This window comes from Sporosarcina sp. P34 (assembly GCF_002743375.1).
Lineage (GTDB): Bacteria > Bacillota > Bacilli > Bacillales_A > Planococcaceae > Sporosarcina.
Window position 1 is genome coordinate 1 of the sequence record NZ_PDZC01000011.1, and the last position, 115,343, is coordinate 115,343.

General features: G+C 41.1%; 87 protein-coding genes, 1 pseudogene and 1 other annotated feature (1 of these 89 running past the window's edge). Of the genes and pseudogenes, 64 read left to right on the plus strand and 24 right to left on the minus strand.

Annotation, left to right across the window (positions count from 1 at the left end):
• Together CSV63_RS16545 and CSV63_RS13750 are read left to right on the plus strand one after the other, a co-directional pair.
• A partial coding sequence (locus CSV63_RS16545) for a hypothetical protein (RefSeq protein WP_099696330.1) occupies window positions 1-264 on the plus strand: 264 nt, incomplete at its 5' end.
• A 262-nt stretch (window positions 265-526) separates the two neighbouring features.
• Window positions 527-1,510 carry a nuclease-related domain-containing protein gene (locus CSV63_RS13750; RefSeq protein WP_099696331.1) on the plus strand — a complete coding sequence of 328 codons (984 nt, stop codon included), beginning with the start codon at window positions 527-529 and terminating at the stop codon, window positions 1,508-1,510.
• A 129-nt stretch (window positions 1,511-1,639) separates the two neighbouring features.
• On the opposite strand, the gene CSV63_RS13755 is transcribed toward CSV63_RS13750, so the two are convergent.
• Complete coding sequence (locus CSV63_RS13755) at window positions 1,640-1,960, minus strand: GRAM domain-containing protein (RefSeq protein WP_099696332.1); 321 nt, start codon at window positions 1,958-1,960, stop codon at window positions 1,640-1,642.
• 266 nt (window positions 1,961-2,226) lie between these two features.
• On the opposite strand from CSV63_RS13755, the gene CSV63_RS13760 reads away from it, so the two are divergent.
• From CSV63_RS13760 to CSV63_RS13815, 13 genes are all read left to right on the plus strand, one after another.
• Window positions 2,227-3,204, plus strand: a complete 978-nt coding sequence (locus CSV63_RS13760) for a LacI family DNA-binding transcriptional regulator (protein ID WP_099696333.1) — start codon at window positions 2,227-2,229, stop codon at window positions 3,202-3,204.
• The gene (gene rbsK / locus CSV63_RS13765; protein ID WP_099696334.1) at window positions 3,204-4,082 is read left to right on the plus strand and encodes a ribokinase; all 879 of its coding nucleotides are present in this window, start codon (window positions 3,204-3,206) and stop codon (window positions 4,080-4,082) included. The genes CSV63_RS13760 and rbsK overlap by 1 nt, the downstream gene beginning before the upstream one ends.
• Entirely contained in the window at window positions 4,079-4,468 is a 390-nt protein-coding gene (gene rbsD / locus CSV63_RS13770; RefSeq protein WP_099696335.1) for a D-ribose pyranase, read from the plus strand. Before rbsK ends, rbsD begins: the two co-directional genes overlap by 4 nt.
• Before the next feature lie 16 nt (window positions 4,469-4,484).
• Window positions 4,485-5,981 (plus strand): sugar ABC transporter ATP-binding protein, encoded by a 1,497-nt coding sequence (locus CSV63_RS13775; protein WP_099696406.1) that lies wholly within the window; start codon window positions 4,485-4,487, stop codon window positions 5,979-5,981.
• On the plus strand, window positions 5,968-6,909 hold the full coding sequence (rbsC, locus tag CSV63_RS13780; protein WP_099696336.1) for a ribose ABC transporter permease: 942 nt from the start codon (window positions 5,968-5,970) through the stop codon (window positions 6,907-6,909). Before CSV63_RS13775 ends, rbsC begins: the two co-directional genes overlap by 14 nt.
• 15 nt (window positions 6,910-6,924) lie before the next feature.
• Window positions 6,925-7,860 carry a ribose ABC transporter substrate-binding protein RbsB gene (gene rbsB / locus CSV63_RS13785; protein ID WP_099696337.1) on the plus strand — a complete coding sequence of 312 codons (936 nt, stop codon included), beginning with the start codon at window positions 6,925-6,927 and terminating at the stop codon, window positions 7,858-7,860.
• Between the two features lie 512 nt (window positions 7,861-8,372).
• Entirely contained in the window at window positions 8,373-9,626 is a 1,254-nt protein-coding gene (locus tag CSV63_RS13790) for a M20 family metallo-hydrolase (RefSeq protein WP_099696338.1), read from the plus strand.
• A gap of 35 nt (window positions 9,627-9,661) precedes the next feature.
• Window positions 9,662-9,886, plus strand: coding sequence for a hypothetical protein (locus tag CSV63_RS13795; protein ID WP_099696339.1), 225 nt, complete (start codon window positions 9,662-9,664; stop codon window positions 9,884-9,886).
• Window positions 9,886-11,349 carry a sodium:solute symporter family protein gene (locus tag CSV63_RS13800; protein WP_099696407.1) on the plus strand — a complete coding sequence of 488 codons (1,464 nt, stop codon included), beginning with the start codon at window positions 9,886-9,888 and terminating at the stop codon, window positions 11,347-11,349. Before CSV63_RS13795 ends, CSV63_RS13800 begins: the two co-directional genes overlap by 1 nt.
• A 39-nt stretch (window positions 11,350-11,388) precedes the next feature.
• Window positions 11,389-13,014 carry an amidohydrolase gene (locus CSV63_RS13805; RefSeq protein ID WP_099696340.1) on the plus strand — a complete coding sequence of 542 codons (1,626 nt, stop codon included), beginning with the start codon at window positions 11,389-11,391 and terminating at the stop codon, window positions 13,012-13,014.
• 276 nt (window positions 13,015-13,290) lie between these two features.
• Complete coding sequence (locus CSV63_RS16680; RefSeq protein ID WP_199171330.1) at window positions 13,291-13,437, plus strand: hypothetical protein; 147 nt, start codon at window positions 13,291-13,293, stop codon at window positions 13,435-13,437.
• Between the two features lie 20 nt (window positions 13,438-13,457).
• Window positions 13,458-15,008 carry a sodium/proline symporter gene (locus CSV63_RS13810; RefSeq protein ID WP_099696341.1) on the plus strand — a complete coding sequence of 517 codons (1,551 nt, stop codon included), beginning with the start codon at window positions 13,458-13,460 and terminating at the stop codon, window positions 15,006-15,008.
• 19 nt (window positions 15,009-15,027) lie between these two features.
• Complete coding sequence (locus CSV63_RS13815) at window positions 15,028-15,513, plus strand: hypothetical protein (protein WP_099696342.1); 486 nt, start codon at window positions 15,028-15,030, stop codon at window positions 15,511-15,513.
• Between the two features lie 94 nt (window positions 15,514-15,607).
• On the opposite strand, the gene CSV63_RS13820 is transcribed toward CSV63_RS13815, so the two are convergent.
• Window positions 15,608-17,224 (minus strand): PucR family transcriptional regulator, encoded by a 1,617-nt coding sequence (locus tag CSV63_RS13820; protein ID WP_099696343.1) that lies wholly within the window; start codon window positions 17,222-17,224, stop codon window positions 15,608-15,610.
• 149 nt (window positions 17,225-17,373) lie between these two features.
• On the opposite strand from CSV63_RS13820, the gene CSV63_RS13825 reads away from it, so the two are divergent.
• The 4 genes from CSV63_RS13825 (at window position 17,374) to CSV63_RS13840 (ending at window position 23,425) form a co-directional block, all read left to right on the plus strand.
• The gene (locus tag CSV63_RS13825; protein ID WP_099696344.1) at window positions 17,374-18,843 is read left to right on the plus strand and encodes a CoA-acylating methylmalonate-semialdehyde dehydrogenase; all 1,470 of its coding nucleotides are present in this window, start codon (window positions 17,374-17,376) and stop codon (window positions 18,841-18,843) included.
• A 19-nt stretch (window positions 18,844-18,862) separates the two neighbouring features.
• Window positions 18,863-20,236: an aspartate aminotransferase family protein gene (locus tag CSV63_RS13830; protein ID WP_099696345.1), complete on the plus strand. Its 1,374-nt coding sequence runs from the start codon at window positions 18,863-18,865 to the stop codon at window positions 20,234-20,236.
• Window positions 20,237-20,415: 179 nt separating this feature from the next.
• The gene (gene ald / locus CSV63_RS13835; protein WP_099696346.1) at window positions 20,416-21,555 is read left to right on the plus strand and encodes an alanine dehydrogenase; all 1,140 of its coding nucleotides are present in this window, start codon (window positions 20,416-20,418) and stop codon (window positions 21,553-21,555) included.
• A 196-nt stretch (window positions 21,556-21,751) separates the two neighbouring features.
• Entirely contained in the window at window positions 21,752-23,425 is a 1,674-nt protein-coding gene (locus CSV63_RS13840) for a glucosaminidase domain-containing protein (protein WP_233192125.1), read from the plus strand.
• Window positions 23,426-23,469: 44 nt separating this feature from the next.
• Here CSV63_RS13840 and CSV63_RS13845 read toward each other — a convergent pair whose 3' ends face one another.
• Complete coding sequence (locus tag CSV63_RS13845) at window positions 23,470-24,381, minus strand: NAD(P)/FAD-dependent oxidoreductase (RefSeq protein WP_233192114.1); 912 nt, start codon at window positions 24,379-24,381, stop codon at window positions 23,470-23,472.
• Between the two features lie 367 nt (window positions 24,382-24,748).
• Between CSV63_RS13845 and CSV63_RS13850 the strand changes: the two genes are divergently transcribed.
• Both CSV63_RS13850 and CSV63_RS13855 read left to right on the plus strand, forming a co-directional pair.
• A complete protein-coding gene (locus CSV63_RS13850) occupies window positions 24,749-26,872 on the plus strand; it encodes a pectate lyase-like adhesive domain-containing protein (protein WP_143565408.1) in 2,124 nt (707 codons plus the stop codon).
• 31 nt (window positions 26,873-26,903) lie between these two features.
• The gene (locus CSV63_RS13855) at window positions 26,904-29,339 is read left to right on the plus strand and encodes an RCC1 domain-containing protein (protein WP_099696350.1); all 2,436 of its coding nucleotides are present in this window, start codon (window positions 26,904-26,906) and stop codon (window positions 29,337-29,339) included.
• Window positions 29,340-29,390: 51 nt separating this feature from the next.
• Here CSV63_RS13855 and CSV63_RS13860 read toward each other — a convergent pair whose 3' ends face one another.
• Together CSV63_RS13860 and CSV63_RS13865 are read right to left on the minus strand one after the other, a co-directional pair.
• The gene (locus tag CSV63_RS13860; RefSeq protein WP_099696351.1) at window positions 29,391-33,497 is read right to left on the minus strand and encodes an immunoglobulin-like domain-containing protein; all 4,107 of its coding nucleotides are present in this window, start codon (window positions 33,495-33,497) and stop codon (window positions 29,391-29,393) included.
• The gene (locus CSV63_RS13865) at window positions 33,484-34,089 is read right to left on the minus strand and encodes an Ig-like domain-containing domain (RefSeq protein ID WP_099696352.1); all 606 of its coding nucleotides are present in this window, start codon (window positions 34,087-34,089) and stop codon (window positions 33,484-33,486) included. Before CSV63_RS13865 ends, CSV63_RS13860 begins: the two co-directional genes overlap by 14 nt.
• Window positions 34,090-34,183: 94 nt before the next feature.
• Here CSV63_RS13865 and CSV63_RS13870 point away from each other — a divergent pair, with 94 nt between their 5' ends.
• The 4 genes from CSV63_RS13870 (at window position 34,184) to CSV63_RS13885 (ending at window position 40,347) form a co-directional block, all read left to right on the plus strand.
• Window positions 34,184-37,078, plus strand: a complete 2,895-nt coding sequence (locus CSV63_RS13870) for an Ig-like domain-containing protein (RefSeq protein ID WP_099696353.1) — start codon at window positions 34,184-34,186, stop codon at window positions 37,076-37,078.
• A 16-nt stretch (window positions 37,079-37,094) separates the two neighbouring features.
• Window positions 37,095-37,889 carry a cohesin domain-containing protein gene (locus CSV63_RS13875; RefSeq protein WP_099696354.1) on the plus strand — a complete coding sequence of 265 codons (795 nt, stop codon included), beginning with the start codon at window positions 37,095-37,097 and terminating at the stop codon, window positions 37,887-37,889.
• A 10-nt stretch (window positions 37,890-37,899) separates the two neighbouring features.
• Window positions 37,900-39,315, plus strand: a complete 1,416-nt coding sequence (locus CSV63_RS13880) for a putative Ig domain-containing protein (RefSeq protein ID WP_143565410.1) — start codon at window positions 37,900-37,902, stop codon at window positions 39,313-39,315.
• 96 nt (window positions 39,316-39,411) lie between these two features.
• On the plus strand, window positions 39,412-40,347 hold the full coding sequence (locus CSV63_RS13885; protein ID WP_099696356.1) for a carbohydrate kinase family protein: 936 nt from the start codon (window positions 39,412-39,414) through the stop codon (window positions 40,345-40,347).
• Window positions 40,348-40,792: 445 nt separating this feature from the next.
• Here CSV63_RS13885 and CSV63_RS13890 read toward each other — a convergent pair whose 3' ends face one another.
• Window positions 40,793-41,077: a hypothetical protein gene (locus tag CSV63_RS13890; RefSeq protein WP_099696357.1), complete on the minus strand. Its 285-nt coding sequence runs from the start codon at window positions 41,075-41,077 to the stop codon at window positions 40,793-40,795.
• 261 nt (window positions 41,078-41,338) lie between these two features.
• Here CSV63_RS13890 and CSV63_RS13895 point away from each other — a divergent pair, with 261 nt between their 5' ends.
• From CSV63_RS13895 to CSV63_RS13935, 9 genes are all read left to right on the plus strand, one after another.
• Entirely contained in the window at window positions 41,339-42,727 is a 1,389-nt protein-coding gene (locus CSV63_RS13895; protein ID WP_233192115.1) for a trypsin-like peptidase domain-containing protein, read from the plus strand.
• Between the two features lie 135 nt (window positions 42,728-42,862).
• A complete protein-coding gene (locus CSV63_RS13900) occupies window positions 42,863-43,567 on the plus strand; it encodes a CBS domain-containing protein (RefSeq protein ID WP_099696359.1) in 705 nt (234 codons plus the stop codon).
• Between the two features lie 23 nt (window positions 43,568-43,590).
• Window positions 43,591-44,337, plus strand: a complete 747-nt coding sequence (locus CSV63_RS13905; protein WP_099696360.1) for an ABC transporter ATP-binding protein — start codon at window positions 43,591-43,593, stop codon at window positions 44,335-44,337.
• Complete coding sequence (locus tag CSV63_RS13910) at window positions 44,334-45,098, plus strand: ABC transporter permease (RefSeq protein WP_099632219.1); 765 nt, start codon at window positions 44,334-44,336, stop codon at window positions 45,096-45,098. Before CSV63_RS13905 ends, CSV63_RS13910 begins: the two co-directional genes overlap by 4 nt.
• Before the next feature lie 372 nt (window positions 45,099-45,470).
• A complete protein-coding gene (locus CSV63_RS13915; protein ID WP_099696361.1) occupies window positions 45,471-46,445 on the plus strand; it encodes an ABC transporter substrate-binding protein in 975 nt (324 codons plus the stop codon).
• A gap of 4 nt (window positions 46,446-46,449) precedes the next feature.
• Window positions 46,450-47,481 carry a FecCD family ABC transporter permease gene (locus CSV63_RS13920; RefSeq protein WP_255408948.1) on the plus strand — a complete coding sequence of 344 codons (1,032 nt, stop codon included), beginning with the start codon at window positions 46,450-46,452 and terminating at the stop codon, window positions 47,479-47,481.
• Window positions 47,468-48,259, plus strand: coding sequence for an ABC transporter ATP-binding protein (locus tag CSV63_RS13925; RefSeq protein WP_099696362.1), 792 nt, complete (start codon window positions 47,468-47,470; stop codon window positions 48,257-48,259). Before CSV63_RS13920 ends, CSV63_RS13925 begins: the two co-directional genes overlap by 14 nt.
• Complete coding sequence (locus CSV63_RS13930; protein ID WP_099696363.1) at window positions 48,249-48,668, plus strand: ankyrin repeat domain-containing protein; 420 nt, start codon at window positions 48,249-48,251, stop codon at window positions 48,666-48,668. Before CSV63_RS13925 ends, CSV63_RS13930 begins: the two co-directional genes overlap by 11 nt.
• Window positions 48,668-49,006 carry an antibiotic biosynthesis monooxygenase gene (locus CSV63_RS13935; RefSeq protein WP_233192119.1) on the plus strand — a complete coding sequence of 113 codons (339 nt, stop codon included), beginning with the start codon at window positions 48,668-48,670 and terminating at the stop codon, window positions 49,004-49,006. The genes CSV63_RS13930 and CSV63_RS13935 overlap by 1 nt, the downstream gene beginning before the upstream one ends.
• Window positions 49,007-50,299: 1,293 nt before the next feature.
• On the opposite strand, the gene CSV63_RS13940 is transcribed toward CSV63_RS13935, so the two are convergent.
• Window positions 50,300-51,652 carry a YjiH family protein gene (locus tag CSV63_RS13940; protein WP_099696364.1) on the minus strand — a complete coding sequence of 451 codons (1,353 nt, stop codon included), beginning with the start codon at window positions 51,650-51,652 and terminating at the stop codon, window positions 50,300-50,302.
• Window positions 51,653-52,176: 524 nt separating this feature from the next.
• Here CSV63_RS13940 and CSV63_RS13945 point away from each other — a divergent pair.
• From CSV63_RS13945 to CSV63_RS13965, 5 genes are all read left to right on the plus strand, one after another.
• Window positions 52,177-52,704, plus strand: coding sequence for a DinB family protein (locus tag CSV63_RS13945; protein ID WP_099696365.1), 528 nt, complete (start codon window positions 52,177-52,179; stop codon window positions 52,702-52,704).
• Between the two features lie 323 nt (window positions 52,705-53,027).
• Window positions 53,028-54,650 (plus strand): M20/M25/M40 family metallo-hydrolase, encoded by a 1,623-nt coding sequence (locus CSV63_RS13950; RefSeq protein WP_099696366.1) that lies wholly within the window; start codon window positions 53,028-53,030, stop codon window positions 54,648-54,650.
• A 354-nt stretch (window positions 54,651-55,004) separates the two neighbouring features.
• A complete protein-coding gene (locus CSV63_RS13955) occupies window positions 55,005-56,891 on the plus strand; it encodes an ABC-F family ATP-binding cassette domain-containing protein (RefSeq protein ID WP_099696367.1) in 1,887 nt (628 codons plus the stop codon).
• A 21-nt stretch (window positions 56,892-56,912) separates the two neighbouring features.
• Window positions 56,913-58,034 carry a virulence factor gene (locus tag CSV63_RS13960; protein ID WP_099696368.1) on the plus strand — a complete coding sequence of 374 codons (1,122 nt, stop codon included), beginning with the start codon at window positions 56,913-56,915 and terminating at the stop codon, window positions 58,032-58,034.
• Between the two features lie 159 nt (window positions 58,035-58,193).
• On the plus strand, window positions 58,194-60,296 hold the full coding sequence (locus CSV63_RS13965) for a methyl-accepting chemotaxis protein (RefSeq protein ID WP_099696369.1): 2,103 nt from the start codon (window positions 58,194-58,196) through the stop codon (window positions 60,294-60,296).
• A 200-nt stretch (window positions 60,297-60,496) separates the two neighbouring features.
• Here CSV63_RS13965 and CSV63_RS13970 read toward each other — a convergent pair whose 3' ends face one another.
• Entirely contained in the window at window positions 60,497-61,411 is a 915-nt protein-coding gene (locus CSV63_RS13970) for a LysR family transcriptional regulator (RefSeq protein WP_099696410.1), read from the minus strand.
• Between the two features lie 124 nt (window positions 61,412-61,535).
• Between CSV63_RS13970 and CSV63_RS13975 the strand changes: the two genes are divergently transcribed.
• The 4 genes from CSV63_RS13975 to CSV63_RS13990 all read left to right on the plus strand — a co-directional run bounded on the left by CSV63_RS13975 (window position 61,536) and on the right by CSV63_RS13990 (window position 67,118).
• Window positions 61,536-62,552 carry a YeiH family protein gene (locus CSV63_RS13975; RefSeq protein ID WP_099696411.1) on the plus strand — a complete coding sequence of 339 codons (1,017 nt, stop codon included), beginning with the start codon at window positions 61,536-61,538 and terminating at the stop codon, window positions 62,550-62,552.
• Window positions 62,553-62,730: 178 nt separating this feature from the next.
• Complete coding sequence (locus CSV63_RS13980; RefSeq protein WP_099696370.1) at window positions 62,731-63,177, plus strand: MarR family winged helix-turn-helix transcriptional regulator; 447 nt, start codon at window positions 62,731-62,733, stop codon at window positions 63,175-63,177.
• A 3-nt stretch (window positions 63,178-63,180) separates the two neighbouring features.
• Window positions 63,181-65,823: an MMPL family transporter gene (locus CSV63_RS13985; RefSeq protein WP_099696371.1), complete on the plus strand. Its 2,643-nt coding sequence runs from the start codon at window positions 63,181-63,183 to the stop codon at window positions 65,821-65,823.
• Window positions 65,824-65,921: 98 nt separating this feature from the next.
• Window positions 65,922-67,118 carry an NAD(P)/FAD-dependent oxidoreductase gene (locus tag CSV63_RS13990; protein ID WP_099696372.1) on the plus strand — a complete coding sequence of 399 codons (1,197 nt, stop codon included), beginning with the start codon at window positions 65,922-65,924 and terminating at the stop codon, window positions 67,116-67,118.
• Between the two features lie 141 nt (window positions 67,119-67,259).
• Here the strand turns inward: CSV63_RS13990 and CSV63_RS13995 are convergent, their stop codons facing one another.
• The 3 genes from CSV63_RS13995 to CSV63_RS14005 form a co-directional block, all read right to left on the minus strand.
• On the minus strand, window positions 67,260-68,585 hold the full coding sequence (locus tag CSV63_RS13995; RefSeq protein ID WP_099637441.1) for a CitMHS family transporter: 1,326 nt from the start codon (window positions 68,583-68,585) through the stop codon (window positions 67,260-67,262).
• 187 nt (window positions 68,586-68,772) lie between these two features.
• Window positions 68,773-69,468, minus strand: a complete 696-nt coding sequence (locus tag CSV63_RS14000) for a response regulator (RefSeq protein WP_099696373.1) — start codon at window positions 69,466-69,468, stop codon at window positions 68,773-68,775.
• A 13-nt stretch (window positions 69,469-69,481) separates the two neighbouring features.
• Entirely contained in the window at window positions 69,482-71,122 is a 1,641-nt protein-coding gene (locus tag CSV63_RS14005) for an ATP-binding protein (protein ID WP_099696374.1), read from the minus strand.
• 233 nt (window positions 71,123-71,355) lie between these two features.
• Here CSV63_RS14005 and CSV63_RS14010 point away from each other — a divergent pair, with 233 nt between their 5' ends.
• A complete protein-coding gene (locus tag CSV63_RS14010; RefSeq protein ID WP_099696375.1) occupies window positions 71,356-71,919 on the plus strand; it encodes a DUF488 domain-containing protein in 564 nt (187 codons plus the stop codon).
• A 31-nt stretch (window positions 71,920-71,950) separates the two neighbouring features.
• Here CSV63_RS14010 and CSV63_RS14015 read toward each other — a convergent pair whose 3' ends face one another.
• On the minus strand, window positions 71,951-72,316 hold the full coding sequence (locus CSV63_RS14015) for a DUF2188 domain-containing protein (RefSeq protein ID WP_099696376.1): 366 nt from the start codon (window positions 72,314-72,316) through the stop codon (window positions 71,951-71,953).
• A 268-nt stretch (window positions 72,317-72,584) separates the two neighbouring features.
• On the opposite strand from CSV63_RS14015, the gene CSV63_RS14020 reads away from it, so the two are divergent.
• From CSV63_RS14020 to CSV63_RS16945, 3 genes are read left to right on the plus strand one after another with little or no spacing between them, the layout of a single operon-like run.
• On the plus strand, window positions 72,585-72,776 hold the full coding sequence (locus tag CSV63_RS14020) for a hypothetical protein (RefSeq protein WP_233189640.1): 192 nt from the start codon (window positions 72,585-72,587) through the stop codon (window positions 72,774-72,776).
• On the plus strand, window positions 72,769-74,187 hold the full coding sequence (locus CSV63_RS14025; RefSeq protein WP_099696377.1) for an amidase: 1,419 nt from the start codon (window positions 72,769-72,771) through the stop codon (window positions 74,185-74,187). Before CSV63_RS14020 ends, CSV63_RS14025 begins: the two co-directional genes overlap by 8 nt.
• 47 nt (window positions 74,188-74,234) lie before the next feature.
• Entirely contained in the window at window positions 74,235-74,357 is a 123-nt protein-coding gene (locus CSV63_RS16945) for a hypothetical protein (protein WP_255408947.1), read from the plus strand.
• 167 nt (window positions 74,358-74,524) lie between these two features.
• Here CSV63_RS16945 and mgtE read toward each other — a convergent pair whose 3' ends face one another.
• Window positions 74,525-75,883 (minus strand): magnesium transporter, encoded by a 1,359-nt coding sequence (gene mgtE, locus CSV63_RS14030; RefSeq protein ID WP_099696378.1) that lies wholly within the window; start codon window positions 75,881-75,883, stop codon window positions 74,525-74,527.
• Window positions 75,884-76,289: 406 nt separating this feature from the next.
• Here mgtE and CSV63_RS14035 point away from each other — a divergent pair, with 406 nt between their 5' ends.
• On the plus strand, window positions 76,290-76,871 hold the full coding sequence (locus CSV63_RS14035) for a LysM peptidoglycan-binding and 3D domain-containing protein (RefSeq protein WP_099696379.1): 582 nt from the start codon (window positions 76,290-76,292) through the stop codon (window positions 76,869-76,871).
• Between the two features lie 121 nt (window positions 76,872-76,992).
• Here CSV63_RS14035 and CSV63_RS14040 read toward each other — a convergent pair whose 3' ends face one another.
• The 3 genes from CSV63_RS14040 to CSV63_RS14050 form a co-directional block, all read right to left on the minus strand.
• Window positions 76,993-78,405, minus strand: coding sequence for a GGDEF domain-containing protein (locus CSV63_RS14040; protein WP_099696380.1), 1,413 nt, complete (start codon window positions 78,403-78,405; stop codon window positions 76,993-76,995).
• A gap of 244 nt (window positions 78,406-78,649) precedes the next feature.
• Window positions 78,650-78,949: a hypothetical protein gene (locus CSV63_RS14045; RefSeq protein WP_099696381.1), complete on the minus strand. Its 300-nt coding sequence runs from the start codon at window positions 78,947-78,949 to the stop codon at window positions 78,650-78,652.
• Window positions 78,950-79,041: 92 nt separating this feature from the next.
• Window positions 79,042-79,518, minus strand: coding sequence for a VanZ family protein (locus tag CSV63_RS14050; protein WP_099696382.1), 477 nt, complete (start codon window positions 79,516-79,518; stop codon window positions 79,042-79,044).
• A 361-nt stretch (window positions 79,519-79,879) separates the two neighbouring features.
• Here CSV63_RS14050 and CSV63_RS14055 point away from each other — a divergent pair, with 361 nt between their 5' ends.
• Complete coding sequence (locus CSV63_RS14055) at window positions 79,880-82,402, plus strand: S-layer homology domain-containing protein (protein ID WP_099696383.1); 2,523 nt, start codon at window positions 79,880-79,882, stop codon at window positions 82,400-82,402.
• A 142-nt stretch (window positions 82,403-82,544) separates the two neighbouring features.
• Complete coding sequence (locus tag CSV63_RS14060; RefSeq protein WP_099696384.1) at window positions 82,545-84,104, plus strand: FMN-binding glutamate synthase family protein; 1,560 nt, start codon at window positions 82,545-82,547, stop codon at window positions 84,102-84,104.
• A 40-nt stretch (window positions 84,105-84,144) separates the two neighbouring features.
• On the opposite strand, the gene CSV63_RS14065 is transcribed toward CSV63_RS14060, so the two are convergent.
• The 5 genes from CSV63_RS14065 to CSV63_RS14085 all read right to left on the minus strand — a co-directional run bounded on the left by CSV63_RS14065 (window position 84,145) and on the right by CSV63_RS14085 (window position 91,426).
• A complete protein-coding gene (locus CSV63_RS14065) occupies window positions 84,145-84,828 on the minus strand; it encodes a C40 family peptidase (RefSeq protein ID WP_099696385.1) in 684 nt (227 codons plus the stop codon).
• A gap of 184 nt (window positions 84,829-85,012) precedes the next feature.
• Window positions 85,013-85,642: a YflT domain-containing protein gene (locus CSV63_RS14070; protein WP_099696386.1), complete on the minus strand. Its 630-nt coding sequence runs from the start codon at window positions 85,640-85,642 to the stop codon at window positions 85,013-85,015.
• A gap of 162 nt (window positions 85,643-85,804) precedes the next feature.
• Window positions 85,805-88,219: an S-layer homology domain-containing protein gene (locus tag CSV63_RS14075; RefSeq protein WP_099696387.1), complete on the minus strand. Its 2,415-nt coding sequence runs from the start codon at window positions 88,217-88,219 to the stop codon at window positions 85,805-85,807.
• Window positions 88,220-88,237: 18 nt separating this feature from the next.
• Complete coding sequence (locus tag CSV63_RS14080) at window positions 88,238-89,686, minus strand: S-layer homology domain-containing protein (RefSeq protein ID WP_099696388.1); 1,449 nt, start codon at window positions 89,684-89,686, stop codon at window positions 88,238-88,240.
• Between the two features lie 54 nt (window positions 89,687-89,740).
• Window positions 89,741-91,426 carry a hypothetical protein gene (locus CSV63_RS14085; protein ID WP_143565411.1) on the minus strand — a complete coding sequence of 562 codons (1,686 nt, stop codon included), beginning with the start codon at window positions 91,424-91,426 and terminating at the stop codon, window positions 89,741-89,743.
• A gap of 279 nt (window positions 91,427-91,705) precedes the next feature.
• On the opposite strand from CSV63_RS14085, the gene CSV63_RS14090 reads away from it, so the two are divergent.
• Both CSV63_RS14090 and CSV63_RS14100 read left to right on the plus strand, forming a co-directional pair.
• Window positions 91,706-92,032 carry a cation transporter dimerization domain-containing protein gene (locus tag CSV63_RS14090; RefSeq protein ID WP_099696390.1) on the plus strand — a complete coding sequence of 109 codons (327 nt, stop codon included), beginning with the start codon at window positions 91,706-91,708 and terminating at the stop codon, window positions 92,030-92,032.
• 467 nt (window positions 92,033-92,499) lie between these two features.
• Window positions 92,500-92,655, plus strand: a pseudogene (locus CSV63_RS14100) (DMT family transporter); the annotation flags it as partial.
• Window positions 92,656-92,751: 96 nt separating this feature from the next.
• Here CSV63_RS14100 and sda read toward each other — a convergent pair.
• Entirely contained in the window at window positions 92,752-92,868 is a 117-nt protein-coding gene (gene sda, locus CSV63_RS16950) for a sporulation histidine kinase inhibitor Sda (RefSeq protein ID WP_369823863.1), read from the minus strand.
• 710 nt (window positions 92,869-93,578) lie between these two features.
• Between sda and ilvD the strand changes: the two genes are divergently transcribed.
• The 9 genes from ilvD (at window position 93,579) to CSV63_RS14150 (ending at window position 106,324) form a co-directional block, all read left to right on the plus strand.
• A complete protein-coding gene (gene ilvD, locus CSV63_RS14110) occupies window positions 93,579-95,246 on the plus strand; it encodes a dihydroxy-acid dehydratase (protein ID WP_099696394.1) in 1,668 nt (555 codons plus the stop codon).
• Between the two features lie 2 nt (window positions 95,247-95,248).
• Window positions 95,249-95,499 (plus strand) — a binding site (T-box leader).
• A gap of 104 nt (window positions 95,500-95,603) precedes the next feature.
• Window positions 95,604-97,349: a biosynthetic-type acetolactate synthase large subunit gene (gene ilvB / locus CSV63_RS14115; RefSeq protein WP_099696395.1), complete on the plus strand. Its 1,746-nt coding sequence runs from the start codon at window positions 95,604-95,606 to the stop codon at window positions 97,347-97,349.
• Window positions 97,346-97,864 carry an acetolactate synthase small subunit gene (gene ilvN, locus CSV63_RS14120; RefSeq protein WP_083035136.1) on the plus strand — a complete coding sequence of 173 codons (519 nt, stop codon included), beginning with the start codon at window positions 97,346-97,348 and terminating at the stop codon, window positions 97,862-97,864. Before ilvB ends, ilvN begins: the two co-directional genes overlap by 4 nt.
• Before the next feature lie 25 nt (window positions 97,865-97,889).
• On the plus strand, window positions 97,890-98,924 hold the full coding sequence (gene ilvC, locus CSV63_RS14125) for a ketol-acid reductoisomerase (RefSeq protein WP_099675414.1): 1,035 nt from the start codon (window positions 97,890-97,892) through the stop codon (window positions 98,922-98,924).
• Window positions 98,911-100,452: a 2-isopropylmalate synthase gene (locus CSV63_RS14130; RefSeq protein ID WP_099696396.1), complete on the plus strand. Its 1,542-nt coding sequence runs from the start codon at window positions 98,911-98,913 to the stop codon at window positions 100,450-100,452. The genes ilvC and CSV63_RS14130 overlap by 14 nt, the downstream gene beginning before the upstream one ends.
• A 68-nt stretch (window positions 100,453-100,520) precedes the next feature.
• Window positions 100,521-101,621, plus strand: a complete 1,101-nt coding sequence (gene leuB / locus CSV63_RS14135; RefSeq protein ID WP_099696397.1) for a 3-isopropylmalate dehydrogenase — start codon at window positions 100,521-100,523, stop codon at window positions 101,619-101,621.
• A gap of 144 nt (window positions 101,622-101,765) precedes the next feature.
• Window positions 101,766-103,178, plus strand: a complete 1,413-nt coding sequence (gene leuC, locus CSV63_RS14140) for a 3-isopropylmalate dehydratase large subunit (RefSeq protein WP_099696398.1) — start codon at window positions 101,766-101,768, stop codon at window positions 103,176-103,178.
• A gap of 13 nt (window positions 103,179-103,191) precedes the next feature.
• The gene (gene leuD / locus CSV63_RS14145; protein ID WP_099675411.1) at window positions 103,192-103,776 is read left to right on the plus strand and encodes a 3-isopropylmalate dehydratase small subunit; all 585 of its coding nucleotides are present in this window, start codon (window positions 103,192-103,194) and stop codon (window positions 103,774-103,776) included.
• 280 nt (window positions 103,777-104,056) lie between these two features.
• On the plus strand, window positions 104,057-106,324 hold the full coding sequence (locus tag CSV63_RS14150) for an S-layer homology domain-containing protein (protein WP_233192121.1): 2,268 nt from the start codon (window positions 104,057-104,059) through the stop codon (window positions 106,322-106,324).
• A gap of 390 nt (window positions 106,325-106,714) precedes the next feature.
• Here CSV63_RS14150 and CSV63_RS14155 read toward each other — a convergent pair whose 3' ends face one another.
• On the minus strand, window positions 106,715-108,739 hold the full coding sequence (locus tag CSV63_RS14155) for an S-layer homology domain-containing protein (protein WP_099696399.1): 2,025 nt from the start codon (window positions 108,737-108,739) through the stop codon (window positions 106,715-106,717).
• Between the two features lie 309 nt (window positions 108,740-109,048).
• Between CSV63_RS14155 and CSV63_RS14160 the strand changes: the two genes are divergently transcribed.
• The 3 genes from CSV63_RS14160 to CSV63_RS14170 all read left to right on the plus strand — a co-directional run bounded on the left by CSV63_RS14160 (window position 109,049) and on the right by CSV63_RS14170 (window position 114,634).
• On the plus strand, window positions 109,049-110,518 hold the full coding sequence (locus CSV63_RS14160; protein ID WP_099696400.1) for an O-antigen ligase family protein: 1,470 nt from the start codon (window positions 109,049-109,051) through the stop codon (window positions 110,516-110,518).
• A 580-nt stretch (window positions 110,519-111,098) separates the two neighbouring features.
• Window positions 111,099-113,363 (plus strand): S-layer homology domain-containing protein, encoded by a 2,265-nt coding sequence (locus CSV63_RS14165; RefSeq protein WP_158233971.1) that lies wholly within the window; start codon window positions 111,099-111,101, stop codon window positions 113,361-113,363.
• A gap of 122 nt (window positions 113,364-113,485) precedes the next feature.
• Window positions 113,486-114,634 carry a polysaccharide pyruvyl transferase family protein gene (locus tag CSV63_RS14170; protein ID WP_099696402.1) on the plus strand — a complete coding sequence of 383 codons (1,149 nt, stop codon included), beginning with the start codon at window positions 113,486-113,488 and terminating at the stop codon, window positions 114,632-114,634.
• Between the two features lie 78 nt (window positions 114,635-114,712).
• Here CSV63_RS14170 and CSV63_RS14175 read toward each other — a convergent pair whose 3' ends face one another.
• Window positions 114,713-115,343, minus strand: the 3' portion of a protein-coding gene (locus CSV63_RS14175) for a LytTR family DNA-binding domain-containing protein (protein WP_233192123.1). It continues 44 nt past the right edge of the window; only the last 631 of its 675 coding nucleotides appear in the window; its start codon lies off the right edge, out of view; its stop codon occupies window positions 114,713-114,715.

The window sequence follows — 115,343 nt, forward strand, 5'->3', positions numbered from 1 at the left end:
ATGCCACACCGCGCTATTTCCGCTCAGAACCGCGCTAAAGTCATGCCACATCGCGCAATTGTCGCTCTGAACCGCGCCAAAGTCGTCCAACACCGCGCTATTGCCGCAATGAACCGCGCTAAAGTCGTCCAACATCGCGCTATTGCTGCTATGGACCGCGCTAAAGTCATGCAACACCGCGCTAATGCTGCTCTGAACCGCGCCAAAGTCATGCAACATCGCGCTATTCCGCCGCCTATCTTTGAAAATTTCTCATTGTTTTAATGTCTCATACAAGTGACACGTCATAAATGGCCAGGTAAAGTGAGAGAAGTTCATTAATTGGTCAAATAAATGTAATTATTCCCATCAAATAAGGCGTTACATGAATACATTTCAACTCAACTTTTCAATTTCATTACCCTAAATGCTAGTAGAATTGAAAAGTGTCCCTCAATTTAACACTGAAATTCAAAAATCACACAAATGTTCTCAAATGGTTACCTCCTTGCTATACTTATAGGAACACAAAAGGGGGTAATTTGTATTGATTTATAAGCAAAGGAAAGTTCCTGAAATTTTAGTTGGTCAGCAAGTGTTGCTAAAGAGGCTACGTCCCAACCATCCGAACTTCTTGAAGTTACAGAAGGATTGTTACAATAGCCAAGCTGGGTTTGGTGGGGAGAGAGATTTCGACTATCAGATGCGGGAGTTTAAGCCAGATTATCCGTATGCCATTCTTCATGATCTATATCTTCAGCAGGATCAAGTATATTTTCAAATCGATTCGCTATTAATAACGCCGAGTGCCATTATAGTTTTTGAAGTGAAAAACATGGCCGGTAAACTTTTTATTACACAGAATCCTACTCAGTTTATTAAAGAAGAGTTGGGTGGCAATCGTTTGGTTTTGAAAAGTCCGATAGAAGAGTTGGAAAGGAAAAAGTATTTTTTGACACGTTGGTTGAAAGATCATGATACTGAGTTACCGCTTCTAGATTTTGTAGTTCTCGCTTATCAAAATGAACTTGTTATCGAGAATTTGGCAACCGACAAAGTAGTGTTTGCTTATGAGGTGCCCAATAGATTGAGAAGGTTGGAAAATCACCAAACTATTTTATCTAACGATGAAATTCGTCAACTAGCTCATCAGCTCAAAACTCATCATCGAGCTTTTCATCCATATCCACTCCATGGGAAGTATGAAGTAAGTATGTCTGACATACAGTCTGGTGTTTTTTGTACGTCTTGTCAGCACTCCCAAATGACTTGGCTGTCAAAAACGTGGAGATGCCTTCATTGTGGTCATCGTGATCTCAAAGCCCACTTTCCTGCACTACAAGATTGGTATTGTATTTTTGGACCCCACATAACAAATAACCAACTACGCCAATTCCTATCCATAAATAGTCGGCACACAGCCCGTCGCCTTCTCACTACACCGAACACTAATGTTACTGGGAGCGGTCGTTCAGCAATTCATCACATTTCATCGAAAATCCTCCTCATGAATGAATCCCTACATACCTAAAATTAAATGTAAGTTTTTTATTTTATGTAATTAATCTTAGAAATGTATTCAACCGTGCTATTACGCATAATCGGCTCGACAAAAAGAGCAGTTCACCAATTCGAACCGCTCTTTCAATCTTCATTCTATTTACATCAAATCCCAAACGGTCTTGATAATCTCATCGCATTTCACAAATAGTGAACTCTCTAAAACAAATGTATGCAGAGTACCATCTTTTAACTCGACGGTAATTCCGTTCGGCACAATACCTAACACGTACGAAGAGTCAATATTATTGATGTCAGCAATATTGAATTCCAAAATTTCTCTTTGAAAATGCATATTGCGTGGCTGGAAAATGAAACGCTGATTGGTGATAAATAAATTGCCACTGACGTAATCTATACTTTTGCGCAAGTCCACCGGTAATTCGTATTGAACTATTTCGTTTTCCCGAGAATTTATCATGCAGATCTCTCCTCTATGGATTTTATCTATGATTTATTTTCATTTTACCTCTATAGATATGTATGGACAAGACATCTTGATTTGCTTAAGCGCTCTATGCCCGCGCCACCCGCTCTATCCACCCCAACACCCGCTCAATCTAACCCAATATTCGCTCAATAAACCCCGTCTGAAGCCCGAGTCAAATCTCTATTGACACTAAAAAACTCGGTCTGTTATCATTATGTGTAACCGGTACCACATAGAACAGAATGTAGGTGAAATAGTTGGCAAATATACGGGATGTAGCTAAAGCGGCTGGGGTTTCAGTAGCGACTGTTTCACGCTATTTAAATAATAAAGGATACATAAGTGAAGAGGCGAAACGCGTGATTGCACAGGCGGTTGAAGAGTTGAACTATCAGCCGAGTATGATTGCGCGTTCGCTTAGTACAAAACAATCTACGTTTATTGGCTTAATTGTTCCGGATATCGTCAATCCGTTTTTCCCGGAGCTGGCGCGTGCGATTGAAGATATAGCGTTGGCGTACGGATACACGGTGATTTTGTGTAACTCGGATGAAGATTTGGAGAAGGAAATTAATTATGTGAAGACGCTGCAACAGAAATATGTGGCGGGTTTCATTGTCGCGACGAGTCATGCGGAAGCGGAACATTATATAGGGCTGGATATTCCTATTGTCGCAATTGACCGGAGAATTCATTCATCGATACCGTATATTGCGACGGATAACCGCGAAGGTGCTCGGATAGGGACGGAGCATTTATTGGATAGCGGTTGTACAAATATTCTTTGTATGCGCGGACCTTTAGGATTAGGCCCTGCAGATGATCGATTTGCTGGGTTCAATGATGCCGTGATGGGGAAGAATATCAATACACATATTATTGAATGTCCATTTCAGTTTGACGTAGCGGAAACTATGGTGAAAAAGGTATTGGCGGAAGCATCGATCGACGGAATTTTTGCGAGCAGTGATGTGACGGCAGCAGGCGCAATGAAAGCTGCCTATTCAGCAGGTATTCATGTGCCGAGTCAGCTTCAAATTGTTGGATATGACGGAACGATGCTCGCGAGCCAATTGACACCAGGCTTGACGACGGTAGCGCAGGATTTATATAGAATTGGTGCGATGGCAGCGAGGATGTTGATTAAATTAATTGAAGGGCAAGAGTTGACGGAGCATGAAGTATTGATTCCGGCAGAGTTGCTTATTCGCCAAACAACGAGGAGTGGAGCATGATGATAACGGTAATTGGTAGCGCTAATATGGATTTGGTAGTGGGCACACAGAATTTCCCAGATCAAGGCGAGACGGTTCTTGGAAATGTGTTCGATACTGTGCCGGGTGGAAAAGGAGCGAATCAGGCAATTGCTGCGGCGCGACTTGGTAGTGAAACACATATGGTGGCTTGCGTGGGAAATGATTTATTTGGAACGAGCATTGTGAATAATCTTCAGGAGAATAAAGTCGGCGTCACCGGTGTACGTACTGTAGACGGAGCTTCCGGCATTGCGAATATATTACTGTCAGAAGGAGATAATCGGATTATCGTCGTACCGGGCGCCAATTCTTTGTTGATGCCAACTCATATTGACGAGGTAGAAGATCTCATCAAGCGCAGTAAATTGGTCATGCTTCAACTTGAAATTCCGATCCCCACTGTCATTTATACATTAGCGAAGTGCCAAGCGATAGGAGTTCCAGTTATATTAAATCCTGCACCGGCAAGCGGTTTCGAACTAGACATGATGCCTTCGATTACTTATTTGACGCCGAATGAAACAGAATGTGAACAGATCTTCGGCATGGATATGATCAGTGCATTAGAAAAGTATCCGAACCGTTTAATTATCACGCTCGGTAGTAACGGCGCACGATTCTTCGATGGAGAAAAACACGTCATCGTAGAAAGCTTTGAGACCAATGCCGTGGATACGACTGGCGCTGGTGATACGTTTAACGGAGCTCTTGCACATGGGATTGTAGCCGGAATGAATTTGGAACGAGCAGTTCGTTTCGCGAATGCGGCAGCATCACTTTCCGTAGAGAAGTTCGGCGCACAAGGTGGCATGCCTTCATTTGACGAGGTAGAAGCGCGTTTGGAGGAGAGCCGATGAAAAAGCACGGCATGATCAATCGCGATATTGCGGCTGTGCTAGCTAAAATGGGTCACACCGATCAATTGACGATTGCAGATTGCGGTCTGCCGATTCCTGAAGGCGTGCCGTGCATCGATCTTTCTTACACATTGGGAAAACCAGGATTCACTGAGGTGTTACACGAACTATTGAAGGACTTTCAAGCGGAAAAAGTATATATAGCTAGTGAAATAAAAGTGGAGAATCCTGCAGTGTATAGTGAAATAAAACGACTAGAATGCCCGATAGATGAGCTAACACATGATCAATTAAAAGAACAATCAAGACAATCGAAAGTTATTATTCGTACAGGAGAGGCGACACCTTATGCCAATATTATCGTACAATCAGGCGTCATATTCTGAAAGTGGGTGTGCAGAAATGATTACGATGAGCGGGATATCGAAAAGTTTTAATGGAAATAAAGTACTCGACAATGTGGAGTTTAATGTAGTCAAAGGAGAAATCCATGCGCTCATGGGAGAGAACGGTGCAGGGAAATCGACGATGATGAAGATTTTGACAGGGATTTATACGCGTGACGCAGGAGAGATCACGGTCAAAGGGGAAAAAGTGGAGTTCAAGAACGCCAAGGAAGCGGAAGAAGCGGGAATTGCGGTTATTCACCAAGAGCTTAATATTTTACCCGACTTGACAGTGGCTGAGAACTTTTATTTAGGTAAAGAAAAGACGTTTGGCAAAAGCGGGATTTTGAAGACGAAAGAAATGAATCGGCAAGCGGAAGAAATTTTATCGAAGCTAGGTCTGGATGTCGATGCGCGCACAATCACTCGTGAATTATCCGTTGGTAAACAGCAGATTATTGAGATAGCGAAGGCGGTTTCTTCTAATGCTGAATTAATTATTATGGATGAGCCGACTGCAGCATTGACGGACCGTGAAATTGAAACATTATTTCAAACCGTTCGAGCATTGCAAGCAGAAGGTGTTTCATTCGTGTATATTTCACACCGAATGGAAGAGATTTTCGCCATGTGCGACCGTATTACGATTTTACGAGACGGTCAATACGTCGGTGTGCGGAATATAAAAGACACGTCGTTTGAAGAAATCGTACAGATGATGGTCGGACGTGAGCTGGGCGAACGATTCCCAGCGCGTGCATGTGAAATCGGTGATGTGAAGCTGAAAGTAGAAGGCCTCGCGCGTGGAGACCATTTTGAAGACATATCGTTTGAAGTACGAAAAGGTGAAATTGTCGGTATCGCTGGATTGATGGGTGCCGGTCGTACGGAAGTGATTCAATCGATTTTCGGCTTTAAGAAACCGACTGCGGGTAAGATTTTCATTGATGGAAAGCAAGTGGTTATTTCGAATCCGTTGCAAGCGAAAAAGCTCGGCATCGGATATGTCACGGAGGATCGGAAATCGGAAGGGTTAATTCTTGATTTTTCGGTTCGGGAAAATATGTGTCTGACGAACTTCAATCGAATTTCAAATTCAGGAGTCATTCAACGAACAAAAGAAACCCAGTTGTATGACACGATGTCTAAACGTTTAGGCGTTCGTACATCTGGACCTGAACAAATTGTCAAGTCGTTGAGTGGCGGTAACCAACAGAAGGTAGTTATCGCAAAATGGCTGGGTATTGAGCCCGATATTCTATTTTTGGATGAACCGACAAGAGGTGTCGACGTTGGGGCGAAGAAAGAAATTTACAGCATCATCAATGAATTGGCTGAGCGTGGTGTCGCAATTGTGATGATTTCGTCCGAATTACCGGAAGTAATCGGTATGGCAGACCGCGTGCTCGTCATGCACGAAGGCCAGTTGATGGCAGATATACCGAAAGAAGAAATGACGCAAGAACGAATTATGCATTTTGCAACAGGAGGTGACAAAGTTGTCCAAGACTAATATGAAATCGTCATTACAGAAATTAGGACCGGTGATCGGCTTACTATTAATCGTGGTCATCATTTCAATTATGAGTCCGAGTTTTTTAACGATGAACAACTTGTTCAACGTATTGCGTCAAGTTTCCATTAACGCATTGATTGCGTTCGGGATGACGTTTGTTATATTGACAGGTGGAATTGATTTATCAGTTGGATCGATTCTCGCGTTAACCGGTGCCGTGACGGCAGGTATGATGTCAGGCGGCATGGATCCGATTCTCGCCATGCTACTCGGCGTATTACTAGGTGTGCTACTCGGTGCAATTAACGGTTTGATTATTGCGAAAGGAAAGGTCGCACCATTTATCGCGACACTCGCGACGATGACGATTTTCCGTGGATTGACTTTAGTGTATACTGAAGGCCGTCCGATTTCAGGACTTGGCGATTCATTTACATTCCAAATGCTCGGAAAAGGATATATTTTGGGTATCCCAGTTCCGGTCATCACGATGGCAATCTCTTTTGCAGTGCTGTACTTTATATTGAAGAAAACGACATTCGGACGCCGTGTGTATGCGGTCGGTGGCAATGAAGAAGCGTCACGTCTTTCGGGAATTAATGTGGATCGAGTGAAGATTTATGTGTATTCATTGGCAGGCGGTCTGACAGCCATTGCGGCATTAATTTTGACATCGCGCTTAAACTCGGCACAGCCAACAGCGGGTAATATGTTTGAACTCGATGCGATTGCGGCCGTTGTACTAGGTGGGACTAGCTTGACTGGTGGTCGCGGTTGGATTGTTGGCACATTGATAGGTGCTTTGATTATTGGTGTGTTAAATAATGGATTGAATTTGATCGGGGTTTCCTCTTTCTTCCAACAGGTTGTAAAGGGTGCAGTAATATTAATCGCAGTACTATTAGATCGCAAAAAAACAGCATAAGGAGATGTGAATGTAATGAAAACTATCAAATGGTTACTACTTATGGCAATCGTGCTCGTATTGGCTGCTTGTTCATTGGATCAACCCGGTTCGAAATCTTCATCAGACGAAAAAGGCGAGGCTGGAAAAGATAGCGACAAAGCGTATAAAATCGGGCTTTCCGTTTCGACACTAAACAATCCATTCTTCGTGACATTGAGTGAAGGTGTGAAAGAACAGGCGAAGGAATCTGGATCAGAAGTAATTGTTGTCGATGCACAAGACGATGCATCTAAACAAGCGAGTGACGTAGAAGATTTGATTCAACAAGGTGTAGATTTATTGATAATCAACCCTACAGATTCTGAAGCAGTTGTCTCTGCAGTGCAATCGGCAAACAGTTCCAACGTTCCAGTCATCACAGTAGACCGTAGAGCAGAAGGTGGAGAAGTGGTTTCCCACATCGCTTCAGATAATAAAGCGGGCGGTGTGTTAGCTGGAGAATACATGATGGAGTTACTTGGCGAGGATCACCCGAAAGTGGCAGAGCTTGAAGGGATCGCAGGTTCATCCGCGGCACGTGACCGTGGAGCGGGCTTTAACGAAGCGGTGGACGGCAAAGTAAATATCGTGACAAAGCAAACAGCAAACTTTAACCGTGCAGAAGGTTTAACGGTAATGGAAAACATTTTACAATCGAATCCAGGCATCCAAGGCGTATTTGCGCATAATGATGAGATGGCGTTGGGCGCATTAGAAGCTATTCAGTCAGCTGGTAAGGACATCGCAATCATTGGATTCGACGCAACAGACGACGCGGTTAAATCTGTAAAAGACGGTAAATTGTCCGCTACGATTGCACAGAAGCCCGAGGAAATTGGGACAAAGGCAATGGATGCAGCGGTAGCCACACTAAACGGTGAAGAGGTAGACGCAGATATTCCAGTTGATTTGGAATTAATTAAAGAGTAAGTGTGAGTTTTTGTTTGAGGAGGAGCTCTCTGGCCAAGTTTTTTGGCTGGGGAGTTTTTTTTGTGTTTTTTGAGGGGGATAGAGCGGATAGCACGGGCAATAGAGCGTTCGCGCCCCCATATAGAGCGGATATCTCGTGTGATAGAGCGTTCGCGCCCCCGTATAGAGCGGATATCTCGTGTGATAGAGCGTTCACGACCCGCTATAGAGCGAATACCTCTATGATAGAGCACCCACACCCCATAATAAAACAAATAACCCGTACAAGTGAATGGTTGACTCGCATACTATCGTATCCAAGTTACGTCGTCTACCATTCAATAGTGTATAAAAGGAGTGTTGTTATCATATGCATGTACTGTAAACCCTTATCGTTTTATGTGAACTATATACATTAAATGGACAATCTGTTTTGGTTTCTATGCAAGGACTTTACATTTAGTAAGTTGAACCTCCCTGTTATGCAATATACATTGAATGACAAGGAGATTCATTCAAAGAGGAGTGTTTAGATGAAAGCAACCACATTTTCAATTCAAGCAGGAAGAGTAAATAATAATCTACAAGTGTTAGGGAGAATAGGGAAAATTGGTTCCACGGGTGTCTCTAGACTTGCACACTCACCTGAAGATAAAGAAGCGGTGCTCCATGTGAAAAAGTATATGGAGGACATCGGTTTACAGACGAAAATTGATCAATTTGGAAATTTAATCGGGAGAATGGATGGCGTAGCGAATGATGCTCCGGCCTTAGTAATGGGCTCGCATATTGATTCACAACCTTATGGTGGAAGATATGATGGGGCGCTTGGAGTAATCGGGGCGATTGAAGTGTTGGAAACGTTGCATGATAAGGGTATAAAGCCTGAAATTCCCATTATGATATGTGCTTTTGCTGATGAGGAAGGCTCACGATTCAATAAAGGCTTGTTTGGTGTTAGAGGCATGTTAGGTAAATTAGAGGAGGGAGAGCTCGAACGAAGGGATAAGAATGGAATGGCGAGGCGAGAAGCGCTCATTGAATTTGGTTGCGATCCGTCAAAGTTTCAAGAATCACTGATTGACATTTCTACAATTGCAGCATTTTTAGAGCTTCATATTGAACAAGGACCGATTTTGGAAGCGAAGAATGAACCCGTTGGAATTGTTACCGGTATTTCAGGTCCTTTGTGGTTGACGGTTGAAATGGAAGGCATGGCGGGTCATGCGGGGTCTGTGCCCATGTCTATGCGTCAAGATGCTTTAGTAGGGGCGGCTAAAGTCATTGTAAAGTTAAATGAGTTAGCTCAAGAAGTTCAAGGAGCACCCACAGTAAGTACAGTCGGGAGTTTGCAAGTATTTCCTGACTCTCGCAATATCATTCCTGAAAAAGTTACGTTTACAGTGGATTTGCGTGATATTGATGAAAGTAGACGGGATCAGATCGAACAAGCTTTCCTTCAAGAGTTAGAAGAAATTGCGGTTGAACATAGCTTGTCTTATAAAATCAGTGAAGATACACGAAGTGAACCTAGATTTTGTGATGAAAATATTATGCAGATCATGAGAGAAGAAAGTGCTGACATGAATTTAACCCCACCGGAATTAATGAGCGGTCCTTTTCATGACGCGCTCGAAATGTCCTATGTCTGTGACTACGGTATGATTTTTGTCCGTTCAAAAGATGGAATTAGTCATAATCCGAAAGAATATAGTTCACCAGAAGATATTGCATTAGGGGTGGAGTTACTTTATAAGACTGTTTATAGAATGGCTTGCGAAAAATAATCATTCATAAAGAATATAGCGAATGGAGGGATTGAATGAGTAAAAAGAAGTTCACCACTATTTATATACTGGTCGTTACTATTCCTTTTTTATTATTAATATTTCCTTTATTTGAGATAGCAAACCGGGCAACTCCGATCATTATGGGACTACCTTTCTCATTTTTCTATATCATTCTAGTAATCCTTATCACGTTTTCTGGGGTTTTGATTTTGTATAAATTTGATCCAGATCATCAATTTGAAGAAGGTGATGAATGATGGAGCATTGGCAAATTGCATTAATTATTATGATTGGCTATTTAATCATCGCATTGGTTGTCGGAGTGTGGGCGGGTAAAGGTCGAGATTCCGGTTCTCTTGATGAATTTGCTGTTGCAGGAGGTAAGTTGGGGTTAATTGTCATGTGGTTCTTGATGGGCGGAGCTGTATTTAGCGCATTCTCATTTTTGGGCGCACCTGGTTGGGCCTATGAAAAAGGGGCTCCTGCATATTATATTATTATCTATACAGCATTTGCGATACTACCCTGGTATATAATAGGCCCTAAGATCTCTAGAATCGGAAAGAAATTCAATCTGTATACACTATCTTCATTTTTTAGAATTCGTTATAAAAGTAAGACACTCGGAATAATAGTTGGTTTACTCGCATTATTAGCTTCTATTCAATATTTGGCTACCCAGTTAACAGGAATGGCACACATCTTTAATATCATGACAGAAGGAAGAATTCCTTTTTGGCTCGGCGCTCTTCTAGCATATGGAATTGTTGTTATTTATGTGGCGACAGGAGGACTACGGGCTGCGGCTTGGTCTGACGTATTCCAAGGGTTACTCATGATTATTATTTCATGGGTTGTTGGAATAGCGATTGTGAATCAGTTACACGACTCAATGGGAGTTATGTTTACGAATATTGCAACTGAAAACCCTGGATTCTTACAGATAGGAAAAGAAGGATCTGCTATGGGGACGATACCTTTTACAACGACAATTTTAGTATCTGTAATTGGATTCTTGATGTGGCCACATCTATTCACGAAGTCCTATGCATCCAGCCCCAAAGTGATTAAGAAAACAGTTTTGGTTTATCCAATCTTCGCACTATTCCTAGTCCCTTTATTGCTGGTTGGATTTGCAGCTAAAGGCATTGTAGATGCGAACTTGATTGAAAGTGCGGACCAAGTACTTCCATTCTTGATCACCACTGTCATGAATCTACCAGGTTGGGTGTATGGACTAGTTGGCGCTGGTGCACTAGCGGCTGCCATGTCATCCGCTGATGCGATTACGCACAACGCCACCTTGGAAACGACAGACGGTGTGATTCGTACGATTTTCAAAGATTTATCCGATAAGACTGTTTTAAAGATTATGCGTATAGGTGTATTCGGCATCGGTGGATTGGCTTATATTATCACCATTTTCGGAGGTCAAGGATTAATTGTCTTACTCTTGGGAGCTTATGGCGCTATTGTACAATTTGCACCAGGTGTTTACAGTGCATTGTATTGGCGTGGCGCAACGGCTAAAGGAGTGATTAGTGGATTAGTAGTCGGGGCAATATTGAATTTCTATTTCCAACTAGTCGCAGACACTACACCATTAGGCATTCACGCTGGAATTATTGGATTGATTGCTAATGTCGTCATTATGATTGTAGTAAGCCTACTTACAAAATCAGATAGAAGCGAAGAAGAAGACACGTATATTCGTAGCTAATCAATAGATGTATAGTCAAGTACAGAGAGGTGACTTATAGTGCATGCAGATATAGTATTTACTAATGGAGAAGTGATCACAGTCGATAAGGATTGCTCCATCATGGAAGCGGTAGCAATAAAAGATCATACAATCATTGGCGTTGGTCAGATGAAGGAAGTTGGCGGGTTTATTGGAGAAAATACGAAAGTTATCGACCTGGAAGGAAAATCCCTTCTTCCAGGTTTCATAGATCCGCACTTACATTTAACTATTTATGGAACGAACTTGCTCGGTATTAACTGTGCAAGTCCTGAAATCGATTCGTTGGAAATCTTGTATGAGAAAATGAAAAAGAAAGCGGAACAAACTCCAAAAGGAGAGTGGATCCGGGTTACTAGCTTTAATGAAAATGCTGTTAAGCAAAAACGTTTCCCTACTATACAAGAACTGGACGCTATATCTGCTGAACATCCAATTGTAATTATTCGAGTTTGTAATCATACGTCTATCGCAAATAGCAAGGCATTGGAACTTGCAGGTATCACATCGAAGTCTGAAAACCCTGCAGGCGGTGAGATAGAGCGTGATGTACATGGAGAATTGACAGGTAAAATGATTGAAAATGCACATATGCATCTATTTAATGTGGCGGATTATAGTGCAGATGAAATAAAAAAAGGACTGAAATTAGCGTCACAGATATTTGTGGAGTCCGGTATAACCAGTTTACATGATGCAGGCAGTTATGGCTGGGGACCAGATATTTTACAGCTGATGAAAACAAGTATAGATTCAGGCGATGTAAAAAACCGAGTGTATGCCCTCATTGGATCATTGACAGATTCAGAATCTTTCATCCGACATATGATTGATGAGAGTATAGTTACGGGAGATGGCGATGAATGGTTTAAAATTGGACCTGCTAAACTCTTTACAGATGGCAGCAGTACGGGACCTACTTTATCCACAAGGGAACCGTATGATAGTGATCCGACAGACACAGGCATACTCTATTACGACCAAGAAAGAATGAATGAAATTTTAGGAGAAGCACACCGCAAAGGATACCAAATTACTGCACATGCACAAGGCGATCGGGCGATTGAAATGGTGTTGAATTGTATTGAAGAAGCGCTGGAGAAACACCCGCGGACAGATCATCGTCATCGGATTGAACATGCCGGAATAGCTAGTAAGGATCTGCAGGAACGGATGAAGGAGTTAGGAGTTGTCGTTATTCCGAACCCCGCTTTTATGTATGTGAATGGTGATAGCTATCTTGAATTTTACGGTGATCGTGTACATGTGATGTATCCAGCAAATGATTATTTGGAAAAGGGAATACCTTTTGCATTTGCCTCTGATACGCCTGTAGTAGATCATAATCCTCTTCTCGGTATTCATGCGGCAGTGAATAGAAAAACTATTTCAGGACAAGATGCTGGGATTTATCAGAGAGTGAGTGTGCTTGAGGCCATCAAAGCCTATACTTATATGGGGGCTTATGCAAGTTTCGATGAAAAACAAAAAGGCAGTATCGAAGTAGGCAAATTGGCAGATTTGGTTGTGTTGGATCAAAGTATTCTATCAGCCAATAGAGAGAGTATTAAAGATCTGACTGTAGAATTGACGATGATCGACGGAGAAATAGCGTATGAAAAGCAGTATAGTAAAAGGAAATAAGATGTACTAAATACTAGTTTAAAGAATCACCAGCCATTCAAGATTTTTGAATGGCTTTTATTATGGAGAAATATAGCGGGATACAACATACTACTCGCAATGGACTTTAAAGTAATTCCTTAGCGTAAATCAATCCATTGTATAGGACATGCAAGACATAGTGACTAAATATTTTTAACATGGAATAACAGTATGTCCAACGTATGATTACCAAGTTATTACTATACTATATCAAGACTAAAAAATAGAGAGTACATTGAAACGGGAGGTGAATACATGCTTGGTTTTCCTGTAGAAACATTTTGGTGGTTTGTTCCATGGCCTTTCATATGGGTAGGGTTAGCAACTATTATCTACTTTAAAATGAAAAAAGACGATGAGTTGGAAGAGAAGATGGAAAAAGACCAGAATCAAAATCTGTAGTCGCGAGGGGAGGGCATTCAATGAGCATGGATGGGATAATTTTCATTATATACTTAGGAGTTCTATTAACGATTGGCTTGTGGTTTTCACGCAGATCGTCAGCCTCTACAGAACAGTACTTACTCGGTGGTCGGTCTCTTGGACCAGCTGTCACTGCTATGACCATGCAAACGACAGCTATGAGTGGATTTATGTTTATGGGCGCTCCGGCGATGGCCTTTAAATATGGCTGGTATGCCATTTGGTACGCGATTGGAGATGCAGGTGGATCGATTATTAACCTGTCTGTTTTAGGTAAGCGAATGAGAAGAATGTCTGAATTATTGGGAGCGCTTTCACCAATTGAATATTTGGAAAAGCGTTTTGAAAGCCCGAGTGTTCGAGTGGTCGGTTCTATCATTTCCATTGTCTTTCTATTTGGATACGTTTGCGCGCAGTTTATTGCGGCGGGTAAGGCAATGTCTGCACTGACAGGTTTTACGTATGAACTGTCTCTGCTTATCGGGATTAGCGTCATTATTATCTATACTGTAGCAGGCGGGTATTTAGCTGTTGCATACACTTCTTTTGTACAAGGCTTGATCATGGTTCTCGGTGTCGTTGGGATTGGTATTCTCGCTTATTTACATATAGGCGGACTGACGGGTTTGAACGTTGCATTGAAAGCTGTAGACCCTACGTATTTGAGTATTTGGGGTAAAGATCTTGCCTACTATGGTCAGTGGGGGATGGTGCTCGGCGCCATACTCATTTACTCAATTGGATATATGGGGCTTCCACATGTGGTAGTTCGCCATATGTCGATGAAGAGTACGAAAACAGTAAAAGGTGCAGTGATGATCAGTGCTCTATGGAATCAATTCTTCATCTTTGTACCATATATTCTAGGAATGATCGGGATTATTTTACTCCCTACTATTGCGGATCCAGAAATGATTATTACGGAGCTAGCGTATACGTTATTCCCTGGAATTTTTGCGGCATTATTGCTCTCAGCCATTATGTCGGCAGTCATGTCCACGGCAGACTCTATTTTGATGCAAGCAGGCTCTATTCTTTCACGTGACGTCTATCAACGTTTCATCAACAAAAATGCTAGCCCCAAAACGATGATTCTTGTATCAAGACTATGCATTCTATTGGGAGGAGTAGTAGGAGTTGTAGTAGCCATTTATGAGCCACCATCCGTATTTGCCTTGGTTTTGTTCGCTTTTGGTACATTGGGGAATGCTTTTTTAGTTCCGTATGTTGCTTCGGTTTACTCGAGAAAAGCGAATTCTATCGGTTGCTTATGTGCAATGATTGGCGGTGCTACAACAAATATCATTTGGACTTCCATGGGGTTAGAAACCTCTACGGGACTTCATCCGTTCTTGGCAGGTTTACTTGTATCTCTGTTAGGGATGATCATCGGAAGTCGATTTGGTCGTAAACCATCAGATGAAATACTGACAGCGTTCGAACAGTCCAGAAAAAAACGTCTATTCTCAAAAGAATTTGACCGCAACATTACACGTGATTTGGCTCCCGAAGCTAACAATGTATCTAAATTTTTAGCAGACAATAAATAACTTACAGGAGTAGGTACTTATGAGCGCTATATTGCTACAAGAAATTGAGTTTACAAAAGAAGAGGTATTGCTAGGATTGCAGCAATATGAAAAAGAAACCTATTTTCAAATCCAAGATATTATTTACTATCCTTATTACTTTTTTGAATATCAAGTGAGTGCTAAAAGCTTGCTGAAATTTAACGGGAAGGCAGCTTGTACAATCGATGGGCTTGGTGGAAGAGGGGCGATGGTGGATGTTCGGCCAAGCTTTTCTAGAAAGAAAGTGGAAGTGGGTCGGTTCCCCGAGTTGAGGATTGGAGAGGAAGAAGCGAAGGGGATGGCCGAAAGATTTATTTTTGACAATGCTTCTTCAAAAGCTAAATTTGTTACGATGCCTAAAATCACGGAGGTTCAAAGGACTCTCTTTTATCGACCATTTTGGATAACAGATTTTAAGTTGGACAATAAAAAGTCAGGGCAACTCATAGTGGATGCGATTAGCGGAAGCTATCATCCGTTATAACAGACTCGACGGTCAAAGTTAAAAATGAAGTCGTATACAGCCACTCTTCGCATAATGCAAGCGAGCAGCGGCTGCATACAGGTAGGGATGATATTTACTGTAAAACTTGTCTGGCCATTATAGCTACTTCAAGTGCAATCCGATTTAATGGGGACATAAAATTCTCTCCCATTATAGATTCAATCTTTTCGAGTCGATGATACAGTGTTTGTCTGACGATAAATAGACGATCTGCGGTTTCTTTTTTTGAGCCGCCACATTCAAGATAAATACGGAGCGTTTCGAATAAGTTACTGTCGTTCTCTAGGTCGTAATCTATAAGGTCTTGTAGATAATCTTCTACATAGTTATCAAGGTTTCCTTGTTCGTTGAGAAGAAGTAGTAGTCTATAGACCCCTAAATCTTCATAAAAATTACTCTTGAATGCAAACTTTTGTTTAAGTTCAACCACTCTTTTTGCTTCTTTATATCCTTCTTTTACGTGTGTGTGGTTATGGTGAACTAAACTGATACCAACTGTATATTTCCGTTCGTTAAAGAACTGATCATTGTCCATGGCTGTTAACTGTTCGGTTACTTGAGTGAAACGATTCATGTCTTTTACATGTGTACCCGAAGCGATAAACGAGGCAATAATTGTAATTTCATTTTTAGTTACAGAGATAGTTGGAAAGAAACTATGTCGTTTAAAGACAGAACGAATCATCATAGATTGTTGTAAGCGGATTTCTTCCCAACTGTTTTCATCTATAGTGGTTTCATTCGTATCCAACTGAATGACGAAGATTCTGTAATGAGTATTCGGACTTTTCATTGGTAAATAGGATTGCATATCTTCTGCATCTACAGGACGACCATGCAGTAAGTTACGCACAAACCCATCCTCATTGTATTGATCTCTCTCTTGAATAGTACGATTCCGAAGTAATATTTGAGCAATTGCCAGGGAGGCCCTATCCAAGATTAAAAAGACCAATTCATCTTTTATTGCCTGTGGAAGGTGAAGGCATAAATATCCAAGAGATTGGCCTAAACCATTGATGGTGAACAAGGCAAATGGCTGATCATCGATGGTATAGATGTCCTGTTCTAGCTTTTGCGTAGTCTTCTCACTAAGAAATTCTTGTATGCTATTTTTCCACGAAGTCGATTCAACAGGGTAGTAATAAGATTTCGCTTCATCGGATATAAACAACACCGTCTGATTGAACAGCGAGTGTAACTCGTGAAGAATCTTTAAGATTCCGTTTGGCATTAAACTTAACTCATTAAACCTTCTCGATAATGTGTCTAACTTCGACAGCATTTCATAATGGCGATTAATAATCACTGTATGTAAATCTTGTGTGATGTCAACGAATTTTACGACTTTTTCGAATACGATAATTGGAAACTTTTGTGCATCTGCAAGAGTGATAATATCTTGTTGGATCTCACTGACGTACGGCCCTATTTCAACACACAGACAGGCAACTTCTAGTTCAATTAGCTGCTTTACATACTGTAGCTGTGTTGCGTTATCCAGTTGTAGATGAAGGCCCGTTGTTAAGATAATTTCACCGCCATTGACTAGTGAACTAAACTCACTAACTTCTAATACGTGCGACCATTTAACTTGACGATCCAAACCGGTACTTCCAGCAATGACTTTAGCGTGCTTGAAAGTTTCGCGGGCTAAGACATCTTGAACGGTCAAAGAAAGTTCATTCATGAAAATAAGACCTCCATAACGTCAAAATATTATTCGTACGATGTTACACAATGTAAAATGAAAGTATTCAGAATACTTGTTAAACTATAGAAAGTAGTTTAGCTCAAGTCTTGTTGTAAAGCAAGATTAGATGAATGGGAGGAATAAAAATGAATTCAATAGTAACAGGGAAGAAAACGATTTCAAATTTTATTAATGGACAATGGGTAAAATCACTCACTGATCAATATGAAGAAGTGCCAAATCCGGCGACAGGCGAAATTATTGCAGAGGTACCTATTTCGACTGATGAAGATTTACAAGTTGCAGTAAATGCAGCGAAAAAAGCATTTTCTTCTTGGAAGAAAACAGCTGTACCGCAAAGAGCTCGTATTCTATTTAAATACCAACAACTTTTGATTGCTCATTGGGATGAGCTGGCACAACTGATTACTATAGAGAACGGAAAAAACTACACGGAGGCTTATGGTGAAGTTCAGCGCGGAATCGAGTGTGTGGAATTTGCTTCGGGAGCGCCTACGTTGATGATGGGCTATCAACTTCCTGATATTGCCACAAACATCGAATCGGGTATGTACCGCTATCCTTTAGGAGTGGTTGGAGGTATCACGCCTTTTAACTTCCCGATGATGGTTCCTTGTTGGATGTTCCCGCTTGCCATTGCAGCAGGAAATACATTTATTTTAAAGCCTTCAGAGCGTACACCACTCTTGGCAAATAGATTAGCAGAGCTATTAACAGAAGCGGGATTACCGAATGGTGTGTTCAATATCGTTCATGGCGCAAAGGATATTGTTAATGGAATCTTGAACCATCCCGATATTCCTGCCGTTTCATTTGTTGGATCACAGCCGGTAGCAGAGCATGTATATAAAACAGGAACTGCCAATGGCAAACGTGTTCAAGCACTAGCGGGCGCCAAAAATCATTCGATTGTTATGCCGGATGCGGACTTGGATTTAACAGTTACTAATATTACTAATGCGGCATTTGGTTCTGCTGGCGAAAGATGTATGGCTGCTTCAGTGGTAGTTGCAGTTGGTGATATTGCTGACCAGCTTGTGAAACGTTTAGTTGAAGAAGCAAATAAAATAACGATTGGAAACGGTTTAGAAGAAGGAGTATTCCTTGGACCTGTCATTCGAGATTCCCATAAAGATAAAACACTTGCTTATATCGAAGCGGGGATTGAAGAAGGGGCAACTCTTGTACGCGACGGCCGAGACGATCCATCTACTTCTGAAGGGGGGTATTTCGTAGGGCCTACGATTTTTGAAGGGGTTACAACCGAAATGCGTATTTGGAAAGAAGAAATATTTGCACCGGTACTTTCAGTAATCAGAGTAGAAACATTGGATGATGCGATTGAACTTACAAATCAATCAGACTTTGCAAATGGTGCATGTTTGTATACAGATAGCTCGAAGGCGATTCGTCAATTCCGAGAAGAAATTGATGCAGGGATGCTCGGTATCAATCTGGGTGTACCAGCCCCTATGGCATTCTTCCCATTCTCGGGCTATAAGAAGTCATTTTATGGGGATTTACATGCAAATGGCCGTGATGGTATCGAATTCTACACACGTAAGAAAATGTTAACCGCACGTCACGAATATTGATAAAAAGGGAGGAAAGTTATTGAAAACATTACATGAACAAGATCAGAATAATAAAAAGTCCTTAATAGAAAAAAATCGGAATAAAGTTTGGCAGCATATTTCAGCATATAATGAAAAAAATCCACCGATGATTATCGAAAGTGGGGAAAATGCTTGGATAACAGATCATGAAGGTAATCGGTATTTAGATGGGATGTCAGGACTATGGTGTGTCAACGTAGGCTATGGAAGAGAAGAGATAGCAAAAGTAGCATATGAGCAAATGAAAAAGCTTTCTTATGTACCCATGACACAAAGCCATGGACCGGCAATTGAACTGGCCGCCAAAATAAATGAAATGCTAGGCGATGACTATAAGATCTTTTATTCAAATAGTGGTTCAGATGCGAATGAAGTAGCATTCAAGCTTATTCGTCAGTATCACCAGCAGAACGGAGAACCTTCCAGATATAAATTCCTCTCCCGTTATCGAGCCTATCATGGAAGCTCAATGGGAGCGCTATCTGCTACGGGCCAAGCGTTGCGTAAATACAAGTATGAGCCGCTAGTGCCAGGCTTCTTACATGTAGCACCTCCAGATAACTATCGAAAGCCTGAAGGAATATCGGTCGAAGAGTATAATATCCAGCGTGCTTTGGAGCTTGAAGAAAAAATCATTTGGGAACAAAAAGATACGATCGCAGGAATTATTATGGAGCCGCTCATTACAGGGGGAGGAATCTTAATTCCACATCCGGTGTACTTAGAGAAAGTCCAAGAAATCTGTACTCGTCACGGTGTCCTCTTGATCATCGATGAGGTGATTTGCGGGTTTGGACGTACTGGAAAAGCATTTGGACATCAACACTACAATGTGAAACCAGATGTTGTAACGATGGCGAAAGGTTTAACGAGTGCATACCTTCCATTATCCGTGACAGCAATCCGCAAAGATATCTATGAAAAGTTTGATACTAGCGAAGACTACAGTCATTTCCGTCATGTCAATACGTTTGGTGGAAATCCAGCTGCGTGTGCAGTTGCGTTAAAGAACTTAGAGATTCTAGAACGCGAAGATCTTATCAATCGTGCGGCAGAACTTGGAGGGCGGCTATCGGATGAACTTGCATGCTTACACGATCACCCGAACGTAGGAGATATTCGAAGTATTGGTTTCTTGATGGGAATTGAACTCGTCGAAGATAAGAAGACAAAAGAACCTGCAACGAATGCACGCATGGCGAAAATTATTGGAGAGTGTAAAGCAAATGGACTGATTGTTGGTCGAAACGGTGAGACAGTAGAAGGATTTAATAATGTCCTTGCACTATGCCCGCCACTTTCGTGTACAGATGAAGATGTCGACTTCATCGTATCCGTTGTTAAAAAAGTATTTAAAGAGAATGAACAATAAGTTGTCTATCTAGTACTGATAGGAAAGGTGCCTCTGGACGACTTGTGTCGCAATAAGTAGTCAGAGGTGCTTTGTCTTTACATCAAGTAGCGCCGTGTACTATGCATGGCTTATACCACTAAATCTCAGCGAACTGATAACTATACAATAGTATACATTTTATCCGAGGAGGAATGGGTATGTTGATTGGTGTACCAAAGGAGATTAAAAATAACGAGAATCGTGTAGCGATGACCCCGGCAGGAGTGTACACACTTCGCTCGTGCGGCCATGAAGTACTTATTGAAACAGAAGCGGGTTTAGGATCAAGTTTCACAGACGAAGACTACATGGATGCGGGTGCAAAGATCGTTCAGACAGCGGAAGAAGCATGGAGCGCTGAAATGGTTATGAAAGTAAAGGAACCCATTGCCTCTGAATATCGTTATTTTCGTAAAGGGTTACTCCTATTCACATACTTACATTTAGCATCTGAGACGGAGTTGACTCAAGCTCTTTTAGAAAGTGGAGTGACGGGGCTTGCTTATGAAACCGTTCAGTTGCCTAATCAATCTTTGCCTTTGCTCGCGCCGATGAGCGAAGTAGCTGGAAGAATGGCAACACAAATCGGTGCTCAATTTCTTGAAAAAACGAATGGTGGAAAAGGCATTTTACTCGCTGGGGTACCGGGTGTTTCTCGAGGGAATGTCGTAGTCATTGGCGGTGGGCAGGCAGGAACAAATGCTGCACGTATTGCGATCGGGATGGGTGCTCACGTAACCGTATTGGATTTGTCAGTAGATCGTTTACGGCAATTGGATGATATTTTTGGCAATCACATTCAGACACTGGTTTCAAATCCACATACTATCGCAGAATCAGTCAAAGAAGCAGACCTTGTGATTGGTGCGGTGCTCATACCGGGAGCTAAAGCACCTAAGCTCGTCTCTGAAGAAATGGTTCAATCTATGAAACCTGGATCGGTTCTTGTGGATATCGCAATCGATCAAGGAGGAATTTTTGAAACATCAGATCGTGTAACGACACACGATGCCCCGATCTATACAAAACATGGTGTAGTACACTATGCAGTCGCGAATATGCCAGGTGCAGTACCGCAAACGTCAACCGTAGCATTAACCAACGTGACCGTTCCTTACGCGCTTCAAATTGCCAATAAAGGATGCAGACAAGCGCTACTAGACAATGAAGCACTTCGAAAAGGTTTAAATACTATGAATGGTCATGTAACATACAAAGCCGTTGCAGAAGCACAGGGCTTACATTACACATCTTCAATCTCTATAATAGAAAACGATGGTTTAGTAGCGAATACTTAAAAGCATCGTCATATATTCACTTGTCATTATGTATAAATGAAATGGGTCCCTCTACCACACTATATTTTGAAAAAATATAGTGTGGTAGAGGGACTTTTTCTCTTTATACTAATGAGAAAATCTTTCATTCTACATGGTAAATCTAGTAAAATCCTGTATAATCGACATCAAAAGGAGGTTGCTAGATTTGAAATTCATGACGAAATGTATCCCATCTACTTTGTTCGCCGTTCTGATTACCTTAGTGATGACGCTGTCAACCGAAGCAGCTACTTGGCCGGACCATTCACCTGATCAAAATCCGGACAAGCCGTGGACTATTACGTTCAATAAACCGGTAAATAAAGATACGGTCAGCGAAAGCACAATTTATATCAAAGACTCTAAAGGAACAACGCAGAACAATGAAATAACATACTCAGACTCAGACAAGAAAGTACATATCGCACCGCCAACAGGAAACTATCGTAGTGGCGAAACGTACACATTGCATATCACACAAGCTGTGCATAATACAGATAACCAACCATTAAATGCACCGGTTACTAAAACGTTTTCCATTAAAGCGGGAATTACATATGACTTGGCGAATGTACAAGCCAATGGCACGACTAGCACAGTGGAAAGGTTTCCAAGTTTTGAAGCAGCGGCCAGCCGTATGAATAGCAATCAAGTCGTGCTGTTCCAAAACAATATCATCCACATGCCGAAAGGGCTTATTTCAACCGTGGCATACGGTGGCAGCTCATTGACCATTTTGTATGCTGATCAAGCCTTGAAAACTCAAGAAACATATGTACCAGCAGACACGGAACTTGTGTATGTTGACTCGACAGCCACTTCTGTAAAAGTCGAGCTGGCAGGAAGAAACTTTTACATCAAGCCACAAAATGCAACGATGCTACCAAGTCAGACCGTAACGGATCGCACCTATTATAAAGTGTTGAATCGTTCACTCTATCATTCGATTTATTCACATAGGACAAAGACGTTCGCATCGTATGAAATGGGTGCTGCCCCAAGCTTCATGCAGGAAGGGGTAAAGTATTACAGCACGGACGGCAGTCATTTCCATAATGAAGCAGGAGTTTTGATTGGCACGGCTCATCAATACTTCCAGTACGTGCCGATGCGTAGCATGACACGCTATACAGCTGAAGAGTTGGATGCGTATATTATGAAACAGCTAAGTATCCTTGAGACCAACAATCCTAATTCCACAATTTATAAAAATGCAACAACGAGAAGTAAATTAATCGGGTTGGGCTCAGAATTGAAGCGAATTGAAAGAGAGAATCATGTCAATGCGATGCATATACTAGCGCTTGCACAGCATGAAAGTCAGTATGGACTCAGTAAGCACGCGCTGGAATCCAATAATTTATTCGGTATGTACGTAACAGATGATAATCCGTTGAATAAAAACTTTGATTCCGTAAGCGCAAATATTCAAGAACTGGTCAATGCCTTTTTGAATAGAAATTACTTACCGCCTCAAGCCAAATATGCGAATGGAACGAATTTCGGTAATAAAGCAGTCGGCATGAACGTTAAATATGCATCCGATCCATACTGGGGTTCTAAAATCGCAGGGCATTTGTATCGAATGGATCGTTCGATGGGCGGGAAAGAATTGGCGAACCAACTGAAGATTGGATTGACGAATCCGTCCAGTTTGAATGTACGTCCTATACCTTCATCAGTCCCAGGCACGCCGACCATATATAAATATCACAAGATGGGCATGCCACTTATTATTTTGGATGATCAAATACCTGAAGCGCCATGGATCAAAATTCGTTCAGATAAAGCTCCATATGACACAGTATACGTGCACGGAGATTTTGTAGATCCGTTAGAATGGCAATGAACACGGAAACAACCCCTTACCTACATTATCGGTAAGGGGTATTTTTAGTCCATCCGCGTGAAAAACTCTTTCGTCAAGTCACCGTTAATTCCTATAGCCGCAGCGCTCCCGGTTCCTGCTGCGACTAGTAGCTGCGAAGGGACGATATGTGAAACATCACCCGCTGCATAGACATTCCAAACGGTTGTCCGGCCGTATTCATCGGTTAAAATCCCACCGTATTTATTGCGCTCACACCCTAAGTCTTGCGCGAAATGATTGGGATGACTCCAGCGAGGAGTGGCAAATCCACCTGCGCGGTCTATCAATGTACCGTCTTCAAGCCGCACACTGTGCAGTTGCCCGTCTTCTCCTTCAAGGCCCGAAATGATATCATCGACAATTTGAATTCCTTTCGCACTCAACTTCTTTTGTTCTTCCGTCGTCAGCTGACCTTCTCCACCTGTGAAAACAATCAGATCCCGGCTCCATGTATACACTTCTGTGGCTAATTTAAACACATTCTTATCTGCAAATACAGCCAATGAACGATCGCGTAATTCCCAGCCGTCACAATACGGACAACTGAAGATGGATGTGCCATAAAAGCGCTCAATACCAGGCACATTAGGCTGTTCATCACGCAAACCGACAGCAAGAAGTACTTTCTGTGTGCGGAACGTCCTGCCGTCTGCTGTCATCAACTCATAATGTGATTCATCCAATCGTTCAACTGCAACAACTTTTTGATGGTGAAATGTTACAGACGGATACTGCGTCAGTTCCTCCCGCCCAATCTTCCGTAATTCCGAAGGTGGCACACCGTCTCGCGTTAAAAATCCATGTGATGCACGGGAGACGCGGTTTCTTGCATGATCATCATCGAATACAATAATATTCCGCCTTGCCCGTCCGAGCACTAAAGCTGCACTTAATCCAGCGGGTCCGCCACCAATGATTGCACATTCATAGATCATTGCTATTTTCATCCCTTTTCATTCCATTTTGTTTATAGGACTTCCCTTGAAACGTCTGAAGTAAACTGGAGTGTGTAAAAATTGGAGAAAATAGCACAGAACTGTTGGGAAAATGCGAGAACATATCTTGTCTTTAGCTAATAGAGATACGTTCGATGCTTTACGGTTTATCATGTATATTTCAAACTGGACAATTAGGTTAAAAGGACCGGTTCTAGATTCTTAATAAATGGCTATTAATGCCGATAAATGAAGAAGGAGACTTTATTTTTATATAGCCATGTGTTTAGGTCGGAAATTTAGTATAAAAGACGTTACTGGCTATTTATTGCAACATCAAATTTATCAAGTGGGGGAGAATAAGGAAATGAGACAATTTTGGAAAGCGGTATTTGCACTGATACTGTTGGTCGGTGTGCTTGGTGCGGGGTTGAAGGCCGATGCAGCGGTGAAGCCGGGAACTCCGGAGCCTGTTGAGAAGAAGCCTTATGAGTATGAGTTTGAAGTTACGGACAAAGAGTATAATGGATTTAAAGGTGCTAAACAGATGGTAATTACTTTTGATAAAGAAATTAACCCGATTCTGCCTAGCGATGTCTACGTAGAACAAATAGTAGATGGTAAAGGAGTAGTAGTTCCAATTATCGCTTCGGTTACACCGCCAACTTCATCTGCAACAAATAAACTCATTATTACATTCAAGAATTTAGAGTTAATTGATCATGTTGGTAAAGATGACTTGCGGTTAGTGATCAAGCAAGGAAAGTTGTATTTTGATCAGATTACTGACTATGTATTGCCGTTTAAATTTTATGATTTGACGCCTGGGTTCAATTCAATATTTCTTGATGTCGAAAATGCAAAAAATATTAATACTAATATTTTTAAATATAATGAACCCCGTAATGTAATGATTCAGGTGCCACCTGTTTATATGACAAAGATTGAGACGATACATCGTTATATTGAAGCAGTTGGTCCAGGAGATGCAGCAAGTAAACAATCACCCAACCTATCAAATATTGATGTAATTGCAGATCCGGCAGCGACACGTATGAAAGTAAAATTGGGTACAGGCATAGATTCAGAACATTCGAGGGACTTGGATCGGTCGACTGCAGGAGTCAATGGTTTTTCTTTAGGTCAAGCAGGAATTGATACGATTGTATGTAAAGATCCCACTGCTAAAGAAGATGACTGTAATGAATATAATGATCAAATTCAATTAACAGCATATAGTAAAGATGGGCGTAAACTTGAAACCAGAAATTTTAAAATGCGTGTAAATGATCCTCAAAAAGACTTCAAAATTAATGATTATGTAAAAGCAAATCCTAAATTGTATGGTAAGCCAATATCCCTTTACGACTTTATGGCTTCACCTACCTTGCTAAATGATATTATGCAGGAAACTACTCTTGGTAAATTGGATGACTTTGGGGTTGTATATTCGGTTGGTAATGAAGCCGTTGTAGAAACACGCGATCAATTTAATATGGCATTAAAGAATGATAAGCTGAAGAAAATTAAATTGAAAAACAACATCACTTTGACAAATACTGAACCGTTTATAGTTAATCGTGATGTAATCATTTCTGGAGGTAATATAACGGGAGATGTTGTACTAGGAATTGGCGAAAAACGTCTTATTCGTCTAGAAAAAACAACAATCACAGGTAATTTAACGGTGGACGTAGGTAAGGAAGGAACTGCTGTATTGGATGACGTTAATGTAAATGGGAATACGTCAGATCCTCATACTAAAATAGTGAGCGGCGGAACGAACTCTATCTACTTAAATAATTTTAAATCTGCTGGCGGTATAATCCTTAAAAATGAGGAGCCGATTAGGATAGTTACGACAGCTTCAACTGGAGAATTAATAGCCAATGAATTTCCGTCATTGCATTTACAAGGCGCGGGTAAAGTTCACTTGCAAGGTAAATTTAATGAAGTTGAGCTGTTACAAGGCGCTAAGGGCATTCACTTTGTTTCATATACCGAGATCGATAGAATAACCACAAAAATAACAATAAATGAAGAATTAGAGAAAATTGAACTTACCGGTAATAAAGTTAAGGTGAATAATTTGGATAGGTTGAATGATATTTTAAAAATAAAACTTGGTAAGCTGGAAGAGGTTAAGCCTGGGGACCTTGAAGATATTAGAATGTTAACTACGACAGAACAATTAATAATAAATGACTTAAATAACACAAAATTTGAATTGGATAATAATTCAAATTTACACGTAAGTGATAGTTTTAAAATAGAAAACAACTGGAAATTTGAACGTTTGATAAATAAAAGTAATAAACAAGTATACGATATCGAGAATATTGAATTAAGTTCTAATACAAGTGAAGAACACGTTATTAAATTACCAGATTCATTTTCTTGGGAACCCGCGGTTGTGTATGAAGCAGAATTCTTTATAACAATTAGTAATATCTCATATAAGTTAATAATTCCTTTTAAAGTTAGCCAGTAATGTATATAACGTTTCATAAGGAGGAGGAATTTTGATTTTTAGTATATTCAAGATGAAAGTCAGCTCAGCAATACTGCTTTTGTTATTGCTGTTTTTGTCCGGATTTTCAACACAGACCTTTGCAAATGGACTGGAAAACAACACAAATGTAATTGATGCTGGAAGAGATCATTTTATGGTGCTTAAAGAAGACGGAAGTTTGTGGGGATGGGGCGGTCAGGATTATGGACAAATAGGTACGCAATCTGTCATTGGTTTTGCAAGTCCAGTTTTGAGTCCAGTGCCGATTCAAAAAACTGACGGGAATCGTCTGTTAAATATCAAGGCAATCGCCACAGGCAGTCAGCATACGGTGGCTCTTGATAATGACGGCAATGTATTGACATGGGGTCGGAATAACAACGGACAATTGGGTGATTCGGCGAGACCATCAATAGATAAAGATCCTAAATATGTCACGTTGCCTAAAAAAATTATTGCAATCGCTGCAGGTGATCAGCACACGCTTGCTGTCGATATAGACGGTGATGTATGGGCGTGGGGAAGAAATCTTTACGGTCAGCTGGGCAGAGAGTCAACAGATCCTGATTTTGCTACGCCTAAACTAGTTCAGGCATCTTCTCAGAATAATCAAAACTTCACACAGATTGTTGCAGTGGCTGCTGGGTTGGAACATTCTGTTGCATTGAAAAGAGACGGTACTGTTTTTTCCTGGGGACGTAATACGTACGGACAGCTCGGTAATGGAGAGACATTAAGTATTAACGAAAAAGCAATCGAAGTACCAGGAATCTCACACATCACAGAAATCGCAGCAGGTGATAACCATACCGTTGCTTTAAAACAAGACCAGACAACTATTTGGGCCTGGGGAACAAATCGTCTTGGGCAACTGGGAGATGGCGGCCGTGAAGACAAACTAGTTCCTGTACAAGTTCAAGGTATAAATGAAGTATCGAAAATTGCGACTGGTGACAATCACACAATCGCTATCAAGAAAGACGGCTCGGTATGGACGTGGGGAAAAAATACTTCCGGTACACAATCCAGCCGGACGACACCAATTCAAATTAAAGGGGTGGATGACGCAGTTGCTGTTGGGGGTGGAGGTTATTCTGACAGTTTCACATTAGCAGTAAAATCAGACGGCACGGTCTGGAAATGGGATCAAGCATCGTCAGATCCGACAACAAAATTACCAATCTTTAAGAAAGTTTCTGGAATAGATGGTGTTATGAAGTTACAAGTATATCCATTCATCCAAGGCGGACAAGTGAAGTTCCGTTATATTGGAAACAACTTGACTGAAGACGTAAAACTAAACGGAAGCTTCAACTATAATGTTGATCTACAAATGGAACGTAAGCCAGGAAATGTTTGGGAGCTGCAAGTCGAACTACAACCTGGCCAATACGAATATGGTTTCCGTGTAAACGGTGAATGGATTGTAGATCCTCTCAATCGCGACAAAACGATTGATGATTTCGGCCGAACTTTCAGCGTACTGAAAGTTGCTCCTTATGCGACTGTTGGACCGATAATAGATAACAAAGAAGTAACCTTCACTTATAGTAGTTACGATTATAACAATCAATTAGAGCTTGAAGCTAAATCTCAATCCGTTTCGGTAATGGGTAACTTCGGCGATAACTACCACTGGATCGAAATTCCAATGATCAAGCAACCGAATAACACATGGAAAGTCTCAAGAACGTTAAAGCCACGAGATTACTTTTATTCATTTGTTGTACGTGATACTGAAAGTGGGGCCGTTGCCGTAAAACGTAATGACCCGCTAAACCCAGGACTGCAAACAGACTCCCTGACGAATATTTCCCGTAACACATTTGTCGTAGCGGAAAATGTATTAACAAAGATTCCGGTCGCATCGATCACACTTAGCAAAGGACCTGAAATGGACTTAATCGTAGGTGAGCAATCCACATTGACCACCAGAATCAGTCCATCAAACGCGACGAATCAAAACGTTAACTGGTATTCCAGCAAACCTACCGTAGCAAGTGTGGAAGGCGGTAAAGTCACAGCGCATTCTGCAGGAGAAACGACCATTGCGGTAACGTCTGTGGATGGTGGGAAGATTGCCAGTGTCACGGTTATCGTGAAACAGCAAGACGGTGCAGTATCGTACCCCCGCATAGGATATAAAACAGAAGATGACCGTAAAAATGTGGAGCCTACAAAAGCCTGGAAGATCAACCTGAATCAAGAGCTAGACATTAAGACATTTAATCCAGACTCGGTCTACGTATTGAATGAATCGGGTGTAAAGATCCCACTTGGTTATCAAGTGTCAAATAATAACCGAACGATGGAAATTCGATTGCAAAATGGTTATCAGTATAAAAAAGGTGCCAATTACTATCTATTTATAGAGGATACGGTAAAGTCATCGAATGGTGCTAAGTTGAAAGAAAAAGTGCAGATGAAGTTTCAGATTAAATTGTAACTGCACAGCAAAAAGGAGTTGCCCCATATGGGTGCAACTCCTTTTTTGTCATCAGTTGATTTTAAATGTTTGAAGTAAAGACTTTTTCAAGAATTCCTTATTCTTCGTATTTCCTTTGAATTGACGGTCGATATGCAAGGTATACTGTTTCCCGCGAGTGTAAGCCTTTTGTGGAACGACATAAATCGTCTTACCGTCACCGCTCATTTGCAAGGTAGTAGCTACTTTTTCATTAGTTGCATCATCTATAACATAGATCAGGCCGGAGTACAAAGCTTCGCGGTCTACTCGAGCATTGAAATTGATGTTCAGAACTTTGTGCGTATCGTAAGAAGGAATATTTTTACTCCAGTCAACTGGCGATGCGGCATCGAGTGCCGTGATCTGGCTGATTTGATTTCCGTTTACAACGACTGCATATAACTCACCTGTTGGCGTTGAAATCTTGTCGTTAGGCGTATATTTCGTCCACTTCAGAATATCAGCAGGTGAAGCTGTAGCTACATATTTATTTTTTAATTGAGCATTAGTTGACTGTGGACTAGTAGTGAATGATATATCTTTACTACTAGTTGTGTAATAAATTGTGCCAGCTGTTTCAAGTCGTGCTAACTGCAGCGTATACGTTGCACTGCCAGTTGCCGTTGGATTAATACGTGGTGCACTCACACTATCAACCAAGGCGTACGTTCCAGGTTCATCCACAAGACCTATAGTTGAAGTGGAAGTAGTTGCACTTGGCACGGCAACTGTGTATCCATCGATCAGTTTAGCCAATACTTTAGTTTCTGACTTTGGTAGCTTCAGCTCAATCGGTTGCATGAAGCGTGATAAGTTACCAAAGCTTACTTCATATGATTCTCCGACAAAAGATTGTTTCAATGTAAAGGTAGAATGTCCGGATTCTATTACGTTACTTGATGGGACATGAGCTTCCACTTTTTTATCTTTTGTTATAAATGTTACACCATGTTCCTTTGCCATATCCATTTCAGTAGGACTGAGTGAAACGGAAGGGGATAGTGGCGTAAGTACTCCATCTTTTTCAAGTGGCATGCTGCCCGCCGAACTGTTCACAGCGTGTTTCACCGTAACTGAGTAGGTTTTCGTAGTTGTTGTGTTGCCTGCTGAATTTACTACACTATACAATTTAGTTTTGCTGTCAGAAAAGTCCGTTACCCTTTGTGGATCCGGTGTAATAGTACCAATACTTGTAATGACAGGCGTTAAGCTCTTTAAATTTGCTGTTTTAGGTACTGTTACACGAATTTCCCCAGCCTTATGGTCAATGACATTAATTGCATCTACTTCTTCAAAGTTGAAAGATGTAATCAATGCGGTCGGTTTTGCATCTTCAAATATGCTGACATTTACCGGCAGGGAAGGCTGGCTTTCGATGCCGTTTACTGTTTGTGTGACGTAGTAGCCAATACCTGCAGGTACTGCGTTGAATGTTGCTATTGCAGTACTACAATCACAGATTATAGTGTGGGTATCTAGGAGTTGATTGTATGAATTATACAGTTTTACAGTTGTAGACAAATTTTTATACGTATCAACGGTAGCTGTTACAATACTTGTTCCTGGTGTGCTGGAAAGTTGATTAATTTTTCTTGGCTCTACTGTAATAGTTCTGTATTTTGGTTGTGCTTCTGCACCACGGATTGCTTTTGCTGTATATTTCATTTTATATTTTCCTGGTTCAGGAAGAACTATTGGTGAGAAAGCAATATCTGTACCTTTTCGTACAATATTTATTGATTGTGAGTCATTTTCTTTCCACGTATTATCATGTGGAGTGCGGACAATTACTTCCTTACCAACTGTATCTTTTTTAACAATATTACCATTAGGTTTGATTAAATGCTTTTCTCCGTTTTCAAGTATTTCTATATCTATATTTTCTTTTACACCATATGATTTATCTATATATACAGGTCCAGTTGGTTTTAAAACATCGCCATTAGGTAAATATAATGTGGAAGTCAAAATTAAAGGCTTATCTTTGGATAATAAATAATCACTTCCTACTGCACCAAGATCGAAGAAAGAATACTTTGTATTGGGTTTAGACATTGTTTTTTTATAGATAGGAAGTTTTTCTTCATGCCAAATTAATTTGATTTCTTCCGGGCCGTTTAGTGCGATGTATGGTTTATCAATATCGGCTATCTCAACTACATTTGATTGACGACTTACTTGAGAGTTTACTTCTTGTATAACAAGGTATCTTCCCGGCTCTATATTTTTAAATACATAAGTAGTCTGTCCTGCGTCCAGTTCAAATTCCTTTAAGAAGTCATCAATGTTTTCAGGGAAGACACCATCGTTATTTGCCTTGTAAAGTTTAAGTGTAGTTTTATTCGTTTGCGTACCAGGGAAAATATTTGAAACTCCAATTTCACCAACAGCAGCAGTACTGCCTATTGCAATAACAGGTTTTGGCCGCACTGTAACAGTTCTCCTTTGTTCAATTGCGGATAGACCAGCTGTATCTTTCGCATTGTAAAAGATTGTATACTTTCCAGGTAGGTTTGTATTGACAGGACTAGGGTCATACGTAACAACCTCTTCCGCAATACCAATATTATCGATAGCGGTAAAGCCTGGATCCGAGAATGTATCCCCAACCTCCAAGTCTAAGTTTGTAGCTCCATCTTTATTAGGATGTAATATAATATCGGGAGATGTTGTGTCTTTGATCTCCACACGGTCTGAAAACTTACTTTTTACACCTTCTACCTCCTGAAATACAAAGTAGCCTTTACCTACAGGGACATCTAGAAATGTATAAGTGTTTTCATTTAAGTTTGTTATTTTCCTAATTAATTTTGCCTTACTTAAATCATTGGTTTCACTAAGATCTTGATATAAATACAAACCTGCATTATTAAATATATTTTTAACCGTTATTGAACCATAAAGTTGTTGTTTAATGGGAAGCGCTTCTTTATTTTCCTTTGTGTTCACCGTTCCAATAATATCTATTTTCTTGGGATATACGGTGATCTCCCTAGTTTCAGTAGAAAACAGTTTTTCATTATTACAATCAGTTGCGGTGTATATCAAAGTGTATATGCCGGGTGTCGGCTGTTGATCAGTGTCAATATAACGATCTTTGTATCTCATAGACACGCTAATTTTTAATTCGTTATCATCTGTACAGCTTAAAGGAACTTTTGAAGTCGTAGATTTCCCGTTTTTATCTATTACTTTATATCCATTTTCTTTATATTTATTTTGTTCATTTTCATTATGGAATATCTCAATTCTATGAGGTCCTTCTAACTCAATAATTGGCTTTTGTTCATTTATAATTTCAACAATATTTGAGAGTTTACTTTCTACTCCATTTTCTTTTTGTATAACACGATAAAAACCGGCTTTTAATTTTGTGAAGTTAGCAGTACTTCCCTTTGATATTATTTGTTGATCTTCATCAAACGTATCATTTGACTGTTCTGCTCGATATAAGACAAGTTCGTTATCATTTTTTGTGCCAGAAACTCGTATCTCACCTAGGTTATTAGTGGAACCTGAGTTTTTCACAGAATCCAGTTTCACAGCAGCAGGATATACAGTTATATTCCCGGATGGAGTACTGTCTGCACCGTCAATGAAGTGAGTTACACTGTACCTGTCATTTGCATCAACTTTATCAAATATTACTATATTTTCAGCATTAGGTTTTTGCGTTTTATAGGGTGTTGGTGAATCAGATTTGTAGAGATTTACTTCACTACCAGGTATCACATTCTGAACAATAATTTTATAAATATCGGTAGTGATATCATTAATTGGTATATGTCTGGGTTTTATTTCTATCCCCGAATAGATTTCGGTGAACTTAGGATCAGAGCCAATTCTTTCAGCTCTTACCTCGTATAATCCAGGGGTAACTTTGATAGAGTAGGTATTTTCTTCTGATAATTCAGCTACTAGATTACCAGTATTTTTTTTATGTAGTGTGATTTTCCAAGCGAAGTTACCATCAACCATATCAACCTTTATATTGTTTTTATCAACTATATTAATGGCGCCAGGAAAACCTTCTGCTACCCCAGGCAACGGTCCAACAGTAGAAAACACTAACAAAAAAGCCATAAATGCAGGGAAAAACTTTTTCATCCTCTTCATTCCTTCCTTATTTAACTTCATAATACTGCGTCTCCATCATACGGTTCGCTTCATTTAATACCGTTATCGTCAATAAATTACCTTTCTCCAGACCGATCTGTCCTTTGGAAAAGGAGTCGGCACCATCCCGTAGTAACTTGATCGAGTTCCCATTATTAATCGAATAGGACACTGCTGCTACTTCCGGTTTCACTTTAACGGAAACTGAAGTTGCTAAAGGGTTCATCGTGGCGGACACATCTGATATGTATGTACCTGTCATCTCAAATTCCTTCGTTACTGGTTTGTTAAGAGTTTTGCCTGAAGCAGCTTTAAAACTAGCTGGAATCGTCAATGTATAGCGTTCGCCAAACAAGTATGGATTTTTCGGTTTTACTATAACTTTATCAAAATCTGCCGATAGAGAAAGAGACAGATTGTTATTTTGAGTTTGTATAGTAATGAGTTCTAGATTAGCTGTTTGATCAGATACTTCTTTCGAAAATGTGATAGTCCATGGCTTTACAGGATCGGTGACCGGCTCGATATCTGCTGCGTAACTGATTTGATTACTAAACAGACTTGTCAGCGGGAAACACAGTAACGCGACGGCAGTAACAATACGTAATCGCATAGTAAATTCTCCTTTTATGTGTGGGTTTATAGTATGTGGATACTACGAAGAGGAAAAAACGCTCTATATATATTATCGGGAAGGAAGTTGGAAAATGAAGATACATAAGAAATTCATTGCTATGCTGTCGCTGTTTCTGGTTATGCTTTCAGTGACGCAGCCTTTAGAGACAAAAGCGGCTGAACATGATACCGCTAAAAGTTGTGGAGTGGAACGGGGTAAGGATATTGTCTTTGTCATTCAGGATACGCCTGCAATGCAAGCACAAGATCCGGAGCAGAACAGGATTACGGAAGCATTGTATGTAGTGGATCAGGGAGTTTCATTGGATCGTTTTGGTGTAGTCGGTTTCAATGAAGCCGTAACGAAGCCATTCCTGTTATCATCCAATAAATATCAGGCAAAAGCCGCACTGAATGAGTTAGCGGTATACTCCGATAAAAATGCAAATAATGCAAGTAGCGGATTGGAAAAAGCGATCCGTGACTTGTCTGATACAAAATCCATAAATGATAAAATTATTATACTGATGACTGTTGGCACGTCCATACACAATGAGAAAAATCTGTCGCTCGCTAATGAAGCGTATGAGAAAGGTATTCAAATTCATACAATCAGTTTCGGCAGTACGCCATCATCTATTATCGATGAAACAACATTAAGGAAAATCTCAACGATTACAGGTGGGAATTTCAATACCGCAGTGAATGCAGCGTATTTAAGAAAAGTTCTTTCCAATTTACAGCAAGAAACTGTTAGCTTTCCGGGGCGTGAAATTCGCAGTGACTGGACGTTGACAAGTGATGTAAATGAACCAAAAGGGTTGCTTGTACATGAAAATGTGAAAATCAATTTGAACGGTTATAACTTAACAGTGGCAAATGATTTAGTCATGCTGAAATGTTCAGAGCTTCGTGCTGTGAATGGTGCTGTGGTCAAAGCGGAGAACTTGGATCAAAAATCAGGTTCGAGTATCCGCTTAAATAATAGCCAGTTGAATATTTCTGGGAACGCAAAACAAGACGGTTCAATTGTAGTGAATGGAAACTATAAAAATTCAGCCTCGCCTGAGCTGGCGCTTGCATCGTATACACAACGGACCCACGGCTATTTAAATTTAAACGGCCAAGAAGCATTCATTACATCACCCATTCTCCAAGAAGGTCATATAGATCTAAATGGTGGAACATTCCATGCGAAAAGTGATTTGGAACAAAAAGGTCGCTTTAACGTGCAGGAAGGCAAACTTCAAGTAGACGGTAATCTGACAATCAATGGAGGACCTTTACTTGACGATGCATTTACGGAGAATAAATCCCTAGATGTAGGCGGCGGGTTAGTGCAAGTAGGGTCTAAAGAATCCATGGAGATGACAAAAAATACAGGTCACGTCAGGCAAGTCGGTGGACAATTATTCGTTAATCATGGAACGGTTAAAATTTATGGAGATTATACAATTGCCGACGGCTGGCTGACGATGATCAAAGGTTCAATGGATACAGATACTCCGCAATATGGTGAAGGCGACGGAGATTATGTTCATGTCCATGGTGATTTTTCAACCGCAAGTAAACGGAACCATGCCACACGGGCATACATACATCTCAGCAAGCCAATGAATGACCAGGGGCATTTGACAGACGGTGTGCTAAAGATAGAAGGTACATTCACTCAAACGGGTGACGGAGAAGGACATCCGATTTATTCAGATAGAATGTTACAGTACGATAAAGACTACAGTCGCTATAATTTCCATGCAGAAGGCAGACATAAAGTAGCGCTAATGAACAAAGGGAAGATCAGTGCGCAGGCGAAAGGATTTACATTTAATTTGTTGGAGTTACATGGCAAGTTGGCGGATTACCCGATGGACTCCTATGTTCGGTGGAATCAGCTGAATGAAGTCGTAAAATCGGCCAATGCCAATTTGATCAGTCTTTCGATTAACGATAAAGCAGTACCGGGCTTCACACCGGCTGTTAAGAATTATTTCAGATTTGAAGTACCGGCAGATGATTACCCGGCAGGCGGAGCTCAAACAGTAAAAGTTGATGCGCACCCACAGGATCGTAATGCAGTCGTTGATATTTTAGACAGAACGCTGTCTTCTGATGGCACAGGAGAAGTGAAAGTACAAGTTACAGCGGTGGACGGTACGAAAAGCGTTTATACAGTGGAAGTGAAGATTGGTCCTGGATCTGGCGGGAAAGTTACTTCTATTAAATTAGATAGACATGAAATTATCTTTACGGAAAAAGATTCGGAGGGATATAATCCGGAGAAAATCTCCATTGGATATACAGTTTATCCGACGAATGCAACGAATCAGCAAGTAAACTGGACATCGACTAATCCGGCTGTTGCAGAAGTGTACCCGGGCGGAATTGTAATACCCCGTGCAAAGGGGGAAACAAGTATTGTTGCAACTACAGCGGATGGGGGATTAATTGACACAGCCACGGTAAAAGTATTAGGACAGAACGATTTACTGCAGGGAATCAAGACGCTTGACGATTTCGTCAGTGATAATGACCGCTATGATAAGATCATGGGCGGACTGTATGATATTAATAATATCGGAATTGTGGTTCCAGGCAATTATATTGATACATTGACATTCACAACATCCGGGAACTTGACTGGCGGGAAGATTGAAGTAGTTAACGATGTAAATCGTGTAGAAGTTCGTATAAACGGGACTGTTTTTACTACTAATAAAATTCCTATTACGCCTGGTACACCCGATCCGGCTTATTATCTATTTAACCGTGCATCCATGAAAGTCACCGACTATGTAGAAGTTATCGCATTTGATGCTGCATCCAATGAACTCGAACGAATTGGAACTACTTATCCGGTAAACTTCACATCAACTTCCGGAGTGTCACCCGGTTATTACTCAATTCAGAGATTGTTAGAAGATCCAGCCTTATTCAACCAAATCCTAGACGAATATTCACCAAAACAACTACGATTCACTGCCAGATGACAAAAGGAGGTAGGGCGTGCGCGGGCATGCCCATACATATTTCATGAAAAAAATTAAGTTTCTACTACTATTCAGTGTTCTACTACTGCTCGTCCCTGTCAACCCAACAGAAGCAGCGACTAAAAAGACAGCAGTCGGTGTATCTTCTGCATTTGTGGAGCGGACTGGCTCTGCCAATTTGACAGTGTTCATCAGTAGTGATGAAAAAATTGCAGGCGGGTCATTTGATATTTTATACAATCCCGACAATATGCGTATTAGTGCAACAGATGTCAAAATGACTGACACGTTAGCTGATTACCTGTCTTCAGGTGGAAGTGATGGTGCTGGTAAGATATCGATGTCATTTGCAAAATCTTCCGGCAGTACAATTGATGGGACTATTATGGAAGTAAAAGCTACTGTCCTGACGCCAGGTTCAGGGAAGATCAACGACTTAAAGCTTGAAAATGTTGAATTATATAATGAACAAGGTACTAAAATCAATGCTCAACTAATCAGTGGACAATTAAGGCCATTTGATGGGAAAGAGTCGACTTATGACGGTACTGTAGCTGTTGATAAATCTTGGGTCATTACATTGAGTAAGGCATATAATCCAGCTACATTAAATGCAAGTGCAGTGAGTGTAAAGCGTAGTAATACTGCATTCCCGGTGGAAGTGGAAGCGATTAGCGATACGCAGTTCAGAGTGAAGCCGATGCAGCCTTACCTGAAATATACTTATACGTTGGAAGTTACAGATCAATTGCGCTCGGTCAATGGTGCAAAATTAAGTCAGCCTGTACGGCTTACGTTTAAGGTGAATTGAGGTGCGCCATATGAAGAATTTACTAAATAAAGTCTTATTGTTTTCGCTAGTGTTAGTAGCGCTAGGGTTGTCAGGGGTTATTGCACAGTCGGCCAATGCCGAAACATTGGAAGTGGGAGAAAGCCGCTCACTTGGTGCAACAGTGGAAGTTCCCATTACTATTCGCGATACTTCTTATTTAACATCAGGGAATTTTGTGATTTCGGCACCATCTACTGTCGGTGTTACATTAAAGAGTTTCCGGCCAGAACCTACTTTTGAAGATCAGAAATTCCGTACAAGATCCACGATTAATAACAATGCACTAGATTTGAACTTTATATCGATGTCTGGGAAAGAAGAACGTTTAATAGGGAACAAGATTACAGTAGGCTATCTAGTATACGAACTCGCACCTTCATTTAAAGCGGGAGCGTCTGCTGAACTTTCACTTACTTCAATGAATATGAAGGGTAGATTAAATCAAGATGTGATTGTAACGCCAATGAACGGAAAAATTGTTCGTAAAATGCCAGTTGGCGACGTAGTGGGAAATAATAAGCCTACAGCCGCCGCAGCTATTCGCATTCTACAACATTTGAATAAACCGATTACAGACCGTGAAGCGTTTTTGTCTGCTGATGTGAATGGAGACGGTGTGCTGACGCAGGAAGATGCGCAAATTATTTTAGATTATATTGCTGGCAAGCGCACGACGTTCCTAGCAATCCAGGCAAAAGAATTGGATAACGCGGTATTGAAGAGTGAATACAGCGAGCAAGTGACAGCTATGAATGGACGCGGACCTTATACATTTAAGCGTGTAGGAACTATTCCCGCAGGTCTGACTCTAAATGAAACAACTGGTGAGATCAGTGGAACACCGACACGTGCCCAAATTTACAACTTTACGATTCAAGTAACCGATGCGCTTGGTGATAGTGAAAAGCGGATGTTTAGTATCAACGTAATCGATTCAAATATCATGTCCGTAGAAAAACCATTGCCAATCAACGTTAAATTGAACGGTACTCCTGAACTGCCGACAAGAGTAAATGTCACATATAAAGATAAAACAACAGGCAAAGAAGCAGTCAGCTGGAAGCCGGTAGATACATCGAAAATCGGTACAGTCATTGCTAAAGGAATGATTGGAGATACTGGATTCACCGTGAGCGTTGAAGTCAACGTCGTATCTGCTAATTACTTAAATAGTATTGCGATTAAATATGTACAGTTCTTAAATCTTCATACAATGGAAGTAGATGTAGCGACAGACGTTTATAAAGTAACGGTTAACAATACGTATAACATGCATTTTGAAGGAGATAAGAAATTCAGCTTAATCAGTTCGAATTTCCCGGCGAATTCAACGGTCACATTCCGTATGTATGATAAATATGGAAATCTTCTTGAAACAAAGCAACATATTTTACAACCTAATTAACTACACATAGCCATCTTCGCTGAATGATAGATAATCAGAGAAGATGGCTTTTTTCTGTGATAGTATAGAAAGAAACGTCCAAGGGAGATCCATCATATGACTCATTCACAAGAAAAACACGTCCTCATATACGGGGACATTTTCGTAGACTACATCGCAACAGATGAAACGAATACCAAATTTTCTACATTCCTCGGTGGAGCAACAGTCAATGTAGCGGCGGGTGTCTCTCGCCTAGGTGCAAAATCTTCATTAATTACCGTAATTGGAGAAGACGAGGACTCGGTATTTGCAGAAAAAGAGCTGCGTCAAGAAGGTGTTGATATAACGTTTGCTGTCCGTTCACCAGAGAAGAAAGTCAATCGTGTCTATGTACATTTGACTCCAGAATGCGATCGAGTATTTGTAAAATACATAGATGACACGCCTGACCTCCAAGTCCGACCGAGTGATTTACAAGAACAAGCTTTCCAAAACGCTTCAATTTTACACATATGCTCCGGTACGATGTTCCAGCCGACAGCTTTGGCAACAACGAAGAGAGCTGTCGAATTAGCAAAAGAACACAATGTATATCTCTCGATCGATCCTAATATTCGTCCGTTACGTTGGGAAAGTGAGGAGAAATGTCGAGATACGATTCTTTCATTTTTAGATCAAACGGATTTGCTTAAACTTACCGAAGAAGAACTCCTGTTTCTTATGCAAGAATCGAATATAGAAAAAGCACTAGAGCTACTGTCCGCCTACAGTATTCCGGTCATCATGCTGACGATGGGCGAGGCGGGAACCCTTGCCGTCATTGAAGGAGCCCAACATCATGTGGCGGTTGAGCCCATCGATCCCGTAGATACCACAGGAGCAGGGGATGCTTTCTTGGCTGGCGTACTTCGCGGTCTTCATCTACATGGCAAACCAGAATCGCTCGAAGAAATGCTTACACATATCGAGTTCGGCAATCGAATGGGGGCGCTATGCGCAATGAAAGTCGGCGCGCTTTCCGCAATGCCGCATGCGGATGAACTGGAGTGATGTAGCGGTTTTGATTTTGCATTCTTGGTCTGTAAGCGCTCTATGTGTTTGCTTAACCGCTCAATCATAGCCGCCGAGTGCTCTATGTGCCCGCTTATTCGCTCAATCATAGCTTCCGAGCGCTCTATGTATCCGCTTATTCGCTCAATCATGGCTGCCAAGCGCTCTATGTCGCATCTCCGCTCAATCATGGCCACCGAGCGCTCTATGTATCCGCTTACCCGCTCAATCACGTCCGCCATGCGCCCTATGCATTCGCAATGCCGCTCAATCACTGCCGCCAAGCGCTCTATAACCCCACCCATCCGCTCTATCACATCCCCTAGGCGCTCCAAAAAGCTATATACAGAAAATAATAAACCTATTAATAAAAGCATCAAACAAAAACCCCAGCCAAATAGAACAAAAAAATGTACACAGTGCGCTGTGTACATTTTTTGTTCTTTCACGAGCCATATCGAATAGTACAAATATCTTCTACATCAATCATCTGGACTTCTGAATCGCCAAATGGTTGAAAGTGGACGGCACGGATTTTTCTATCGAATTGTAAGTAGTATCCGTTATGTTGTACTTCCTTTGAATCTTTCAGTGTAATTTCAACGGGAGCGCCCATTGTCAAATCAGCAAGTATATGAATAATTTTCTTTTCATCATAACATCGTGCTTTTCTTCTTGGAATATACGGCACGTCATAATCATGGTGTGGCCTGAACCTTTTAGATGACATGTTTTTATGCACCTCCTTCTCTCTTTAGCGTATGTAGAAATTGGCTAAAGAACTGTGCCGCTTCATTGGATATATGCAATAAGAATGGATTGGTGTATAAAGATTGAAAGAAAAAATATTGGAAGTCATATATGTGACGACGATAGGGAAAGTTGAACTAGAGTAAATTGAATGATGGTGTGCCTTTTGTATTAGTCCATATGATATAATTAGGAGAGAAAAGCCATTTAAATCCATTAGGGAATGGAGAGGGGGAATCGTATGTACTGTCCGATATGTGGTCATAAAAATACAGAAGCTGCGAATTTTTGTGGAGGTTGCGGCAAGGCAATGCACGGGTCGCGCAATATGAAACCTATTTTCGCAATGATCTTCGTATTATGGATCGGTGGGATTAGCTATGGCTATGCGACAGATTGGAGTTTTCGCTGGCCGACAGAAACGGTAGCATCCGTTAAAACAAAATTGGTTAGTAAAGATGAAGCTGAATTGAAGATTAAAAAGGCGCCTACTGTTATCAATGAAACGAAGAAGCAAATGAAAGATAAAACAGAACTCATTAAAGAATCGTTGCCGAAAGTGTTTACCATTCGTACGGGAGACGGTTCAGGTTCAGGTTTTCTGTATAAGGCTGGTGGCTATATCGTGACGAATGCACATGTAGTGGCAGGCTATACCGACGTGAGGGTGAAGAATTCTGTGGGTGAAGATTTTAACGGTACTGTCATTGGAATTTCTGATCGTTATGATATCGCGCTGATCAAATCAGAAGCGAATAAACATGTGAAACCATTTGTGACTGAGATGAAAGAGACTCCTATCGGTACGGAAGTCATTGCGCTAGGAAGTCCAAAAGGTCTTGAGAACACCGCGTCTATTGGGTATTTGACGGGTTTGAATCGGGACATGGAAATGGATTTCATTTATGAAAAAATCTATCAGATTGATGCACAAATTGATCACGGCAGTAGCGGCGGTCCGTTGCTAGATGCCACCACGGGTAAAGTGATAGGCATTAATTCCTTACTCTACAAAGACAATACCGTATTCGGGTTTTCCATTCCGATGCATAGTATGCGGAAACAGGTTGACGACTGGATTAACGAGCCAATGAGCAATAAAGCGGTGGCTGCGTTATTCAATGTTTATGATGATTACGTGCCGGAGTCGTATCAAGATTCGGAAGATACCTCGTTTGATTATGAAGACTATGGTGGCTATGACGACACAGAAGAAGAATACTTTGATTACGAAGAAGAGCCAGAAGCAGAAGAGTATGGGAATGATACAGAAGTAGCGGATGAAGAGGTAGAGTATTTCATTTATGATTTCAGGTTTCAATATGAAGCGGCTATAGACCATAACGATTATGATTATATTGCATCTTATATTGCACCTGGAAGTTCGGCGGAGAGTGAGCTGCAAGATTTCTTACATGAACTATCCGTGAAAAATGAGTTTTATGAATTTATTGATACGTCTGTCACTGATGTGATCTATACTGATCAATCGATTGAAGTGTATACGTATGAAACATTGAATTTCACGAAGGAAGATGGAACGGTACAGTATTTGGAAAAGAAGAAGTTGTATACAGTGGTGAATGATGAGTTTGACAATTATCAAATTCAACAGATTTCCAATCAATAAAAAGTTGTTGCAGTGTCCGTGATCAGATACTGTAACGGCTTTTTTGTATCATGGGAAGCAGAATATGTGATGAATTCTAAAGCTAGAATGGTAATGGAATATGCTATAATTTCCTAGACTAGGAGGCGATCAATCGTGGAGCATAAAAATTCAGAACGTTTTCTCATTGCATTTAACCGAATCGATAAATCGTTGATGAAGATTACAGATTTGCCGAACCATTTTTCCTTCTCGAAGAAGATTGATAGAGCCAAAACACAACATGCTGTAGTTGCTCATTATGAAGAGGATTTACGGGAGTTCGGCAGTTTACGTAATGCGATTGTGCATAATCGGACGGGGTTTGATTATGCTATAGCAGAGCCCCATGATGAAATTGTAAAACTGATTGAGAGTATAGATGAAAAATTAGCCAACCCGTTAACAGTTAAAGATTTATTTTCCGGCAAAGTACATATTGTGCAAGCAGATGAATCACTCGCTACCGGTCTGCGTTTAGTAAGAAAATGGAAGATCAATCAATTGCCTATTTACAAAAAGGGTCGATTCATCGGATTAATTACCGCAGATGGCATTATGAATTGGCTGGCTGATCAGGAAACGGATTGCATTTCCCGGGAAATACCGACATTATTAGACGTATATAATCACGAGAAAAGACGAAAAACCTATCGTTTCGTCAAAAGCTCCATGTCGGTGTATGAAGCAGAAGGGTTTTTTAGAAAGTCCATTGCTTCAGGGAAACGGCTCGAAGCATTGCTCATCACGGAACAAGGTGGGAAAGACGAGAAACTACTTGGCATCATTACGCCGTTGGATTTACTCAAAATAGATGAATGAAGACTGTAGAAAAGGTGAAATGGATGGAAAGTGAACAGAATAAATTTTTGTATAAGCCTGCGATTCATTTTCACAATGTGTCGTTTGAAGTAGGGGACACGAAGATTCTTGATGCGATAACGGGATCTTTCCCTACGAATCAAATCACCGTATTAGTCGGTCCTTCGGGTGCTGGGAAAACGACATTATTAAAAATGTGTAACGGATTGCTGAGTCCTACTACTGGAGAAATTACAGTGCAAGGACAGACAATTCATGAAATGTCACCGATCGATTTACGTCGAAAAGCGGGTATGGTGTTACAAAATTCACCAATGATCGCCGGAAGTGTCTATGATAATTTGGCACTGCCTTTACGTTTACAAGGCAAGACCTTGAGTAAAGAAAAAGCGTTGGATATTTTAGATCAAGTTGGTCTTGAAGGTGAATATCTCGAACGTGACAGCCAGTACTTGTCGGGTGGCCAGCAGCAGAAAGTATCGATTGCCAGAACATTATTGAATCAGTCGAAGATTTTATTGATGGATGAAATTACATCTGCGCTCGACCCGTCTTCATTGAATGAAGTGGAAGATTTGATTCGTAAACTGCATGAAGAGCATGCTATCACGGTCATTTGGATCACGCATAATTTGGAACAGGCGAGGAGAATGGGGCAATATGCATGGATTATGGTGGACGGGAAGTTAGTGGATGCCGGCGAAATATCCGTACTTGATGATTCAGACATCCCTTCGGTCCATCGCTTTTTGAAGGGGGACTTTGCATGAGTACCACTGCCTTATTCCTAACACTGATATTCGTGTTGATACCGTTAGTACTGTCCAAAACTCTTGGATTGCAGTTGGAGAAAGATACTATTATCGCGACGATCCGTTCAACAGTGCAATTAGTGGCGGTCGGCTTTGTACTGAAGTTCGTCTTTGATTCAGAAAGTTATTTGTTCATCTTTTTAATGGTGGTCTTGATGATCGGCGCGGCCGTGCAAAATGCGCGTAAAAAAGGAGAAGGTATTAAAGGGATCACATGGAAGCTGATTGTGACTTTTGTATTGCTAGAAGTGTTGACGCAAAGTATCTTACTTGGATTCAAGATTGTCCCGGCTACTGCGCAATATATTATTTCATTGACCGGTATGGTGATCGGAAACTCGATGGTCCTTGCGATTTTATTCCTCAATCGTTTCGTGGCGGAAGTTGAAGCACATCGACCAGAAAGTGAACTCATCTTGTCACTTGGCGGCACACCCAAACAAGCGATACATAAGCAGTTGATCCGCTCTATTCAGGCAAGTATGATTCCGACAATTGAAAGCCAGAAGACGATCGGACTGGTGCAATTGCCCGGTATGATGAGCGGTCAAATCATCGCAGGAGCCGATCCTTTAGAAGCTGTTCAATTTCAAATTTTAGTCATATTTTTATTACTGACAACTGCTGCATTAACGAGTGTTTGCTTAGGTTTACTCTCTTATCCAACATTGTTTAATGAACGCATGCAAATGCTACAACGACAAGAGCACTCGAAGTAACTATTTTTTGAGTGCTTTTGAAAGTGTAGAAATGCCGAGGCTTTGTACGATTAGGAACACTAATCATATGGCCGCACCGTGGAACTGTCTGCGGCGTCATCTAAAAGCTTAGCTATAAATCGACGACGCTTCATGAATGCCTGCCCAAGATGGGTGCAAGGCCTTTTTTGACGTTCAATAGCTTTTAATAATTTGAGTTTCGGATTGTGAAAAACCCGTTATATGCAGACAAAACCCGCATTTGATTTAACATCGAACTACTAGTACAAAGTATTCATTCTTGCGAATCTATTTGACGATGATTCTCATTATCGACTATGATGATCCTCAATGAGAAATATTCTCATTATGTTCAAGGGGGAATGAAGAGAGATGAAAAAGTTAGCAGGCGTGTTAAGCGTACTGGTGTTACTGTTTGTACTCAGTGCGTGTAGCGCAGCGAATGAGAAAGCAGAAGATCAAACAGATGCATCCACAGTAAAAGCAGAAGAGATAGAGAAAACAACTAAGGCAAGTATCGAAGTGACAGACATGACTGGCCAAACATTAACATTCGACGAAACGCCAAAATCTGTCGCAACGCTAAGTTCTGGTGATCTCGACATGCTTCTAGCACTTGGGATAGAAGTAGATGGACGACCGACAGTGCAAGGACCTCCGAATAAAGACTTAGAAGGCATCGCTGAAATTGGAAATCCACATCAGCCGAATTTTGAGAAGATTGCGGAAGTACATCCTGAAGTCCTGATTGCTGCACCAAGCTTCAAACAACATGAAGCAAATATGAATCGTCAAGGAATGAAGATCGTCTACACAGCAGCTAACTCTGTGGAAGACATTCAAAACACGATTGGACTATTCGGTCAGCTGTTTGATAAAGAAAAAGAAGCAAAAACAATACAAAACAGCATCGCAGAACAAATTAATAAAAGCACAGCCGATAAAGCAGATGCTGTGAAAACATTATTAGTATACGGGGCACCGGGGACATACATGGCGGCGCTTCCGAATTCATTATCAGGGAATCTACTAGAACTGGCTGGCGGGGAAAATATTGCAAGTGATTTCCCGAATGAAGAAAAATATCCACAGTACGCAAGTTTAAGTGTAGAGAAAATCATTGAACGTAATCCTGAAATGGTCATGCTGATTACTCACGGCGAACCGGAAGCGGTCAAAGCGGCATTCGAAAGCGAAATGTTGAAAAATCCAGCGTGGAAAAATTTAGATGCAGTGAAAGCAGGAAACGTCATCGTCTTACCTTCCCACTTATTTGGTACGAACCCTGGGACAAAAGTAGTGGAAGCACTTGACGTGATGAAAGAAAGCTTAGAACAGGTTAAATAAATTGATTGCAACAGAAGAACAGACGCAGAAAGAACGTCATCCACTAGCCAAAAAGCGGGTCATCGTCCTCGTGACGAGTGGCAGTTTACTCATGATCGCAGCTATCTTGAGCCTAATGATTGGCCCGGTGTCGTTCTCCATACAGGAAATTTGGGAAGGGATTTTCGTAGCAAGTGACACGATGGAACGGCGAATTGTATGGGAACTTCGCTTTCCACGCGTGCTAGTCGGTATGATTGTTGGAGTGAGTCTCGCAGTCGCAGGTGCGATATTACAAGGAGTAATGCGTAACCCGTTGGCTGATCCCGGAATTATTGGTGTCTCATCAGGGGCAGGACTGGCGGCGACCATTATTATGATTATCTATCCAGCTTACATCATGTTCTTACCACTTGCCGCATTTCTGGGAGCGCTCGCAACAGCCATTGTAATTTATGCATTGTCATGGAGAGGTGGGGCATCACCTTTACGAATCATTTTAGTTGGTGTCGCAATTAACGCGTTAATCGGCGCATGTATGAGTGCATTGATGCTCTTATACAGCGACCGTGTACAAGCAGTGTTGCCTTGGCTAGCTGGAGGAATCGCAGGTGTCGGCTGGGTGCAGTTTGAAATGATTATCTATTATGCGCTTGCTGCTCTCGTGCTAGCCACCTTCTCGGTTAAGCATATTCGTATCTTGCGTTTAGGTGACGAAGTGGCGAAGTTGCTCGGACATAATGTAGAGCAAAGCCGATTTTTCCTCATCGTGTTAAGTACACTACTTGCGGGAATGGCTGTTAGTGTTTCCGGATTGATCGGTTTCGTTGGTCTTGTCGTGCCACATATTATGCGCTCAATAGTAGGTGGGGATTACCGGTTTTTGCTACCGGCTTCCGCGCTCGGTGGAGGATTGCTAGTCGTAGTAGCGGACACGATAGCTCGTACGTTATTTAATCCAATCGAACTGCCGGTAGGAATTTTACTATCATTCCTCGGTGGACCATTCTTCTTGTATCTCATTCAAAAACGGAGGGATTCATTTGCTGATAACTGAAGAACTTACCTATCGACATTCGGATTCATTCGAATTAACGTCTATTGATTTGCATATTAAGCAGGGGGAGATCGTCAGTTTGTTAGGCCCTAATGGCTCAGGTAAGTCGACATTTCTGCGATTGATTTCTAGATTAATCACACCAGGAAGCGGAGAAGTTCTGCTAAACGGCGACCGATTGAAACGAATGAAATCTCAGGTAGTGGCCCAAAATTTAGCTATGCTTCCGCAAATGCAAGATCATCAGCTCGACGTTACGGTAGGAGAGTTAGTAGAATTTGGCCGACATCCTCACCGGTCGGGCTATGGCAAGTTAAGTCGTGAAGATCAGGAGATTATCGATTGGGCAATCGGTGTAACGAAGTTAGAGAAGTATAAGAATCGTATGTTGCAATCATTATCCGGTGGCGAACGTCAACGTGCATGGATTGCAATGGCAATTGCTCAGCGACCGAAAGTGTTATTGCTAGATGAACCCACTACGTACTTGGACATTTCGCATCAATTGGAAGTGATGGAGTTAGTCACGAAATTAAATGAAACATATGGAATGACTGTTATCATGGTTCTTCATGATATCAACCAAGCGGCAAGTTACAGCGATCGTCTCATTGTATTGAAAGATGGTAGTGTACGTTTTGACGGAATTCCACAATGTGTTCTTTGCAAAGAAATGTTCCATTCCATTTTCGAAATTGACGCGGAGATTTTCATGAATAATGGAAAATGCTTTTTCACACCAAGTAAATTAGAAAAGGGTGAATGCTATGAGGAATGAGACAGAAACGCAGCTACCTATTGATCAAGCGCTGGTACGAGACTATTTGATTGCAGCACATGGCGATTTGGAAAAAGTACAAAAGCTGATTGAACAGGAGCCCGATTTAGTACATGCTGTCATGAACTGGGGTGGCGACGACTGGGAAAGCGGTCTCGGAGCTGCGGCACATACTGGCAATCGCGATATTGTGGAGTATTTATTAAAAAAAGGTGCACGTATGGATATATTCGTAGCTGCTATGCTCGGTGAACTCGAAATAGTGAAAGCATTGTTGAAATGGTATCCGAACTGGAGCGAAATAAAAGGTCCACACGGCATTCCGTTACTTCGTCATGCAGCAGTCGGTGGCCCACAAGCAGTGCCTGTCTTCGAATATTTACAGTCAATCCAAATGGAGGTAGTATGATGCAGAAAATGATCGCAATTAATACAATATATGTAGAAAAAGGTAAAGGCGAGCAAGTAACCGCACGTTTTGCAAAAGCAAAAACGGTTCACACGTTTGAAGGCTTCATTCGCATGGAAGTATTGTTGAATGAAGATAGCGAAGATCGTGACGAAATAAAAGTATGTACGACATGGGAAGACCGTCAATTTTTCGACAGTTGGCTTCATAGTCGTGAAAATGCTAAAGCGCACGACTCCAAAGCACCGGCTGAACCGAGTCCAATAGTAGGCAATGAAGTGAAGACATTTGATGTGAAAGTTCAGCACTTGCCCGCTGACACAGTGGAAACTAAGTAACTCATAACAGCGGCAAGCATAAACTTGTCGCTGGCATTCCGATTGTGATCTATGCAGTGGAATAGGCCTCCACTGTATAGATGGCTTTCGGTAACCCGTCAGCACACCGTATATCGCGTAAACACTTGAAAGCAAACTGTACATGTCTATTTATTGGAAGTTAGCGTACAAAAGCCCACCATTGCTTTGCCACACTAATTCCGAAACGCAACCCTCCCTTTACTTGCGGACATTCACGACATTCCAGCAGGGTTGCTTTCAAGCTGTTTCATTTGGCTGCACTCTTTAATGAGTGCAGTTTTTTTGTGTTGGAATGTGATGAGGAGAGATGATGTCGTTGGGGATGTGCTCAATGTTTGGTGTAATGCGCTCTATAGGTCGCATTTCTGCTCTATGTTGGGCTTGGAGCGCTCTATCGCTCGCGCCATCCGCTCACTGTCAATCGTGAAGCGCTCTATGCAGCGTGTTAACCGCTCAAACTCCGCGAGCCGCTCAATACATTATTTCAATCGCTCTATTGCTCGCGCCATCCGCTCACTGTCAATCGTGAAGCGCTCAATAGTTCGTGTGAACCGCTCACTGTCAATCGGTAATCGCTCTATGCAGCATGTTAACCGCTCAAACTCCGCGAGCCGCTCAATACATCATTTCAATCGCTCTATAGTTCGTGTGATCCGCTCACTGTCAATCGGTAATCGCTCTATGCAGCGTGTTAACCGCTCAAACTCCGCGAGCCGCTCAATACATCATTTCAATCGCTCTATCGCTCGCGCCATCCGCTCAATGTCAATCGTGAAGCGCTCTATCGTTCGTGTGATCCGCTCACTGTCAATCGGTAATCGCTCTATGCAGCATGTTAACCGCTCAAACTCCGCGAGCCGCTCAATACATCATTTCAATCGCTCTATCGTTCGCGCCATCCGCTCAATGTCAATCGTGAAACGCTCTATCGTTCGTGTGATCCGCTCAATGCCGCTCGGGAAGCGCTCTATGCAGCGTGTTAACCGCTCAAACTCCGCGAGCCGCTCAATACCTCATCTCAGTCGCTCTATTGCTCGCGCCATCCGCTCAATACCTCATCTCAGTCGCTCTATTGCTCGCGCCATCCGCTCAATACCTCATCTCAGTCGCTCTATTGCTCGCGCCATCCGCTCAATACCTCATCTCAATCGCTCTATTGCCCGCGCCACCCGCTCAATGTCAATCGGGAAGCACTCTATCCACCACGCAATCCGCTCTATCCCAAACAAAAAAACCGCCACTTCACAAAGAAGTAACGGGTTCTCACTCTACTTAAAACAACAAATGTGCAATACCGGCAATGATAGGCAAAGCAATGATTGTCCGCAGCAAGAAAATGATGAGTAAGTCGAAAATATTCAAAGGAATTTTTGTACCTAAGATCAAACCACCGACTTCGGACATGTAAATTAGCTGAATTACGGAAACAGCTGCAATCGTAAATAGTGTAATAGGCGATGTAATGACACCTTCCGCTAAAATAACGGGCAAGAACATGTCCGCGAATCCGACGACCATCGTCTGTGCGGCTTCTGCAGCCTCGGGTATCTGTAAGACATTCAAGATGTATTCGAACGGCTTGCCTAGAATACGGAATATACTCGTATACTCAGCCATTACTAAAGCAACCGTCCCGAAAGCCATAACGACTGGCGCGACGCCGAACCACATGTCAAGCACGTTCTGCATTCCTGCGCGAACTGTCTTCACAACAGAGCGTTGTTTTGAAGCTGTATCAAGTGCGCTAGTGAGTCCTAGTTTGAAGACGCTTGTTCCGGCAGGCAGTTTTTCGTCCTCTTCGGAATATTCACGATCGTCAATATACGTATTCTTAATAGAACGTAATGGATAGATTCTTGGCATAATTAAGGCAAGAATCACCCCTGTGAACAGAACCGTCGCATAAAATGGTAAGAAGTAGTTTCCAAGACCGACTTTGTCAATAATGACGAGCGTAAATGTAATCGACACAACAGAGAATGTAGTCGAAATAATCGCTGCTTCACGCTGTGTATAGTGACCATCTTCGTATTGTTTACTTGTCAGTAAGACACCAATTGTTCCGTCTCCAATCCATGAAGCCAGTGCATCAATGGAAGAACGTCCAGGTAATTTAAATAAAGGTCGCATAACCTTTACCATTAACGTACCGAAGAATTCGAGCAATCCGAAGTTCAGTAATAAAGGAAGCAGTAGACCTGCGAAGAAGAAGATACTGAACAAGAAGGAAACGAGTCCATCACCTGCAAGTAGCAACCCGCCTGTATTCTCGCTCCAAATCGCTTCAGGACCTAATTTATAGACGACCATGATGGCGAAGATAGCCCCTATAATACGGGTAATCGTCCAAAACGGTGTAACTTTGAATAAGTTTGTAAAGAATGAAGGTCTGTTTGGATCTTTTTTAACAAATAGATAGAGTATGGATCCGAGTGCAGACACAATGATCAAACACATCATAAGTTGTGGAATAATTGGTTCCAATGAGCCTGACAATAAATCCGCCAATTTGGCAATTGGTACTTTCCAACCCGCTGTAAAGGGTAGTGGAATCATGAATAATATAACGCCGAGTATAGACGGGATTAAGAATACTAGCCAAGTGCTAGCTGTATATTTTTTCAAGGTATTTCTCTCCTTGCACATAATCTTGTTGATGTATATTTATTCATTATACTGTTTAACGAGTCGATGTAAATACTTTAGCACAAAGTGTAACTTTTCAGTCAGCAAGCAGTCTATATGGAAATGGGATATGTAACGGCATATGGCTAGTAAAATACTATGTAGGATTACGGTAATCGGCTGCGCAAGCGGACAAGTTTCCTTTATAAGGTGGGGATGATTTTTGTTATCACAATAAGGTTCAAATACTTTACGTGCGTGTACAGGTTATGGATACGACAAGCGCAAGAGATAAATTTAACGGCACACTCGCTAGCTGACTGCGCAAGAACTAGTAAAAGATGTAGAAAATCTTGCAGATTGAAACAGGAAGAAATCCTTTTATATCAAGCTTGACTGGCACTCGTCTGTCACCATTGATAGGCATTACGAAAAATCTAACCGTTCTCCCTTTAAATTTCTGAACAAAAGGCGTATGCTATGGCAATAGAATGGATTACGAGGAAAAATGGAGGTAGATGTTGATGGTTTTTGGAGAGAATATAAAGGTCCGTAAACGCATCTTGCAGTTGATTGATGGCTTAACAGATGAGGAATTTAACGGAACACCATCGCATGGCGGCTGGTCACCCAAACAAATTGTAGAACATTTAGCCTTAATGGAATGTCGAGTTGCTACTAACATCGCCCAAGAATTGAAAAATCCTGAGAGTTTACGTGTCTTCAAAAAACCGATCAGTGTATCGGCTAGTCCATTAGTAAAGGCATATTTACCGGAATATACACAACCAACAGATATGCATCTTTCTATTCCAGAGGTTAAAGAGAAGTTGCATGCATCCAGAAATTATTTGCTGGATATCTATGAATCTGCCACTATTACAGAACTTCGCTGTAAATCACTCAAGCATCCGATTTTTGGAAACGTGCCGTTAATTCAATGGTTCCGATTCGTAGGGTTCCACGAAAAACGTCATCTACGACAGTTGAAACGGACAGTAGAGCAAGTGAAGTCGGCTCGCGTACCGCTAGTATCAACGTCTAAATCATAAATGAGGCTATGGTGTAACTTTAAAAAAAGTCCGTTCCCCTACGCTACAAAAGGCACGCTTTCCGCGGGGCGCGCTTGAGCCTCCTCGTCGCTGGTGCTCCTGCGGGGTCTCAACATTCGCGCTGAATCCCGCAGGAGTCGGCCTTTTTCCGCTTCGGTACACTCTTGATTACTAATTAATTAAACGTTTCAAATAAGTTTCAGTGAATTAAAAAAGGTATGAGGGTGTATTCTCCTTCATACCTTTTGAGGTTTTGTCCCAGCCTTTTTCTCATTTTACTTTGAATCAGCTATACACTACTTAACCGTGAAGGAGGAGATGGAATGAATCGATACCGTTTTGATACCCCTGAAAAGCTGCGTGCATTGCTTTGTGAACTAGTAAGTTGGGATAGTCGTACGTTAACGGAAGGAGAGCGTTTCTTTTCCTGGAAGCTACAAAATAAGTTGAGCGAACTGGAATATTTCACTGAGCATGCTGACAATATTACACTTCTAGATGCGGGTCTCGGGCGGCAAGTCGTGCATGCCCTTTATGAACATCCTGATGCAACAGATACGATTGTGTTAATCAGTCATTTTGATACTGTACAAACGGATGAATACGGAGCACTTGAACCACTAGCGTTTCATCCGGAAGAATTGACGAAAAAGTTGTTGGAAAATAAAGATACGTTGCCTGAAGCTGCGCGCCTTGATTTAGAATCAGGAAAATATCTATTCGGCCGAGGTACGATGGATATGAAGATGGGGTTGGCTTTGCATATACAGTTGATCGAACGGGCAAGTATGGAGAATTGGCCTATTAATTTATTATTGTGTACAGTACCAGATGAAGAAGTGAACTCAGCGGGGATGCGTGCTGCTGTTAAGGAGCTTGTACGTCTGCAAGAACAAGAAGGGCATCGCTTTAAATTATTCTTGAACGGAGAGCCTTCATTTTCACAAGGACCTGCGGATACGAAAGAATATATTTACTCCGGGACAATCGGAAAAATTATGCCAGCCGCATTATTTTATGGAAAAGAAACGCATGTGGGTGAACCTTTAAAGGGGATTACTGCAGATTATATGGCGTCTTTTTTGACACAAAAGATGGAATGGAATCCTATATTCCGTGAACTAGAGCAGAACGAATCAACACCACTTCCCGTCACATTGCACCAAAAAGATTTGAAAATCCAGTACTCTACACAAACGCCACAGCGAGCAGCTGCGTTATATAATGTATTTCTATTCAAGCGGACAGCCGCTGAGATCATGAATTTATTTGAACAAGTGGCAAAAGAAGCGATGGCACAGTGTACTGAACAGTATAAAGCAGTGTGTGCACGTGAATCGGCAGTGCCGCTAGGAGATATTCGTGTACTGCGTTTTGAAGAGTTATTAACATACGCTGAAGATCAGTTAGGCAAAAACGAAGTGAACAGATTGAAACAGGAAGTGCTGTTGCAAGAAGAATGGGATGACCGTGAGCAATGCATACGTATTGTCGATACGCTCATGATGGCGTGCCAGGAATTGGGTCCAGCGGCCGTCCTATTCTATGCTCCTCCTTATTATCCGGCTGTTAACTCGTCTGACGATCCCCTTGTGAAGGAATCGATTGCGTTTGTGCAAGAGCGTGCGCAAGTATTTGATCTAACAATTGAACAAGTACATTATTTCAATGGAATTTGTGATTTGAGTTATGTGCAGTATAAGGATGAAGAGGATCATTGGAAGGCGTTCGCAGAGAATACGCCCGTCTATGGTGCGACGTATTCGATTCCGTTTGAGGATATGCGCAAGCTCACTGCACCGGTGTTGAATGTGGGGCCGTTTGGTAAGGATGCGCATCAAAAGACGGAGCGGCTGCATATCGATAGTGCTTTCAGGGAAATGCCAGTGTTGTTGGAGCAGTTGGTGAAGAAACTCGCGGGCATGAATCAAACGAAGTCTAGATGAGGTTTCTAACAATTTGGGTCTAATGGGTAGAAGTGTTGGAACAGCGCTTGACCTACCTGAAAGAAAATCAACGAATTGAAAGTACTGATAACGAATTTTAGGCAAAGCAATGGGCATAGACAGGCTAACATCCTGTCTGTAGCTTCTTGCGAAAGTCATCTACCTGACCCAAAGTGGGGCCAATGGATTCTTCACTTACAATGGCTCGCAAAACACCTCTCCATGTTACACTCCACTCACTTTCAGTAACCATCAACCACCACCATACATAGTACGCAAACGCGCATGTTTTCAACTTGCCTGTATTTCAGCTATACTAACATTAGAAGCCATTTAAGAATAGGATGTGCCAGGATGAGTCATTTAGTGGTAGAAAAATTAACTAAAACAGTTGGAGAAAAAACACTTTTTAAAGATGTAGCATTTAATTTAAAAAGTGGAGATAAGATTGGCTTGATCGGGATTAACGGCACGGGAAAATCTACGTTACTTTCCATAATTTCAGGGCAGGGAAGTGCGGATACGGTGACAATGGATCATCCAAATAAGTTCCGTGTGGCATACTTGCCTCAAGAACCGATTGTCAATCCGGACTTAACCGTGATGGAAGCAGTATTCGAAAGTGATGCACCTGTTATTCGTACAAATCTACATTACGAGCATGCATTGCAATTACTAACCGAAGATCCTTTAAATGAGGAGTATCAAGAACGATATTCTTTTTATCAAAATGAAATGGATTCAACGGGCGGCTGGGATTTGAATGCCTTAGCACGTACTATATTAATGAAGCTAGGTATCGAGACATTCGATAAGAAGATGGGCGAACTATCGGGCGGTCAACTGAAGCGTGTGGCTCTCGCTAAAGTATTAATCGAACCAGCGGATTTATTGTTGTTGGACGAGCCGACGAACCATTTGGATGTCGCATCGATTCAGTGGTTGCAAGACTTCTTGCAAAATGTTCAAGGAGCCATATTATTTGTTACACACGATCGGTATTTCTTGGATCAAGTCGCTACACATATTTACGAGTTAGCGGATAAAACACTTTATTCGCATACTGGAAATTACGCAGATTATTTGGAGTCAAAAGCACTACGTGAAGAGATGTCGGCTGCTTCGGATCAAAAAGACCGTAATCGTTACCGCAGTGAATTGAAATGGATTCGCCGCGGTGCTAAAGCACGTTCGACGAAACAGAAAGCGCGTATTGACCGTTTTGATGAACTTCAAGCGAAAGTGAAGCGGACTGATGAGTCATTGGACTTTGAAATGGATTTGCAAACGACACGTCTTGGGAAAAAAGTGTTGGAAATCAACAATATTACGAAAAGATTTGACGATAAAGTGATATTGAATGGTTTTTCCGCTATTCTACAAGCGAAAGAACGTATTGCGATTATCGGACCGAATGGTGTAGGGAAGACGACACTTCTTCAAATGTTGGATGGGACAACTATGCCGGACACCGGTGAAGTCGATATAGGCTCTACCGTAAAGATTGCTCATTTCCATCAACATTTGCCACCAATGAATGAAAACCAGCGGATCATTGAGTATATTCGTGAGACATCCAATGACATTGAATCAGGAGATGGAGAGCGATTGTCTGCGACACAAATGTTGGAGAGATTCTTATTTCCTTCCTCCGCACACGGTACGCCAATCGGAAAATTATCAGGTGGGGAACGTAAACGTCTATATTTATTGAAATTATTAATGGAACAGCCGAACGTATTGCTGCTGGATGAGCCGACGAATGACTTGGATCTTGAAACGTTATCCGTTTTGGAGTCGTTTATTGATACGTTCGCTGGAGTAGTTGTGACGATTTCCCACGACCGTTTCTTCTTGGATCGAATTTCACGTAAGCTATGGATACTAGATGGTTCAGGCGAAATCGATGTACGTCTTGGTCTGTATTCAGATTATCTTGAAGAAAAGAATACAAAAGACGAGAAGTCACAAGCTAAAGTTGCGGTTGTTGCTCCGACACCGGCTCCAGAAGTTAAAGAAGCTAAAAAGAAAATGACATACGCGGAAAAACGTCAGTGGGAAACTATTGAAACGGATATAGAAGGAATAGAAGAAAAAATAGCCGCGGTACAACAAAAAATGACGACTACGGGCTCAGACTATGATCAGCTCCGTCAACTAGATGAAGAACTCGTAACGCTGAACCAACAATACGAGGAACTTGTCGAGCGCTGGTCTTATTTACAGGAATTAGCCGATTAATTATATTGGAGGAGAGTTTTCTTGAAAATCAAATCGATTGAACCGACACCGAGTCCAAATTCTATGAAAATTATTTTAGATACTCCTTTGCCTGATGGAGTAAGTCATAACTATAAGAAAAAAGATGAAGCGCAAGCACCTGAGCCGATTCGTTCTCTTTTGGCTATACAAGGAATTAAGGGAATCTATCACGTATTAGATTTTATGGCAGTGGAGAGAATTGGAAATGTTGCGTGGGAATCCATCCTTGCCGAAGTACGATCAGTTTTAAATGAAGACGGCGAGTCACTTGATCAAGCAAAAGAGCAAAAAATAGACGAGCATTTCGGTGAAGTCTACGTTCATGTACAGACCTATAAAGAGATTCCGTTGCAAGTGAAAGTGTTCAATAGTGATGAGGAGTCTCGATTTGGCTTAAGTGAACGTTTCATCCAAGCTATGGAAACCGTTCACCATTCTGAAGTGGAAAACTACATTTTACTGCGGAAATGGGTAGATTACGGAATTCGTTATGGAGAATTGCAGGAAGTGGGCGAGCAAGTTGTACAAGAACTTGAAGCCGCGTATCCTGAAACACGCTTGCATGAGCTTGTGGAAAAAGCGGAAAAGGCAGACGAAGAAGCAAAAGTTCGTGGAAAGAAAGTGACACTGGCGGAATTTACTGTTCCAGAATGGGAAACGCGCTTCCGCTTATTGGATCAAATGCCAGATCCAGACGTTTCGGATTATCCAGTCCTAACGCTTGCACTTGAAGATGAGAAGATGTCTATCCGCAGATTGGCTACAGTGTACCTTGGAATGATCGAGGATGAAACCGTCATCCCGTTTATCGAAAAAGCACTTGAAGATAAAAGTTGGGCGGTTCGTCGTACAGCTGCAGACTGTATGAGTGACCTTGGCTATGTTGGTTTCGAATCAGCTGCAATCCGTTTATTGCAAGATAAAAACAAGTTGGTTCGTTGGCGTGCTGCTATGTTCCTCTATGAATCCGGAACAGAACGAGCATTACCCGCACTGCACGAAGCAGAAGACGATAATGAATTTGAAGTGAAACTGCAAGTCCGTATGGCGATCGCTAGAATTGAAGTAGGCGAAGAGGCGAAAGGCTCCATTTGGCGTCAAATGACCGAAAGAACTAACTAATTTATTAACGCCTATCGAAAGACGTTAACTATCTCGAATCCTAAACCTTGTCTACTCGACAAGGTTTTTTCTATGACTTTCAGATGAAAATGTATACTTTTGATAAGGACTAAAGGTATAATAAAGATCTGATCAAAATTTACTAGGAGGGCATATGAAGTGAAGAAGTCTGCAAGTATTGCGATGAAACTTTCAAGACTAATTATCGTATTATTTTTATCACTATTTTTGGTATACTCAGTTGTTACTAGTTTCATGTTACATAAGCAAAGCATTAAAGATGCTGAGGAATTTGCGTTGGAAAGTGCAAATAAAAATTCACTCATTCTTAGTGCGAAATTCAATGAAACGAATGACATGTTACGCACTACAAGTCACATATTGGAAACATTACAAGCGACAGGTGATATGAAACCGGAGGAAATTATTCGGATCATTAAAAACAATTTGAAGAAAAATGAGGATGCTACTGGAATGGCGGCAGTCATTAATCAGTCCGCATTCGCTGAAGGGGAAGTCATACCAAAGAACTTGCTAGATGAAAATCAGCAATTCATTCCATATATCTTTAAGCAAGACAATACTACTGATGTAGAACCATTAAGTGGTATGGATGATTCAACAGCGAATAGTTGGTATACCGTTCCGAAAAATGAAGCACGTGCGATTTTAACAGAACCTTACTCTTACGAAACAAATGGTAAAACCATTCTCATGACTACTATTTCCGTTCCGATGGTAGATGCATCAGGAAATTATTTTGGTTTGTTAACTACAGATATATCCATAGATTTCTTGACTGATATGGTGAAGACGATTCAACCAAAAGGCGGCTATGCTTCTATTATTACAGACGCTGGATATATTACGGCGAACAGTCTAAAGCCTGAACTAAACAATAGCAATATGGCAGATGCAATCGATTGGAATGCTGCTAAAGTACATATTGATCAAGGTGAATTGGCAAGTATGTATGTAGATTCTCAGAGTCTAGGTGAACAAGCATTTAATGCCTTCTCTCCAATCAACTTAAAAGGAATCAATGAGAAATGGTCAGTACAAACTGTTACACCGAAATCTGAGATTTTGGAAACATTCACCGCTATTTTGTGGATTACAATTATATCTGCAATCGTAATTATGTTGCTGATGTCAAGCGCATCCACGATCTTCATTTATCGACTGTTGAGGCCGTTGAAAACCCTACAGCAATCTATGCAAACCGCTGCTGCAGGTGACTTGACGATGATGGTAGATGAACAGAAAATCCGTCACGATGAGATAGGATTAGTAACACTTGCTTACAACGATATGTTGCGCCAGACGAATGCGGCGTTACAAACCGTGCAACTGTCTTCGAGTCAGTTGAGTGCGTCATCCTCGCAGGTTACGCATGCTTTCGAGGAGCTAGTTGCCGCGAATCAAGAAGTGTCAGTAGCGACAGATGAAATTGCACAAGGCGCTTCTAAACAATCCGAAGATACGGAAGTAACGAGCCAACGAATTTCTGATTTAGCAGACCGTATGGATCATATCCACACAATGTTCATGACAATGAATCAGTTATCTACAGACGCTTCTAAGTCTGCTGAAAATGGCATGTCGGAAGTGAAAAGTCTACGTGTTCATAACACGACAGCAAATGAAATGAATAAAAAAGTACAGCTTCAAATCCAAACATTGACTACTAAAATATCATCTATTAATCAAGTCATTGAAACATTGCATGGCATTACTGCAAGCACAAATCTTCTAGCGCTTAATGCAAGCATTGAAGCGGCTCGAGCGGGTGATAGTGGTAAAGGATTTGCGGTTGTTGCGAATGAAGTACGTCAGCTAGCGGAACAGTCCCGCAGAGAAACTGAAGTAATTCAAGAAACCGTGAAAGAAATCTTGTCAGAATCACAGCAGACAGTTGACGTCATTGAATTAAACATGAAATCCATGGACGGTCAAAATCAGTCCGTTACAGATACGGAAGAATCATTCGTACAGAACGCGGACATCATTGACCAAATTCGCCAATCCATCACGGAGTTATCCGAGAAACTTGCCGAAATGATGGAATATAAAGATGAAGCCATTCTTGCCATCCAAAACGTCTCTGCCATTTCGGAGCAGACGGCTGCATCTTCTGAAGAAGTGAGTGCGTCAGCTGCCGCACAACAGAGTGAATTGGAACAAGTAGCAGATTCTACAAATCAAGTGAATGAGATCGCTGGGGAATTGCGAAGTGTAGTCGATCGATTCAAATTATCGTAATTTAATTGTGTAATCAGCAGAAGTGGCATAGTCCACTTCTGCTTTTTTGAATTGAAAGCTTTATTCTCTTTTTTGGGACTGTTTTACGCAGTACAGTTTCTGATATGTAAGTGTCTGCATTTCTTTTTGCTATGAAAATGCGAGAGCAAATGCAGTGACTTACGTAAACGATCCACCAATCCTTCACTCAGAAATGAATGTTACGATGTGGTCCTGATATTCAAAACCGTCAACTCTTCACTATTCTTTAACAACTCAATAAACACTTGCAACGCCTTCGTTTGAAAAGGCGAGTTCGTCACGATAGAGAAATGCCGCTTGAATGGCGTTCCTTTTATCGATAGCGTCTTCAAATCCCCATAACGCAATTCCTTTTGTATCGCCCACTGTGATAGCAAGCTTACGCCAAGTCCCGCTTCGACAGATTCCTTAATCGGTTGCGTACTGCTGAATTGCATAATGCGCTTCGGATAAAATCCAGACTGGGAAAAGAATAATTCTGCGGCTTCTCGTGTGCCTGAACCTTCTTCGCGCAATAGCCAGATTTCATCTTCTAGTGCAGTGATCGACTGTCGTCCTTTTTTCTGAGTTAGTGGATGATTGCTAGAAGTGACGATATACATTTCATCTTCTGCAAAATCTTCATTTTGAAGCGGTGCGGCTTCCTTGAAATGTCCTTCGATCAAGCCGATGTCGAGTTGGTGAGTAATGACTAACTCCGCGATGTCTGCTGTATTTCCAATTGTGACTTGTGGTTCAATCGCCGGGTAGTCTGTGACAAGTTTAGACAGAATATGAGGCAAGACGTATTCGCCGAAAGTATAGCTGGCCCCAATAGTGAGAGGACCGCTAGCTTTATTGCCCAAGTCATCTACTAAGTTTTGCATTTTTGAATACAAGCCCGCGATTTCTTTTGCGTGATGATAGACAATTTCTCCAGCTTGGTTGAGTCGTACGTATTTATTCGTTCGCTCAAGCAATCGTACACCAATGGATTCTTCGAAAGAACGAATATACTGACTGACAGCAGGTTGTGTCATATGCAGTTCTTCTGCTGCTCTAGAGAAGTTCTTTTGCTCGGCTACCTCAATGAATACTTGCAGTTGTTGATCGATGACGAGGCAACTCCTTTCCGTGTATATGGATTTACTTATCATAGCTATTATAAATAGTTATTTCTCTTATAGCCAGCTGTTTTCTATACTAGTACTAGGGGGTGTCATCATGATTTATTCGAATATGACTCCAGAACAGCATGCACTACAACATCCATCTAAATGGAAAACATGGACCGGTGGAATAGCTTTTACATTTTTTATTGCATTTATAGGGTATGTATTAGCAAAAGTACCAGGTTTCGATCAGATCGGACAAATGGCCTGCGCAATCATAATCGCGGTAGCATACCGTCATTTTTTTGGCTATCCTGAAATGATTCGAAGTGGAATTGCTTTCTCGTCCAAGCATTTACTTCGCACAGCCATTATTTTATACGGTTTGAAATTAAATATAAATACCGTCTTAAGCGACGGGCTCGGCTTACTTGCTCGAGATGTAGGTGTAATCATTTTCGCGATATTCATGACCATTTGGCTCGCCAAAGTTTTTAAAGCAGATAAAAACATCTCCCTGCTTTTAGGTGTCGGGACAGGAGTCTGCGGTGCGGCGGCCATTGCAGCAGTGGCACCGATTATTAAAGCAAAAGATGAGGACACGGCAATAGGTGTAGGAATCATTGCCTTAATGGGTACAGTGTTTGCGATTGGTTACACGATTTTACGACCCATTCTTCCACTCGATTCAATCGAGTACGGAATGTGGGCAGGTATCAGTTTGCATGAAGTTGCGCATGTAGCTTTAGCGGGTGCACCGGCAGGAGAAGATGGCTTAGCGATTGCCTTATTGGCTAAACTTGGTCGAGTATTTCTATTGGTGCCACTATGCTTCATCTTCATTGCTATCATGAAACGTAAGCATGCAGACGAAACGGGCGCTAAAATTGAATTTCCATGGTTCCTCGTCGGCTTTATCATTCTAAGTATTTTAGGAAGCTATGTGTTCGGTCAATCCATACCTGTCTCAGATTACGCAATGGAAGGCGTCTTTACACTGACCACATGGTTACTAACAGCAGCCATGGTTGGGCTTGGTCTAAACGTCAGTCTACGTGATGTAAAAGACCGCGCGATGCGTCCACTTGCCGCTATGACAGTCACATCCATACTATTATCCGTCATCGCCTATTTCATTATTTAATACACTATACCGATAAAAAGTCAGTCTGCGAATAACTATTTCGTAGGTTGGCTTTTTCGTTGTGTATTCTTTCCATAACTAGCAATCAATAAAAATTCCATAAAACACGTCTGAACTAGTTGACTTTATTTAGTCCACCCCCTAAACTATTCATTATTGGTTTAGGGGGTGGACTACTTTGAGAAATCAGCTTCAAGAAGCAGTAGAACTATTTGAAGAAGTCATGATCTACGGTACAGAGCATGTCGTGAAAAACTTGGACGTTCCAATATGGAAAGATTACTCACCAGAACAAATTCACGTACTGAAAATACTATCTGCCTACGGTCAGCTATCCAGTGGACAACTGGCGGAGATTCAAGGCGTACATAAAAGTGCCATTTCGAGTCGTCTCAAAAAACTAGTCGAAAAAGATCTTGTACAGTCTGAAAAAGACGTGAAAGATCAGCGGATGAATCGAATATCACTAACCGAAAAAGGACATGAAGTACTATCGATTTCAAATGCTGCAATAAATGAAAGCATCGAAAACTTGTTGAAAGATCAAATCGATGAACAGGAGCTTGAACAATTCATCAAGACATTCCGTAAGCTGAAATCAATTTTAGTCACAAAGGAGAGATAAGGCGTGAAAACGATTTTAAAATTCAAATGGCCTATTGCGATCGGTATCGTGATACTGACTGCTGTTTTATTTATACTAGCACCTGACTTGGCAAAGCAGGCGGAAAAAGCAGGTTCTTTCCAATTGCTAGATTCGGCAGATTCCCAGAAGGCTGCAAAAATGCTAGAAGATGCGGGACAAGCGGATGAAACCATTTCGCTCGTCTATGATCTTGAAAAACCGGCAGACAAAGCAAAAAAACAGGAAATTTCCGCAATTGCCAAAGAAATTCGAGATGCCAGTAACATTGTAACGGAGGTTTTAGATCCGTTTGAAAGTGAAGAAATGAAAGATCAGCTCGTTTCTAAAGATCAAAAAACTGTATTGCTCCCCATAGTGGTAGACGGTACAGATGATGAAATTATTCAATTGGCTAAAAAAATAAAAAGAGATATCGTATCTACAGAAGACAAAGTGTATATGACAGGCGAAGTAATTATCAATAATGACGTAAATGAAAGTGCGCAAGAAGGACTAAAAAAGACAGAGATTATTACGGTGGTGTTGATTTTTGCTTTATTACTCATTGTGTTTCGCTCGATTATCACACCATTCGTTCCGTTAGTCGCAGTAGGAATCGCTTACTTATTAAGTCAGTCATTTGTAGCGTTCTTCATCGACTGGTTTGGGTTCCCGGTTTCGAACTATACCCAAATATTTTTAGTCGCGATATTATTCGGTCTTGGAACAGATTATTGTATTCTGTTATTAAGTCGGTATAAAGAAGAATTACTAGCTGGACATGAAGTAGAAGAAGCAATTATCAACACGTATAGAACAGCTGGACGCACACTATTCATCAGTGCACTTGCGGTGTTTATCGGTTTCGCGGCAATCGGATTTGCGGACTTCCCGATATTTAAATCGGCAGTCGCAGTAGCGGTAGGGATTGCGGTGTTGATGTTCGTTCTATTCACTGTCGTGCCGCTGTTGATGTCCATTTTAAAAGACAAATTATTCTGGCCTGCAAAAGGCGCGGCTTCGCATAAGGATAGTAAATTGTGGATTGCATTCAGTAAATTATCCGTTATGCGCCCACTACTTTCCATGGTCATCGTAGCCATCATCACAATTCCGCTATTATTGACGTATGACAATGATCTATCATTCAATACGGTGGATGAAATTGATAGTAGCAAAGAGTCTGTCAAGGGGTTAAATCTAATTTCGGATGCTTTTGGTGAAGGGGATTCACTACCCGTACAAGTACTGTTAAAGAAAGACTCTTCAATCGTGAAAGAAGGGGATATCACCTATTTAGAAGCGATTGCCCGAGACTTAGAGAAAGTGGAAGGTGTCAAAAGTGTTCGTACCGTTACACGACCGACTGGTGAATTATTGGAAGACTTATATGTAGACCATCAAATCGGTTTGATGGCAGACGGTTTAAAACAAGCGAATGATGGCATACAGGAAATTCGTTTAGGTTTGGCGACAGTGCAGTATAATTTACGCGACGCAGCTAATCAATTGCCTTCTGGCGGAACGGGCAGCGGCTTAATCCAAGCTGCAAATGGTATTGAGCAGATCAATGGTCAGTTAGCGCAAATTTCTGGCGGCCTCCAACAAGGTCTTCCTGCCGCACAAGCAGCTGGGGGGTTGGATGCACTAGGTAAAGAATTGGAAAAGGTCAGTAAAGGCATTGCAGGAGCTGGTTCTCAGATCAACCAAAGTGGTTCGCAAATCGGACAATTAAAAAGTGGTTTGAAGCAGCTAGGCAGCGGTGTCAAAGCATCCAAAGACGGTTTGGCTGAAGTGACGACAGGTCTTCAAGAAATTGCGGATATGCTTGGCGATATGGCGGATACGAAAAGTGTGCGCGACACGGGTTTATTCATTCCTAAAGGAACACTTAATAGTGAGGAGTTTGCACCAGTCATTGACCGCTACACATTCGATGACGAAAAAGGAATTTTGATGGAAGTGATCTTGAAGGAAAATCCTTATTCACGTGAAGCCATTTCAACGGTGAAAGATATTAAAGATACTGTGAAGCGCTCGGTCATCGGTACACCATTTGAAGATGCAGATATAGCCTTCAGCGGTATTTCAAGCATGAACTCGGACTTGAATGATATTTCATCGGCTGACTTTACACGTACAGTTACCGTTATGTTAATCGGGTTATTCATCATTCTCTTCGTCTTATTCCGTTCTGCTATCATGCCATTGTATATGATCGGTTCATTATTGCTGACATATTACACGGCGATATCTATTACGGAATTGATCTTCGTCAATGGTCTTGGTTATGACGGAATCAGTTGGGCCGTTCCATTCTTCGGATTTATCATGCTGATTGCGCTTGGCGTAGATTACTCTATCTTCTTACTCGATCGTTTCCGCGAAGAGAGTATTGGAGGTATGAAGGTCAGAGAAGCATTGATGTATTCTATGGCGAAAATGGGTACTGTTATTATTACGGCAGCTGTTATTTTGGCAGGAACATTCGGTGCTATGATGCCTTCAGGCGTCTTGAGCCTCATGCAGATCGCAACGATTGTTATTTTGGGATTACTGCTCTATGGTTTAATTATTTTGCCATTGTTAATCCCAGCCATTACGATTTCGTTCGGACGCGGTGTTTGGTGGCCGTTCAGAGGATAAAGGAAAAGGTGCTCAGTTACTAATTGAGCACCTTTTTTGTCTATGTTTATAGGAGCAGTCTTTCAGGGTAAATAAAATAAAAAAGGGGATTGCTACTCATGAAGTTACATACGGGGTCATTATATTGGGAGTCGACTTTTACAAGAAAAGGATTTGCAGAAGTGAAACGTCAAGATCTATATGATGTAGCAATAGTAGGCGGCGGAATGTCGGGTGCGCTGACTTCATATATATTAGTGAATGAAGGGTATTCGATCGTGTTGATTGAACAAGAAGAAGTAGGTGGGGGAAGTACTGCCGCAAATACTGGTTTACTGCAGTTCTCTAATGATATTATGCTGCATGAATTAATGGAGCAAATTGGCGAAGAGAAAGCTGTGGAATTTTATCGAGCGTGTAAAGAAGCAATGATCCATTTGCAAGACGTTGCGGAACATGCACCATTTGATGTCCAGTTCCACACACGTGAAAGTTTGTATTATGCCAGCACGGAAGAAGATGTAGTGAGATTGCGTAAAGAGTTTGCTGTGTTGCAAAAGTATGATTTTCCGGTCGAGTTTTGGGAGTCTGAAGATATTAAAACGCACTTTCCGTTTTCACAACCTGCCGCTATCGTGACGGCGGGGGATGCAGAAGTGAATCCTTTGCGTTTGTGTATGGGTGCGATACAGTATGCATATGAAAAGGGCATGGATATATTTGAACATACCGAAGTACTCGGGATTCAAAATACAGAAGAACGTGTATTCATTAAAACGACGAACGGAGAATTCCAGGCAAAATCCGTTGTGGTCACTACTGGTTATGCACCGACTCCAGGTATGAAGATTCCCCAAAAAGACGTAAAAGTTACATATGCAATCGCAACACAGCCACTAGAAGATTTATCATTCTGGCATAATCGAATGATGATTTGGGAAACCAAACGTCCTTATTTGTATATGCGATTGACGGATGATCATCGCATCGTGGCGGGTGGCTTGGATCAAAATATGGATACATTACCGAGCTCACAAAAAGAAATCGATACGAAATTTAAGCAATTACAACAGCAATTGCAAGAGCTGTTTCCTAATCAACAGTTCAATTTTGAGTATGAGTGGACAGCATTGTTTGGTGAATCGACGGATGAGTTACCAGTCATTGGCCGCCATCCATTTGAACGAAATATTTATTATTTGATTGGTCTTGGCGGGAACGGAACGGTCTACAGTATGTTGGGGGCGTATTTAATACGTGATGAATTGGCAGGTACGTCGAACCCCAATGAACCTATACTAGAAATAGAACGTTAAAAAACAGCAGGAGTAATCGTTCTTTAGCTAATTATAGCGTTATGAATAGAAATAGGCTGTCGAGGAGATCATTTACATGACGTTCCGCGACAGCCTATTTTTCTTGATGATGCTAATAACGATATGGAAAGAATAGAGATTTTAAAACGTAATAACGCCCATTGCCATTGTAATAAGGAATAAGACGATACTGAATCCCCACATAATAACAAATGAGTAGCGGATATGCTTGCCCATTTCTAATCCCGCAAGTCCCAATGCCAGCCAAAGTGCAGGCGAGAAGGGGCTAACGAATGTTCCGATAATATTTCCAACGATTAGTGCGTAGGCGATGGAAACGGATGGAACACCGAAACCGGAAACGACTTGCTCTACAATCGGTAGTAATGCGAAGTAATATGCATCCGTACTTAATAATAGATCAAACGGAACACCGAATAGGCCGATGATGATGTGCAAATACGGTACAATGATTGCCGGCAATACTTTCACTAGATCGGTCGCTATTGAATCTAACATATTGGTCCCATTCAAAATACCGAGGAACGAACCGGCTGCTAGAATGATCGCCGCCATGAGTAGAGCATTCGGTGCGTGCGCTTTAATACGGTCCATCTGTTCATTCACAGAGCGATAATTTAATGGAAGTGCGATACTGAATCCGACCATGAAGATAAAGCCTGCAGGTACTTTTCCCCAAACGAGTAAGCCGATGACAGTTACGGCAATAATCACGTTAATCCATAACATGTTTGGACGGAGGAGGGAAGTGCCTTCTGATTCTACATTTTGCTCTTCCACTTCTCCTAATTCATCCAATTTGTCATCAAAATCCCCACTAGCTACTTTCTTAGCAATAACTCGCTTTTCACGTAATCCGAGAATGAACGCAACGGCAATTAATAGTAGGAGACCGATGACTTGAATTTTAATAAGTGGTCGCCATAATTCCGTAACATCGACACCGAGTACAGCTGCTGCCCGTCCAAGCGGGCCGCCCCATGGAACCATGTTGACGATACTTGCTGAGGTACCGACAAGTAGTAGCAGTAAATAAGGATTCATTTTCAACCTTTTGTAAAGCGGTAAAAGCGCAGGGATCGTAATTAGGAATGTAGAGGCGCCAGAGCCGTCTAACTGTGCGACAGCAGCGATTACCACCGTCGCCATAGCAACAGCAATTACATTTCCTCGTGAAATTTTAATCATCGTATTAATTAGCGGGTTGAATACGCCGGCATCTTGCATAACACCAAAGAATAAAATCGCAAAGATGAACATAATCACAACGCTAATAACAGACTCAATTCCGCTGTTGAAAAATTCTCCGACTTCCTTGAAGTTGAATCCGGCGAAAAATGCACCGAAGATCGGAACAATGACCAACCCAACAATCGGTGTGATCCGGCCACTAATTAATAATGCGACGATAATAAAGATCGTCAGTATTCCAATAATACTTAACATAGCGATTTCCCTCCAATGGATAAAATGATGAAAGAGTCTGTAAGCGGATACAATATAGAAGTGTCTGAATAATTCCACTTAAGCTGTCCATAATGTACCATGTCGAAAAGCCGCTAAAAAGCTTGTTTACATAAGAACGATATAATTCATATTATGTATTTTGTTCATTTTGTTCACGGTTGCGTATTTAGATTTTTTTATAAGTCCGTTCAGGTCTGCCGACATCTCCATAATGCAGCTGTGCTCCTACTACTTCAATCAATACAAGGTATTCTAGATATCGACGTGCAGTAGAACGGCTAACACCGGCTGCTTTACCTACTTGAACAGCAGTTATTCCTTCCGCAGGACTTTGCAGCAAAACATTTTCTATCACTTCAAGCGTCAGACGGTCGATACCTTTTGGCAATGCGTCAGAAGTAGAATCCCGCTGCATCTCAGAGCCAAATAATACGCGGTCGAGATCTTCTTGGGAAAGTTCACTTTTAGATGACAGCAATATTTTCCTTGAACGGTACCGTCTAAATGCTTCCGCAAACCGCACTGGCTCGACAGGTTTGATTAAATAATCCAACACGCCTCCATGGAGTGCTTCCTCTATTATATTAGTCTCTTTAGCAGCTGTTAGCAGCATAATATCGATTGTGGGGAATTCTCTTCGTAGATGCCAAAATAAATCGAGTCCCGGACTGTCGGGTATGTACACATCCAATAAAACCAGATCGGGTAGCGTCTTTGCCTGTTGCAAAAAATCGATAGTCTCAGCGGCAGTTCGCGTTTCTGTCACGACTTCATAGCCGGTGATCTGTTCGATTAGTTGGCGATTAATCTTTGCGACTCGGAAATCATCTTCTACAATTAGTACTTGTATAGTACTGATCATGGGGATCCCTCCTTTAGTAATCTTTTGGTAATGAAACGACAAAATATGTACCGCCCAATTCACTCGGTTCAATGGACAGCTGGCCATTCGCTGCATCAATGGCGTTCTTTGTTAAAGCCAAACCGAAACCTCTTCCAGCTCCCTCTTTTGTCGAGAAACCGTGGGATAAGACTTTATCAAGCGAAGCTTCATCGATTCCTGGACCTGCATCATCGATTTCAAACAGCAGATTTTGTCCGATATCAGTAAAAGAAATCGATATGTCCCGGGAAATGGCGCGTTCGTCATATACAGCATCGAATGCATTATCAAGCAAATTTCCAATAGCCGTCAGCAATGCTTGGCGGTTTACGTCGGAAAGTATGGAATGTAATTGACTGTCAGGCTGGACGGTTATATTAATTTGCAACTCACTTGCTTGATTCAGCTTTCCGACAAGCAATCCGCTAATATAGGGATCATCTATGGTATCAAGTAGTGCGTCTGTCCAGTGTTGCTGGATGCTTGTTTCTTCTTGGATGAAGTCGAGCACTTCCTCTTTTTTATTCAGTTGAGTTAGGCCCATGATCGTATACAGTTTATTTGCAAATTCATGTGTTTGTGAACGCAAGGCGTTGGCATATTGTTGGATATGTGCCAGTTTTTTAGTCAAATTCTCAATCTCGGTTTTATTTCGGAAAGTGGCGACAGCACCGAGCAATTCATGTTCGTAGAAAATCGGCACACTGTTTACATAGACGATATGGTTACTAAAAAGCCTTTCCTGATCAAAGACTGATTCACCATGCTCTAGTACATACGGTAAATCAGAATTTGGGAAGCATTCATGAATAGGTGTACCAATCCAGTCGTCTGCTTGCTGTTCGCCACCTGTCAATAACTTCAATGCAGCTGAGTTGACCATCGTAATATGGCCATCTGTATTGATCGCGATAATGCCTTCATGGATAGAATGCAAAATCGTTTCTTTTTGAAACAGTAAATGCGAGATTTCTTCCGGTTCTAATCCGAATAACATGTTCTTGATATAGTTCGCAATGAATACAGCGCCGATGATAGCAGCTGTGCAAATGCCTAGGAGAACGAGCCAAATTTCTCGGCTATAGTCCCAAATGATTGAATCAATCGAATCAACCAAGAAACCGACCGAGACGACACCGACAATTTCACCGTTTAAATAGACCGGAGCCTTTGCACGCAGTGAGCTTCCTAACGACCCAGTTGATGTAGAGGTATAAGATTCTCCATTTTGCAACGCACGTTCATTATCTTCCCCGATCATTTTTTTGCCAATCCGATCAGGACTCGGGTGGGCATAACGGATTTCTTGTTGGTTGCCCACAACGATAAATTCTGCGTCTGTCTGGGCTTGAATCTTCTGTACGATAGGCTGAATGATGGCAGAAGGATTATTCGATTCGAATGCCTGGGAAATTTCAGGTATAACAGCTACACTTTTTGCTACACTGAGAGCCCTTTCTCCAATTTGGGCTTCTAATGTATCCGTGACGAAGTAACTCATAAATCCACCAATGATCAGAATAATTGTGACAGAGAGCGCGCCGATCAAGCCAATCATTTTCAAGTGGAGATTGACAAAGGGTTTGTTTTTCTTTCGATGGATGAATAAATCTTCTCTACGGATACGAATCATGATGAACCTCCGATACAGATGTTTGTAACTATAGAATACCATGTGGGGCGCAAAATTAAATAGTATTGATTAAGTAAATAAGAGGGGAGTGAAGAGGCTTCTTCATTCAGAGCTTGTGGAATACCTAACGAATACTAGCGTTTAATGCACTACTGGGCAAGACAAAATAGACTAAATGATAGGTTATCAATATGAATCTTAGGGAATAATAGCTATAAAAGGAGTGAGTATTCTTGGAAATCTACACCGTCGGACATTCCACGCATACAAAAGAAGAGTTTTTGACATTATTGGATGATGCAGGTATCGAGAAATTGGTCGATGTACGTGCATTTCCTGGTAGCCGTAAATTTCCGCATTTTCACGAGGATCGAATGGGTGAATGGTTACCGGCACACGGTATTGCATATGGACATTGCGGAAAATTAGGTGGACGTAGAAGGAAATCTAAGACTATTGAAAATGAAGTCAACGAAGGATGGAATAATCAATCCTTCCACAACTACGCGGATTACACATTAACATCCGAATTCGAAGAAGGTATAGAGGAATTGATGAAGGAAGCCTCAGGCCAACGCATTGCAATATGCTGTTCCGAACGTCATCCAGCAAGATGCCATCGCTTGTTGATTAGTAATTGGCTCGCTACACATGGCATCAGCGTAAAACATATTATAGATGGACCTAAAGAGAAAACGTTGATTGAAGATCATGAAGTAGGCAAGTGGGGAGCTAAACCCGTTGTGTCAGCCGATGGAGAAGTGACGTATCCGCCTATACACAATGAAGATGAATAAAATCAGTGCCTTTTGAGAAAAGGCACTGATTTTATTCATATAATGTTTTATCGTGTGATCCGTCAGCATGAAAGACCTTTAAAATACCTTCATGTTCGTTCACATACTTTTTTGCTTTCTCAAGTAATGCGGACTTGGTATCTTCTTTAAATAGTACATGATCACTTCCGGCCTTACTGAAAATCCATTCATCCTCACGTGGTTTCACTTCATAATGAGGACGACCTTCACTTTTACCTTGTACATACTCGTGTGCTTGAGCAGTTGCAATGGATATCGCACGCTCATCGGAATAGTTTTCACGTAACAAAGCGTTCGCTATTTCGATTGCTTTATTGCGTACTGCCGGATCCAGATTTTTCAGCGAAGCAGGATAATCATTTTTACTCCATGGCATATGACATCACCTCCTCCTTCACAAATTCCCTTTTTTACTGAATATAAACGGTCTTTCACATGATTTCAGAACATCCTATGCGTTAAATCGAATAAAGTCGGATGGTGTATAATTACAAAACTATTCAAAATCATTTGATTATTATTCGAATGACTGGTAATCTATAGACGGTCATATGAACTTAGCAACAGAGTTGTATAGTAAAAGTAACTTTTTTCGTTTTGATCTCACTAGGGGAATCCTATGAAGATAAATACAAACTGAAGGAGTGAATGCATTGTCTTTGTCAGTGCAGCAACTATTGGAAAGCAAAGGGATTCAAGCTAAGCCAGAACATTTGGAAATCCTGGAAAGTCGCTGGAATGGGATGAAAAAGTTAAGAGGTACGCTAGAGAGTGTAAAAATCGAGGACGCGGATATCGGGCTTCGAAATATTCCCGGAGGTGATCATATTGGCTAAAGATTTGATTCAGAAATCAGTCGAGGAATTGGCACCGCTTTTAGAAAGTGGATCACTTTCACCAATTGAACTGACGAAGGCAGTGCTTGATCACGCAGAAGAAACGCAGGATACGATTAATGCCTATATGACAATTTACCGGGATGAAGCCGAACAGGCGGCACGTGAAGCAGAGAAAGAGATCAAAAATGGAAACTATCGAGGCATGTATCACGGAATTCCGATGGCCTTGAAAGATAATTTATATTTTAAAGGTAAAGTGACGACCATGTCTTCTAAAATTCATAAGGATTTCATTCCGGAAGACGATGCGACTGTAGTCAGTAAGTTACGAGACGCGGGTGTGATCTTTACCGGTAAACTCAGCATGCACGAATATGCTTGGGGAATTACGAACAATAACCCCCACTACGGACCGGTCAGAAATCCTTGGGATACTGATAAAATTCCTGGCGGTTCGAGTGGTGGTTCGGGAGCTGCTGTTGCGGTCGGTTCAAGTGTCGCGTCATTAGGTACCGATACGGCTGGCTCCATCCGTATTCCGTCATCAATTTGCGGCATCGTCGGATTGAAGCCGACACATGGGCGAGTCAGTAAATACGGATGCTATCCTTTGGCATGGTCGCTCGATCATATCGGACCAATGACGAAGACGATTAAAGACGCAGCGGGAATGATGGATATTATTTCAGGATACGACGCAAAAGATCCAACTTCAGTCGATACTCCTGTAGGCCAACATTTGGAGAGAATAAAGGGCGATGTCAGTGGTTTAGTTATTGGCGTTAATGAAGAATACTTCTTCAATGAAGTAGACAACGATGTAGATCAAGTGGTGCGGGGAACGATTAAAGCGCTAACCGATCAAGGTGCGAGAGTAGAAGTGGTTAAGATTCCAACTCTTAAATATGCAGAGTGGGCAGAGCTGGTCACGTCACTTTCAGAAGCGTCAACCATTCATCACGAAGACATGCTGAAGCGACCGCAAGATTTCGGTGATGATATCCGCATGCTATTCGAGCTGGGAGAACTGCCGTCTGCTGTCGATTATCTTCAAGCACAGCAAGTACGTCGTCAGTTGAAGCAAGAATTCCATGAAGTATTCCAGAAAGTCGATGTGTTGATTGCACCGACACTGCCTGTAGTAGCTAGCAAAATCGGCGAAGATACAGTGGACTTAAATGGCAAGCAAGTAGACTTAATTGACAATATTATACGCTTTACAGGGCCTAGTAACTTAACAGGTAACCCTGCATTGTCAGTGCCGGGTGGTTTCAAGGGAGACCTTCCTGTAGGTGTACAAATTATCGGACCTGCCTTCTCGGAAGCCTTATTGCTGGATGTTGGCTATGCAATCGAACAGACAAACCCTATGAAAAACAGAAAGCCTGCTCTACTAACAAGAGCGTAAAATGAAAAAAACTCCGCGGTCAACCCATGGCCGCGGAGTTTTTTGGTATGTACTCGCTCTTCGACGAAGCGGTACAGACGATTCGACTTTACTTCTTCGCTATCACAAACCCAGCTGCACCAAACTTCAACCCAAATCCGTTTGTGCAATTGCTGTTACTAGTAGTATAACCTAACAAAAGCCCAATAAACGCAAATCATCAAACTGTGAAGAATGTCATACTTCTGTAGTGTTTGGCATGAAAATGAGATAAATTACAATAACCTTACACTAACCTTTCAATACAGTATAATATGCTGAATGTTCAGATTATATACCAATGAGTCTGAAAATTCAATTACATTAATTTCGAAATAAACATTGTAGCTATTCCGAAATAAATCAGTAACGACAGAATGTCATTAATCGTAGTAATTAAAGGGCCAGAAGCTACAGCAGGGTCTACTTTAAATTTATTGAGAATCAACGGAATAACAGTCCCGGCAATTGTTCCAATAATCAGTGTAGCGACCAAAGACGAACCAACTACTAATCCAAGTGTAAAACTGCCTTGCCATATATACGCAATCACAGCGATAGCGGCACCACAAACGACACCTAGTATAACGCCGACAATTAATTCTCTAAAGACTAAGCGCAAGGACTTTTTCATATCCAAATCTTCAGATACTAAACCACGCACAACGACGGCCAAAGATTGAGTTCCTGTATTACCAGTCATACCGGCAATCATCGGCATGAAGAAAGCGAGCGCGACAACAGCTTCCAATGTTGCTTCAAATTTGGAAATGATACTGCCTGAAACGAGTCCGATCAATAATAAAAGAATCAGCCAAGGCAGTCTACGATAGGCTGCTACGACAGGTTTTGTATGAAAATCTATAGATTTACCGGAAGCAAAAAGCATTTCAATATCTTTATTTGCCTCTCTAACAACTAAATCCAGTACTTCATCGGTGCGAATAATTCCTACTAAGACATTCTCTTCGTTGACAACGGGGAGCGATACGAAATCAAATCGTCCAATCATTTTGGCTACATCGCCTTGATCCGTTGTATCGAGTACTTTGGCTAGGCCGGTTTCCATGATTTCTGTTACATTGCTATCTGCCTGCGCGAGCAATAAATCTCGGTAAGAAAGCACACCGATTAATTGCTTTTCATCATTAATGATATATACGTAATTCAAGTAATGGGCAAATGCTTCATAATGCTTGAGCTTTTCAATCGCTTTCTCGACGGTATAGGATTGATGAATCCATACATACCGTGTCGTCATAATACGTCCAGCGGAATATTTCGGATATTTTCTTCGCTGTCGAATATTTCTTTTTTCCTCGTGTCGCAAATCCGCTATGAGTTTCTCTACTTGTTTATCTGAAAGATCGCTCAAAAGATAAGATAGATCTTCACCTTTCATTTCTTCCAGTAGTTCGGTGGAACGGACTGGTCCTACTAAATCCAATGCGCGTAATTGTTCATTTTTCGAAAGGTACCCTAGCATGTGTACTAAAGTTTTTTTATCTAATACTTCCAAAAATGTAGTATGTCGTTTTAGCGGCAATCTTTTATATTGAGCAGCGACTTCCGCAGGTTCTAGTTCACCAATTGCTTTTTTTAAGGATTCCAGATTACCGTCTTTAATCAATTGTATAATCGCTCGTGATACATCGTCACGATTCCGTGTCACTGGCATCTAACGCACCTCTCTCGTCTATAAATAGTTATGGTCATTCAATCATTCCCTCATATAGGAGGAAAGAAACCATAAGACATCATTTAATGTCATGTTGGCCAATTGGCTCTGAATCTATTAGTGTACTTGAATCCATCAATGGACTTTGTTCTAGTTCTAATAGAAAATATTTATGCTGTTTTTATTACTACCCCGTTTTATCCAATTAACACTGGAAAAAGTACGTAGCTACCGAAACGTACTATAAATTATAGGTCTTAAGACTCCAATTGTCATACAAATCTGACCAGAAACCTGCCATTTGTAACATAAGACGTGCTGATGTCACGGCATTGTTTCACGTTTGTAATCTTTTTGTAATATAGTCTTGGTAAGCTAAAGCTATTAAATCATTAGGGGTGGCGTATTGAAGAAGTTAGTATTTGCATTGACAGTAGCCATGTTCATCACACTATTCACAAGCGGAATGAACGAAACGTCTGCTGCAGCATCAGTTCATACAGTTAAAAAAGGTGACACACTATATAAAATCTCACAACAACATAAAGTGTCTGTCTCAAACATTAAACAATGGAATAACTTAAAATCGACAGTTATTTATCCAAAACAAAAATTACGTTTAGTAAAGTCTTCTAAAGTGGCTGCTAGCACTCCGAAGAAACAAAGCACACCTTCACGTTCAAATGGAGCGAATGTCTCTAAAGAACTTATGGTAAGTGCAACAGCGTATACAGCACATTGTAATGGCTGTTCAGGTATTACAAGAACAGGATTGAACTTACGTAAAAATCCTGACTTGAAAGTCATTGCAGTAGATCCACGAGTTATCGAATTAGGAACAAAAGTTCACGTTGAAGGGTACGGATATGCTATCGCTGGAGATACTGGCGGAGCAATCAAGGGGAACAAAATCGACGTATTCATTCCAAATAAATCACGTGCCTACGAATGGGGACGTAAAAATGTAAAAGTAAAAGTATTGAACTAAGATATGGAAAGCTCACACAGCGTAACTGCTGCGTGGGCTTTTTTGAATAGTGCGTACGATTATTTATACCTTCTCATTAACAAAAAAACATGAAACCCAATTTATAGGCATCATGTTTACGTTATGTGAAAGAGACGACTTGGTTTTTGCCATTCTCTTTTGCTTTGTATAGAGCGAGATCCGCTAAATGAAACAATTCATTGAAAGATTGCTCACTACACATTTTATTGTCACTAAGCCCTATGCTAATAGTTAGTGGAATGGGTATCACAGTAGAAGAAGTAGACAAAGACTCAATTTTTCTAGCGAGTACAGAAGCTTTCTTTATTGCGTCTGCTAATGAAATGTCTTGTATTACTAAAACGAATTCATCACCACCGAATCGAGCAAGTACGTCTTCTTTTCTAATTTCATTCATAGAAGTACGCGCTACGAATTTAATCGCTTCATCGCCAATTAGATGGCCATATGTGTCATTCATCGCTTTTAAATTATCGATGTCATAGACCAAGCACACAACGGATTTTTTAGTTAATGTTGCTTCGGCCAACCATAGATTAGTTGTTTCTTCCAAATACTTTCGGTTATAAATACCTGTTAAGTAATCCACGTTTTCGCTAGTTTTACTAGCAGAGCTTTGCAAACGAATTTGCAATTCGAGTGCTATCTTTACCCAGCAACTGTCTTCAATTTCATGCAGTAAATTGATATACTTTTTCTGGATGTTGGCTAGTTCATCAAAGCTACATAGTTTTTCAGCTAACATAATACGTTTTTGCTGAATATCTTTTAAGAGAGTGTAATCTCTCCATTTTTCTTCTCGTTCTAAGGCATTGGTATAAAAATGGAAGGCTTTTTTAGAATCACCTATGAACTCATAAAATCTGCCTTTCAAAATTTCAAGAACTGCTAATTCACGAGGATGATGGTCTATAGTAGGTAATTGGCTTAAATACTGTAGGCTAGTCATCGCGCAATTAGGGCTTTGTAGATTGATAGCGGATTCAATTGCGTATAAATGCGCTCGGATTATTAAAATTTCTCTGTCCACACCTTTCTTCTTTGCGGAAGAAATGGCTAGCTGGGCAAACTCCGAAGCTTTCTCAAATTGTTCCTTTTTATTGTACAGATGACTTAGTTGACTGTATGCCATGCTAATATACGAATAGTCTTCAATTTCTAGCGCGATGGACAGCATATCTTCTAGTAATTTTTGTCCCCTAGTATAATCCAATGCAAATGAGCTAACAAAATATTGCAAATAATAGGAGCGCATCCAATCAGACTTTTTGCCATACGAAATACATTGTGTGTGATGTTCTTCTATATGGAATAGAACTTTTTCGTAATTTCCGACGTAGTAATAGGATATAGCGTACATGTAATGAGCAGACAAAACAGCTTCTTTGTTTGAAGACAAAAGACCTTTACTTAATAAATCTTCTGCATGTTTAATGACTAAATCATGACGTCCAGCATTTTTTACTTCGTTAATTTTACGCCGCACAGCGTTTATCTCGTTTTCCCCCGTCATCGTTTCTCTCCTCCAATATAGGAAGTATCATTTTATTTACTAGTTCATTTATCACTTTATACATTTGGAATACATTTACATTATATCATTTTTAGAATAAATAGATATAATCAAATAGGCCATTTTAATCTATGTTTTAATTTATATCTATTTTTATTTAGTTGTTTATACCCTGGTAATCAAAAGTATAAACGTCCTACTTCAAAATATGAAGTAAGACGTTGGATTATACACTATTTGACTCTTATTTTGATTGTATTTGTTTAAATAGAAGAATGAATTTCTCTGGTTCCTCTTCAATTTCAAATGTAAAAACTCCTTCATTTGTGTGAAGATAAAATAATCCTGATTGTCCTGAGAACGGACGGTAGGACAAATCAAAAACGTGTTGTAAAGGGAAAGTTCGTTGAGACGTCGTAATTCGATCTCGGAATAAACAAATCGTGTGGTAAGACTTTTGATAGGTTTGTTCTAAGCGGTCCACGACTCGGTTTATGGAAATATAGCTAAGCGAATGAATCAACTGATCACTTGAGTTATTCATTAATTACCCTCCTGTTTCGTCACTAGCATAGCATAGAGTAGTATGCTCATAAAAACGTTAGGAATACTAAAAACCTAAATATTGCTATGGACCTAATTCTTACGTAAGCGTTTCATTACACGAACGACAGCTACTACTAAAAGAAACGTTACAGCGCCAGTCATGTCTAAATACACGTCTTGCATGGTTGCTGTGCGGCCTCCTGTAAAATATTGACGCAATTCATCAGCGCACGCTAGCAGAAAGGTAAATAAAGCGGCCAATAATAAGCGACCTGTACGTTTAGGTAATAGCCAATAAATTACCAAAGCTAAAAAACCAAATGTAAGGAAATGTGCAGCTTTTCGGATCAGGAATTCTACAAAGTGATAATATCCACGTTCATCAATAGAGATCGTTCTATTCCAATAGCTGAATTCCCACGTGGATAGGATAGCCTTCCCGGGTTCCCCCGGTAGCAATTCTTGTAATGTAGAGACAAGCGATTGCTGTTCATACGTCTGACTGGATGAGATGGATAGCCCGACTAACATGCTTATAAGTAAGAGAAGAGCAAGTAATTTTTTCATATGGGGATTGTATCATGAAAAGTAACTTCTAATGTAAGTAAGTTAGATTTTTATTTGACATTACAAAGTTACAAGCTTGTTACCTGACTGTAATATGAAAGTTGTATAGTACATTCAGGTTGGCGATTCCATAATTTATACTAGCTGTCCATCATTTGCCATTACCAATCGTGGGAAAGTATGTTAATATAAATTCGAGTAGCTAGTAATCACTTTTTTATTTTATATTCTTGATTCTATTAATAGTCTTTAGGATTATTTAATAGGAAAGAGGGTATTAGAATGGGAGAGTGGTTTTTATGTTGCTCTACAACCAACCAGCAATCACGCTTATAAACGAACTAAAGGAGGAAATTATTTAATGAAATCACAATCAAAAAAGAAGTACAGCAAGTATCTAACAGGTGTAGCATCAGCGGCATTAGTTGCATCAGCGGTGGCACCAGTAGTCAGCGCAGCAGATTTTAATGACGTTGCCGACACTAACTCACATAAGGAAGCAATTGATGCACTAGCAGCAGAAGGTGTTATCAGTGGTTATCCGGACGGTTCATTCAAGCCTAATAAAACTTTAACGCGTTCTGACGTAGTAAAGTTAATGGGAAAATGGCTTGTATCAAAAGGTTATACAATTCCGACAGACTATAAAACAAATCCAAGATTCACAGATTTAACATCGAAGTCAAATGACGAATTGTTGCAATCAGCGGCAATCGTAAAGGATAACGATGTATTTAGAGGATACGAAGATGGATCATTAGGCGCGGCTGGTTCTATTACCCGTGAAAATATGGCGGTTGTATTAGTTCGTGCATTCGATTCAGTGAATAAAACAAGTTTATTAACATATGTGCAAGAACAAGAATTTGATAGAGATGTAGTAGACTTAAATAAAGCGAAAGCTGAAGCGCGTACTGCAATCGACGTATTAGACTACTTCGACATTACGAACCCAGCTGCACCAAACTTCAGACCGAAAGAAACAACAACTCGTGCACAATTTGCTTCATTCCTTTATAAAACGATTCAAGTAGAAGTACCTGGAACTGAAACTCCAGAAGCTCCAGAAGTAGCGGAAATTACTGCCGTTACAGCAATCGATGAAAAACAACTTGAGCTAACAGGTAAGAACTTACAAGAGTTGAAAGCTGATCAGTTGAAAATTGAAGGAAATGAACTAGCTTCATTCAAAGCGAACGAAGACGGTACAAAAGCGACTATCGAATTAAAAAACGAACTAACGTCGGGTAAAGAAATGACTCTTAACTTGACGACAAAAGCAGAAGCAGAAGGCGAAGAAGACGTAGTTACTTCTTATAAGTTCACGTATGAGTTTAAAGTAGAGAAAGTTACAGCTACTACTACTCAAGTGAATGCTGGTACTGCTGGTCAAAAGTTAACGTTTAACGTTGACGGTAAGCCGGTTGATATGAAGAAGTTGACGGATGCTGGTTATACGGTTGCGTTCCAATCTACTAAACCGAATTTGTTTTCAGAGCCGGCAACTGGTACGTTGAAGGAACTTGCTACTACTGATGCATTCTCATACAAAGTTATCGTTACAGACAAAGATGGAAAAGCTATTGAATCAGAATTAGTAGATGTTAAAGTAGTAGATTTCGCTAATACGGTTTCTGAGATTAGTAAAGTTTCAGTTAAACAATCTGGAGTAACTGTGGAAAGTGGTAAAGTTTCACTTGAAGACGGTGCAGTAGATGTAAAAGTCGAAGAAACTATTACTCTAAGCGGAGCAACAAAAACTGATTCGACTGCAACATTCACTTCTTCTAATCCAAGTGTAGCAACAGTCACTTCTGCTGGAAGAGTAACACCAATCAGTACAGGTGAAGTAACAATTGTTGCGAAAGTTGGAGATGTAACGAAGGATATTAAGCTTACAGTAGGTGCTGGTAAACGTGTTGCAAGCAGTGCAACATTATCCTCAACGGAGTCTAAATTAATTGTAGGTGCAAAGCAAGATACGAATATTGTAGTTAAAGACCAATATGGTGATTTGTATGCTGGTAATGTAACTGTAGAGTCAAAAGACCCTGAGGTTGCTACTGTATCTGCAACTCCTGTGACAGTTACAGAAGGTAAAGCTGATGTTAAAGTAACAGCAGTAAAAGCTGGTACAACAACTGTCCAAGTTAAGTCGGGAGAAACCGTTTTAGGTAATATAGCGGTTGCTGTATCGGATGATGTAACAGTAGCTACTAAAAAGTTGGAAACTGTTTCTGCCTCAGACGACTTAACAATCGATGCTATGGCTGGTTCAAAAGACGGTTCTGTAAAATTAGCTTGGAAACAGTACAACAGCCAAGGTTTTTACGTGGATAACGACAAAATTGAAACTGGTTATGACGTCATTTCATCCAATGAAAACGTTGCAACAGTTACAAAAGATACTGAAACAGGGGCACTGACTGTTGAAGCTAAAGAAGCAGGAACTACGAATATCTTGATTAAACAAGGCGATATTACAAGAGCAACTGCTACGATTACTGTAGTGAACTCAACACCGTCTATTTCTTCAGTAGAGTTTGAAGAAACAAAACCAGTCATTACTGCAGGACTGTTTGATGTTTCAGTAGTAACTGCTGATGGAATAAAATTGACTTCATCAGAAGCTACTCCTCAATTTAAAACTGACGGTACTATTTATATAGTAAATGAAGATCAAGAAATTACATTGGGTACAGTTGCAACGAGCTATTCTGGCAATCTTTCTGAAGTTACAAACTTAAAAGTAGATGGCGGAAAAATTACAGGTAAAGCCAATGCAGGTGCGCAAGGTACAATCGTAGTTAGCGTGAAAAAAGCTGGTCAAGCTAGCGCGATTGCTACTAAGCAAATTGAAGTAAATGTTCCAGCAAGCAACTAATCCAATTTCAGTTACACAATAACAATCTAGCAACATCCAGCCCTAATCCTTGAAGTCATTCAAGGATTAGGGCTTTTTACGTTTAGTCAGCTACTTATCAAGGGTACAGGTACAGTACAGACAATTAGAAAGGAGTGGGGTAATGAATTGGTTGGAAGGAATTAATTTCACGACTTCATTGGTAGTGCTAATTATCTTGGCGATCCCGATCAGTATTGGAATATTTCTATACTTTTTTGATCGCAGTCAAAAGCAGCATGCAATTTTGCGCAACTATCCGATTTTAGGCAGAGTACGCTATATGTTTGAGAAGGCAGGGCCAGAGGTTAGGCAGTATTTATTTAACGATGACAATAGCGGCAAGCCATTCAGCCGTGAAGAATATTTACATATGGTGATGCCAGGGAAGTATTTAAACAGTATCATCGGTTTCGGATCTAAACGTGACTTTCAGGAGCCTGGTCACTACATTCGTAATGCCATGTTTACGAAGCAAAATGAAGAAATGCGTGTGGATAATGATAATCTAGTAAACACCATGCGTTATGAAGTGGATAGCGACAATTTATTCTCGCGTAAAGAGCATCGCGAAGACGTAACGACATTGCCTTGGTTGTTACCTGAGGAAGATGCGATTGTATTAGGTCCGAATTGTGAGCATCCTTTTGTCGTGCGCAGCTTGTTAGGGCAATCGGGGATGAGTTATGGAGCGCTCGGAGATCATGCAATTACCGCGCTATCTAAAGGGATTGGTATGGCTCAAGGTGCCTGGATGAACACAGGGGAGGGTGGTGTATCAGACCACCACTTAGCGGGTGGAGCCGATATCATTGCGCAGATTGGGTCAGGTTTATTCGGATTCCGAACAGAAGACGGGCAGTTTGATATGAACAAAATAAAGGAGAAAGCACAAATACCACAGCTTAAAGCATTTGAAATCAAGTTGGCCCAAGGCGCTAAAATGCGTGGTGGACATGTAGAAGGAGAGAAAGTCACAGAAGAGATTGCGGCTATACGAAATGTGAAAGCTTATACATCTATTAACAGTCCGAACCGTTTTAAACAGTTCCACGATTATCCAACATTGTTTTCGTTCATTGAAGATATCCGTCACACGGGTGGTAAACCGGTGGGGATTAAAATAGTCATTGGAGGAAAGCAAGATGCTGAAGAACTGGCATCGTATATGGCGGAAACAGGTATGGGTCCTGATTTTATTTCACTCGATGGTGCGGAAGGAGGATCTGGGGCTACTTATCAAGACTTGGCGGATAGCGTCGGCTTACCACTTCGTTCATCGCTTATTCTACTGGACGATGCATTGCGTAAGTTTGAAGTACGTGATCAAGTGAAAATCATTGCATCAGGGAAAATCATCACACCGGATAAAGCAGCAATTGCATTGGCTTTAGGTGCAGATTTGATACAAGTTGCACGTGGCTTCATGATATCAGTAGGCTGTATCATGGCAGAGCGGTGCCATACGAATACGTGCCCAGCCGGTGTTGCCACGACGGATAAGAGTTTACAGCGAGCACTTGTTGTAGAAGAAAAGAAATTCCGTGTAACCAACTATATTTTGACGATGAGAGAAGGATTATTCCGTGTGGCCGCGGCTGCGGGCTTGGATTCTCCAACAAAATTTGAACGACATCATGTAGTCTATAAAGACGAGCGAGGAAAAATCCATTCAATTGAGTAAAAAAACGACCTGATGAATGTTCATCGGGTCGTTTTATGGATTATATTCTTCTGAAACTATTGAATTTAGATTTCCAGTACGGGTTGTTTAGGCTGACAACTTCTGACTTCTTGCCACCAGCATGAACAAATTTATTGTTTCCAACATAGATTCCTACATGGGAAATCCCTTTGCGATAGGTGTTATGGAAGAATACTAAATCTCCAGGTCTTGGGGATTTAATTTTTGATGATTGTTTGAATTGCCCCGTTGTCGTTCTAGAAACAGACTTACCATTTTTCTTGAATGAATACTGAATGAATCCACTGCAGTCGAATCCTCTAGTTGTAGTGCCGCCGAAACGGTACGGAATTCCACGCAAGTTCATTGCGGTTTTCACAACACCAGATCCTCCACTTTTAGCACTGGAAGCCGCTGCTACTGCATTGCCTGTAGATCTCTTTAACAGGGAACTTGAAACATATCCCTTTTTGCCATTAATCTTTACTTTATACCACAATTGCTTACCTGCATATTTTTGATGTGTCAGTTGAACACGTGTACCTTTTTTTAATGTAAAGACTCTTCTATGTTTTGTACCAGCATCTGCCCGAACATTCGCATTATGTACTGTTATGTATGTACCACTCTTAGCTGTCGCTTTACCTGCTGCATCGGCTGTCCCGCCAGTGAATCCGACGAACATGGCGGATGCCATCAAAATTGAACATAAAAACTTTTTCATGAATAATTCTCCTCCGAAACATTATATATCACTCTCTAGCTGCAAGTTATATCTTACACGACAGCTTAGGGGGCAAACATTACGTTCATATTAAGAAGGGGTTACAAGAATAGCGTTTTGTAAACAAATTGTAACAAAGCAAAAAAGCCTTCCTCTAGGAAAGGAAGGCCCATCACGAAAGTAATTAATCTCTAGGGAAAGCAGCAGAATCTTCAGGTTCGATTTGTTCGGATAATACGGCACGCTCATTTTTAGAAGTAAGATCATTTGTCTGGATTGTTTCGTCTTGATTGTTTGACTTTAACATTTCAGGATGTAAAGGGTTTTGCAGTGGTTCATATCCGCCATAAGACGGTTCAGATTCTATATCTTCTATGAATGGAATTGTTGTTTTAGCAGAATCAGTGACAGGTCTAGGCGCATGATTCGATAATCTATTTGTTTGGAACGTCTCGTCTTTCGAATATACACTGAAAGCCCAACCTTCATCTACATATAGCATCATGCCACCGTGTTGCACTTCTTCGTAATAGCGGTCTACTTGATCGGTATCCATGCCGATGCCATACATCATTTGTTTAATATGATTTTCACCTGTAAGGAAATCCATAAAGCGATCTGTCCACGTATCATAGGCGGAGTACACATCTGCGCCTGTTCTACTGCGTAGCATGGCTACGTCAGTTTCATTTTTAGCAATTACATAAATATTATCATCGAGATAGCCGGTCACTTTTAATTCTTCTATCTTGCTTAGAAGGTCAGCGTCGTTGTAATACACACCAATAAATGTTTTGCTTATCAGTTCATCCATTGTATAGCCTCCCTCATTATAGTTGCTCTATATAGCATACCCGTTTATCATTCTTCAAAAACCTGGTGAGCGTTGACGGAAGATTGGTGTGTGGAATGTAGAACATAGTGTAAACAAAAACGTCGATACAGAGTGTAGGAACTCTGTATCGACGCTTACTCATTACTGTTCAATTTGCACTACTTGCTGTCCAATTTCTTTTCCAGCGCCGTCGTATGCTATAAATGTTGCATTGGGATTTAGTAGGAAGTCTTGAATTTCGTAAAGCTTTTTATTCAGCATATAAATTCCTTGCCTTCTGTGCGTAAGTTCATAATCCAAATTACCGTCTTGTGAAGAGAAGCGGACGATTACTTTGTTGATAGGACCGCATGCAGTCAGCAGTTCGGTGTTCATTCGGATATCGTTATGTACCAGTTTTACAGAAGGGGACTCGAAAATGGATGCACTCAGTGAGCAAGTTTCAATTGGTATGCCACAATTAATCTCTTGTAGAATCGATTGATATACAAGTGGCAATTCAATATTCTCTTTAATAGAGAAGTATTTTCCACCCGTATCCAGGGCTATTTGTTTCAATAGATCAGTATCTACATTCTGTCCAAGTCCAATTGTATAGATTTTGATGCCATGATTTTTGGCATACTCGACTTCTTTTAAAATAGGTGCCTTGGCGGATTTGCCATCGGTCAAAAGTATAAGCGTTTTTGGTTGAACGGTCGTAAATTTATCAAAAGCTACTTTTAGACCATTAGCAATATTTGTACCGCCACTTTGTTTCACTTTTTCCAATGATTTGATAACAGGATTTGGTGTGCCTTTTTCTAAAAACATTCCGCTAGTAGTGAAATGCGTTGCTATATTGACATCTGCTTGCAGTGTGTCAATGAACTCTTCTGTTTTAGTAACACGCAATCGCTGAGGATCATTACGCTTCATACTGCCCGAAGAATCTATCAGGAAACCGATTTCAGGCTGTTGATTGGTACACGACTTATCTGTTGATAATGGTGGTGCGTACGAAACGGGTGCACTAAATTTTTTCTCTAGTATAGATTGCACTGCGCTGTCAGTTACCGAAGTGCTCGCTATCGCTGTAGCAATGATTTCATTCTTCATTAAAGTCATCGGGGTAATGAAAGAAGTCGTGGCTTGACCATTACTAAACTTTACGAAAGATGATTCAAATGGTAGATGATATAAAGAGTCTATTTTTAAATATCCATTGAAATTTGTAATCTGTGCACCACCTGGACGTGCTAGTGTAGCGGTAATGAAAGTTCTTCCTAATTCATTATATTTTCCTTCATAAATATCTAACTGAATTTCCGCTCTAGGGACATACGTAATAGTTGCGGTTGCTCTAGGAAGTGTGCAAGCTCCTATTTTCGTTATAGGCGTCAAAGTAATCACGTCTACGGTTTCAGTCGTTGTACGGGGGGCAGTCACTTTCACCGTAACTTCTGGACCATCTGAGATCGCATGTCGATACCAAGGATTCGCAGCAGCAACTACAGCAGCCGATTTCACTGCATTTTCATTTTCCGGAAACGCACGCTCAGGATCTTCATTTGGTTTTTGTGAGTCAACAGGTGTTGGTTCAGGTTCAAGTTCAGGCTCCGGCACTGGTTCTGGCTTGGGCTCCGGCTCGGGTTTAGGCGTAGGCGGAATTAGTGGCTTATCGGGTTGTGGGATAGGTGTATCTACTTCAATTGCCGCACCTTCTCTGGAAGTCACTTCAAATTCCATCTCTTGTTCATAAGGAATGAGCTTACCGTTGCAATCCTTAAATGTAAATGTAATGAATGTCTCATCTTTACCATTCGCGGTTAAGGTTGGCTTTTCGATATCTACTTCCACTCTCTCAATAGGCTTACCAGGATTAACTCCGGGTAGGGGAGGTGGGACTGGGCGCTCGAATTCTAGCTCATCCTCTTCGATGAACAGGGGAGGTTTTGCATATTGTGCATTATCTCTACCTGTTGCGGGTGATGATAGACCTTGAATATAACGGCCTTGATTAAGGAACATTTGATACATAATATGAACTGCTTCAGCACGCGTAAGATTTCTTTTTGGCGCAAAATCTTGATAATCATTCTTACCTGTTACTCCATGGGCAAGATTATGCGTGTAAAGATAATAGACCGCTTCCTGTGCATATAAATCTTTTCCTTGAAACGCAGCGAAAATCTTCGCCGCATATGAACGTTGTAAAGCTACGTTTCTTACAGAACCACTGTTAAGCCCGCGTAACGGTAAGTGGTATTTAGTTAAGTAACGATAATTTCCCATCGCTTTATGCTCACCCTTTTTTGAAAGGAATGAATGAGGGGAGTTGAGATCAAAGCGAACAAGCATGGTTACAAGTTGAGCTTCCGTAATGGATTGTTCCGGCTTGAATGTCCCATCTGGATAACCGGATGTTAAGCCGATTTCAGAAGCCCATTGAATAGCATCTTTAGCCCAGTAGCGATCATTTACATCTGTGAAAGAAGTTGTAGCAGAAACTTGTAGTGGCAAAAGGACACATAGTACAAGTGATAAACTCCATATATAGATAGTGCATCGTCTCAATAGGGTAGAGCTCCTTTCTTATTGGAATAAGATATCATCGCGATAATTTTGTTTTAAGTCATTTTCCAGAAAATCCAGGAAACGGGATGTTAGCAATGCCGCCTGTGCTCTTGTCAAGGGTTGCTTCGGATTGAAGTAGTTCTGTTCGGTCCCTTTTACCAATCCAAGTTCTGTTGCAACATAGACACTATCTTTAGCCCATGCGGAAATCTTATAGTCGTCAACATAATGTGTTTTGAATCCTGGACTTGGAGCACGACCTTCCATTCCAAGCGCCCGGACGAGAATAGCGATCGCTTGTACACGTGTGATGGGGCTATCAGGTTCGAATAGGTCTGGTGTAACCCCGGTAATGATTCCTTGCTCTACTGCACTTTCGATATACATATAGTCAGGATCTTTTGTTGAAAGATCTTTGAAAATTGGAACACGTGGTACTTTGCTTTTTTTTGGTTCTTCTAGAACACGAAGGTCCACTGCTTTTAAAATACCGATTGTATATTGATAGCGCTGCATGGGTGTATTAGGGGAGAAGAATTGAGAATTTTCATCGAAAATACCAAGCGAATAAAGCTTTTCAATGGAATCTTTTGCTTGGTGCCGATTTAGATCACGGAATTTAGGCACGATTAAGCGCTTTACCAATGGTACATTCTTTTTCTGTAATTCCAGTTTTCCTTTACCTGCACCGAAAGGAATGTTATACGTATATTCACTTACCATATCGGAAGAGCTGATGACGGAATGACCACCTGTAAAGCTCGATATGGAAGGATCGAATGGTTCGTATACCATGACGCGAGATTTGCTGTCGGAAGCTTTGCTTGTAATGAAAGCAGAACCTTTAGGCGTAACAATCTCAGAATCCATCAACTGCGTTTCAGTAGCCCCCCAGAAGTTTTTATAGCCCATATTACGACCATTTAAGTGGACAGTAATGATCTCTTCATCTTTAGTTGAGCCATTTATGTATTTGTAGATCTTCCGGCCAACCATATTGCCTGAATAAAAAGTGGAAGCAGGTAGGTTGTCTGCCACCCTTCCTTCCGAATACTGATAGTCAGCAAGTGTATATGTATCCTTACTGATAGTTACTTTCTCGGAATAGCTCTTCACTTCAAATTGGGAAGTAGTTTGGCCTTTACCTTCGTGTTCATTAACGTTGGCTACATAGTTTAAGCTTCTAGTAAGTTTTGCATCCCTATACTTCGGATTCTCTTTATCACCGGTTAACGTAAAGCGGTAAGTACGCGTAAGAATATTTTTACTTTCTTTTTCTGTGATAGTCGCTTTTCCAGAAAAGGTTATAGGCTCACCTGTTAGGAAAAATACTTCGCTATACTCATATTCATTCATGACACCGCCATTTACGTCGATCGGGGTTGCGAATGTTGGTATAACATGAAGTGAGGTTAGGACTAGAAGAGAGAAAAGAGTACATACGCTTATTTTTTTAAAGATCTTCATTAATACAACACCTTCTTTTAAGGCAGTGAGATGTTTCACTCACTGCCTGATTTTTTAATCTACTAGAATAATTTTTCCTTTGACGATACTTTCAGCAAGTATAAATAGTCGGTCATTCATTTCTAAATCACTTGGTTGAATGACTATACCATCCTTGATGAAGGTAGCTTGTTGAATATTCATTTCCTTCACTTCGGCTTGATCAGCCCATGCACCGTTCATCCATCTACTTACATTCCGTACACTGATTTTCGTAGGCGTAACCTTTCCTTTTGGTATAGGGTCTAACTTGGATAAACGTCCCACTAACGTAATAGTAGCGAGTGCTTTGTTGCTGTCTGTTAAGTGGATAGCAGTTACTTGATTGTCATCGGAAATATAGAAATATCCGTAATAGTCCATCATGAAGCGCAGGTCCATTTGGGGGATAAGAGTGATAAATTGTTTACTATATTCTTGCACTGCATACGTCTCATTATTAAAATCTACATCTTTTTCTTTCATGAAAGACCAAACGTTATTCTTTAGTTCGTAAGCATCTGATAGACGTAACTGATAGCCAAGCACTCCAGCAATTTTACCGAAGTAAATAGACTGATTAGATAAGTTCGGACTGTCTAATCCGTCATTGCTAATATGTACAATGTTTGCGTACTGTGTTTTGATCGGTCCGGATGCCGCAACAAAGGCTGTTCCATAAGCGCCTAATGATTCAGGCGAGACTAAGCGGCCGTTGCGGATCAGAATAGATCCATCGTGATAGCGGAATCGGTGTGAATCCATCAGGCTAATTTCTTTTGTTTTTCCATTAAAGCTCTTCAATGGTTCATAAAAAGTACGTTCCGCATTTTTTTGTATAATGAGACGCTCTACTTGCTCTTTGCCATTTTTATTTACAGTTGCTAGGTAGACTTTCAGGTTTGCATACTTCCGCAACTGATTATGGGGAACTGGTTTATTTTCAAAGTAAATAGGTGTTTTGGCAGAGTAGTAATAGCTAGAAGTGCTTTTGGCATTGTTTTCATACCAGTGCCAGTTTAGAAATTTCGTTTCGTTACGCACGATGACTTTACGATTGATCGGGTCGATTTGATGAAGTGTTCCTTTATATAAGCCAGCAACTTGAACGCCTGGTTCTAAAATTTCTAACATTGTAATGTAGTTAGAATTATAGATGGAGAACTTGATATTGACACGATCTCCTTCATATAAAGAGCTACTAGTCGTAAGTTTACCCTTTTTGAAAAACTGAGTTTCTGAATTAATATAGACATTCTTTACACGGCCGTCATCTAATGTAATGGTTAGACCTTTTCGGTTTCTATCCATATACGTGATCATACCGCTATAGGCTTTAGCGTTTGGTTCAATGACCGCGCTTGGTGTATCCGTTTTACCATGAAGAGTTTTAAGGTGGCGAATTTGTACATCCGCTTCTATTTTCATACCTAACTTAAAAGCATCGATTTTAACAGCGATTGTGTCCACGGATAACCTTGTGTATCGATCGATTGTATAAGTAGCTGCAACACCTACATCATTTTTGATTGTTACACTGCGTAATTCTTTCTTAGTAGTGGCTTTATCTACTACTACTTCTTCATAATTGGCCTTGACAAATGTGCCGGTTATCCGTTCGCTTGCTTCCGCTGGGTTTGCTACACTAACTAGGAACCCAATGATAAGTGCTATATAGCATGTGAAAATAGCACACCATTTTCTGTTTACTATTTGTCCCACCTCCAAAAATAATCGTATACATTCTATATCGGTCAATTGGTATAGATGTGAAGAAAAGGACTCATAAACGGGTCTGGTCATATAGTTACATAACCGTTTAACTGCCGGTTTCATAGTATCGGTTTATTTGTCAAGGTTTTACAGGTGTGATAGGATACACAGTATAGTTACCAAAAGAAAGGGTCGGTTTACAATGAAAAAAGACAAATTCTTGCTCCGCTTAGTCTCTCACTTCTATTATTAGGAGCTTGTAATGCGGATACTGAAAAAGCTACAGATGTGGATAAGGAACAAACCGAACCAACTGAAAATGTTGTGAAAGAGCCTGTAGATAAATCTGAAACAACTACTACTAATGATGAGTTAAAAGAAGAGTTTGAGAAAGAGGAAGGGGTATCAGAAGTAAGTTTGATCATTACGGAAGATGCTGGTGGCTTCGTCTTGCTAGACTTTGAAGTAACGGAAGACATGAAAAAAGAAGATGCTGAAAAAATAAGTAAAAAATACTATGAACGTCTTGAAAAAGAATATCCAGAACATAGCGTTGATATCCAAGCGCGCAAAAGCGGAGAAACATTTGTACAAGAAACAAAAACAGTTAAATAATGAAAGAAAAAATACCGTCATTACTATAGGGCGGTATTTTTATAGGTCATACTCATAGATTATTATTCAATTACCAATTACACTGGAATACTACCAAGAAAATGAATTGACTAGCGGCTTTATATGATAGTGGGTAATATTTTTCTATCTTGGATACAATTGAATTAGGCGGCGGTGGTCCAACTGCTTGTTGTGATGTGGATTATACATTTTATAAAATCAATGGCAAGTGGAAAGTTACTAGATAAAAATGTACACCAGTCATTGCGCATCATTTTTAAGAAAACAATAGCCGTGGCCAAGAGAATTCTTACTTTGAAATATATAGAAATATTTTTGATATGTACTTTGTATCAAATAATTGTAGACTGGAATGTATTAGGCCAATCAAATGTAGTCGTCACCACTCCGCAGATGATTACATATCATATGGTTGTGCGGTGACTAACTGTTAAGTAGTTACAAGTCAGTACAGCGTATCGTATGCTGTGTGGATTGGTGTAGGAACAGCAGGTGCCGTACTCATCAATAGGCTATTCTTTGGTGAATCGAAGAGTGCAGGTAGAGGTGTGAGTCTCACACTCATCGTCATCGGAGTAGTTGGACTCAAAGCGTTATCATAAAATATCTCTTCTTTAATAGAAGGAGATAACCATATAAAATGAAAAACGGACATGCCTATGTTAAAAAGGCTTGTCCGTTTTATTGTATCCGAAAGATCAGCTACTGAGTTTTATCGATTCTAAGGCACGTTTACGTATCTCATATTCTAACATCTGGATGAACTCCACATTTAGTTGATGCTTTTGCGCCTGTTGGTAGGAATACAGTAACATTTGATCTGATAAATGCAACACAGTAGAACCGCCTCCTTTAGGATGAAATGATTGTAATCAGTCTGCGTGTTTCCCTCTAGTTGTTATAGCTAACTTTACCAAACTTTCACAAAAAGAACAAGCGTTCTAACTGTCCACAGTACTAGTGGGTAAGCTGTGGGTAATATGTGAATGGTTAACATAAACTGCTAAGATACGCGGTGTATAATGTGTATAGAGTTATAAACAAAATATATATGTCGAATACTGTCGAGCGAAACTTGTCATAGAACTACTAATACTCTACATATTCAATGAATAGATACGTTCATTTGAATCAAACAGAGCAATAAATCTACCCCATAAATAAAAGGATAAGATAGAATCTCTATTGAGGGTACAAGCATAATACCTGTTTGCAGGGTAAAGATCTTCCCTTTCCATTCTTTAATTTAATGAAAGAGACGAGATCAAATCAAAAAAAATTCAGAAATTTTGATATGCAATATATCGCTGTATATCAGGTGTGTAAGCGTATTCAGACGTTTTAAATTAGTCACAATTGATTAAAAACTTTAAAAATACGGTTGACCTTTATCCATATACAAGATATGATTACAGCAATCTAGTTCATAGCGGTGAATGTTTCACTAGCTGTTCAGAATATTCAACTGAATGCAATTAATGTAATTAGCAATTGATTCGTTCAATTAGTTTAGGAGAGATTGCAAATGAGAAGTGACATGATTAAAAAAGGAATCGATCGTGCACCACATCGTAGCTTACTATATGCAGCTGGTGTTAAAACGAAAGATATGAACAAACCATTTATCGGAGTGTGTAACTCTTATATAGATATCATTCCGGGACATATGCATTTAAACAAATTTGCGGAAGTAGTTAAAGAAGCAATTTGGGAAGCGGGCGGCGTACCGTTTGAATTTAATACAATTGGCGTAGATGATGGAATCGCCATGGGGCATATTGGTATGCGTTACTCATTACCAAGTCGTGAGCTAATTGCAGACTCGGCAGAAACAGTCATTAATGCGCACTGGTTTGACGGAGTCTTCTATATACCTAACTGTGACAAGATTACCCCAGGCATGTTGATGGCAGCTGTTCGCACAAACGTCCCTTCAGTATTCGTTTCTGGAGGACCGATGGAAGCAGGTGTTTCCGCAACAGGCGAGACACTTTCCTTAACTTCCGTGTTCGAAGGTGTTGGAGCGTACAAAAGTGGGAACATGACAGCTGAAGCGTTGCTCGACATTGAACAAAACGCTTGTCCGTCATGCGGATCTTGTTCAGGAATGTTCACTGCGAACTCCATGAACTCCTTAATGGAAATGCTCGGTATGGCTCTTCCAGGAAATGCGACAATCCTCGCAACATCGGATGAGCGTCATCAGCTAATACGAGACGCTGTAAAACATTTGATGAATTGTATCGAAAAAGATATTAAACCAAGAGACATCATCACAAAAGAAACCATCGACGATGCATTCGCACTCGATATGGCAATGGGTGGTTCGACTAATACAGTTCTTCACACATTGGCGATTGCGCACGAAGCAGAAATTGATTACAACATTGAGGATGTAAATGATGTAGCTAAACGAGTACCATATCTATCCAAGATCATGCCAGCATCTGATTATTCTATGCATGACATTCATCTAGCCGGTGGTGTGAGCGCAATTATCAATGAATTGTGTAAAATCGATGGAGCGATCCACAAAGATCGTATTACAATCACTGGTAAAACCATTTCAGAAGATGTTGCGGGACATGAAATTACAAATACTGACGTCATTCGAACGAAAGACGATCCATATAGTCCAGTAGGTGGTCTATCCATTCTGTTTGGTAATATCGCTCCTGAAGGTTCTGTCATTAAAGTTGGAGCAGTGGATCCCTCTATCAAGGAATTCAGAGGCGAAGCAATTGTCTTTAACTCACAGGAAGAAGCCCAAGAAAATATTGATAATGACACTGTAAAAGCAGGCCATGTGGTCGTCATTCGATATGAAGGTCCTAAAGGTGGACCAGGAATGCCAGAAATGCTAGCACCGACCTCAGCAATTATGGGGAAAGGGCTTGGTAAAGAAGTTGCATTAATTACAGATGGTCGTTTCTCTGGGGCATCACGAGGTATCTCTATTGGACATATCTCACCAGAAGCGGCATCAGGCGGACCGATCGCACTTGTAGAGAACGGGGATATTATAGAGATTGATCTGACAAACCGTACGATCGAACTTAAAGTATCTGATGAAGTTCTTGCAGAACGGCGCCATGCACTGAAACCGTTCGAACCTAAAATTAAAAAAGGATATCTTGCTAGATATTCTCAGCTAGTCACTTCAGCAAGTACTGGCGGAGTCATGAAAATTTAATAGACAAAACGTTGATGAGGTTAAAGTAGATAGAAATCGTATTCACAGAGAGCCGGCGGTGCTGCGAGCCGGCAATACAACTATTTGCGACATCCCCTCGGAGTGGATTGCTAAAAGGTATACCGATTAGGCAGTCCCGGGCTTGATATTCGGGCTCGTTAACAATGAGAAAGTACGGCTTTGGCTTGCTTTTTCATAAGGTGACAAATGTCACGAACTAGGGTGGTACCATGAAAGCTTTTTCATCCCTATGTAAAGAGAGAAGAATTCTTTGCGTGGGATGAAAAGGTTTTTTTTTAGGAGAAAATGTCACTGGCCAACATAAATATAGTTGAAAATTGTAAGGAGGAGTTCAGTATGAGTGCTGAAGTACAAGAAAAACAGACCGCATCTACGCCAATGGAACAAACGAAGAATAAACTTGCAGATGGTTCTGCAATCTTGATTCAATCTCTTAAAGAACAGAACGTAGAAGTGATCTTTGGATATCCTGGAGGAGCTGTTCTCCCTATCTATGATGCGCTATATAACGACCCGATTCCACATGTATTAGCACGTCACGAGCAAGGCGCAATCCACGCAGCAGAAGGATATGCAAGAGTATCTGGCAAAACAGGGGTGGTCATTGCCACGTCTGGTCCTGGTGCAACGAACTTAGTAACGGGAATTACGGATGCTATGATGGACTCACTTCCACTAGTAGTTATTACAGGCCAAGTAGCTAGTACTGTTATTGGGTCGGATGCTTTTCAGGAAGCGGATATCATAGGGATTACTCAACCTATTACAAAACATAATTATCAAGTGCAAAGTGTAGCGGACATTCCACGTATTTTGCGTGAAGCTTTCCATATTGCTTCTACCGGAAGACCGGGACCAGTCGTCGTTGATGTACCTAAAAATGTCGCAACAGATATATTTGTTCCTGTCGAAAAAGAGAATAAAGAAGTGAATTTACCTGGTTATCAGCCGACTACTACACCAAATTATCTGCAAATTCAAAAAGCTTCGAAAGCCATTTCTGGCGCGAAAAAGCCTATGATTCTGGCAGGTGCAGGTGTACTTCATGCAGGCGGTGCGGCTGAGCTAAAAGAGCTTGTCGAAACACATCGTATCCCAATCGTCAATACATTACTTGGCTTAGGTACAATCCATGGAGATCATGAACTTTTCTACGGAATGGCTGGAATGCACGGTACAGCAACTGCCAACTACGCACTAAGCGAATGTGATTTATTGCTCAATGTTGGTGCTCGTTTCGATGATCGTTTAACAGGTAACTTGGATGTATTCTTACCGAATGCACGTGTCATTCACGTCGATATTGACCCTGCGGAAATTGGTAAAAACGTTGTGACTGAAATTCCTATCGTAGCGGATGCGAAAGAAGCTTTAACAGCATTGCTAAAGGCAGATTTCAAATCTCCGGATACAGTAGAATGGATTGGCTATTTGAATGATTTAGCAGACAAATATCCGCTGTGGTATGAAACGGATGAGGAAGCTTTATTACCTCAACAAGCACTTGAGATCATACATCGGATTACAAATGGTGATGCAATTGTTACGACGGATGTTGGACAGCACCAAATGTGGACTGCTCAATATTATCGTTTCAATAATCCTGATAACTGGGTAACTTCAGGCGGATTGGGAACAATGGGCTTCGGCTTCCCAGCAGCAATCGGTGCACAACTGGCAAGACCAAAAGATCGTGTAGTTGCGATTGTTGGAGACGCAGGTTTCCAAATGACGGCACAAGAGCTTTCACTTCTTCAAGAGATGCGCATTCCCGTTAAAGTGATTATTTTAAATAACGGAGCACTTGGTATGGTACGTCAGTGGCAAGAGACATTCTATGAAGAACGTTACTCACAGTCACTTGTCCCTGTACAACCAGACTTTATTAAATTGGCGGAAGCATATGACCTTAAAGGATATCGCATCCACAATTTAGAAGAAGCTGAGAAAGTATTTACAGAAGCGCTATTATCTGACGAGCCTGTGCTGATCGATTGCCGGGTCAAACAACGTGAAAACGTCTATCCGATGGTTGCGCCAGGTAAAGGATTACAAGACATGATTGGAGTGAGTCCTCAGTGAAACGAATTATTACAGTAACAGTAATTAATCAGAGCGGTGTATTAAACCGTGTAACGGGACTGCTTATGAAGCGTCAATTCAATATCGAAAGCATTACCGTTGGTGCTACGGAACAGCCGAATAGATCCAAGATGACATTCCAAGTTCACGTAGAAGATGAAAACAAAATTGAACAACTTGTAAAACAGCTGCAAAAGCAGATTGATGTTATTACAGTGAAAGATATAACAGACAAAGCAATCGTGTTACGTGAGTTAGCGCTAGTAAAGGTAATCTCACCACCACAGATTCGCTCTGAAATGAATAGTATTGTGGAACCTTTCCGTCCGACTATAGTCGATTCCGGAAAGAATGTAGTAACGTACCAAGTAACGGGTGACCCAGATAAAATCGAAGCATTTATCGATTTGCTGAAACCATATGGCATCAAAGAATTAACACGAACTGGCGCAACCGGCTTTGCCCGCGATATGCAAAAAGTTCAAGCACCACAGCTGTCGATTTTAAAACAATAACACACACACTTAGGGGGAAATTAAAATGACAAAAATGTATTATAACCAGGATATCAATGAAGGACTATTAGAAGGTAAAACTATCGCAATCATCGGATACGGTTCACAAGGACACGCACACGCACGTAACTTGAAAGATTCAGGCTTCAACGTTGTAGTAGGTGTTCGTGCTGGTAAATCATTCGATCAAGCAAAAGCGGACGGTCTAGAAACACTATCAGTAAAAGAAGCTTCTGAAAAAGCAGATTTAATCATGATCTTACTTCCAGATGAAAACCAAAAAGCAATCTATGATGCAGAAATCGAACCAGCTCTTGCTAAAGGTAAATCGTTAGTATTCGCTCACGGATTCAACGTACACTTTGGCGAAATCAAACCACCTGCTGATGTAGATGTATTCCTAGTAGCTCCAAAAGGACCTGGACACCTTGTGCGCAGAACATTTGAAGCGGGCGGCGGAGTTCCTGCACTATTCGCAGTGTATCAAGATGTATCTGGCCAAGCAAAAGACGTAGCTCTTGCGTATGCAAAAGGAATCGGATCTGCTCGTGGCGGCGTTTTGGAAACTACTTTCGAAGAAGAGACAGTTACGGATCTATTCGGAGAGCAAGCAGTACTTTGTGGCGGATTGACTTCACTAGTTAAAGCTGGATTCGAAACACTTGTAGAAGCTGGATACCAACCTGAACTAGCTTATTTCGAAACATTGCACGAAACAAAACTAATTGTTGACTTGATGTATGAAGGCGGAATGGCTGGAATGCGTTACTCAATCTCTGATACAGCAGAGTGGGGCGATTTCGTTTCCGGACCACGTGTAATTGATGCAGATACTAAAGCACGTATGAAAGACATTCTTACGGATATCCAATCAGGTAAGTTCGCAAAAGAATGGATTGAAGAAAACAAAAACGGACGTCCTCAATTCAATGCAATCGAAGAAGCTGAAGCTAAGCACCAAATCGAAGAAGTAGGACAAAAACTACGTTCTATGATGCCATTCATCAACGAAGGTGCTAAATCAAAAGAGGAAGAAGTGGTGGCGAGTGAGAAAAATTGATCTATTCGATACAACTCTTCGCGACGGTGAGCAATCCGCAGGTATTAATTTAAATACAGTAGAAAAATTAGAGATCGCTCGTCAGCTGGAAAAGCTAGGGGTAGCAGTGATTGAAGCAGGTTTTCCTGCTTCATCCCCAGGCGATTTCGAAGCCGTTCAACGCATTGCCAATACAGTGAAAAACTCTACTGTCACGGGTCTTGCTAGAGCGATGAAGAGTGACATTGATATTTCATGGGAAGCATTACGAGGCGGAGAACAGCCGCATATCCATGTGTTTTTAGCTACATCACCGATTCATATGGAGTATAAGTTAAAAAAATCTCCAGACGAAGTGGTGGACATTGCAGTGGATGCGGTCAAATATGCCAAACAGTACTTTCCACTCGTTCAGTGGTCAGCAGAAGATGCTTTCCGCTCTGATAAGGAATACCTAGTACGTATTATTAATAAAGTAATTGAGGCAGGGGCTACGACCATTAATGTTCCGGATACTGTAGGCTATGCAACACCTGCAGAATACGGTGCTCTATTCAAGTACTTGAAAGAGAACGTAACAGGAATAGAAAACGTTAAGCTTTCCGCTCATTGTCATGATGATCTCGGTATGGCCGTTGCAAACTCTATTGCAGCAGTCGAGAATGGTGCAGATCAAGTTGAATGTACAATTAACGGTATTGGAGAACGTGCAGGTAATGCAGCATTAGAAGAAATTGCTGTAGCTATGCACATTCGTAAAGACTTCTACAATATGGAAACTGGAATCAACTTAAAAGAAATCAAAAAAGCTAGTCAGCTTGTTAGCCGCTTGACAGGGGTAGTCATCCAGCCAAACAAAGCAGTTGTCGGTAAGAATGCATTCGCCCATGAATCTGGTATTCACCAAGATGGCATGCTGAAAAACCGTGAGACATATGAAATTATTACACCGGAATTAATTGGTGAAACGGATATACCACTAGCGCTTGGTAAACACTCTGGGCGCGCTGCGTTCAAAGACCGGGCCATAACAATGGGGTTTGAACTGACTGATCTACAATTAAATGAAGCATTTGATGACTTCAAAAAATTAGCAGACCGTAAAAAGGAAATCACAGAAGACGATTTGTTTGTTCTATTTACAGGACAGCAATTGGCTGATACGGATACACCTATTTATGAATTGCATAATGTTCAAGTTCAATACGGAACGAATAATATTCCGACTGCTACCGTTACAGCGACAGTGCCTAGCGGAGAAACAGTTACAGTGGCAACGACAGGTGCAGGTTCCGTTGAATCCATATTTAATGCACTGGAATTGGCCGTTAAAGGTGAAGTACTCATTCTGGATTATCGTGTAACATCGATCGGTAAGGGCCGCGATGCACTGGGAGAGGCAGTAATCAATTTAAGACATAACGGACTCGAGCTTACAGGCCGAGACGTAGCGCAAGACGTACTAGAAGCGTCTGCAAAAGCTTATTTGAATGCTATCAATCGTCAACTAGTTCGCGAACAATTGCGGAAAGAAGAGTTAATGAAATAAGTAACATAGATCAAAGGGATAGAGTATTCGATCGAGTGATACGAGATTGATCAAGGAGGAGAAGTTCTATGGAAAAGAAAGTAGCAGTATTACCCGGAGACGGCATAGGCCCCGAGGTAGTAGCAGAGGCAGTTAGAGTATTGGAAGTGATCGGCAGACGTTTTAACCATACATTCCATACAGAATATGGACTAATTGGTGGAGCGGCGATTGATGAAAAGAATAATCCACTTCCTAAAGAGACAATTGAGTTATGTGAGTCAAGCGACGCCATTCTTCTAGGAGCAGTGGGTGGTCCTAAATGGGATCAAAATCCATCTGAATTACGACCGGAAAAAGGGTTGCTTGCGATACGTAAACATTTCGATCTATTTGCAAACCTTCGTCCTGTTGCAGCTGTGCCTTCTTTGATCCAAGCTTCTCCTTTAAAAGAAGACATCGTCAAAGAAGTCGATATGATGATTGTTCGCGAATTAACTGGAGGTTTATACTTCGGTAAACCGAGCCGTCATACAGATCAGTCAGCCGTTGACACACTTGTATATACACGTGAAGAAATCGAACGTATTGTCGACAAAGGTTTCGAGTTGGCTCGCCTACGTAGAGGCAAAGTAACTTCTGTGGACAAAGCGAATGTACTCGAATCCAGTAAGCTTTGGAGAAAGATAGTAGAAGAGAAAAAAGCGCAGTATCCAGATGTGGAAGTAGAGCATCAGCTAGTGGATTCCGCAGCAATGAAATTAATTACAAATCCTGCACATTTCGATGTAATCGTTACAGAAAATATGTTTGGAGATATTTTGAGTGATGAAGCGTCTGTAATTACGGGCTCACTTGGATTACTACCTTCAGCGAGTGTCCGTTCAGATGGTTTAGGTTTATACGAACCCGTACACGGTTCGGCACCGGATGTAGCAGGGCAAGGGGTAGCAAATCCAGCAGCAACTATTCTTTCCGTTGCTATGATGCTGAAGTATTCATTTGGATTAGAAACTGAGGCAGCAGCAATTGAGAAAGCAGTGAATACAGTATTTGAAGAGGGTCATTTTACAGCAGACTTAGCTGGCAAAGACCAACGTTCATTAACGACTAAAGAATGGACAGATAAGATTGTAGATGAATTGGATCTTCAGTTCGTTTCGAATAGTATCATGTATTCGTATATTTAAAAAAATACTGCTGTCTTCGTCTCGACATGCACATGAGGGCATACCGAAACTGGTGCGCCCTTTATGTGTAGCTGGAGAAAAGACTGACGGGTTGAATAAGATGCCGCACATTATTATGGTAATGGCTTGGAAGGGGAAACAATTATGGCTAAAACAATTATTGAGAAAATATGGGATGAGCATATTGTGTACGAGGAAGAGGGAAAGCCTGACCTATTGTATATTGATCTTCATTTGATTCATGAGGTGACATCACCACAGGCGTTTGAAGGTTTACGTCTAGCAAACCGTAAAGTGCGTCGTCCGGATCTATGCTTTGCCACTATGGATCATAACGTCCCGACAAAGAACTTACCGGTAATCAATGACCCGATTGCCAAAAAACAAATCACGACACTTGAGAAAAACTGTAAAGAGTTTGGTATTCAATTAGCAGATATGCAACATCCTGACCAAGGTATTGTGCACATTATCGGTCCTGAGCTAGGGTTGACACAACCAGGAAAGACTATTGTTTGTGGTGATAGCCATACATCAACACACGGTGCGTTCGGAGCGATCGCGTTCGGTATTGGGACAAGTGAAGTAGAACACGTACTATCTACACAAACATTATGGCAAAGTAAACCGAAGACGATGGAGATTCGTGTGACAGGAAAAATTGGCTTTGGTGTAACAGCTAAAGATATCATTCTTGCGATCATTTCAAAGTTTGGAATTGGCGTGGGTACTGGACATATTGTCGAGTATACAGGTGAAGCAATTCGTGGACTTACAATGGAAGAACGTATGACCATTTGTAATATGTCAATAGAAGCGGGAGCAAAAGCAGGTTTAATTGGTCCGGACGAAACGACAATCAATTATTTACGTGGTCGTCGATATGCACCACAAGGCGAAGAATTCGAAGCAGCAGCTGAGCGTTGGCTTGCATTGAATACGGATGAAGATGCAGAATATGATCAAGTGCTTGAAATTGATGCCGATGAAATCGAACCATTTGTTACGTGGGGAACGAACCCTTCGATGGGATCTGGAATTTCGGCTAACATTCCAACTTCTGCAGACTATGTATCGGAAACAGAAAAGTCCGCACTTCGTTCTGCACTGGAATATATGGGACTTGAAGAAGGAATGGCATTAACTGATATTGAAATTCAGCACGCATTCATCGGTTCATGTACAAATGCCCGTCTTAGCGATTTAGAAGCGGCGGCAAAAGTGGTAAAAGGTAAACATGTTCATCCAACTGTCACTGCAATTGTCGTACCTGGTTCACGTACAGTGAAAAAACAGGCGGAAGAGATCGGGCTTGATAAGATCTTCACAGATGCAGGTTTTGAATGGAGAGAGTCGGGATGCAGTATGTGCTTAGCTATGAATGATGATGTAGTACCAGCTGGCGAGCGTTGTGCTTCTACATCCAACCGGAACTTTGAAGGACGCCAAGGTGCAGGCTCACGCACACATCTAGTCAGCCCATCCATGGCTGCAGCGGCTGCTCTACACGGACATTTCGTAGATGTTCGTAAAATTGAAGCAGCTGTGCAAATTTGAGGAGGGTATTCAGATGGAACCAATTAATAAAATTGAGAGTGTACTCACTCCTTTAGATAAAAACAACGTAGATACAGATCAGATCATATCCAAGGAATTTTTGAAACGTATTGAGCGGACTGGATTCGGTGAATATTTATTCTATCACTGGCGTTACAATGCAGATGGTACAAAAAATGAAGAGTTCGTGTTAAATGACCCTCGATACGATGGTTCAACTATCTTGGTTGCACATGATAACTTCGGTTGTGGATCATCTCGTGAACACGCACCTTGGGCCATTTTGGATTATGGATTCCGTGTAGTCATTGCCCCGAGCTTTGCAGATATATTCTACAGTAATTGCTTCAAAAACGGTATTTTACCGATTAGGTTATCTGTTGCGGAAATTGATGAATTTCTACAAAAAGGGAAAGAAGCCCCGTATACATTAACAGTTAGTCTTGAAGATCAGACTGTAACGGGAGAAGACGGTTCGGTGTATAGCTTTGACATTGATCCGTATTCAAAAAAGATGTTGTTGAACGGTTGGGATGAAATTTCTCTGACCTTCCAATATGAAGACAAGATTACAGAGTACGAACAAAAGCATGCATAACTCCAAACAGTTCATCGCTTACTTAGCATGAACTGTTTTTTCATGTACATAGAAATAGTAAAAGTAAAGTGTGAAACGTTGAAACTATTTTTGTTTTACTGCGTCTGTACGGTGGCAGTTTGCAGAATGCAGAAGTAGTTCTGTACGTAGTATGGCTTTACAGTATGGAAGGTTCTTCCTTTGCGATGAAAGTCCAAATGAGTGGATTGATATGCTATAATTGTCGAAGGAAACTGCATACTAAAACTAATGATTTTAAAGACGGGGGTTGATTTTAAAGATGTTCAGCGCATCAAAGAACAGTACATACGCTATTTTCCATTCTTTACTTATCGCAATGTTCGTATTCTTCATTGTACTACCAATACATGCGCAAGCAGAAACGGTAAACCAGCGTTTCACCGATGTAAGCAATGAATATTGGGCAAAAGATGAAGTAACACAGCTCGTGGAAGAAGGAATCATTAACGGTTATCAAGATCTACAATACCGTCCAGGTGTCAGCATCAAACGTGGGCAAGCGGCAAACTTACTGACCGCAGCACTGCAATTACCTGAAGCTCCTTATCAGCCGATATTCAAAGATGTCAGCGCCAAGTCATCTAACTTACGCGGCGCAATGTCAACGTATCAAGAAGGAATATTTAGAGGGAAGCCCGATGGTAACTTCGGTGTAAGTGATGAATTAACACGTGAACAGATGGCAAGTGTGTTGGTTCATGCATTTAAATTAAAAGATACGGGTGAAAAAGTACATTTTACTGATGAACATAAAATTAGTGAATCCCACAGATATGGCGTAAAGGTACTTATGCAACACGGCATTACAACGGGTAAAGAAGACGGATCCTTTGCACCGAAACTTTCCGTTAACCGTGGTTCATTCGCTGTATTTCTACATAGAGCAATGATTCAGGCAGGAATGCTCGAAAAAAAGCAACCGATTGTTTTCAATAAAACACAAACTATGGGGAAATATGAACCTATTCGTTATGAGCAATTTATTGCAGAAGTACCCATGACACAAGAAGGTAAGACGTACTTGCGTTCAAATCATTTCTTGTCTTTATCAGCTAAACGAGTAAAAGCACACGGACATGCAACCGATCATATTTATGTCTATGGCGTCAGTGAAAGAAAGAGTACGAGAGTCACTGTAACCAAGCGCGAATTGCCAAACGGTGATTACTTTACATTCGTAGAGTTGAGAAACCCTGACCGTCTGCCGATTCGTGTGGACTTGGTACGAATTGATGGGGATATTAAAACGAATACAATGGAACGTTTCGACAAATTCCCAATGAAAAAAGACGTGGATGAGACATTCGGATTCGATATTGCCACTTCGCCAGTTGGTGTCCTAGAAACGATTTCACAACAAGGTACTGGACAGCAAATGATATCAAAAACCTACCGTTCGCGTGAGCTGGAGTTAAAGTACCGTAATGGTGCGGTCAGCCGAACGCGAGAACTACAAGAAGAGAAAGAATCGTACAGTAATATTCTAATGGGCGATACTCGTGTATCAGTGTATGAGTTAAACTCTAGAGGATACGATGTAGTGGATCAATGGTATCTTGCATCCAATAAAAAACTCTTTTCGTCAAAAGAAAGATTGGATTCATGGCTTCGGGAGTCCATTACTAACTATAAAAAGCGCAATAAATGGTATACAGCAGAAGGGCCATACAATAAGATGGCGACAACTATCGAACCTATGCCTGCTTCGGGGCGTGGATATGGTCGTAATTTACTTTTAGTAAAAGAAGATCGTGTCATGTTATTGTATAATCAAACGAAAGAACGCTATTATGAAGATATTTTGCATAACTCCTTTACAAACCTAGCTGTCTTCAGAGGAAGTAAGCCTTATTGGGAAACTGAAGTGACTAGTACGTATTTGACGCATTTATATAACTTCACAGCACCATTCGTCGATACACGCTTCAATGAACAGATTGCATTATTCCTTTACAATGGAGGAAAAGCATTCAATCATAAAGACTACAATGAAGGTTTGCGAAACTATGCGAACTTGCTTGTACAGCAACATAGAAAAGGGAACGTAAACTTCTTGTCTCCTACTGCATATTATATTCCCGACTACTTCCCGGCGAAATCTCAAGTGAAGACGCATACGTCAATGAACCATTTACTTGGCGGCATGAACATTCTCTTGCTTGCGTTCCAAGAGTTTAATGATCCAGTCTATTTGGAAAATGCTAGTGCTATTGAAAAGGCAATACGTTTCGAAGAAAAGAACTGGACTCGTTCAAATGGAGACATTTGGTACAAACGTGCACCAAATGGTCAATTTTCAGGTACAGATTATGTTCATCTGACGTTAGAAGACTTGATTCATTCTTATGAAAAGTGGTCACAAATCGATCAGTCGAAAGCTAAAGTATTTGAGCGGATGATTAAATCGAAGGCGGGTTATTTAAACAGTACGAAAAAAGGTTACACAACCAAGATCAAAGAAGGTCTGAAGCGTATCAATATGTCTAACTTATTGCCAGCAGGTAAAGAGTATACAGACGCATTATAATAATGAAACCACCATCTCCGTTCGTCAAGGAGGTGGTGGTTTGTTGTTTGCAAGGGGATAAGCTTTAGATGGAGCGGGGTTAATCCTACTTGAGAAGATGAATAGAGCGGTTACTAACGGGCATAGAGCGCTTGCCCGGGGGGATAGAGCGATTAACTAGTTTGATAGAGCGCTTTCGGGGGATCATAGAGCACTTCTGAAGGATTTATGAGCGGATATCGTGGAACTATGAGCGTTTTCTCTTAAGGAAATGACACTATATTGATTATAAGTGGAAGGCGAATGCCGATCGATCAGCGTGTGCCCTAACATGCATCTGACTTCTGAATTCATTCATACTAAAAACCACCATCTCCTAAGCTGGAGGTGGTGGTTTCTCTGTCTATCTAGTTAATTAACAAGCGTGACTAGATCGGAGGGGATCCAGCCGTATGGTTCGTTGATTGGTTGCGTTCCTGGATTGATATCCATACGCACCTTGTACCAAACAAAGCCATCTGCGCCTGTTGTACGATCCGCGACAATTAGTGGATAGCCGAATGCTGCCAGACTGCCTGGATGCTTAGGCTTGTAGGAGAATAGAATGTTATTTCTATTTACCGCCTCAGGGCTTGTCCGGATATTCACCGCTGTATTGCCTGTATAGGAAATCACGGCTAATTGCGCTTGGTTTGCGTCTTTCTTACCGAGGAACTGATCGATCCGCCACATATGGCCCGCAATCTTACTTCCCCAGAAAGGATCGGATGCATACTTCATATTGAAGCCGACAGCTTTATTTCCTGGAGCCGCGCCATTGGCATACGCACCGAGTGGGTTCGCATAGTTTAAGTTGATATAGCGAGTGATGAATGCATCAACACTTCTCGTAGGATTACCATAGACTTCACCTTTATCTGGTGAAGAGTCGAATACGCGGATACCGAAAATGTTGTTTTTCTGCTGTGCATTGCCACTCATTCCGTAATCACTCTCGTGTATAGCTGTTGCTAAGATGAACATCGCATTCACATTATGCTGTTTCTCCATTTGTTTCACATACGTACCAAGTCCGATTAATTTCGACTTGGTTGTAGCATTTTTATAGCGTGCAATACCTGTATTTTGTCTCGCTTGTAATGCATTAGAAATAAAACGATCCAGTTCCTGTCCGGTGTAAGTAGAAGGCTGGCGCACTGATTGGAATTGGAAATACGGATAATAGGTAATCGTTGTTGTACCATTCAATTCCTTAAAGTGAACCCCATCGTTACTTGTATAGGTCTGTCCTTTTTTCATTGCAGGAGAAGCTGGACCTACTGTATACTCTGCGTAACTACCTTTATATTGCTTCGTCTTGGCATCGTATGTACGATAATATGGTTGGTGAATGAGTAAGCCGTCACTGCTTACTTTATACTGGCTTGCACCTTTAGATAATAGTGAAGGGACTAGATCGACTTCCTCGTGTTTTGCATAGTAAGTATAGCCACCAATGTCCACTACAACGCGTTCTGCGCTACTGCCAACATAGTCCAGTTCATATCCTTTCTGAACATATGTCACTTCGTTTTTTAATGCCGGGTCGCTGTATAGTGACGTATACTGCTTTGGATTTTCTGAAGCAAACGCCTGACCTGACTTCATTTTGATGATGGTATTATTAACGGAAATTGTCTGAATGATGGAAGAAGCATTATAGGCAGCCAAAGCGTCTTCAAATGTGATATATGACGCGTTTGTTACATTTAGCTGACTGTTGGAAATCGAACTGACTTTATGGACTTTAGGATTTTCCGTGCCGCCAACATTTGTAGGGGGACGGGTATTACCTTTTCCGTCAGCGACTGCGAACATACGGTATAAAAATGCCGAAGCATGAGCAATCGTAGCGTTACTTGTCGGTTTGAAATACCCTTGATCTCCACGTATGATGTTCAATGAAGAAGCCGCGGATACAGCTGGGATAAAGTTCGATGAGATTTTCTTGCTATCCTTAAATTGGACAGTAGGTGAATTGACAGGGATATCAAGGAAGCGGAATGCTTTAAAAATCATTCCCGCCATTTGCTGTCGGGTAATCTGCTGATTCGCCTTGAATGTACCATCGGGATATCCCGCCAAAATTCCGGCGCCAGCAGCGTTTTGAATTTCAATTGTGCGGGAATGATTTGCCTGTAAATCCCTAAAGGTATATCTTGTCGAAGCAGGTAATTCGAGTGAACGGGCCAAATATGAAGCAAATTCTCCTCGTGTAACTGCACGATTCGGATAAACATTCCCTTTTGCGTCCTTTTGGATCACACCTTTATCTATCCAAAATGTCAGCTCTTGTTGCATTTGATGACCAGTGAAATCATTTGCACTTGCCACCGGTGTAAAGATAGGAGAAGCAACCAAAAGCAAAAGTGTCAGTAATGTAATCAAACGTTTCAAATCAAAACCTCCTATATAAATCTCCTACTATTGTAGCAGAGATGACTATTATTGGTAAGTACCTTTTGGTATATTAATAGACTATTGATATAATAAATCCCTATATATGGCGAAGTGTTACTAGACCAATAGGATGAGAGGGCATACAAATTATGAAAAATACCCATGAAAGTGTAGATGCCACATATAGCAATAAACGACAAACTACAATTATTTGAAAAAATGCAACGAATGCTTTCACTATTCCGTCCTAGATAGTGATATAATGCAACAAGTAACTAGCAAGCGTAGAAAGGGTTTTATAGACTAATGAATATATGGAAACAGCGATTAGAAAAACAATCTACAAGTACTATACTGATTGCAGTAGCTGTGATGCTCATTGCATTATTGCTGCCGTCAAAAATAGCATTACTCGGAACGGCTTTATTTTTTGTCCTATTTTCTATTATTAAACCGCAGCAAAGTATTCTATTTCTTATTATCTATGTCAATATACGACCATTTTTGCTGGAAGTGAATAGTGGAATGAAGTTAATAGGAGATTTAATTATTCTTGTCGTATTTGCGTGGACGTTGTTCCATTACCGACATAATCTCCGTTCACTATTTACATTCAAATGGTTTGAGTGGTCTTACTTCGCCTTTATTTTATTTGGCTCGATCATAGGATTCTTGAACGATGTCACTCCAACGTCGATTATTTTCCAAGTTCGAACATTTTTGATTATGTATTTGCTTTATTACATCATTTCAAGAATGACGTTGACGAACAAATGGCTACAACAACTTGCGTGGGTGACGGTATGGTTGAACATTGTGATGTCACTTCACGGTTTGGTGGAAAAACTCTCTTTGCGTCAGTTACTGCTTCCTGAGGAATGGAAGTATAAAGTTTTATCTGCAACAAATGCAGTGCGTATTTACGGACTAACAGGTAATCCGAACTCTTTGGCATTGGCTCTATTTTTCGGAATTATCGGGGTCATTTATTTGCAACATGTTTACCAGCTGAATAAATACAAATGGACATTTCGTGTATTGCTTGTCTTATTCTTCGGTATTCTAATTCTGACTTATTCAAGAGGAACTTGGATTTCAGCAGTAGTGTTCGGTATGGTCTTTATCCTGATGACGAGAAAATGGTATCTTCTGAAACGACTAGTCATTGCAGGCGTTGCATCAATTATCTTGATCTATTATCCAGTTAACTTGGCTGTACAATACATAACAGAGCTAGGTGTGACAGTAGACCAGAAGCCTAGCGGAGCTGGAAGTATCGGGGGACGCTTCGGTGAAACGTTTGATGAAAAGAACTTAGCCCTCATGACGGAGAGCGGACGATTCTTCTATATTAGTAAAGGATTTGAAATCTTCAGTGATCATCCGATAACGGGTACAGGATTCGGTTCATTTGGCGGTTCTGCGACATTATCGTATGGATCACCGATTTATGATCACTATGGTATCAGTTCGGATATCTATGGAGGAAAGTATTTTTATTCAGACAATCAATATATTCAAGTCATTACAGAAACCGGCATCATTGGAGTATTGATTTTCGCTCTCTTCCTGCTAAGTATGTTGCGGTACTTCTGGAAATCACGTCATACGAATTTTGGTGTATTTATGATTGCGCTATGGTTTTCAACAGGCGTTTCCGGAATGTACTATAATATTTGGGAACTTAAAATGTATACATTGTTCTACTTCATCTTGCTTGGCGCATTTGTCGCGTTTGGCAAGCAGCAAGACACATCGAAACCTATGAATGGCTAGTCCATTCGTAGGTTTTTTTATGTGGTGAGGAAAGGGGATTGGACAATGTTGTTCAAGATTCGCTCATAGTTTCGGTGTATCCGCTCAATGTTGTTTGGGATCCGCTCATAGTTTCAGTGTACCCGCTCAATGTTGTTTGGGATCCGCTCATAGTTTCGGTGTGTCCGCTCAATGTTGTTTGGAATCCGCTCAAAGCGGTGTGCCCGCTAAATGTTTTTTTGGATTCGCTCATAGTTTCGGTGTAACGGCTCAATGTAGTTTGGAATCCGCTCATAGCCACGCCGCACCCGCTCAATGTCGTTTTGGATCCGCTCATAGTCACGCTGCACCCGCTCAATGTCGTTTGGGATCCGCGCAAAGCCACGCCGCACCCGCCCAATGTCGTTTATAATCCGCTCATAAAAACCCCACAATTCTTCTTTTCCTGACTTATTTCGTTCAAACGGTACATGAAAAAATAGGCCTTATTTGATAGACTAGAGATTGATAGGAGTAGGAAAGGTGGAGTTGTGTTATCGTACAAAATACTTTGCTGTCTCGCACGAAGCGGAAAGTCATCGTAACCGCTATGTCGGCAGCTATGCTAATTTCATTGCCATTCTCTGCGGCAGCCAGCACGAAAGTCGTTTCCAGTTACCCCGTGTCTTCAGGTGTTACGTATTCTCATTATACATATTCGGCAAGTAGCCATATCAATCACATAGGCGTGGATCTCAGTGATCCGTTCACGAAATTAAAAATGGGTCTTCCTGCGCCTATTTCGAAAACTGCTCCTACATTGACGTTGGCAAATCGAGATTCAAAAGAGGGTCATCGCGTTGTAGGTGCAGTAAACACTTCGTTTTTCGATATGAACACAGGGATGCCGATGTATCTGTTGTCTGAAGGTAATGAAATCGTGAATGGCGGTGTCATCTCGGGTGCCAGCTCATTCTATGTCAGCCATCCGATTGCATTTGGAGTGACGCGTAACGGTCTTTCGGAAATTGATTACTTCAATCTAGGAATTGAAGTGGGAGTCAATGGTAATACCTTTCAAATGACGGGTCTTAACCGGGAGCGGCAAGCGGATGAAACCATTATTTTCACGCCGCAGCATGTGAAAAGCGCGACGGGTTCCAATGAATATGGTATTGAATTAGTTGTTGAAACGAGTGCGCCGATCACATCGACACATTATGGACAGCAACTCCAAGGTAAAGTGGTCAAAGTACGAGGATATGGAGATAAACAGGCAGTAACGATACCGAAAAATGGTTTTGTCGTATCTATCCATGGAAAAAAAGGATTGGAACGATTTAAATCCGTCGCTGTTGGAGATCCGCTATCATTGAGTCTATCAATCGATGACAAATGGAAAGACTCGGAATTCATGATGGCAAGTGGCCCGATGCTTGTGAAAGATGGTCAACGCCATATCACAATGGATACGAATAACTGGCGTGCGACAGCTAAGACGGCAAGAACCGCTATTGCAATCAGTAAAGATAAAAAGCAAGTTCATATGGTGACGGTTGATTCGAGGGCTGGATATAGTAACGGCATGACATTGACCCAATTTGCAAATTATCTTGTATCTCAAGGATATGATCGCGCGTTGAACTTTGACGGTGGCGGGTCCACTACGATGGGAATTCGCAACTACGGTAGTAACCAAGTCGTGTTGGCGAATCGTACATCCAATTCGACTCAACGGAATATCTCGGCGATTCTGGAAGCGATAAGTACCGCACCCACAGGACAACCAGCATACGTCAGTGTTTCCCGTTCTCAAATGGGGGAAATGTTAGTCGGTGCAACTGCCGATCTGAAACTTAATCATGTCTTGGATGCGCATTATAATCCGATTGTGCCGAATGCTTCCCAATTGAAAACGACGTCAGCAAAAGGAACGGTTGAAGGAACAGGTCTGACCTATAAAGCGGTTCAGGCCGGAGAAGATCGCATCAGCGTCAACTACGGTTCAGCTGAACAATCTTTCCCTGTCACAGTCATTGACCAGCCTGCAAGACTCGATGTGAAGTCTTCTGCAACGAGCGTCAAGCCGGGTGAGAAAATTACATTTACTGCTACTCCGGCAGATGCTTCTGGTAAACCGATTATCTATCAACCGCAACAATTAGTATGGAGTGTGACAGACGCTATTGGTTCCATCACTTCTGCAGGGACGTTTACAGCAACAAAAGTAGGTAAAGGACATGTACAGGCGACTCTCGGCAAAAAAGTGATTTCTGTGCCGGTTGAAGTGAAGTTAACCGAAGCGCCGCCCGTAATTGAACCGCCTAAGCCTGTGCCACCTATTGTAGATAACCCGAGTAAAGAACTGTTCAAAGATGTGCCGTTGTCGTATGCTTACGCAACCGAAATATATTTCTTACGTGATCGTGGGATTATCAATGGGGATACGGACGGAACTTTCAATCCGGGTAACACGTTATCCAGAGAACACGCAGCCTTGATTTTAAGCCGAGCTTTCAATTTACCACCGGCTGAAGAAGCGCGTAAAGAATTCAGTGATGTGCCAAAGACCCATCGTTATTACAATGAAATTAGTGCAATTGCCAATGCCAATATCGTAGGCGGCTATTCTGATGGATCCTTTAATCCGACAGGACAGTTGACTCGTTCGCAAATGGCGATGATTTTAGTTAAAGCCTATAGTTTAGAAGGGGAGTCTGCGAAGAAATTCATAGACGTTTCACCACAGCATGGTGCGTACAAGCAGATTCATATTCTGGCAAACCACGGGATTACGACTGGAAATGAAAACGGAGAATTCATGCCAGGTAAGCCGGTCAACCGTGCGCAATTCAGTGCATTCCTATATAGGAGTATAAAAAAGTAAGTATAGAAGCCTTCCGATCCTTGAGTTGTTCTTGGATTGGAAGGCTTCTCTGTCTTTTGAATACACTATAAAAGGTCACTCTGCTATACTTATAGCAAACGAACTGCAGAGGATGGTATACATTGAAAATAGGAATAGTAGGGAACTATGGAAATGATAATAACGGCGATGAAGCCATTTTATTGAGTCTTATTTCACAAGTTACATCGACCTTTAATGTCCCAAGTGACGTTATTACGGTATTCAGTAATAACCCGAAGCAAACAGCGAAGCGCTATCAGGTGATGAGTGCGCCTTTATATTATAAAAAAGGAAACGCAGTGAAAACGTTCGGAGCTACGTATTTTCAAAACAAAAAGATTGTTAAAACGTTCGACTTGCTGATTATAGGCGGTGGCGGAATTTTAATGGATCTGTATAAACGCGAAGCACCATTATACGGATCGTACGCTATGATGGCTAAGAATTCTGGTGTTCCTTATGTCATTTATGGCTGTGGAGCTGGACCCCTCAGCAGTGAGTTAGGCAAATGGTTTATCCGGTATATGGGGAAACATGCGGAAAGTATTTCAGTGAGAGATCCTGAATCAGCTGAGCTATTGAAATCAGTTGGTGTACAAAAACCTGTAGAAGTCATAGGGGATCCGGCATTTTCATTAAAACGTGAGCGCATAGCGACAGCTGATCGTCCGCTGAAAATCGGCATTACGGCCGTACCCTATTATCATGCAGGCTACTGGCCGGAGAGCAAAGAAGATATTTATCAACAATATATAGAAGGAATGGCGAGAAATTTAGATGAATTAGCGGCTAAACATCCTGTTGAGATCACATTCTTCGCTACCAAATTTCCTCAAGACGCTGATGTGACGAAAGATATTCAATCCTTAATGAAGGAAGCTCAAAAAACGACTGTAATTGATCGAAATCTATTACCAGTAGACTTACTGCAAATTTCTGCTGAACAAGATATAGTCATTGGCACAAGACTGCATTCATTGATCCTAGCGACGTGTACGGCAACACCTGTCATTGCGGTCTGCTATCACCACAAAGTGACGGACTTCATGAAACTTGCAGATCTATCAGAAGTAGCTATTCCGATTGGTGAAATGCATAAAGCGGACGACCACTTCTCCAAAGCTTTTGACTCGTTAGCGGCAGACTGGAACGATACGTGTACAAAAACCGCAAAACTTTCCGCTTCCTTATATGAGAAAGCGATGGAAGGGACCAAACAATTTACAGACGCGATTAAAAAGAACAAATAAAAAACATATGAAATGAATCATATGCTTTGGCTAAAGATCCATCCTCCATTCATAGGAAGGGTCTTCAGTCTTTTTATATTAAAATCCTAAAAGCGTTCGTACTTCATTCAAATACGTCTGACTAACCGGCAACTCCGTACCATCGATAAGCTTAATTACCAGATTCGAAGAAAAATCCCGCGAAATTTTCTCAATACAATTCATATTAATAATGTATGAACGATGGATACGTAGGAAACATCTCGGTAAACGAAGGTGTAAATCTTTCAGCGTGAAACTAATATTATAATTCTCACCCGCTGTGTAAAACCACGTTTTTTTATGTAAACTTTCTATATAACTAACTTGATCTAAAGGGATCGGGAACCACTCATCCTCTTTCTTCCCTGTTAGGAACTGTAACTGATCTTTTTTCAGTACGTGGAAGTTAGGTGGAAGGATGATGATTAACGCGCCATCTTCTCCTTGTACATCAATAGGATAGCCAATGCCGAAGTATGAGGTACCATAAAGGGAGTTATCCATGATCACTTCTACTTTGCGCTGATTTTTGATTGTTACTTCCGCAATACTACCGGTTTGGATATGCTGTCCTTCTCTCAAATGAATATCATGCATACCTGGAACGTAGTAGATATAGTGTTCGGAAACTGCGATAGCTATAGAGGCGTCTTTTGGAACCCAGTCCTCTAAAACAGAAGCGTATTGA

Excerpts from the sequence above, each read along its gene's own strand:
- CSV63_RS14070 (WP_099696386.1), bottom strand. The coding sequence starts at position 85,642 with ATGGATGAACTGATAAGCAAAACATTTATTGGTGTGTATTACAACGAC.
- CSV63_RS16680 (WP_199171330.1), top strand. The coding sequence starts at position 13,291 with ATGCTTGGTTTTCCTGTAGAAACATTTTGGTGGTTTGTTCCATGGCCT.
- CSV63_RS16945 (WP_255408947.1), top strand. The coding sequence starts at position 74,235 with ATGTACTCGCTCTTCGACGAAGCGGTACAGACGATTCGACTTTACTTC.
- CSV63_RS13950 (WP_099696366.1), top strand. The coding sequence starts at position 53,028 with ATGAATCGATACCGTTTTGATACCCCTGAAAAGCTGCGTGCATTGCTT.
- CSV63_RS13825 (WP_099696344.1), top strand. The coding sequence starts at position 17,374 with ATGAATTCAATAGTAACAGGGAAGAAAACGATTTCAAATTTTATTAAT.
- CSV63_RS13955 (WP_099696367.1), top strand. The coding sequence starts at position 55,005 with ATGAGTCATTTAGTGGTAGAAAAATTAACTAAAACAGTTGGAGAAAAA.
- CSV63_RS13795 (WP_099696339.1), top strand. The coding sequence starts at position 9,662 with ATGAGTAAAAAGAAGTTCACCACTATTTATATACTGGTCGTTACTATT.
- CSV63_RS13935 (WP_233192119.1), top strand. The coding sequence starts at position 48,668 with ATGCAGAAAATGATCGCAATTAATACAATATATGTAGAAAAAGGTAAA.
- CSV63_RS14015 (WP_099696376.1), bottom strand. The coding sequence starts at position 72,316 with ATGCCATGGAGTAAAAATGATTATCCTGCTTCGCTGAAAAATCTGGAT.
- CSV63_RS13905 (WP_099696360.1), top strand. The coding sequence starts at position 43,591 with ATGGAAAGTGAACAGAATAAATTTTTGTATAAGCCTGCGATTCATTTT.
- CSV63_RS13945 (WP_099696365.1), top strand. The coding sequence starts at position 52,177 with ATGGTTTTTGGAGAGAATATAAAGGTCCGTAAACGCATCTTGCAGTTG.
- CSV63_RS13880 (WP_143565410.1), top strand. The coding sequence starts at position 37,900 with ATGAAGAATTTACTAAATAAAGTCTTATTGTTTTCGCTAGTGTTAGTA.
- CSV63_RS13755 (WP_099696332.1), bottom strand. The coding sequence starts at position 1,960 with ATGATAAATTCTCGGGAAAACGAAATAGTTCAATACGAATTACCGGTG.
- ald (WP_099696346.1), top strand. The coding sequence starts at position 20,416 with ATGTTGATTGGTGTACCAAAGGAGATTAAAAATAACGAGAATCGTGTA.
- CSV63_RS13815 (WP_099696342.1), top strand. The coding sequence starts at position 15,028 with ATGAGCGCTATATTGCTACAAGAAATTGAGTTTACAAAAGAAGAGGTA.
- CSV63_RS13990 (WP_099696372.1), top strand. The coding sequence starts at position 65,922 with ATGAAGTTACATACGGGGTCATTATATTGGGAGTCGACTTTTACAAGA.
- CSV63_RS13975 (WP_099696411.1), top strand. The coding sequence starts at position 61,536 with ATGACTCCAGAACAGCATGCACTACAACATCCATCTAAATGGAAAACA.
- CSV63_RS14000 (WP_099696373.1), bottom strand. The coding sequence starts at position 69,468 with ATGATCAGTACTATACAAGTACTAATTGTAGAAGATGATTTCCGAGTC.
- CSV63_RS14050 (WP_099696382.1), bottom strand. The coding sequence starts at position 79,518 with ATGAAAAAATTACTTGCTCTTCTCTTACTTATAAGCATGTTAGTCGGG.
- CSV63_RS13790 (WP_099696338.1), top strand. The coding sequence starts at position 8,373 with ATGAAAGCAACCACATTTTCAATTCAAGCAGGAAGAGTAAATAATAAT.
- CSV63_RS14005 (WP_099696374.1), bottom strand. The coding sequence starts at position 71,122 with ATGATTCGTATCCGTAGAGAAGATTTATTCATCCATCGAAAGAAAAAC.
- CSV63_RS14055 (WP_099696383.1), top strand. The coding sequence starts at position 79,880 with ATGAAATCACAATCAAAAAAGAAGTACAGCAAGTATCTAACAGGTGTA.
- rbsB (WP_099696337.1), top strand. The coding sequence starts at position 6,925 with ATGAAAACTATCAAATGGTTACTACTTATGGCAATCGTGCTCGTATTG.
- CSV63_RS13995 (WP_099637441.1), bottom strand. The coding sequence starts at position 68,585 with ATGTTAAGTATTATTGGAATACTGACGATCTTTATTATCGTCGCATTA.
- CSV63_RS14160 (WP_099696400.1), top strand. The coding sequence starts at position 109,049 with ATGAATATATGGAAACAGCGATTAGAAAAACAATCTACAAGTACTATA.
- CSV63_RS13860 (WP_099696351.1), bottom strand. The coding sequence starts at position 33,497 with ATGAAGTTAAATAAGGAAGGAATGAAGAGGATGAAAAAGTTTTTCCCT.
- leuC (WP_099696398.1), top strand. The coding sequence starts at position 101,766 with ATGGCTAAAACAATTATTGAGAAAATATGGGATGAGCATATTGTGTAC.
- CSV63_RS14080 (WP_099696388.1), bottom strand. The coding sequence starts at position 89,686 with ATGAAGATCTTTAAAAAAATAAGCGTATGTACTCTTTTCTCTCTTCTA.
- CSV63_RS14060 (WP_099696384.1), top strand. The coding sequence starts at position 82,545 with ATGAATTGGTTGGAAGGAATTAATTTCACGACTTCATTGGTAGTGCTA.
- CSV63_RS13800 (WP_099696407.1), top strand. The coding sequence starts at position 9,886 with ATGGAGCATTGGCAAATTGCATTAATTATTATGATTGGCTATTTAATC.
- rbsK (WP_099696334.1), top strand. The coding sequence starts at position 3,204 with ATGATAACGGTAATTGGTAGCGCTAATATGGATTTGGTAGTGGGCACA.
- CSV63_RS13865 (WP_099696352.1), bottom strand. The coding sequence starts at position 34,089 with ATGCGATTACGTATTGTTACTGCCGTCGCGTTACTGTGTTTCCCGCTG.
- CSV63_RS13915 (WP_099696361.1), top strand. The coding sequence starts at position 45,471 with ATGAAAAAGTTAGCAGGCGTGTTAAGCGTACTGGTGTTACTGTTTGTA.
- CSV63_RS13840 (WP_233192125.1), top strand. The coding sequence starts at position 21,752 with ATGACGAAATGTATCCCATCTACTTTGTTCGCCGTTCTGATTACCTTA.
- CSV63_RS14065 (WP_099696385.1), bottom strand. The coding sequence starts at position 84,828 with ATGAAAAAGTTTTTATGTTCAATTTTGATGGCATCCGCCATGTTCGTC.
- CSV63_RS13820 (WP_099696343.1), bottom strand. The coding sequence starts at position 17,224 with ATGAATGAACTTTCTTTGACCGTTCAAGATGTCTTAGCCCGCGAAACT.
- CSV63_RS13885 (WP_099696356.1), top strand. The coding sequence starts at position 39,412 with ATGACTCATTCACAAGAAAAACACGTCCTCATATACGGGGACATTTTC.
- CSV63_RS13810 (WP_099696341.1), top strand. The coding sequence starts at position 13,458 with ATGAGCATGGATGGGATAATTTTCATTATATACTTAGGAGTTCTATTA.
- CSV63_RS13850 (WP_143565408.1), top strand. The coding sequence starts at position 24,749 with ATGAGACAATTTTGGAAAGCGGTATTTGCACTGATACTGTTGGTCGGT.
- CSV63_RS14040 (WP_099696380.1), bottom strand. The coding sequence starts at position 78,405 with ATGACGGGGGAAAACGAGATAAACGCTGTGCGGCGTAAAATTAACGAA.
- CSV63_RS13895 (WP_233192115.1), top strand. The coding sequence starts at position 41,339 with ATGTACTGTCCGATATGTGGTCATAAAAATACAGAAGCTGCGAATTTT.
- CSV63_RS13845 (WP_233192114.1), bottom strand. The coding sequence starts at position 24,381 with ATGATCTATGAATGTGCAATCATTGGTGGCGGACCCGCTGGATTAAGT.
- ilvB (WP_099696395.1), top strand. The coding sequence starts at position 95,604 with ATGAGTGCTGAAGTACAAGAAAAACAGACCGCATCTACGCCAATGGAA.
- CSV63_RS13775 (WP_099696406.1), top strand. The coding sequence starts at position 4,485 with ATGATTACGATGAGCGGGATATCGAAAAGTTTTAATGGAAATAAAGTA.
- CSV63_RS14045 (WP_099696381.1), bottom strand. The coding sequence starts at position 78,949 with ATGAATAACTCAAGTGATCAGTTGATTCATTCGCTTAGCTATATTTCC.
- leuD (WP_099675411.1), top strand. The coding sequence starts at position 103,192 with ATGGAACCAATTAATAAAATTGAGAGTGTACTCACTCCTTTAGATAAA.
- sda (WP_369823863.1), bottom strand. The coding sequence starts at position 92,868 with ATGTTACTGTATTCCTACCAACAGGCGCAAAAGCATCAACTAAATGTG.
- ilvD (WP_099696394.1), top strand. The coding sequence starts at position 93,579 with ATGAGAAGTGACATGATTAAAAAAGGAATCGATCGTGCACCACATCGT.
- leuB (WP_099696397.1), top strand. The coding sequence starts at position 100,521 with ATGGAAAAGAAAGTAGCAGTATTACCCGGAGACGGCATAGGCCCCGAG.
- CSV63_RS13890 (WP_099696357.1), bottom strand. The coding sequence starts at position 41,077 with ATGTCATCTAAAAGGTTCAGGCCACACCATGATTATGACGTGCCGTAT.
- rbsD (WP_099696335.1), top strand. The coding sequence starts at position 4,079 with ATGAAAAAGCACGGCATGATCAATCGCGATATTGCGGCTGTGCTAGCT.
- CSV63_RS14165 (WP_158233971.1), top strand. The coding sequence starts at position 111,099 with ATGCTAATTTCATTGCCATTCTCTGCGGCAGCCAGCACGAAAGTCGTT.
- CSV63_RS13930 (WP_099696363.1), top strand. The coding sequence starts at position 48,249 with ATGAGGAATGAGACAGAAACGCAGCTACCTATTGATCAAGCGCTGGTA.
- CSV63_RS14150 (WP_233192121.1), top strand. The coding sequence starts at position 104,057 with ATGTTCAGCGCATCAAAGAACAGTACATACGCTATTTTCCATTCTTTA.
- mgtE (WP_099696378.1), bottom strand. The coding sequence starts at position 75,883 with ATGCCAGTGACACGGAATCGTGACGATGTATCACGAGCGATTATACAA.
- ilvC (WP_099675414.1), top strand. The coding sequence starts at position 97,890 with ATGACAAAAATGTATTATAACCAGGATATCAATGAAGGACTATTAGAA.
- CSV63_RS13910 (WP_099632219.1), top strand. The coding sequence starts at position 44,334 with ATGAGTACCACTGCCTTATTCCTAACACTGATATTCGTGTTGATACCG.
- CSV63_RS13870 (WP_099696353.1), top strand. The coding sequence starts at position 34,184 with ATGAAGATACATAAGAAATTCATTGCTATGCTGTCGCTGTTTCTGGTT.